General features: G+C 66.0%; 103 protein-coding genes and 1 pseudogene (2 of these 104 cut by a window edge). 59 read left to right on the forward strand and 45 right to left on the reverse strand.

The genetic code is table 11. The annotated features are described in order from the left end of the window. From AC5FRZ_RS16835 to AC5FRZ_RS16860, 6 genes are all read left to right on the forward strand, one after another. Nucleotides 1-335, forward strand: partial view of a DUF1810 domain-containing protein gene (locus AC5FRZ_RS16835; RefSeq protein ID WP_372480946.1) — the 3' portion only. 103 nt of this gene lie to the left of the window's left edge; only the last 335 of its 438 coding nucleotides appear in the window; the start codon falls outside the window, past its left edge; the stop codon is at nucleotides 333-335. 136 nt (nucleotides 336-471) lie between these two features. Next, nucleotides 472-1,512: a restriction endonuclease gene (locus AC5FRZ_RS16840; RefSeq protein WP_493565189.1), complete on the forward strand. Its 1,041-nt coding sequence runs from the start codon at nucleotides 472-474 to the stop codon at nucleotides 1,510-1,512. Between the two features lie 156 nt (nucleotides 1,513-1,668). Continuing rightward, nucleotides 1,669-2,097 carry a hypothetical protein gene (locus AC5FRZ_RS16845; protein WP_372480944.1) on the forward strand — a complete coding sequence of 143 codons (429 nt, stop codon included), beginning with the start codon at nucleotides 1,669-1,671 and terminating at the stop codon, nucleotides 2,095-2,097. After that, nucleotides 2,084-2,971 carry a serine/threonine protein kinase gene (locus AC5FRZ_RS16850; protein WP_493565190.1) on the forward strand — a complete coding sequence of 296 codons (888 nt, stop codon included), beginning with the start codon at nucleotides 2,084-2,086 and terminating at the stop codon, nucleotides 2,969-2,971. The genes AC5FRZ_RS16845 and AC5FRZ_RS16850 overlap by 14 nt, the downstream gene beginning before the upstream one ends. 316 nt (nucleotides 2,972-3,287) lie before the next feature. Continuing rightward, nucleotides 3,288-4,127: a ParA family protein gene (locus AC5FRZ_RS16855; protein WP_170095400.1), complete on the forward strand. Its 840-nt coding sequence runs from the start codon at nucleotides 3,288-3,290 to the stop codon at nucleotides 4,125-4,127. Then, nucleotides 4,124-4,582 carry a DUF7970 domain-containing protein gene (locus AC5FRZ_RS16860; RefSeq protein ID WP_493565191.1) on the forward strand — a complete coding sequence of 153 codons (459 nt, stop codon included), beginning with the start codon at nucleotides 4,124-4,126 and terminating at the stop codon, nucleotides 4,580-4,582. The genes AC5FRZ_RS16855 and AC5FRZ_RS16860 overlap by 4 nt, the downstream gene beginning before the upstream one ends. A 66-nt stretch (nucleotides 4,583-4,648) precedes the next feature. On the opposite strand, the gene AC5FRZ_RS16865 is transcribed toward AC5FRZ_RS16860, so the two are convergent. The 4 genes from AC5FRZ_RS16865 to AC5FRZ_RS16880 all read right to left on the reverse strand — a co-directional run bounded on the left by AC5FRZ_RS16865 (nucleotide 4,649) and on the right by AC5FRZ_RS16880 (nucleotide 9,614). Continuing rightward, nucleotides 4,649-5,953, reverse strand: coding sequence for a hypothetical protein (locus tag AC5FRZ_RS16865; RefSeq protein WP_493565192.1), 1,305 nt, complete (start codon nucleotides 5,951-5,953; stop codon nucleotides 4,649-4,651). Further along, a complete protein-coding gene (locus AC5FRZ_RS16870; RefSeq protein WP_493565193.1) occupies nucleotides 5,953-6,633 on the reverse strand; it encodes a hypothetical protein in 681 nt (226 codons plus the stop codon). Before AC5FRZ_RS16870 ends, AC5FRZ_RS16865 begins: the two co-directional genes overlap by 1 nt. A 64-nt stretch (nucleotides 6,634-6,697) precedes the next feature. Continuing rightward, nucleotides 6,698-9,232, reverse strand: coding sequence for a serine/threonine-protein kinase (locus AC5FRZ_RS16875; RefSeq protein ID WP_493565194.1), 2,535 nt, complete (start codon nucleotides 9,230-9,232; stop codon nucleotides 6,698-6,700). A 4-nt stretch (nucleotides 9,233-9,236) separates the two neighbouring features. Further along, the gene (locus tag AC5FRZ_RS16880; RefSeq protein WP_493565195.1) at nucleotides 9,237-9,614 is read right to left on the reverse strand and encodes an aspartyl protease family protein; all 378 of its coding nucleotides are present in this window, start codon (nucleotides 9,612-9,614) and stop codon (nucleotides 9,237-9,239) included. A 286-nt stretch (nucleotides 9,615-9,900) separates the two neighbouring features. Between AC5FRZ_RS16880 and AC5FRZ_RS16885 the strand changes: the two genes are divergently transcribed. From AC5FRZ_RS16885 to AC5FRZ_RS16895, 3 genes are all read left to right on the forward strand, one after another. Continuing rightward, nucleotides 9,901-11,145, forward strand: coding sequence for a site-specific integrase (locus tag AC5FRZ_RS16885; protein ID WP_493565196.1), 1,245 nt, complete (start codon nucleotides 9,901-9,903; stop codon nucleotides 11,143-11,145). A gap of 64 nt (nucleotides 11,146-11,209) precedes the next feature. Beyond that, nucleotides 11,210-13,279: a hypothetical protein gene (locus AC5FRZ_RS16890; protein WP_493565197.1), complete on the forward strand. Its 2,070-nt coding sequence runs from the start codon at nucleotides 11,210-11,212 to the stop codon at nucleotides 13,277-13,279. Then, a complete protein-coding gene (locus AC5FRZ_RS16895) occupies nucleotides 13,276-16,704 on the forward strand; it encodes a UvrD-helicase domain-containing protein (protein WP_493565198.1) in 3,429 nt (1,142 codons plus the stop codon). The genes AC5FRZ_RS16890 and AC5FRZ_RS16895 overlap by 4 nt, the downstream gene beginning before the upstream one ends. Nucleotides 16,705-16,724: 20 nt before the next feature. Here the strand turns inward: AC5FRZ_RS16895 and AC5FRZ_RS16900 are convergent, their stop codons facing one another. The 3 genes from AC5FRZ_RS16900 to AC5FRZ_RS16910 all read right to left on the reverse strand — a co-directional run bounded on the left by AC5FRZ_RS16900 (nucleotide 16,725) and on the right by AC5FRZ_RS16910 (nucleotide 23,549). After that, nucleotides 16,725-17,975: an ABC transporter substrate-binding protein gene (locus AC5FRZ_RS16900; RefSeq protein ID WP_493565199.1), complete on the reverse strand. Its 1,251-nt coding sequence runs from the start codon at nucleotides 17,973-17,975 to the stop codon at nucleotides 16,725-16,727. A gap of 256 nt (nucleotides 17,976-18,231) precedes the next feature. Continuing rightward, complete coding sequence (locus AC5FRZ_RS16905; protein WP_493565200.1) at nucleotides 18,232-22,134, reverse strand: PAS domain S-box protein; 3,903 nt, start codon at nucleotides 22,132-22,134, stop codon at nucleotides 18,232-18,234. Nucleotides 22,135-22,328: 194 nt separating this feature from the next. Beyond that, nucleotides 22,329-23,549, reverse strand: a complete 1,221-nt coding sequence (locus tag AC5FRZ_RS16910; RefSeq protein WP_493565201.1) for an ABC transporter substrate-binding protein — start codon at nucleotides 23,547-23,549, stop codon at nucleotides 22,329-22,331. Nucleotides 23,550-23,845: 296 nt separating this feature from the next. Here AC5FRZ_RS16910 and AC5FRZ_RS16915 point away from each other — a divergent pair, with 296 nt between their 5' ends. The 6 genes and pseudogenes from AC5FRZ_RS16915 to AC5FRZ_RS16940 all read left to right on the forward strand — a co-directional run bounded on the left by AC5FRZ_RS16915 (nucleotide 23,846) and on the right by AC5FRZ_RS16940 (nucleotide 29,586). Further along, a complete protein-coding gene (locus tag AC5FRZ_RS16915; RefSeq protein WP_170095387.1) occupies nucleotides 23,846-24,934 on the forward strand; it encodes a metal ABC transporter substrate-binding protein in 1,089 nt (362 codons plus the stop codon). A gap of 7 nt (nucleotides 24,935-24,941) precedes the next feature. Continuing rightward, complete coding sequence (locus tag AC5FRZ_RS16920) at nucleotides 24,942-25,730, forward strand: metal ABC transporter ATP-binding protein (RefSeq protein ID WP_493565202.1); 789 nt, start codon at nucleotides 24,942-24,944, stop codon at nucleotides 25,728-25,730. Continuing rightward, nucleotides 25,727-26,755 carry a metal ABC transporter permease gene (locus tag AC5FRZ_RS16925; RefSeq protein ID WP_493565203.1) on the forward strand — a complete coding sequence of 343 codons (1,029 nt, stop codon included), beginning with the start codon at nucleotides 25,727-25,729 and terminating at the stop codon, nucleotides 26,753-26,755. The genes AC5FRZ_RS16920 and AC5FRZ_RS16925 overlap by 4 nt, the downstream gene beginning before the upstream one ends. 250 nt (nucleotides 26,756-27,005) lie before the next feature. Continuing rightward, nucleotides 27,006-28,188 (forward strand): annotated as a pseudogene (locus AC5FRZ_RS16930) (ABC transporter substrate-binding protein). A gap of 642 nt (nucleotides 28,189-28,830) precedes the next feature. Further along, nucleotides 28,831-29,187: a four-helix bundle copper-binding protein gene (locus AC5FRZ_RS16935; protein ID WP_208628536.1), complete on the forward strand. Its 357-nt coding sequence runs from the start codon at nucleotides 28,831-28,833 to the stop codon at nucleotides 29,185-29,187. A 150-nt stretch (nucleotides 29,188-29,337) separates the two neighbouring features. Then, nucleotides 29,338-29,586, forward strand: coding sequence for a hypothetical protein (locus tag AC5FRZ_RS16940; RefSeq protein WP_208628535.1), 249 nt, complete (start codon nucleotides 29,338-29,340; stop codon nucleotides 29,584-29,586). Nucleotides 29,587-29,655: 69 nt separating this feature from the next. Here the strand turns inward: AC5FRZ_RS16940 and AC5FRZ_RS16945 are convergent, their stop codons facing one another. After that, nucleotides 29,656-30,849, reverse strand: a complete 1,194-nt coding sequence (locus AC5FRZ_RS16945) for a glycosyltransferase (protein ID WP_493565204.1) — start codon at nucleotides 30,847-30,849, stop codon at nucleotides 29,656-29,658. A 647-nt stretch (nucleotides 30,850-31,496) separates the two neighbouring features. Between AC5FRZ_RS16945 and AC5FRZ_RS16950 the strand changes: the two genes are divergently transcribed. Beyond that, the gene (locus tag AC5FRZ_RS16950) at nucleotides 31,497-32,576 is read left to right on the forward strand and encodes a Gfo/Idh/MocA family protein (RefSeq protein WP_372480925.1); all 1,080 of its coding nucleotides are present in this window, start codon (nucleotides 31,497-31,499) and stop codon (nucleotides 32,574-32,576) included. 6 nt (nucleotides 32,577-32,582) lie between these two features. Here AC5FRZ_RS16950 and AC5FRZ_RS16955 read toward each other — a convergent pair whose 3' ends face one another. Together AC5FRZ_RS16955 and AC5FRZ_RS16960 are read right to left on the reverse strand one after the other, a co-directional pair. Further along, nucleotides 32,583-33,341, reverse strand: coding sequence for a sugar phosphate isomerase/epimerase family protein (locus tag AC5FRZ_RS16955; RefSeq protein WP_493565205.1), 759 nt, complete (start codon nucleotides 33,339-33,341; stop codon nucleotides 32,583-32,585). 108 nt (nucleotides 33,342-33,449) lie between these two features. Continuing rightward, the gene (locus tag AC5FRZ_RS16960; protein ID WP_493565206.1) at nucleotides 33,450-34,277 is read right to left on the reverse strand and encodes a hypothetical protein; all 828 of its coding nucleotides are present in this window, start codon (nucleotides 34,275-34,277) and stop codon (nucleotides 33,450-33,452) included. A gap of 299 nt (nucleotides 34,278-34,576) precedes the next feature. Here AC5FRZ_RS16960 and AC5FRZ_RS16965 point away from each other — a divergent pair, with 299 nt between their 5' ends. From AC5FRZ_RS16965 to AC5FRZ_RS16975, 3 genes are all read left to right on the forward strand, one after another. Then, nucleotides 34,577-35,341: an NAD-dependent epimerase/dehydratase family protein gene (locus AC5FRZ_RS16965; protein WP_372480922.1), complete on the forward strand. Its 765-nt coding sequence runs from the start codon at nucleotides 34,577-34,579 to the stop codon at nucleotides 35,339-35,341. A 128-nt stretch (nucleotides 35,342-35,469) separates the two neighbouring features. Next, nucleotides 35,470-35,853 (forward strand): DUF5789 family protein, encoded by a 384-nt coding sequence (locus AC5FRZ_RS16970; RefSeq protein ID WP_493565207.1) that lies wholly within the window; start codon nucleotides 35,470-35,472, stop codon nucleotides 35,851-35,853. A gap of 185 nt (nucleotides 35,854-36,038) precedes the next feature. Next, nucleotides 36,039-36,215 (forward strand): hypothetical protein, encoded by a 177-nt coding sequence (locus AC5FRZ_RS16975; protein ID WP_493565208.1) that lies wholly within the window; start codon nucleotides 36,039-36,041, stop codon nucleotides 36,213-36,215. Between the two features lie 72 nt (nucleotides 36,216-36,287). Here the strand turns inward: AC5FRZ_RS16975 and AC5FRZ_RS16980 are convergent, their stop codons facing one another. Further along, on the reverse strand, nucleotides 36,288-36,761 hold the full coding sequence (locus AC5FRZ_RS16980; protein WP_493565209.1) for a DUF4112 domain-containing protein: 474 nt from the start codon (nucleotides 36,759-36,761) through the stop codon (nucleotides 36,288-36,290). 134 nt (nucleotides 36,762-36,895) lie between these two features. On the opposite strand from AC5FRZ_RS16980, the gene AC5FRZ_RS16985 reads away from it, so the two are divergent. From AC5FRZ_RS16985 to AC5FRZ_RS17010, 6 genes are all read left to right on the forward strand, one after another. Further along, on the forward strand, nucleotides 36,896-40,426 hold the full coding sequence (locus AC5FRZ_RS16985; RefSeq protein WP_493565210.1) for a PAS domain S-box protein: 3,531 nt from the start codon (nucleotides 36,896-36,898) through the stop codon (nucleotides 40,424-40,426). Nucleotides 40,427-40,586: 160 nt separating this feature from the next. Then, entirely contained in the window at nucleotides 40,587-41,225 is a 639-nt protein-coding gene (locus AC5FRZ_RS16990) for a helix-turn-helix domain-containing protein (RefSeq protein WP_493565211.1), read from the forward strand. 56 nt (nucleotides 41,226-41,281) lie between these two features. Continuing rightward, nucleotides 41,282-41,983 carry a helix-turn-helix domain-containing protein gene (locus AC5FRZ_RS16995; protein ID WP_372480916.1) on the forward strand — a complete coding sequence of 234 codons (702 nt, stop codon included), beginning with the start codon at nucleotides 41,282-41,284 and terminating at the stop codon, nucleotides 41,981-41,983. A 135-nt stretch (nucleotides 41,984-42,118) separates the two neighbouring features. Beyond that, nucleotides 42,119-42,706: a hypothetical protein gene (locus AC5FRZ_RS17000; protein WP_493565212.1), complete on the forward strand. Its 588-nt coding sequence runs from the start codon at nucleotides 42,119-42,121 to the stop codon at nucleotides 42,704-42,706. Then, on the forward strand, nucleotides 42,703-43,344 hold the full coding sequence (locus tag AC5FRZ_RS17005; RefSeq protein ID WP_493565213.1) for a DUF2238 domain-containing protein: 642 nt from the start codon (nucleotides 42,703-42,705) through the stop codon (nucleotides 43,342-43,344). Before AC5FRZ_RS17000 ends, AC5FRZ_RS17005 begins: the two co-directional genes overlap by 4 nt. Before the next feature lie 200 nt (nucleotides 43,345-43,544). After that, complete coding sequence (locus tag AC5FRZ_RS17010; protein ID WP_372480913.1) at nucleotides 43,545-43,751, forward strand: hypothetical protein; 207 nt, start codon at nucleotides 43,545-43,547, stop codon at nucleotides 43,749-43,751. Between the two features lie 33 nt (nucleotides 43,752-43,784). Here the strand turns inward: AC5FRZ_RS17010 and AC5FRZ_RS17015 are convergent, their stop codons facing one another. Next, the gene (locus AC5FRZ_RS17015; protein ID WP_372480912.1) at nucleotides 43,785-44,102 is read right to left on the reverse strand and encodes a DUF7344 domain-containing protein; all 318 of its coding nucleotides are present in this window, start codon (nucleotides 44,100-44,102) and stop codon (nucleotides 43,785-43,787) included. 712 nt (nucleotides 44,103-44,814) lie between these two features. Here AC5FRZ_RS17015 and AC5FRZ_RS17020 point away from each other — a divergent pair. After that, nucleotides 44,815-45,729 (forward strand): diacylglycerol/lipid kinase family protein, encoded by a 915-nt coding sequence (locus AC5FRZ_RS17020; RefSeq protein ID WP_493565214.1) that lies wholly within the window; start codon nucleotides 44,815-44,817, stop codon nucleotides 45,727-45,729. Nucleotides 45,730-45,778: 49 nt separating this feature from the next. Further along, entirely contained in the window at nucleotides 45,779-46,426 is a 648-nt protein-coding gene (locus AC5FRZ_RS17025) for a PHP-associated domain-containing protein (protein WP_493565215.1), read from the forward strand. A gap of 22 nt (nucleotides 46,427-46,448) precedes the next feature. Here the strand turns inward: AC5FRZ_RS17025 and AC5FRZ_RS17030 are convergent, their stop codons facing one another. The 3 genes from AC5FRZ_RS17030 to AC5FRZ_RS17040 form a co-directional block, all read right to left on the reverse strand. Beyond that, entirely contained in the window at nucleotides 46,449-47,447 is a 999-nt protein-coding gene (locus tag AC5FRZ_RS17030; RefSeq protein ID WP_493565216.1) for a DUF7972 family membrane protein, read from the reverse strand. Nucleotides 47,448-47,477: 30 nt separating this feature from the next. Then, entirely contained in the window at nucleotides 47,478-48,227 is a 750-nt protein-coding gene (locus tag AC5FRZ_RS17035; RefSeq protein WP_493565217.1) for a GNAT family N-acetyltransferase, read from the reverse strand. Nucleotides 48,228-48,305: 78 nt separating this feature from the next. Then, complete coding sequence (locus AC5FRZ_RS17040; protein WP_493565218.1) at nucleotides 48,306-48,542, reverse strand: DUF8593 domain-containing protein; 237 nt, start codon at nucleotides 48,540-48,542, stop codon at nucleotides 48,306-48,308. A 155-nt stretch (nucleotides 48,543-48,697) separates the two neighbouring features. Here AC5FRZ_RS17040 and AC5FRZ_RS17045 point away from each other — a divergent pair, with 155 nt between their 5' ends. The 5 genes from AC5FRZ_RS17045 (at nucleotide 48,698) to AC5FRZ_RS17065 (ending at nucleotide 52,310) form a co-directional block, all read left to right on the forward strand. After that, nucleotides 48,698-48,997 (forward strand): TFIIB-type zinc ribbon-containing protein, encoded by a 300-nt coding sequence (locus tag AC5FRZ_RS17045; protein WP_493565219.1) that lies wholly within the window; start codon nucleotides 48,698-48,700, stop codon nucleotides 48,995-48,997. Between the two features lie 84 nt (nucleotides 48,998-49,081). Continuing rightward, nucleotides 49,082-50,071, forward strand: a complete 990-nt coding sequence (locus AC5FRZ_RS17050; RefSeq protein WP_372480905.1) for a DUF7972 family membrane protein — start codon at nucleotides 49,082-49,084, stop codon at nucleotides 50,069-50,071. Between the two features lie 283 nt (nucleotides 50,072-50,354). Further along, a complete protein-coding gene (locus AC5FRZ_RS17055; protein WP_493565220.1) occupies nucleotides 50,355-51,461 on the forward strand; it encodes a glutamate-cysteine ligase family protein in 1,107 nt (368 codons plus the stop codon). A 263-nt stretch (nucleotides 51,462-51,724) separates the two neighbouring features. Further along, nucleotides 51,725-51,934 (forward strand): DUF1328 domain-containing protein, encoded by a 210-nt coding sequence (locus AC5FRZ_RS17060; protein ID WP_372480903.1) that lies wholly within the window; start codon nucleotides 51,725-51,727, stop codon nucleotides 51,932-51,934. Nucleotides 51,935-52,031: 97 nt separating this feature from the next. Then, on the forward strand, nucleotides 52,032-52,310 hold the full coding sequence (locus AC5FRZ_RS17065) for a hypothetical protein (protein WP_372480902.1): 279 nt from the start codon (nucleotides 52,032-52,034) through the stop codon (nucleotides 52,308-52,310). 315 nt (nucleotides 52,311-52,625) lie between these two features. Here the strand turns inward: AC5FRZ_RS17065 and AC5FRZ_RS17070 are convergent, their stop codons facing one another. After that, nucleotides 52,626-53,450, reverse strand: a complete 825-nt coding sequence (locus AC5FRZ_RS17070) for an HpcH/HpaI aldolase family protein (RefSeq protein WP_493565221.1) — start codon at nucleotides 53,448-53,450, stop codon at nucleotides 52,626-52,628. A gap of 123 nt (nucleotides 53,451-53,573) precedes the next feature. On the opposite strand from AC5FRZ_RS17070, the gene glnA2 reads away from it, so the two are divergent. Continuing rightward, nucleotides 53,574-54,911 carry a gamma-glutamylputrescine synthetase gene (gene glnA2 / locus AC5FRZ_RS17075; RefSeq protein WP_170092866.1) on the forward strand — a complete coding sequence of 446 codons (1,338 nt, stop codon included), beginning with the start codon at nucleotides 53,574-53,576 and terminating at the stop codon, nucleotides 54,909-54,911. A 65-nt stretch (nucleotides 54,912-54,976) separates the two neighbouring features. Here glnA2 and AC5FRZ_RS17080 read toward each other — a convergent pair whose 3' ends face one another. From AC5FRZ_RS17080 to AC5FRZ_RS17130, 11 genes are all read right to left on the reverse strand, one after another. Beyond that, on the reverse strand, nucleotides 54,977-56,326 hold the full coding sequence (locus AC5FRZ_RS17080) for a lysine N(6)-hydroxylase/L-ornithine N(5)-oxygenase family protein (protein ID WP_493565222.1): 1,350 nt from the start codon (nucleotides 56,324-56,326) through the stop codon (nucleotides 54,977-54,979). Then, nucleotides 56,319-56,945: a GNAT family N-acetyltransferase gene (locus AC5FRZ_RS17085; protein WP_170092868.1), complete on the reverse strand. Its 627-nt coding sequence runs from the start codon at nucleotides 56,943-56,945 to the stop codon at nucleotides 56,319-56,321. Before AC5FRZ_RS17085 ends, AC5FRZ_RS17080 begins: the two co-directional genes overlap by 8 nt. Further along, nucleotides 56,942-58,747, reverse strand: a complete 1,806-nt coding sequence (locus AC5FRZ_RS17090; RefSeq protein ID WP_493565223.1) for an IucA/IucC family protein — start codon at nucleotides 58,745-58,747, stop codon at nucleotides 56,942-56,944. The genes AC5FRZ_RS17085 and AC5FRZ_RS17090 overlap by 4 nt, the downstream gene beginning before the upstream one ends. Next, nucleotides 58,744-60,255: a pyridoxal phosphate-dependent decarboxylase family protein gene (locus tag AC5FRZ_RS17095; protein ID WP_372480897.1), complete on the reverse strand. Its 1,512-nt coding sequence runs from the start codon at nucleotides 60,253-60,255 to the stop codon at nucleotides 58,744-58,746. Before AC5FRZ_RS17095 ends, AC5FRZ_RS17090 begins: the two co-directional genes overlap by 4 nt. Further along, nucleotides 60,252-61,622: a diaminobutyrate--2-oxoglutarate transaminase gene (locus AC5FRZ_RS17100; protein WP_372480896.1), complete on the reverse strand. Its 1,371-nt coding sequence runs from the start codon at nucleotides 61,620-61,622 to the stop codon at nucleotides 60,252-60,254. Before AC5FRZ_RS17100 ends, AC5FRZ_RS17095 begins: the two co-directional genes overlap by 4 nt. Before the next feature lie 213 nt (nucleotides 61,623-61,835). Then, nucleotides 61,836-63,680, reverse strand: coding sequence for an IucA/IucC family protein (locus tag AC5FRZ_RS17105; RefSeq protein WP_493565295.1), 1,845 nt, complete (start codon nucleotides 63,678-63,680; stop codon nucleotides 61,836-61,838). Between the two features lie 154 nt (nucleotides 63,681-63,834). After that, complete coding sequence (locus AC5FRZ_RS17110) at nucleotides 63,835-65,079, reverse strand: ABC transporter substrate-binding protein (RefSeq protein WP_493565224.1); 1,245 nt, start codon at nucleotides 65,077-65,079, stop codon at nucleotides 63,835-63,837. A 119-nt stretch (nucleotides 65,080-65,198) separates the two neighbouring features. After that, nucleotides 65,199-66,302 (reverse strand): outer membrane protein assembly factor BamB family protein, encoded by a 1,104-nt coding sequence (locus AC5FRZ_RS17115; protein WP_493565225.1) that lies wholly within the window; start codon nucleotides 66,300-66,302, stop codon nucleotides 65,199-65,201. Between the two features lie 352 nt (nucleotides 66,303-66,654). Then, nucleotides 66,655-67,215 carry a class I SAM-dependent methyltransferase gene (locus tag AC5FRZ_RS17120; protein WP_493565226.1) on the reverse strand — a complete coding sequence of 187 codons (561 nt, stop codon included), beginning with the start codon at nucleotides 67,213-67,215 and terminating at the stop codon, nucleotides 66,655-66,657. 1 nt (nucleotide 67,216) lies between these two features. Then, nucleotides 67,217-67,657, reverse strand: a complete 441-nt coding sequence (locus AC5FRZ_RS17125; protein ID WP_170092875.1) for a DUF302 domain-containing protein — start codon at nucleotides 67,655-67,657, stop codon at nucleotides 67,217-67,219. Nucleotides 67,658-68,004: 347 nt separating this feature from the next. Continuing rightward, nucleotides 68,005-68,952 (reverse strand): DUF7847 domain-containing protein, encoded by a 948-nt coding sequence (locus tag AC5FRZ_RS17130; protein ID WP_170092876.1) that lies wholly within the window; start codon nucleotides 68,950-68,952, stop codon nucleotides 68,005-68,007. 204 nt (nucleotides 68,953-69,156) lie between these two features. Between AC5FRZ_RS17130 and AC5FRZ_RS17135 the strand changes: the two genes are divergently transcribed. The 3 genes from AC5FRZ_RS17135 to AC5FRZ_RS17145 all read left to right on the forward strand — a co-directional run bounded on the left by AC5FRZ_RS17135 (nucleotide 69,157) and on the right by AC5FRZ_RS17145 (nucleotide 71,628). Beyond that, nucleotides 69,157-69,504 (forward strand): winged helix-turn-helix domain-containing protein, encoded by a 348-nt coding sequence (locus AC5FRZ_RS17135; RefSeq protein WP_153555092.1) that lies wholly within the window; start codon nucleotides 69,157-69,159, stop codon nucleotides 69,502-69,504. A 1-nt stretch (nucleotide 69,505) separates the two neighbouring features. Further along, complete coding sequence (locus AC5FRZ_RS17140; protein WP_153555091.1) at nucleotides 69,506-69,832, forward strand: DUF7521 family protein; 327 nt, start codon at nucleotides 69,506-69,508, stop codon at nucleotides 69,830-69,832. A 305-nt stretch (nucleotides 69,833-70,137) separates the two neighbouring features. Next, nucleotides 70,138-71,628 (forward strand): sulfatase family protein, encoded by a 1,491-nt coding sequence (locus tag AC5FRZ_RS17145; protein ID WP_493565227.1) that lies wholly within the window; start codon nucleotides 70,138-70,140, stop codon nucleotides 71,626-71,628. Between the two features lie 284 nt (nucleotides 71,629-71,912). Here the strand turns inward: AC5FRZ_RS17145 and AC5FRZ_RS17150 are convergent, their stop codons facing one another. After that, complete coding sequence (locus AC5FRZ_RS17150) at nucleotides 71,913-72,677, reverse strand: DUF7847 domain-containing protein (protein ID WP_206039103.1); 765 nt, start codon at nucleotides 72,675-72,677, stop codon at nucleotides 71,913-71,915. Here AC5FRZ_RS17150 and AC5FRZ_RS17155 point away from each other — a divergent pair. Further along, entirely contained in the window at nucleotides 72,676-72,879 is a 204-nt protein-coding gene (locus AC5FRZ_RS17155) for a hypothetical protein (RefSeq protein WP_372480889.1), read from the forward strand. The genes AC5FRZ_RS17150 and AC5FRZ_RS17155 overlap by 2 nt on opposite strands. A gap of 12 nt (nucleotides 72,880-72,891) precedes the next feature. Here AC5FRZ_RS17155 and AC5FRZ_RS17160 read toward each other — a convergent pair whose 3' ends face one another. After that, a complete protein-coding gene (locus AC5FRZ_RS17160) occupies nucleotides 72,892-74,466 on the reverse strand; it encodes an FAD-binding domain-containing protein (RefSeq protein ID WP_493565228.1) in 1,575 nt (524 codons plus the stop codon). A 101-nt stretch (nucleotides 74,467-74,567) separates the two neighbouring features. Beyond that, complete coding sequence (locus AC5FRZ_RS17165) at nucleotides 74,568-74,693, reverse strand: hypothetical protein (RefSeq protein WP_018258893.1); 126 nt, start codon at nucleotides 74,691-74,693, stop codon at nucleotides 74,568-74,570. Between the two features lie 109 nt (nucleotides 74,694-74,802). Between AC5FRZ_RS17165 and AC5FRZ_RS17170 the strand changes: the two genes are divergently transcribed. Then, nucleotides 74,803-75,519, forward strand: coding sequence for a helix-turn-helix domain-containing protein (locus AC5FRZ_RS17170; RefSeq protein WP_493565229.1), 717 nt, complete (start codon nucleotides 74,803-74,805; stop codon nucleotides 75,517-75,519). Between the two features lie 27 nt (nucleotides 75,520-75,546). Here the strand turns inward: AC5FRZ_RS17170 and AC5FRZ_RS17175 are convergent, their stop codons facing one another. The 6 genes from AC5FRZ_RS17175 to AC5FRZ_RS17200 form a co-directional block, all read right to left on the reverse strand. Next, a complete protein-coding gene (locus AC5FRZ_RS17175) occupies nucleotides 75,547-77,295 on the reverse strand; it encodes a b(o/a)3-type cytochrome-c oxidase subunit 1 (RefSeq protein WP_493565230.1) in 1,749 nt (582 codons plus the stop codon). 2 nt (nucleotides 77,296-77,297) lie between these two features. After that, a complete protein-coding gene (locus AC5FRZ_RS17180) occupies nucleotides 77,298-77,816 on the reverse strand; it encodes a cupredoxin domain-containing protein (protein ID WP_153555088.1) in 519 nt (172 codons plus the stop codon). Nucleotides 77,817-77,818: 2 nt separating this feature from the next. Then, entirely contained in the window at nucleotides 77,819-78,136 is a 318-nt protein-coding gene (locus AC5FRZ_RS17185; protein WP_153555112.1) for a halocyanin, read from the reverse strand. Between the two features lie 143 nt (nucleotides 78,137-78,279). Continuing rightward, nucleotides 78,280-80,619 (reverse strand): heavy metal translocating P-type ATPase, encoded by a 2,340-nt coding sequence (locus AC5FRZ_RS17190; protein ID WP_493565231.1) that lies wholly within the window; start codon nucleotides 80,617-80,619, stop codon nucleotides 78,280-78,282. Nucleotides 80,620-80,621: 2 nt separating this feature from the next. Next, nucleotides 80,622-81,395 (reverse strand): sulfite exporter TauE/SafE family protein, encoded by a 774-nt coding sequence (locus AC5FRZ_RS17195; protein WP_372480884.1) that lies wholly within the window; start codon nucleotides 81,393-81,395, stop codon nucleotides 80,622-80,624. 4 nt (nucleotides 81,396-81,399) lie between these two features. After that, a complete protein-coding gene (locus AC5FRZ_RS17200; protein ID WP_170092880.1) occupies nucleotides 81,400-81,588 on the reverse strand; it encodes a DUF8131 family protein in 189 nt (62 codons plus the stop codon). Between the two features lie 169 nt (nucleotides 81,589-81,757). Here AC5FRZ_RS17200 and AC5FRZ_RS17205 point away from each other — a divergent pair, with 169 nt between their 5' ends. After that, nucleotides 81,758-83,311, forward strand: a complete 1,554-nt coding sequence (locus AC5FRZ_RS17205; protein WP_493565232.1) for a globin-coupled sensor protein — start codon at nucleotides 81,758-81,760, stop codon at nucleotides 83,309-83,311. A 162-nt stretch (nucleotides 83,312-83,473) separates the two neighbouring features. Further along, complete coding sequence (locus AC5FRZ_RS17210; RefSeq protein WP_493565233.1) at nucleotides 83,474-85,636, forward strand: PAS domain-containing protein; 2,163 nt, start codon at nucleotides 83,474-83,476, stop codon at nucleotides 85,634-85,636. 6 nt (nucleotides 85,637-85,642) lie between these two features. Here the strand turns inward: AC5FRZ_RS17210 and gdhB are convergent, their stop codons facing one another. From gdhB to AC5FRZ_RS17235, 5 genes are all read right to left on the reverse strand, one after another. Next, nucleotides 85,643-86,938 (reverse strand): glutamate dehydrogenase GdhB, encoded by a 1,296-nt coding sequence (gene gdhB / locus AC5FRZ_RS17215; RefSeq protein WP_493565234.1) that lies wholly within the window; start codon nucleotides 86,936-86,938, stop codon nucleotides 85,643-85,645. Beyond that, nucleotides 86,938-87,081 carry a rubrerythrin-like domain-containing protein gene (locus AC5FRZ_RS17220; protein WP_018258903.1) on the reverse strand — a complete coding sequence of 48 codons (144 nt, stop codon included), beginning with the start codon at nucleotides 87,079-87,081 and terminating at the stop codon, nucleotides 86,938-86,940. The genes gdhB and AC5FRZ_RS17220 overlap by 1 nt, the downstream gene beginning before the upstream one ends. Before the next feature lie 101 nt (nucleotides 87,082-87,182). Beyond that, entirely contained in the window at nucleotides 87,183-90,041 is a 2,859-nt protein-coding gene (locus AC5FRZ_RS17225; RefSeq protein ID WP_493565235.1) for a bacterio-opsin activator domain-containing protein, read from the reverse strand. Between the two features lie 203 nt (nucleotides 90,042-90,244). Beyond that, entirely contained in the window at nucleotides 90,245-90,817 is a 573-nt protein-coding gene (locus AC5FRZ_RS17230; protein WP_493565236.1) for a DsrE/DsrF/DrsH-like family protein, read from the reverse strand. A 2-nt stretch (nucleotides 90,818-90,819) separates the two neighbouring features. After that, nucleotides 90,820-91,065 carry a sulfurtransferase TusA family protein gene (locus AC5FRZ_RS17235; RefSeq protein ID WP_493565237.1) on the reverse strand — a complete coding sequence of 82 codons (246 nt, stop codon included), beginning with the start codon at nucleotides 91,063-91,065 and terminating at the stop codon, nucleotides 90,820-90,822. A gap of 248 nt (nucleotides 91,066-91,313) precedes the next feature. On the opposite strand from AC5FRZ_RS17235, the gene AC5FRZ_RS17240 reads away from it, so the two are divergent. The 13 genes from AC5FRZ_RS17240 (at nucleotide 91,314) to AC5FRZ_RS17300 (ending at nucleotide 103,562) form a co-directional block, all read left to right on the forward strand. Next, nucleotides 91,314-92,603 carry an MBL fold metallo-hydrolase gene (locus AC5FRZ_RS17240; RefSeq protein ID WP_493565238.1) on the forward strand — a complete coding sequence of 430 codons (1,290 nt, stop codon included), beginning with the start codon at nucleotides 91,314-91,316 and terminating at the stop codon, nucleotides 92,601-92,603. A gap of 8 nt (nucleotides 92,604-92,611) precedes the next feature. After that, on the forward strand, nucleotides 92,612-93,169 hold the full coding sequence (locus AC5FRZ_RS17245) for a YeeE/YedE family protein (RefSeq protein WP_493565239.1): 558 nt from the start codon (nucleotides 92,612-92,614) through the stop codon (nucleotides 93,167-93,169). Between the two features lie 337 nt (nucleotides 93,170-93,506). Then, nucleotides 93,507-93,968 (forward strand): YeeE/YedE family protein, encoded by a 462-nt coding sequence (locus tag AC5FRZ_RS17250; protein WP_493565296.1) that lies wholly within the window; start codon nucleotides 93,507-93,509, stop codon nucleotides 93,966-93,968. 8 nt (nucleotides 93,969-93,976) lie between these two features. Beyond that, on the forward strand, nucleotides 93,977-95,152 hold the full coding sequence (locus tag AC5FRZ_RS17255) for an inorganic phosphate transporter (protein WP_170092889.1): 1,176 nt from the start codon (nucleotides 93,977-93,979) through the stop codon (nucleotides 95,150-95,152). A gap of 309 nt (nucleotides 95,153-95,461) precedes the next feature. Continuing rightward, nucleotides 95,462-95,866, forward strand: coding sequence for a helix-turn-helix domain-containing protein (locus tag AC5FRZ_RS17260; protein ID WP_170092890.1), 405 nt, complete (start codon nucleotides 95,462-95,464; stop codon nucleotides 95,864-95,866). Nucleotides 95,867-96,070: 204 nt separating this feature from the next. After that, nucleotides 96,071-96,424, forward strand: a complete 354-nt coding sequence (trxA, locus tag AC5FRZ_RS17265; protein ID WP_493565240.1) for a thioredoxin — start codon at nucleotides 96,071-96,073, stop codon at nucleotides 96,422-96,424. 90 nt (nucleotides 96,425-96,514) lie between these two features. Then, nucleotides 96,515-97,291 carry a pyrroline-5-carboxylate reductase gene (gene proC / locus AC5FRZ_RS17270; RefSeq protein ID WP_493565241.1) on the forward strand — a complete coding sequence of 259 codons (777 nt, stop codon included), beginning with the start codon at nucleotides 96,515-96,517 and terminating at the stop codon, nucleotides 97,289-97,291. Continuing rightward, nucleotides 97,284-98,132 (forward strand): glutamate 5-kinase, encoded by an 849-nt coding sequence (gene proB / locus AC5FRZ_RS17275; protein WP_493565242.1) that lies wholly within the window; start codon nucleotides 97,284-97,286, stop codon nucleotides 98,130-98,132. Before proC ends, proB begins: the two co-directional genes overlap by 8 nt. After that, entirely contained in the window at nucleotides 98,125-99,456 is a 1,332-nt protein-coding gene (locus tag AC5FRZ_RS17280; protein WP_493565243.1) for a glutamate-5-semialdehyde dehydrogenase, read from the forward strand. The genes proB and AC5FRZ_RS17280 overlap by 8 nt, the downstream gene beginning before the upstream one ends. Before the next feature lie 164 nt (nucleotides 99,457-99,620). Then, nucleotides 99,621-100,766: an extracellular solute-binding protein gene (locus AC5FRZ_RS17285; protein WP_493565244.1), complete on the forward strand. Its 1,146-nt coding sequence runs from the start codon at nucleotides 99,621-99,623 to the stop codon at nucleotides 100,764-100,766. A gap of 19 nt (nucleotides 100,767-100,785) precedes the next feature. Further along, nucleotides 100,786-101,688, forward strand: coding sequence for an ABC transporter permease (locus tag AC5FRZ_RS17290; protein ID WP_493565245.1), 903 nt, complete (start codon nucleotides 100,786-100,788; stop codon nucleotides 101,686-101,688). Further along, on the forward strand, nucleotides 101,685-102,503 hold the full coding sequence (locus tag AC5FRZ_RS17295) for an ABC transporter permease (protein ID WP_493565246.1): 819 nt from the start codon (nucleotides 101,685-101,687) through the stop codon (nucleotides 102,501-102,503). Before AC5FRZ_RS17290 ends, AC5FRZ_RS17295 begins: the two co-directional genes overlap by 4 nt. Nucleotides 102,504-102,536: 33 nt before the next feature. Then, complete coding sequence (locus tag AC5FRZ_RS17300) at nucleotides 102,537-103,562, forward strand: ABC transporter ATP-binding protein (protein ID WP_493565247.1); 1,026 nt, start codon at nucleotides 102,537-102,539, stop codon at nucleotides 103,560-103,562. Nucleotides 103,563-103,870: 308 nt separating this feature from the next. On the opposite strand, the gene AC5FRZ_RS17305 is transcribed toward AC5FRZ_RS17300, so the two are convergent. Then, nucleotides 103,871-104,620: an SDR family NAD(P)-dependent oxidoreductase gene (locus AC5FRZ_RS17305; protein WP_493565248.1), complete on the reverse strand. Its 750-nt coding sequence runs from the start codon at nucleotides 104,618-104,620 to the stop codon at nucleotides 103,871-103,873. A gap of 154 nt (nucleotides 104,621-104,774) precedes the next feature. Here AC5FRZ_RS17305 and AC5FRZ_RS17310 point away from each other — a divergent pair, with 154 nt between their 5' ends. Then, nucleotides 104,775-105,842, forward strand: coding sequence for a phytoene/squalene synthase family protein (locus tag AC5FRZ_RS17310; protein WP_493565249.1), 1,068 nt, complete (start codon nucleotides 104,775-104,777; stop codon nucleotides 105,840-105,842). Nucleotides 105,843-105,890: 48 nt separating this feature from the next. Here the strand turns inward: AC5FRZ_RS17310 and AC5FRZ_RS17315 are convergent, their stop codons facing one another. Further along, nucleotides 105,891-106,511, reverse strand: a complete 621-nt coding sequence (locus AC5FRZ_RS17315; protein WP_208628488.1) for a TetR/AcrR family transcriptional regulator — start codon at nucleotides 106,509-106,511, stop codon at nucleotides 105,891-105,893. A gap of 193 nt (nucleotides 106,512-106,704) precedes the next feature. Here AC5FRZ_RS17315 and AC5FRZ_RS17320 point away from each other — a divergent pair, with 193 nt between their 5' ends. Then, nucleotides 106,705-108,159 carry a DUF6498-containing protein gene (locus AC5FRZ_RS17320; RefSeq protein ID WP_493565250.1) on the forward strand — a complete coding sequence of 485 codons (1,455 nt, stop codon included), beginning with the start codon at nucleotides 106,705-106,707 and terminating at the stop codon, nucleotides 108,157-108,159. A gap of 117 nt (nucleotides 108,160-108,276) precedes the next feature. Next, nucleotides 108,277-109,143, forward strand: coding sequence for a universal stress protein (locus AC5FRZ_RS17325; RefSeq protein WP_493565251.1), 867 nt, complete (start codon nucleotides 108,277-108,279; stop codon nucleotides 109,141-109,143). Between the two features lie 115 nt (nucleotides 109,144-109,258). Here AC5FRZ_RS17325 and AC5FRZ_RS17330 read toward each other — a convergent pair whose 3' ends face one another. After that, on the reverse strand, nucleotides 109,259-109,693 hold the full coding sequence (locus tag AC5FRZ_RS17330; protein WP_493565252.1) for a pyridoxamine 5'-phosphate oxidase family protein: 435 nt from the start codon (nucleotides 109,691-109,693) through the stop codon (nucleotides 109,259-109,261). A gap of 165 nt (nucleotides 109,694-109,858) precedes the next feature. Here AC5FRZ_RS17330 and AC5FRZ_RS17335 point away from each other — a divergent pair, with 165 nt between their 5' ends. From AC5FRZ_RS17335 to AC5FRZ_RS17345, 3 genes are all read left to right on the forward strand, one after another. After that, nucleotides 109,859-110,467: a metal-dependent hydrolase gene (locus AC5FRZ_RS17335; RefSeq protein ID WP_493565253.1), complete on the forward strand. Its 609-nt coding sequence runs from the start codon at nucleotides 109,859-109,861 to the stop codon at nucleotides 110,465-110,467. A 59-nt stretch (nucleotides 110,468-110,526) separates the two neighbouring features. Beyond that, on the forward strand, nucleotides 110,527-110,979 hold the full coding sequence (locus tag AC5FRZ_RS17340; RefSeq protein ID WP_493565254.1) for a universal stress protein: 453 nt from the start codon (nucleotides 110,527-110,529) through the stop codon (nucleotides 110,977-110,979). A gap of 151 nt (nucleotides 110,980-111,130) precedes the next feature. After that, entirely contained in the window at nucleotides 111,131-111,688 is a 558-nt protein-coding gene (locus tag AC5FRZ_RS17345) for a DUF2238 domain-containing protein (protein WP_170092908.1), read from the forward strand. A gap of 841 nt (nucleotides 111,689-112,529) precedes the next feature. On the opposite strand, the gene AC5FRZ_RS17350 is transcribed toward AC5FRZ_RS17345, so the two are convergent. Then, nucleotides 112,530-112,788: the 3' end of an IclR family transcriptional regulator gene (locus tag AC5FRZ_RS17350; RefSeq protein ID WP_170092909.1), read on the reverse strand. The gene runs 509 nt beyond the window's last position; only the last 259 of its 768 coding nucleotides appear in the window; its start codon lies beyond the right edge, outside the window; the stop codon is at nucleotides 112,530-112,532.

The raw sequence follows: 112,788 nt of genomic DNA on the forward strand, positions 1-112,788 counted from the left end.
GCCACTGGATGTGGTTCGTGTTCCCTCAGGTCGCCGGGCTCGGCCGGAGTGAGATGGCCCAGCGGTTCGCCATCGCCTCGCGAGCGGAAGCCGACGCCTACCTGCGCCATCCCACTCTCGGAGCCCGATTACGCGAGTGTACCGCGATCGTCAACGACCTTGAAGGGCGCTCTGCGAACGACATCTTCGGCTCGCCGGACGATCTGAAGTTCCGGTCGTCCATGACGCTGTTCGAGATGGTCGCCGACGATCCGACGCCGTTCGCCACGGCACTGGAGCGGTACTACGACGGCGACCGCGATCAGAAGACTCTCGATCTGCTGGAGGACAGCTGAACGCCGCCTCTGGCTGGCCGGTCTCGTTCAGAACCGCACTCTGCTCCTGCCCTCGAAGGTATCGAAGTCGAAGACGAGAACGGCGTGGGGGTGCTATGGAGACGTTTTATGCGCACACGGTGGCATACCTCCGGCAATGTTCGATTCGGTTGCGAGGGCTGTCGAGACCCTGACGGCTGAGTACGCTGCCCACTCCGATGTCGAGCCCGCCTTCGACCTCACGGAGTTTTTCGAACCCGCGCTCGACGATACCGAGCCACGCGAGACCGTCGGAGAGCGCCGCAAACGACGCTTTCGCTCGACGATCGAACGCGGACAGACGTTGTCCGAGCAGGTGTCTCTCTCACTGCCCATCGAGGCGATCACCGAACGACTCGTCGACGTAGCCAACGACCAGTCGATCGAAGCGCGTCGGCGCGCCGCGGTTCTCGACTACTGTGACGCTCTCTTCGCGTTCGCCGCGCTGGCGTTCGAACTCCAGGAGCGCTATCCCAGTGCGCCGGTCGCGACGGCCGTCGATCGACTCCGAGACGCCGGGGACGCCGCCGTCGCGGACGATCTGAGCGGCGGTCTCTCGTCGCTCCGGTCGGCCGGCCACGAGCTGTATCGCACCGCCGTCGTGGTCCGCCGTGCCGACCAGCTGTTCGCCGCGCTGTCGGCCGTCGGCGAACCACAGCTCGGACGCGCCGAGGCCACTCTCGGGGGGACACTGGACGAGGCGATCGCCGAGCGCGACACGGACCGCATCGACACCGTCGCCGAACGGCTGGACGCCGCCACCGACGGCGAGTGGACCAGCGACGATCTGCTGTCCTGTTCACACCGCGAGTTCGAGGTGCTGATCGCGGATCTCTGGCGAGAGGGCGGGTTCGACGCCCGGACCACGAAGTACGTCCAGGACTACAACGTCGACGTCATCGCCCAGGCCGACGGCACGCGCGAACTGATCCAGGCCAAACAGTACGAGCCGGGCAACACGGTCGGGGTGCGCACGGTCCAGCGGACCGCCGGGCTGCTCGTCGAGTTCGACGCCGACTCCGTCGCCGTCGTCACCAGTTCGAGCTTCACCGAGAACGCCAGAGAGAGCGTCGAGCGGATGAGCGAACAGGTCCGCCTCGTCGACGGCGAGCAGCTCTGTGAGCTGCTGACGCGCTCCCAGCTCGTCCCGTCGCTGTAGGGCAGCCACTCTCCCAGCCGCCACCCTCGCCCGGTGCAGTCGACGACGTGTCCCAGCGGCGTCGGAGCCCGTCGCCCGAGGGATCTCCACTCCGGCCGTCTTGAGTGGCGGTAGGCACCTTTATTACCGTCATCCAGCAAGCAACTCGTAACTGAGATGGGCCGACTCCGCACGTCGACGAAAGTCGTCTTCCCCGCAGTCTTCGTCGTCAGCCTCGGTATCGGATTCGTCGTATCGATGGTGGTTGACGTCCTCGGCCTCTCGCTCACTCCCCTGCAAACCAGTCTCGCTGGCGCGATCACCAGTGTCGTTCTCGTCGGTGCGACGTTGGTCGCGATCTACGGAATCCCACCGTGGCGGTCCGAGCGTCCGACTCCCGACGTCGATGTCGAGGACTTCGAGACACCGGCAGCGAACACAGCGCCCGACGACGACGCCGCCGAGACGGATCGATCTCTCACCTGCCCCAACTGCGGGACGGAGTTCGACTCGTCGGCCGCGTCGGTCGGCGACCGCTGTGGGGCGTGTGGCGACGGTTACCTGACGAGAGCCGGCGACAGGGTGGTGCTCGATGACGGCGAGTGAGTCCGTCCCGGAGCAGATCCCGGACGTGTCGCCGATCTCGGTCGACCTCTCTGCGGAACTCGACGTGCTGTCTTTCAAGCTCGCAGACAGGATCGCGACGGGGGCCAGCGGCGAGGTGTATCGGCACTCGCTCTCGGACGGCACTGCGATCGCCGTCAAGGTGCCCGACACCTCGGGGACGATCGACACGGCGGACCGCATCGAGCGCATCCTCCAAGAGGCCGAGAACTGGGCCGAGTTCGAGGGCCACGACCACGTCGTCAGTCTGGTCGATCACGGGAAGAGCAAGGGAAAGCCCTGGATCGCGATGGAGTACATGGACGGTGGCCACCTCGGCGAGTTCGTCGAGCGCGACGGGGTCCAGTCGCTCTGTCACGGGCTCTGGATCGCCCGGTGTATCGCCAGCGGCATCGAGGAAGCCCACTACCGCGGGGTCGCTCACTGCGACATCAAGCCACAGAACGTCCTGTTTCGGACCGTCGAGGACGGCTGGAACGTCCCGAAGATCGGCGACTGGGGGACCGCCAGCGCGCTCCTGGGGCCGAGTGACACGATCGGCGAGTACACGCCCCGGTACGCGGCCCCGGAACAGCACGCCCGACGGGTACAGAGCCGCCAGCAAAAGCGCGTCGACGTGTTCCAGTTCGGCATCCTCCTCTTCGTGCTCTTTACCGGCCGCCATCCGTACGGGAACACGTCCGAGCGTGCCCTCGACGAGGAGCCGCCCCGGCCCGCGGAGATCCGTCCCGGCGTTCCGAGAGCGCTCGAAGACGTCATTCTCCGCTGTCTGGAGCGCGCTCCCGCCGACCGATACGAGGACATCAGGCCGGTCTTGCACCGTCTCGACGAGTTCTGGGACGCGCTGTGTGACTAGACGGACGCCTGTGTGCAGTTGTATGGTCGCCGACGCGTATCGTTGGGTCGTCTACAGGTGATCGAGAGCCGACGCTCGACACCGGGCGTTCGATTCCGGGTCGCCGGCCGGCTGGGTCGGCCGGCGAACTCTCTCCGGTGGCTCGCTCTACTGGTTCGCACATCTGGCTCTGCTGGCTGAGTAGGATAGTTATTTGGGTTAGCTATTTTGAATATCTAGCTAACTCAGCTAATTGGCTTAGCTGAGTAACTCAGCTAGCTTAGCTGGCCGAGTCGTCTGACTGAGTTTTATAGCTGCGGCGCTCGACTGGGTAGCTATGCTGGCTTACACAGTGTACTCGGAGGCCGGCGGGGTCGGGAAGACGACCCTCGCCGCGAACCTCGCGAAGGCCGAGGTTCGGGCCGGTCGGCGCGTCCTCGTCGTCGACCTGGACACGCAGGAGGCGTCGCTGTCACACCTGCTCGACGTCGCCGACGACCGGAACAACGATCAGGCAGACAGTCTCTTGCGTCACATGATCGATCGTCCGCGAGGGGAGTTCTCGGATCTCGTCCGGACGAGCGAGGGCATCGACGTCGTGCCGGCCCACAACATCCTCGAGTACGCCTCGAAACATCTGCGCCGCCGCGAGGAGGAGGCCGCGGACTTCGGAGAGTCGTGGAACCCGAACAAGCAACTCCTCCGCGTCCTGCGGGAGGCCGGCGTCCACGAGACCTACGACACGCTGATCGTCGACCCGCCCGCCAGCGCGGACATCAAACTCCACAACGCGATCCACGCGACGCGCCACGTCGTCATCCCCTTCGAGCCCAGCGGCAAGGGGTACGAATCCGTGCAGGGACTCGACCAACTGGTCGGCGGACTCGAAGACCAGCTCGACATCGAGGTCGGCGTCCTCGCGGTCGTCCCGAACCGCTACAAGGGGATGAACGACCAGGATCGGTTCCTCGACGAACTGGCGGCCGACGGCTGGGAGCTGCCGATCAAGTTCCGCGAGCGGTCGTCGCTGCTGGAAGGGTGCTGGGCCGAGCAATGTACCGCATTCCGCTATATCGATGTCCACCGAGAGCGCGAACGCGACCACGAACTGGACACCCTCGAAAAGTACGACGAGCTGGCGGCACACATCCGCGAGATGCGGGCGGTGGAAGCATGAAGCAGGGTTCGACCGACGATCCGTTCGCCGACGACTCCGACGGCGAGAGTGGGGCGACGGCCGACGAACCGACCGACGCCGAGGAACGCGACGCTGCCGACCCGTCGTCGAGCGATCTCGAGAGCGACGAGCGGACGGACCCGTCACTCGACCCCGAGCCGTCGAGCCAGCAAAGCGGCCAGCGGTCCGCCGATCGCCAGTCCGACGACCAGCAACGCCACTCGCTGCCCTACATCCACGCTCGGGACGGCGTCAAGGACGGTCGGACCCAGCGCCCGGTCTTTCTCAGAGACGACGTCGAGGCGGGCATCGACGAACTCGTCGCCACGATGGAAGCCGAGTTCGGCGAGGACGTGTACAAGACCGACGTGACCGAGGCCGCGATGGTCGTCGCACAGGAACACCCGGAGCTCGTCGTCGCCGAACTCGAAGGCTGGGGCTACGGCTGGGACTGACAGCTGTCACTTTGCCGGACGGCGCGTCTCTCCGACGGTCGACAGTGAGCGTCGGCGCTCTCGGCCTCAGTTCAGGGCGTCGATCGTCTGGTCACACGCCGGTGGGACGGCCTGCGCGACGGCCGTCGCGAGCACGTACCCCTCGACGATATCGTCCAGACGGTCTGGCCTCACGTCGCGATCGAACCGAGCGAGCCGCCAGTCGGCGTTGGTCACCTCCCAGGACACGTCGCTGACGACGGTCCGGGCGAGCGCGGCGTCGCTACTCGCTTCGAGGGCGGCATCGAGCGCGTCGTAGGCCGTCGTCCGCAGTGCTCGCAGTTCGTCGGCGCTCTCGACGCCTGAGATCTCGCCGGCATCGATCCGTTCTTCGATCTGCTCTAGCGCTTGGAACCGTGCCAGCCGTTCGGTCGCGTCGACGACGGCACTGGCCGGTCCGCTGGCGTCCTCGACGGTGGCGGGGCCGCGTTCGATCGATCGCCGGAGGTCTGCGACCAGGTTCTCTGCGACGCCCCACTCCTCCGGCGTCGGTTCCGGCGGGAGCTGGGACCGACGCGATCGAACGTCGGCCAGCAGCGTCTCTGCGCCGCTGGTGAGCGCGTCCTCGACGGTCCCGGCGTCGGCTGGCAGCGACTCGGTGAACTGACTGTCGAGGTGGCGGGCGTCGTCGAGATCGACTCGCGCCGACTCGACGGTCTCGCCCCACTCGGCGACGGTCAGCAGCGCCCCGTCGTCGTGGGTCCGTGGGCCGTCCATCTGGGCGAGTCGATCGAACGCGTCCTCGATGCGAGCGTGTACCAGCGCCGCTCGGACGGGGTCGGTCCCGCGGTACGTGTGCTCGTCCCAGAACGCGTGGGCGTTCGAGACGATCTCACCGTGCTCGCCGCGGAGACCATCGACCGACAGTCCATCGTCGGCCATCGCCCAGCCGGCGGCCGCGTATCTGGCTCGTTCGCGCGCCTCGCCCAGCGCCGTCAGCGCTTCCAGCTCCGTCCGGGCGGTGCGTGCGTCGTCGAGCGCGTCCGTCGCGTCGCTGGCGCTGTCGGTCAGACGCTCGCGGACGTACCCGTTGGGAATGTCGTCGGGTCCCATCGGCGTCGGGAGTTCGCCGAGCAACGCGTCGACGCGCTCGCGGGCCGCCGTGAGGTGCGAGGGCGCGATGTCGACGGGCACCGACCGGGCGACGATCGGCGACGGGATCGACTCCCGGTCGAGGTCGGGGAGTTCGTACACGCTGATCTGCTCGTCTGTGTCGTCGCTCAGCCCGCCGATCGATTGACAGCCGGCGACGGCACCCGTCGCGGCCACGGCCAGCAGCCCGCGACGCGTCAGGCGCTGTCGGTCCGCCACGTTCCGAGCGTCGTCGCCCATCACTGGTCACCTCCCGTCGACGCGGCGCTCGCACTGTCGCCGCTCTCGTCCTCGGCCCGATTCCGTCTCGCACAGCCGGCCGTGCCGATCGACGAGCCGTAGCCACGTACCTCGTCGGCAGAGAGGCTGGCCGGAATGCGGACGAGACGGGCTTCGAAGACGTGGTCGTCGACGCCACAGCGCGTATCGTAGGGGAGCTGGGTGCGCGCGTAGTCCGTCGACACTTCGTCGGGCTGCCACTCGATCCGACACAGCGTCAGCTCGAAGCAGGCTCGGACCTCCACGCTCTCCAGATACAGCGTCTGGCTGTCGAGGTCGGTCTCCGACAGGAACGAGTCGAGCCCGTCGGCCTCGACGCCGTCGGCGACCCTGAGCCGTTCCGCTCGGGCCGGCGTGTCGACGACGGTCCGCGAGTGTCGACGCCGCTCGCGGTGCGACCCGCGCTCTCGGTCGGTCTCGCCGTCTGGATCGGCGAGCCAGAGCGGTGCCTGCTCGGTCGCCCCACGGACGTGGACCATCTCGGGGTCTGTCGCGGACCCGGCCCCCGGCGCGTCCGTGTCGATTCCGCCTTCGGCTCCCCTTGTTTGCGTCGACTCGCTGGTGGCGCTGCCGTACCCGCTACAGCCGGCCAGCGCGGCGGCGACCCCCGCGAACGCGGCGAGGGACTCTCGTCTGTTCATGCGGGAGCTTGCAGTAACCGACACAAGAGAGCGGCGGTGGCTCCAATCTCGCTTTGAGCGACGCTCACCACTGGTCTGCCAGCACGTCACGGACCCGAGCGGCCGTTTCCGGACGCGCCGCTGGATCCGGACGCAGCGCGCTACGGAGCAGATCGTCGGCGGCTGGGGGGACGCCATCGCGAACGTCCCCCGGCGGGGCTGGGGCCCGCTCTCTCTTCTGTACTGCTTGCTCGACAGCGAACGGCTTCTCTCCGGTCAGGAGTTCGTAGACCAGCGTCGCCAGCTGGTAGATGTCCGTCTTGGCGGGCGGAACTTCACGCGCCCATTCGCTTTCCGGACGCTGTTCGGGTGCTCCGTATCCCGGCGTGTACGCTTCGTCGCCGCGGCTCAGTTCGTGTCTCTTCCGTGCGGTCCCCCAGTCGGCCAACTTCGGCATCGGCCACCCGCGACGACGCTGGAGGAGGACGTTCGCCGGTGTGATGTCCCGGTGGTAGATCCCGTGTGAGTGGGCGTGCTGTAGTGCGTCGGCGATACAGACGCCGATCCAGAGTCCCTGTGACACGGGCAGCGATCGCGCCTCGGCGAACTCTCCCAGTTCTCCCTCGTCGAGGTACTCCATCGCGATCCAGGGCTGGGGCTGGGCTCCCCAGCCGAAGATCGTCACGATGTTGGGGTGGTCGTGGACTCGGGCCCACTTCTCGGCTTCGCCGATGTACTCCGAGAGATCGGCCACGGTCCGACCGGCCGGTTCCAGTGGCCGCTTGAGCGCGATCGTCCGTGGCGCTTCCGCAGACGCCTTGGCCGGTGGATGCAGCGACGCTCTGTGGACCGTCCCCGTTCCCCCGTGCTGGATTCGATGGTGGAGCTCGATATCGCCGTACTCGATCGTCTCTGTGAGCCACGGCGTGTAGGCTGTCGCGGACACGACCGGCAACGCAGTCGGTGCGAGCGGGTGGTCCTTGCCGGCGTGTGTCACCGTCGACGGTCCGCTGTGTTCGAGTGCGGCGTCGATGGCCGTCGACACGTCTGGTCTCGACTCGGTCACCGCCGTCTCGGCGAGTACACGACGGGCCGACGGCGTCGACACCACTCCCAGCGCCTCTGCGAGTAGTCGCCGCACCCGTGGTGCCGACTCGGCCGCGAGACGCTCTTCCAGCACCGACGTGACGTGCTCGGGAGTGCTCGTTTCGGAGCGGACGAGCGACAGCAGGCCAGTGACGGCGTCGGCTCGTTCCGTCAATGTCGCACTCTCATCGGCTCGTCGACAGAGCCAGTCGACGCTCTCGTCGTGTGCCCCGACCTGCTCGGGGAACGCCCGGCTCATTGTCGCCAGGGCCTCGGTCCGGAGCGGTCCGAAAGCCGTCCGCTCCCCGGTCGGGACCGCTGTGAGGTAGTCCAGTGCCGTCGCCACCGCCGACTCGGGGAGTGGTTCGTCACTCGACAGGCGGGTCAGGAGCCACACGGCATACCCTCGTGCCTTCGTGTGGCGCTTGGTCGCCGTCTTCGACTCACGTTCCGCGGCCAGATACGAGCGCACCTCTTCGGTGGTATCAGCAGTGTCGAGTACGTCTCCGTGCGTCTCGTGGACCTGTCCGAGCAGTCGCACGACACGGTGGATCGATTCGTCGCGCTGTTCGAGCAGGTCGACACACCGTTCGACGGCGGCCTCGGAGATCTGCTCGGGGTGGCTGCGAGCGAGCTGGGCGAGTGCCATCGCAGCGTTCGACCGCACGTATCTCGCGTGCTTTGCTAACGTTCCAGTGTCTTTCGGGAGGTGAGCTGCGTCTTCCGCGTCTGTCTCCGTATAGCTCAGTAGCGTTTCGAGTTCGTCCCTGACGGGGACGACGACGGACGGATGTGTTCTGCCGATCTGCCAGAGCGATCTGACTGCACGGTTGACGTTCCGGGGTCGATTCTCGCGGTCGGCCACGACGGCGTGGAGTTCTGTCGCTGGTAACGCGGCCTCGGGTTCGGACAGACCCATGAATCCGAGTGCCCTGAGACCGACGCTTTGCAAGAGGTCGTCGTCGGCCGACGCGAGTTCGCGCAGGCTGTCGGCCGCGGTCGCCATCTCCGCTCTCACGAAGGCCCGCCCCTCGTGATCGTAGTGCCCGAGGTTCGTCAGGGCGAGGGCAGCCCGTCGCTTTCGAATCGCCTTTTGACCCGTCTGCAACAGGTCCAGGAGTCGTTCAACGACGACCTCGGTGACGGCGCTGTCGACATCGTTCGATGCGAGTCGACTGATTACGAGTGCGCCACGAGAGCGGACGCGTCCGGGATTCGACTCGTCGATCCGTTCTGTGGCGACTTCGGCGATTCGCTCTGCGTAGGTCCGATCGGCGTCTGTCGGGGCGAGCGTCGTCAGTGCGGCCGTGGCAGCGCCGTCTTTGACCAGCCGACTCAGCGCCTTCGTTCCGTTGTAGGCAACTGCTGGGTCGTCGGCGGTCGCTGCCTCGATCGCCAGATCGAACGGCTCCGTCTCTCCGTCCGCTGGATCGAACGATCGATCGCTCGCCACCGTCGCGAGTGCCTCTGCTCCGTTCAGGCGTGTCTCTGGATCGTCGCCGTCGAGTTGCGCGCTGATCTCTTCGAGTGACATTGGTTCAGTCGGTGGTCTGGTCGTCGGTTACGTCGACCAGCAGTTCGAGTTCGGCCAGCAAGTCCGCTCCGACGAGCATCTCACCGGTGTAGGCCGATCGGTCGCTGACGTCGACTTCGACGACCCTCGCTCCGTCGGACACGTCGAGTAGATCGACACAGACACAGACGACCTCGCGCGTTTCGGCCTCAGATCCCGACCGGGTCGTCACGTCGCCGACGGTGCCGGTCTCGCCGATCGCCGACAGGACACTCTCGTCGATCGTGCTCCGGTCGGAGCCCGTGTCGATCTTTGCCGTCACTCGCTGTTGCCCTGTGGTACCAGTCACCTCGACGCGCTCGTATCGCCCGATTACCGTCTGATCGTCAGCAGTGTCCGCCATCTCTACGCGATACGTAGCGACGCCCGGGAATCAATCTGTGGATCACTCTGCATTGTGGCGCTGTCGGCGTCTGTCTGCCTGCTCCTGTGTCTCTCCGTCTGTGACGGATTCCGGGACCGCGGCCAGTCACGCGCTCCGCTGGTGGCTGGCACAGCCAGCGCCGTCGGTAATCACGACCAGATTGAAGTGGCCCCGCGTCGTCGGGGCGCACGAACGATGCGACCGCCACACGCCGACGCCGCTTCGACGCTACCGAAGTCCTGCCGGAGTCGTGAGGTGACCGGCGGTGTCTGATCGGTCGCGCTCGACGCCGCTGACCGAGACCTTCGAGCGGTATCTCACGGACAAGGGGAAAGGTCGCGGCGGCGAGGGGGGCAACTACCGACGCAACGCGGCGCGCGAGCTCGATCGATTCGCCGCGTGGGCCGCTGGCGACGCCGGTTCCGACGACTGGTCCGGGATCGCTGACGACGCCGACCGGGGTCCCACCTTCGCCGATCTCGACGAACGCGTCTTTCGCGCATACGCCCGCCACCTCGCCGGTGATCGCGGGCTCAAGCAAAACACCGTCCACACCTATTACCGCTACGTCTCGGCGTGGTGTGGCTGGTGTGTCAACGAGGGGTACCTCGGAGCCCACTACGCCCAGCGGGCGAGCGCGATGGCCCCGCTACCCGAGGACGACGGCCGCAAGCCCGGCGACCAGCAGGCCTGGACCGCCCAGCAGCGCCACGCGCTCACCCGACACGTCGACGAGCGTGCCCGCACGGCTATCGAGACCTACACCACGCTGCCGGCGGACACCGATCCCCTCGACAAGCAGCGAGCCCGCTACGCGGCGCTGAAGGCGGCCCGCGACCGCGCGCTCGTGTTCGTCCTCGCGTACACGGCCGTCCGCGTCGGAGAAGTTCTCCGGGACCCCAACGATCCGCGTCGGCGCGGCGTCCGCTGGGGGGAACTCTCGCTCGACGAGGGGAGCATGGACGTGTATCGGAAGAAACAGCAGTGGGACGCCGCAAGCCTCCCCGACCCGGTGCTCTCGCCCCTGCGGAGCTACCGCCGGCTGCTGGCTCCGCCGACCGAGCGGTGGCCCGTCTTCCCGACGTTCGACCAGCGGACGCTCGGGGGCCTCGTCGAGGACGAGCTGGCCGACCGAGGGGAACGTCCGGACGAGATCAGCGAGCGACGAGACGCGTTCGCTCGGGACCTGTTGCTGGCCCTCGACGCGGACGTTCGACCGCCGTCGATCACGACCGACGGCGCTCGCTCGATCCTCCAGCGGCTCTCGGACGACGCGGCGATCGACGTCGACCACCCGAAACACGACTATCTCGCGCCCCACGGCGGGCGGCGCGGCATGGGCGAGGTCCTCGTCAGGGCCTTCGGCTACACGGTCGCCGCCCGCTATCTGGACAACTCCGAGGAGATGATCCGCGAGCGCTACTCACACATCGAGGCCGGCGAACTCGGCGACGTTGCGACGGAGGCCCTCGACGAGATGGAGGGGACCGTCACCGGCGGGATCGAGTGACGCCGCGTCTACTTTCACTTCGAGGCGAGCACCTTTAGGGCACAACTGCACTTCTCTCACAGGTATGGACGACGCTGCCGCCGCCCGGCGCTGTTCGCCCGCCGTCCACGTCCACGACGAGCAGTCCCTTCTGGAACGCCCGCAGCGAGCCCGCGACCCGATCGACATCGTGATGACGCCCGAGCAGCTCCACCAGCGCAACTGCAAGCGGGCGCTCGCACAGCGCAGCCGGCCCCGTTCGTCGGTCCTGTTTCGGACGCCGATCGACGTGGCGTCGCGGGTCCTCTCGACCCACGAGGGCCGGGCGGTCGAGACGCTCGACCGGCTCGACCGGCTCCGGCTGTTCCGCTCGCTCCTCGACGAGCCGCCCGCGGGCGTCGAGGCGCTCACCACCGTCTACGGCACGGCGCTGACCGAGCACGCCGAGTCGATCGAGGTCGCTCGCGAGGAGCTCCAGCTCCTGACCGGCGGGCGAGCCGACCGAGCGGCGGCGCTCGACGACGTTCGGTCGTCGCTGTCGGCGGCTGCCAGTGCCGACACACGCGCGCTCCGCACTGGGGTGGGTGCTCTCGTCGACGCTCTCGACGAGCGTGTCGCGGCCTATCCAGCTTCTGGGGCTGTCTTTCGGGCCTGTGCGAGCGCGATCGAGGCGACCGACGGCGCGGTGTGGTCGGCGACGTTCCCGACGATCGAGCGGATCGATCTCGCTGGCGTCAGCACCCTCGGCGCGCCGGTCCGGGACTTTCTCACGGCGGTCGAGGCGGCGACCGACGTCGACGTACACTACTACCTCCGGGCCGGGACCGGCCCGCGGATCGCCCGTCGACTGGCTGCCCGGTCCGGGATCGCCGACACCGCTCCGGATCGCGTCGACGAGTCGCCCGACCGCCGGCTCGACCAGCCGCCGCGGACGACCGAGATCGCAGTCGAGACGAGACACGACGAGGCTCGCACCGCGGCGGCGATCGTCGACGGGGCACTCGAAGCGGGTGCCGGCGTCGACGACATCGCGCTCGTCGCTCGTGACGTCGATCGCTACGAGCGGCCGGTGGGGCGCGCGCTGTCGACGTACGGACGGCACCCGTCGGTCTGGACGCAGCTCCCGCTGACGCGGACGCTCCCCTACCGGCTCGTCGTCGCCGTCTGTGAACTGCTGGAGGCGGCCGCGACCGACGACATCGCCGCCGACACGCTGCTGGAACCGCTCGCACTCCAGTGGACCCCACCCCGCGGCGGTCACGACCGCCCGACGCCACCGGCGACGGTCCACGCGCTCGGCCGTGCGCTCGACGGCGCGTCCCGTTCGCGGGTCGGATGGCTCACGGCCCTCCGGGAGCTCGACGGCGTCGACACGACCGCACGCGAAGCGGCGGCCGGCCTGCTGAACTGGATCGGCCAGCAGCCCGCCGAGCCCGCGCCGGCCGACATCTGTCCCGTCCTCGAGCCCGTCGTCGACGCGTTCGACGAGTCAGTCCTGCCCCGCCGGGCCGCGTCAGACGGGCCGGACTACACCGAGACCGCCCAGACCGCCCGCGCCGTCGAGCGCGTCGCCGGCACGGACGACGGCGATCACCTCCTTCGCGAGACGCGGGCGAAGTACGCCGACTGGCTCGAACGGGGCCACCTCGACCGCTCGTGGGACACCGTCCTGACGGTCCTCGACGCGCTCGCGACCGCCCGACCCGGTCGGCGCGAACACGCCAACGCCGAGCGCATCGACGTGCTCGACGCGACGGACGCCTGGCTCCGGACGTACCCGCTCGTGGTCGCGCTGGGGTTCGTCGACGGCGAGTGGCCCCAGCGTCCCCACGGCGAGTTGCCGGCCGAACTGCGGGCGGCGATCGTCCGGGGCCAGACACGGTCGGCACGTCAGTTCCCCGTTCGGGGGGCCTGGTCGCCCGAGCGGGACTTCGATCACTTCGCCGACGCGGTCCGGGCTGCCACCGACCACCTCGTCGTCACTCGCTACACCAGTGACGTGGACGGCGTCCGCTACGAGCGGTCGCCGCTGCTTGCCCATCTGGACGCCGACCGCCTCGCGCCCGAGCGGGTCCGTCGATTGCGGGCCGGCGACGCATCGACGCTCCACGACTGGATCGACGACGGCCCGAGCGTGGGGGGTGGTGGCCGGTGACCGACGGCGTCCCGCCCCTGGAGGGCGCACAGGAACGCATTCGCGACGCGTTCCTCGCTCACGACCGGGGGCTGTTCGTCCTGAACTGCACGGCGGGGTTCGGCAAGTCGACGACGGTCGAGCGCGTCGCCGCCGAGGCACTGGTCGAGGCGGCCGCTTGCGAGCCCGCTCCCGAACGGGGGCTCTGCGTGGTCTCGTTCTCCCGCGAGGACGCTGCCGGCATCGTTCCGGGGATCACTGCCGCGCTGACCGCGTTCGCCGACGACGAGCAGGCGACGGCGACGACCATCAGCCCCGAGCGTTCACAGCGGCTCCGCGAGCGGGTCCGCCACGCCGACCACGTCGGGACCATCGACAGCATCTTTCGCACCGTCTTCACGGAGATTCACGCCGAGTACGGCTTCGACCAGATGCCGACGGTCGGTAACGACGCGCACCTCACCTCGCTTCGGGAGGCGGCGCTGGACGCCCTGCGTGACCGCGAGTCACTGACGGCCCGGTTCGAGCGTCTCGACGAGGCTTACGGCGACGAGACAGCCAGCGACGGACGGGGGGCCGACGAGCGCACGCTGGACGCGCTGCTCGAAACGGCCCGCTCGGCCAAGCGCGCCCGCCGACTCTCCAACGAGCAGTTCCGCGACAGACTCCTGGGCGCGATCGACGAGGCCTTTCCGGACGGTCGCCCGGCCACGTTCGACGCCGTGGTCCGTGACGTGGCGCGGTTCTTCGACGAGGAGACCGCCGCGGCGTTCCGGCAGCGACACGACGACGAGGCGGCGGTCACGGCCCAGTCCCGGACGTGTTTCGACCGCTGGCGTGCGCGTGTCGAGGAGTTCTGCTCGCTCGTGGCCGCCTACGAGACCGAGTACGACCGTCGGTGTCGAGAGCGCGGCGTGCTCGCCCACCAGGACGTGGCGTACTGGGTCGCCGACTTCTTCGAGGACGCTGGCGACGCCGACGACTCGTTCCGTGAGCGGGTCCGACAGCGCCACGCGCACGCCCTCCAGACGCTCGTCATCGACGAGGCCCAGGACGTGTCCGTCGCACAGCACGACGCGCTCGCGCCGCTGGTCCCCGACGACGCTCGCGTCCTGCTGGCCGGCGACACCGACCAGTGCATCTACGCCTGGCGCGACGCCCGGCCGGCGCTGTTCACGCGGGCGTTCGAGGCGGGGGAGTACTTCGGACGATCCTGGACGCCCCACGAGCGGGCCGACGCCGCACGGACCTACCGGATGCGACCGGACGTCTCGGCGGCCGTCGACGCCGTTTTCGAGACGGTGTTCACCGATCCCGCACGCGGTGGCCTACACCGGTCCGGCGACGACTACACGCTCGTCGAGACCGACCGCGAGCCGACGAGCGAGCCGGCGGTCCACGTCGCGAGCTACCGGGCACAGGGCTCGCCGGGGACGACCACGTGGTTCGAGGAGAGCGAAGCAGCGCCGCTCTCGAACTACCTCCACGGTGCGCTGGCCGACGACGGCTTCGCGAGCCGAGACGCCGACGGCCCGGTGGAGGTCCTCTTCCCGACGCGGACGAACATGCGCTCGCTCGCCGCCCGTCTGGAAGCGACGGGGCTGTCCGTCGCCGACGCCAGCGAACTGCTGTTCGAGAGCCCGCTCGTCGAACTCGTCGTCGGCGTCGTCGAGTGGCTCGTCGACCCGTTCGACCCGGAGCGAACGCGTGCGCTCCTCGACGGTGCGGTTCCGGCGGTGACCTGCGACGACGGGACGACCGTCCACGAGATCGCTGCGGCCGCCGATTACCGCCTCGACGAGATCGGGACCGACGATCGACTTCCGGCCCGCGTCGAGACGTTCTTCGACGGCCTCGCCGAACTCCGCGGGCGGCTCGCGCGACGGACGGCCGATCCGGGAGCGCTCGTCGTCGCGAACGTCGTCGAGACGCTGGCCCTGGCGACCGATCCGTTCGACCAGGTCGACGATCCGCGGCGCTGTCTCGCCGTCCTCGACACCCTCGTCGAAACCGTCGAGGAGTGGGAGGGGACCGACCGCTACGCGCTGTCCGAGCTGGCCGACGTCCTCAAGCAGTACCGCGCGTCCCCGTCTCACGGGCCGCTCGTTCCGGTGCCCGACGCCAGCGACTACGACGTGGTGTTCCGGACGATCCACAACGCGAAAGGCGACGAGGCCGACGTCGTCTGTCTGGCCGATCTGAGCCGCCCGCTCGGAGTCAACGGCCCGCACCGCGATTCGTTCGTGGCCCGCGGTGAGACGCTCGCGCTCGCACCGCCAGCGACCGCGCCGTCGGTCCCGATCGACGAACCCAGTGCCCACGGCGTCGAGTCGGTGCCGCGGCTCCGCTGGGCGACGAACCGTTGGGTCGGGGACGAGCAGCCGCGAATCGGCGGCCCGCCGGTGTTCAGCGAACTCGCAGCCGCACACCGCGCGGACCGCTGGCGGACGCTGTACGTCGCCATGACGCGTGCTCGGGACCACCTCGTCCTCTCGGTGCCACGGGACGCGACGAGCGTCGGAACCCCGCCACAGGACAGCTGGGTGACGACGATCCGGCGAGCACTCGATCTCCCCGACTCGCTCTCGCGCGGTCGGATCGACACCACACTCCAGCGACCGACCGGGGAGTACCCGCTGACGATCGGCTGTCTCGACGTGGCCTACGACGCCAGCGTCTCGCCGTCGAGTCGCCCGACGCCACGGACCGCGCTCGCGCCGTCGCCGACCCGGACGGGCCGGACGCCGCGCTTCGTCAACGGCAGTACGCTCTACCCGCTGGCGACGGGACTGGACGAGCACTGGCTCGACCACCTCAAAGGGACTTCACTTCACAGCGAGCGCCCCGCTCCCGCCGACGACCTCCCGCTGGCCTTCGACGCGGTCGGTCCCGACGACCTCGGCACGATCGCACACGACGTGCTCACGACCGCCGTCGAGCGAGGTGTCTCGACCGAAACGCTGGAAAACTGTGCCGAACCGCTGGCGGAGAGGCTCGAAGCCGCCATCGACGAGCAGTGCCGCGCCGTCGGGGGCCGCGAGCGCCAGCAGGTGGTGCGCTACGTCCGCGAGACCGTCTGTCCGCAGTTCGCCGCGACCGGCGTCTGGGAGCGCTTGCAGTCGAGCGCCGTCTACGTCGAGGAGCCACTCGACGCCGTGATTCCCGTCGCCGACCACACCATCGAGACCCGGAACCACGCCGACATCGTCTCGCGCGCTCCGGACGGCACGTGGTACGTCGACGACATCAAGCTCGTCCTCGCCGACACCGACGCCACCCGCGACAGATACGCGCTCCAGACTGCCTTCTACGCCTGGCTGCTCGAACGCCAGCTCGACGACGCGACGGTCCGGGGGCGCATCACCTGCGTGGGCGAGCGCGTCGATTCGACGGCCGGCACTGCGCCGGTCGACGACATCGAGTCGTGGCTCGCGCGGTTCGCGTGAGCCTCGTACCGCTGGCAGTATCAGAAATCGCCGGTCGCGATCGCTGCCAGCCGTTGTCGGTCGAACAGCTGTTCGTCAGCCGACAGCTCTCCGTAGCCCGGATACGCGCCGAACTCCTCAGGGTAGAGCTGCTTTGCCGCCATCTCGGTCTGGAACATGTTGATGATCGGTCCCTGGTAGGGCGTGCCCCCGACGTACAGGTCTCCGTTGTCGACCGCGGTCACTCTGCTCCCGACGGGGTGGTCTTCGAGCAACTCGCGTTGCTGCTGGATGTAGTTCGTGCCGTCGAAGTCACGGTAGGTGATCCCGAAGTTGAAGATGATCACGTCGGGATCGTACTCCAGCAGTCCCTCGTGGTCGACGGTCACCGACGACTGACCGTCGTAGGCCCCCTCGAACGCGTCGACGACGCCCAGATCTCGATACTGCTTTTTGCCCCACGTCGCTTCGACCTCGGAGTTCGGGTTGTAGACGACCCATCCGTCCCGGTTCTCGGGGTTGTATCGGCCGTTGACCAGCGCCATCGACCGCCGTTCCTCGGCCGGTGGGAGCCGAGTGGTGACCTCCTCGACGAACGGTTCGTACAGCTCCAGCAGTGCGTTCCCCCGTTCTCGTTCGCCGAACAGCGCCGCGTACTTCGGGATGTACTCTGGGAGCGAGAGGTAGTCGTAGGGCTCACCGACCGGCCAGTGTGTCCAGCCGTCGAAGCGCTTTCGCCTGCTCTCGTTGCCGAACCAGGGGGCGACGTCCGCTTCGATCTGGCGCGCCCCTTCTTCGTCGAGCCCGTAAATGCCCATCAGGGCGTTCGGGTCGACGGCCATGAGGTCCGGATCCAGCTCGTACACCATCTCGATGTCCGTCTCCCGGTCTTCGGTCGTGATCTGGGCGAGGTCGTCCGTCGACGGTGCGGTCACGCCGTCGAGGAAGTCGTAGAACCCGGTGTACCAGAAGCTCGGATCGACCATTCCGACCGCGCCGTCTGCCTGTCCGAGCGCCGTCAGCACGTCGGCAGTGAACCCGAGCCCGCCGATCCACGAGGACGGCGGCGCTTCGAGGGTTACCTCGCCGACGGGAGGCATCGTCGCCGTGTACGACTCCTCGGTGGGTGTGTCCTCCTTCGACGCCGTCGGCTCGGGGGTCGGCGTCGCCGTTTCGGTCACGTCAGACCCCGAGCTCTCCTGATCGGTACAGCCGGCCAGCAGGCCCGATGCGGCGACGGTGAACCCGTACTTGATCGCGTCACGTCGCGTCGATGTCTCGTCGTCGACCATGCTTTTAGGCTAACCTAAAGGTATAAATGCGCTGTGGTTTAGGCCGACCAAACACCTTCGCCACCCTGTTTATACTGCCGGCTGTCACTTCGTGACGATCTTTGCCACCCCGGGGTGGCGAAATCGGTCACAGATGTACAGCCGGTAGTATTACTGCGGCCCCCACGTCTGTCGCTGGTCGCCGTCGGGACTGGTGGACTGCTGTCGCCGTCCGATCTCGTCGGGCGGAGCCATTCGTGACAGACCGCCGGCAGTGTCACGGGGACATCTCGAACTCGAACCGCGCTCCGCCCGCTGTCCCGCCGGTGACACTGACCGTCCAGCCGTGGGCCTTCGCGATGTCTTCGACGATCGAGAGCCCGAAGCCGGTGCCGCCCTCGTTGGTGGTGGTGCCGTGTTCGAACACTGTCGCTCGCTTCTCCGGCGGAATGCCGACACCGTCGTCTTCGACGTAGAACCCGTCCGTCTCTGCCAGTCGTCCCACTCTCACCGCAACCTCCTCGCCGCCGTGTTCGACGGCGTTTCGAAAGAGATTCTCGAACAGTTGGGTCAAGCGACCGCTGTCGCCCGCGACGACCGGGACAGATTCGACCGTCAGCGTCGCCGCGCTGGTGTCGACGTACCCCCACGCTTCCGTCGCAATCGTCTCGAGGTCGATCTCCTCGGTCTCGGTCACCGTCGACTCGCCACGCGCGAGCGTGAGCAGGTCGTCGATCAGACGCTCGATGCGCTCGTGCGCGGTCTCGATTTTCTCGAAGTGTGCCGGATCCTGTGTCTGCTGGACGATGTCGGTGAACCCGATCGCGACGCTGAGTGGATTCCTGAGGTCGTGGGCGACGACGCTCGCGAACTGGTCCAGCCGTTCGTTCTGGCGCTGTAGCTTCGCCTCCCTGTTCGCCCGACCGAAGGCGGCTTCGACGGTCGCTCCGAGGATGCGAAACAGGTCTACGTCCGTCTCGGAGAACCCTCGCTCGTTCGAGGTCCCGACGCCGACGAGCCCGTACTCACCCAGTGGAACGAACAGCCCACTCGCCGGCAGCGCGTCTGCTTCGTCGATTCCCGGCTCCGCCTGGAGATCGTCGTACGTCCGCAGCTCCGAGGACTCGAACGCCTCCCAGGCCAGATTCTCATCGGGCTGGAGCCGTGGCAACTCGCCGAGCAGGTCCCCGACGGCCTCACTCGACGCCAGCGGAACGAGCTCGTCCGCTCGTTCGTCCGATTCCCAGATCCCCGTCAGCTCGAAGCCAAGAATTTCGACGGCTGTCTCGACAGCGATCTCACCGATCTCGTCGCTGGATTGTGCCCTGCTGAGCCGCTGGGCCGTCTCCTGTAGCGACCGCAGTTTCGTCTCCAGTTCTTTTTGCTCGGTGATGTCCTCGAGCACTGCGAGGATGCTCGTCACCTCGCCGTCGGGATCGCTGATCGGCGCGACCGACAGCAGCAGATCCAGTTCGTCGCCGTCCTTGGTCTCTCGTCGTATCTCCTTGCCGCGGATCCGCTCGCCGCTCAGGGCTCGCTGTCGGTGTTCGTCGAACTCGGCCTGCCTGTCTTCGGGGATCATCGGATTGGGCTCCCCGAGCACTTCCGCTCGCGACCAGCCGAACATCTTCTCGGCCTCGTCGTTCCAGCGGACGACGGTGCCGCCACGGTCGATCTCCATCACTGTGAGTGGCGTCGCCTCGATGAGCGATTCGAGCCGCTGGTTCGTCGCTTCGAGATCCCGCTCACGTTCGACCTGTTCGGTGACGTTGCGTGCGATACCGACGATCTTGACGATCTCACCGTCGACCATCACCGGTGCGAGGCTCGTCTCCCAGAACCGCGCGCCCTCGTCGATGGCCAGTTCTTCGCGGTACGAGATCGGCTCTCGCTGCTCGACACAGCGGCTGTAGTTCGATTCGAGCGCTGCGCCGCGTTCCGCTCCGAACACCTCGCTTGGCGTCTGGTGGCGAACGGCCTCGGTCGTGAGCCCGGTCTGATTCTCGTATCCCGAACTGAGCCGTGAGAACTCGAATGCCGGCTCCGAGCCGGTCGTATCGACGTTCAGCAGGAAGATCGCGTCACCGGACGTCTCCAGCAGCGCCTCGTACTCCTCTGCGAGCTCTCGGTGGTCGCGCTCCTGGGCTTTTCGCTCGGTGATGTCCTGAAAGACGCCACGGAGTACGGTCGTGCCGTGGGGTGTGCTGTCGACGCGTTCGCCCCACACGCGCACGTCCCGGATCTCGCCGTCGGCTCGAACGATCCTGAGGTCGAGGTCGTAAGCCTCGCCGTGTTCGAGTGTCTGCTCGACAGCAGTCGCGATCGTTTCCCGGTCGTCGAGATGGTAGAAGTCGAGTGCGTCTTCGAGTGACGGGTCGTAGTCGTCATCGACACCGTGGATTCGACGGACGCCGTCGGACCACTCGAGATCGCCAGTCGAGGGGAAGTACTCCCAGACACCGATCTCTGCGATGTCCTGTACCCGCTCGAAGAGGAAGTCCTGCCGTTCGAGTTCGGTCTGGTCGCGACTTCGGGATATTTCGGTGCTCACCAGCTCCGACAACAGTTCGACGAATGTCCGCTCGGCCACCCCGAACGGCGTGACTCGTGTGGTCGGGCTCGAGAAGTTGATCGTTCCGTAGCGCTCACCGTCGACGACGAGTGGCGCACCGATGTACGACTCCAGGCCGAGTTCGCGATATGCGGGATGGGTCCGCTTTCCGTCGGCGACCGCGTCGGTGAACGCACAGATCCCGTCATCGTCGATGACCTCCGCACAGTACGTCGCTTCGAGCTCGAACTGCGCTCCCGGTTCGATGTCGGCTTCCGGTGCGTGGACTGCCTCGACGGTGTAGTCACTGCCCCGAACGCGCGATGCGATCCCGATGTCCAGGTCCAGCGTCCGACAGCCGACCGCCAGCAGTTCCCGGAGTCGGGTCTCGCCCGAGACGTCGCTCTTTGCCATGACGCTCTGAAGCTCTCGGAGCGCGTCACGCTCTCGCTCTACTCGTTGCTCGACTTCGCTCTGTTCCGTGATGTCTCGGGCGACGACGAGGACCTGCTCGCTGGTGCCACTCCGGAACGGCGTCACGCGGATGTCGAAGGTCCGCTCGTCGTTCCCGACCGCCATATCGACCTGTAGATCCGAGTCGTACAGGCCGGTCAGGCCACCGTCGCCCTCTGGCCCGTCGAGTGCGGCGTCGATGACGCTTCGTAGCTGCTCTGTCTCGTCGTCGGAGAGTCGCTCCTCGACGACCGCGTCGAGCTGTCGCCCGTCGAGTGTCGTCGACTGGTTCCCCCCGACCAGGCGTTTTCCGGCTCCGTTCGCGAACTTCACGACGCCGTCCTCGCCGACGACGAACACGATGTCGTGGATGTTTTCGAGGATGGCCGCGCTGCGCTCCAGTTCTCGTTCTCGCTCCCGTTCGTCGGTGATCTCGCGCGAGAAGACGGTCAGGCCGTCGTCGTCGGGAAACGCCCGGACCTCGACCCAGTAGTCGAAGGGGTCGCCGAGGCGCTGTTCGAACGACACCGGTTCGCCAGTCTCCATGGCAGTCTGATACCGCTCTTCGAGTTCTGTGCCGACGATCGAGGGGAACTCGTCCCAGATTCTGCTGCCGACGATGCTCTCTGGGTCCCTGCCGATCCGGTCGGCCATCTTCTCGTTCATGTACTCGATCCGCCAGTCGTCGTCTACCGCGTAGATCGCGTCTGTGGCACGTTCGAGCGTCCGCTGGAACCGGTCGGAGAGCCGCTGTGCGATGGCCGCTTTGCGTGTGGCTTCGACCAGCGTGTGGATGCGGCGTGCGAGTAGCTCGAAGTTGTGCTGGTCTGCCCGCAGCGGGATGTAGTCCGAGACGCCCGCCTGCGTCGCTTCGCTGGCGATCCGCTCGTTGCCCCTGCCGGTAAACAGGATCGTCGGCAACTCGGTGTCTGCCGATCGGAGCTGCTCGATGAGCTCGATTCCCGTTCCGTCCGGCAGCGAGTAGGAAGTGACGACACAGTCGATGGCCGCCGTCTCGATCTGTTCACGGGCGGCTGCGACGGTGCCGGCAGTCGAAATCTCGAACGCCGAAGAGTGATTCTGGAGCTTGGCGCGTGCCAGATCGACGAAGTCGGTGTCGTCGTTCACATACAGAAGACGAATCTCCTCCGACGTGGCGTTCTCTGTATGATTCATTACTGTACAGAGGCGGTGCTGTTTAATCAATCACGTGCACCGATTCTCTTTCCTGATAGTCGAAGGTCTCGATCGAGTCGACGACTGTCTCTCTCGGCCCGTCCCGAGTACGCTCATACTGCCGGCTGTCACTTCGTGACGATCTTCGCCGCCCCGGGGTGGCAAAATCGGTCACAGATTTACAGCCGGTAGTATCAGAAGTCCCCGCCGATGACGTCTGCGACCCGCTGTCGATCGAACAGCGTGAGCGAGTCCTCCCGAAGTGTCTCTATCCCGTTCCACTCGCCGAACGCCTCGGGGTAGAACTGTCTCGCCGCCGCCTCCGTCTGGAAGAGGTTGACGATCGGCCCCTGGTACGCGGTGCCGCCGCGATACAGCCGGTCGTTTTGAACCGCCGACAACTGGCTGCCGACCGGATCCGCACGCATTGTCTCCATTCGGGACTCGAACTCCTCGGTCGAGACGTGTGAGAAGCCGTACTGGAACACGATCGCGTCGGGATCGACGTCCAGCAGTTGCTCGTAGTCGAACTGGCCGTAGCCTCCTTCGATGTGGTCGTCGAAGGCTCCGCGCATCCCGAGGTCGCGGTACTGCTTGTGGTTGTTCCCCGCCTGGACGGGATAGACGTAGAACGTGGCGTTCTCGAACTGCGAGTTGACCGATACGAGACCGACGGTCGGTCGCTCCGCTGCCGGCGGCAGCCGCTCGTCGATGGTCGCCTGCACGTCGTCGTGGACGGACGCGAGCGCCTCGTAGCGCTCTCGCTCGTCGAACGCGTCCGCGACGATCTCGAAGGCCTCGTACAGCGAGTAGTACGGGTAGTCGTGCCAGTCGTCGCCACGCCGCCGGATGTAGTTCCCGAGGAACGGATCGACGCCGGTGGCGATCTCTTCGGCGTCGTCCTCGTCCCAGTCGTCGGCTAACACGCCGATCCAGTTCGGATCGAGTAGGTGTACGTCGGCGTCTAGCTCGTAGAAGATCTCCTTGTCGAACTCGCCGTCACCGGAGATCGGCGAGACGTCCTCGAAGGAGATGTCGACCCCAGGCAACGCGTCGTAGAACACGTCGGGCATTCCGTCGGGGTCCCACAATCCCTGCAGGCTGTCGGCTTTGCCCAGGGCGATGCCCATGTCGCCGTACGTACTGAGATAGCTCACCCAGCGCTCGGGCGGTGCGTCGAACTCGACGGTGCCCATCGGCTCCATCGTTACCGAGTAACTGGTGTCGGCGTCGGTTTCTGTCGCCGCCGCTGTGGCTTCCGGGGTCGTGGCCCTGGCGTCCGTCGACTCGCCGTCACCGCCGGACCCGCTGTCGCCCGTACAGCCGGCGAGCAAACCTCCGCCGATGACTGCGCCGCCGTACTTCATGTACTCACGTCGTGTCGGTGGCTCCTCACCGCTGCTGTCGCCTCTCATGATTTTTAGGCCAGCCTAATATAGTAAAAGCGTTCCGGTACTTCGCCGAGCCGCCCCAGCGATACGTCTGTGGGTGTGTCGGCAGTTGCGGCCGGCTCTCACTTCGAGGGCTCGTCATGCCGGTCGAGGGATGCCTCGAAGCTGTCGTCGTGAGCACACTGTTTCCCACACGATACCGCAGTATCACCGGCAGCGATACCTCGGCGACGGACTCCACGACCACGGATTAGACTAGTCTAATCTTTATCTTTGATAGATACTATTATATAGTTTGACTAATCTCTAGCTAGTCGACGATGGACGATACGACGCAGTCGCGAACGCAGCACAGCTTCTCACGTCGAAGAGCCATCACTGCCGGTGCCGGACTTCTCGCCACCGGCCTCGCCGGCTGTACGACCAGTGTCGGTAGCAACGATACCAGACCCACGAACGATGCGGACGGCGCGAACGGAGACGGACCCACCGTTGCAGTCGCTTCCTTCTTCAGCTTCTACGACTTCGCACGGAACATCGTCGACGGGACGCCAATCCAGGTGGAAAATCTCGTTCCGACCGGATTGCACGGTCACGGGTGGGAGCCGAATGCGAGCGTCACGAAAGATATCATCGAAGCGGACGCGTTTCTCCACGTCGGGCCGGGATTCCAGCCGTGGGCCGACCGCGCGATTCAGACACTCGAAGACGACGACGTCGACACACAGTTGATCAACGTCCGTGAGGGCGTCGAAATGGTCGATCTCGCCGCGACGCTGGATCCCGACGAAGAGGGGGTCGGAAAGCAACAGGGGAAGGACCCACACTTCTGGCTCGATCCCGACCGCGCGAAGCAATCGGTCGACAACATCGCCGACGGGCTCGCACGACTCGCGCCCGAACACGCACAGACGCTCCGGAAAAACGCCGAGACGTACAACTCTGACACCCTCGAACGGATCGACCGGGACTACCGGGCCATCTTCGATGCCGCCGACCGAAACGTCGTGCAACTCGCGGCGCACAACGCCTTCCAGTACATCGGCGTCACGTACGACGCCGAGATGGTCCCCCTCGTCACGAACCTCGCAGCCAGTGGCGACGTCAAACCCTCTGACATCGCCGAGGCGAAGACGGTCATCCAGGAAAACGACATCGACTACATCGCCAACGGTGTCTTCGAGTCACGGAAGCCCGCGAAGCAACTGCTCGAGGAAACACGGGTTACTGGCTATCTCCCCGTCACCCCCTACGCGGGGGTCCGAGAGGACTGGGTCGAGAACGACTGGGGCTACGAGGAGATCGCTTACAACATCAACATGCCCACGTTCGAGGTCGTCCTCGGCAACAAACGACCCGAGGAAGCCGGACCCGACGGCTGGGCCGACGAGTGGCTGAACTTCGAGTGATCGTCCAATGAGCACACACAATCCCGAGAACACCACGAGCGTAGAGTCGGCCAACAGTACCGAGCCGATCGTCGAACTGTCCGGCGTCGACTTCGGGTACACGTCTACCCCGGTCGTCGAGGACATCTCGCTTCGGATCGACCCCGGTGAGTACGTTGCGGTGGTGGGTCCGAACGGGTCGGGCAAGTCGACGCTGATGAAGTTGCTGCTGGGGCTGCTTCGACCTGACGAGGGCATCGCTCGGCTCTTTGGCGAGCCCTCCCACGAGTTCGACGACGGCTCCCGTCTCGGCTACGTCGCCCAACACGCCAGTGCCTCGAAAGAGATGCCGATCACCGTCCGCGAAGTCGTGAAGATGGGTCGGTTCCCACACGTCGGCTTCGGTCGGCTCTCGGGTGCGGACTGGGACATCGTAGACGAGGCGCTTGCGACCGTCGGCATGACGGCGTTCGCCGATCGCCGCGTCACACAGCTGTCGGGCGGTCAGCGCCAGCGGGCATTCATCGCCCGCGCGCTCGCCGGTGAGGCCGACCTGCTCGTGCTCGACGAGCCGACCGTCGGCGTCGACATGGAGTCCGTCGAGGCGTTCTACGACCTCCTGGATTCGCTGCACGGCAACGGTATCACGGTCTTGCTCATCGAGCACGACCTCGGTGCGGTCACCGAACACGCCGAACGCGTCGTCTGTCTCAACCGGGAGATCTACTTCGACGGACCGGCCAGTGAGTTCGTCGAGAGTGATTCCCTTGCTCGCGCGTTCGGCACCACGGCGAACCTGCTGGGTGGTTCTCGATGACCCTCCTCGCTGCTCTTTCGCTTCAAACGGGACTGCTGGACTCTGTGCTCGGGCCACTGTACTGGTTTCTGGCGTACTGGTCGGAGATTATGTCGTGGCTCGCCGGACAGACCGGCCTCGAAATCCTCCAGTACGGCTTCATGCACCGGGCGATTCTGGTCGGTCTCTGTATCGGCGTGATGGCACCGCTGATCGGGACGTTCCTCGTCCACCGCCAGCTCGCGCTCATCGGTGACGCACTCGCCCACACGGGCTTCGCTGGCGTCGCGATTGGCCTGTTCCTGAACGCCGTCATCGACCTGGGGGTCTCGCCGTATCTGACGGCCGTCGTCGTTGCGATGATCGCAGCCCTGCTCATCGAGCTCATCTCGGAGGCGACGGACGCCTACAACGACGTCTCGATGGCGATCGTGCTCTCGACGGGCTTCGCGCTGGGGACGACACTGATCAGCATCAACGCAGGCGGGCTCGCTGTCGGCGTGAATCAGTTCCTCTTCGGCAATCTCTCTACCGTCTCGAACGAGAGTGCGGCGATACTGCTGGCGCTGTTTGGCATCATCATCGGCGTGATCGGGCTCACACGCAACCAGCTACTGTACGTCACCTTCGACGAGACGGCCGCTGCGGTGTCGGGTCTCTCGGTGAGCTGGTACAACCGCATCACGGTGATGCTGACTGCGATGGTCGTCGTCGGCGCGATGCAGATCATGGGCGTCATCCTGGTCGCGGCGATGCTCGTCGTCCCCGTCGCTGGCGCGAGCCAGGTCGCACGGAGTTTCAACGAATCCCTCCTGATCTCGGTCGTGCTTGCCGAACTGGCAGTTATTCTCGGCATCGGAGCGTCGTACTACGGTGAGGCGACTGCCGGGGGCGTTATCGTCCTCGTCGCGGTCGCGATTTACGTCATCGCCGTCGTGCTCGGGAAGCTCCAGACGGCCTTCGGCGAGGAAGCGACTCCCGAGATGGGCAGTATCGACATGGGCGAATCCGCATCGAAGGGTGAGCAACACCGGCCTGGGAGCTGACGCGGTCCATCGCATCCTCTTCGGCGTTTCTGACGGCGTCGTCTCCGAGCAGCCAGCGAGGTGCCCCGCCAAGAGCACACCACCAGTGGCGAGAAACGAACGGCGGGAGGGCATACAGAGAGCCACCCGTCCGAATCGTATAGACACTCTGGAGATCGTCTCTGAGACCTAAATAGAACATCCACCCGGCACAATATTTAGGCTAACCTAAAACACCACTGTTAAGTAGAATTAGGTGGGCCTAAAATATATGGCCGGCAGCTATAACTCTCAGAAGACACCGACGCGGCGAGATGTGCTCAAGTACGGCGGTGCTGTTACAGGTAGCGGATTGATGGGGGTTGTGCGGGATTGTCCGATTCTGACTCTGAATCAACTCCGACTAACGATACGACTGAAGAGTCGACCGAGACATCTACTGAATCCACTAAGCTATTCTGTAACGATGGAACCGACGGGCACCGTCGAGTTCGACTCGGTCCCCGAACGGTGGATTGCCTACGATGGCAGCTACGCAGATCTGGGGGTCGCATTGGGCCAAGCCGACGGTATCGGTGGGGCTGATCGATACTATACACACCTGTCCGACGAGTTGCCAGGTGTGGCGGTCGATACCGATCCCATTGAAAGTTCTCCAGAAGTTCGGACAAAAGAAGAGTTCTACGAGCTCGATAATGATGTCCACTTATATGACCCATACATGCTCATCAATTGGTTCGACTGGGACGAGTCGGACATCGAGGAAAATTTCCACGAACGTCGCCCCCTTCGTCGGCAACTTGATTTTCCGCCGATCGGACAGTTGGCACGACTATCGGTACTATACGTTGTACGAGGCTTTCGAAAAGGTCGCCCAAGTGTTCCAAGAACAACAACGCTACGAGGCGTTCAAGCGACTCCACGACGAGTTCATTGCAGACATACAGACCCAACTCCCAGCAGCCGATGAGCGACCGAACGTTTTCCTCACATACGGCGTCACGGAGGAACCCGACGAGTTCACACCGTACCGGCTCAATGATAGGGGAACGAGCAAGAAGCAGTGGCGTGACCTCGGCGTGAACGACGCTCTCGGCGGGACAGACATCGAGAATCAGAGTACCACCGAGAACACGGATCTCGACTACGAGGGGCTGCTCGAGCTGGACCCGGACGTGATCTTGTTCCGAAACTTTGCCGAGATGTCGGCGGCAGAGTTCCGGGACACCGTCCTCGCGTACATGGAAGACCATCCGGTTGGAAGCCAACTGACGGCCGTCCAGAACGGTCGCGTCTACCGCGGCGGATACCTCCATCAAGGGCCGATCCACAACCTGTTTCTGACCGAACGGGCCGCGAAACAGATTTACCCCGACGTGTTCGGGGACGTGACGGGCGACACGGAACTATTTGACCGTCAACGCGTCGCAGACATCATCAACGGGGACTTCTAGAGTCCTGTCCCGTCGTCTCTGATTCGACAGAGGGCGAGCGATCACTCTCTGATAGCTTGTTCGAGGGGTGTGGACGGCGACGGTCAGCCCAGTTCTCTAAATTCGCGGTACACGCGGCTGGCCAGACAGCGGACCGAATCGGTGTTTGATGGCCGAAAACGTCGTCTCGGCAATCAACCGTTGCCCGTAGAGACCGTGTTCAACTGCGCGTTGTGCGTGTCCGTAGTGAGTGAATCGCCGGCGTTACTCTCTCTACACTGATTCTATCTTCGGAGCGACACCATTTCCTGTCGTCTGTGGATGAACAGAGCACTATCCTCCGAAGTAGCACATCTCCCCATGCTGAACTCTATATAGCTTTATGCGATTTATAGACTGGGGCTGTGGAGTCTCGGAACTGCTACTGCGGGAATTCGGCATTTCGGGTGAATATACACCTGTGCGTGATTACTCCAATAATCACGACCACATTGACGTACCCCGACGCCGTCGGTGAAGCGCGAATGCGGTACCTGGTGGAACGAGGCCCGACACCCGATCGGGCGACGCCGTGGCTGATGACCGACGGCGTGTGGCCAGCGAGTGCTCCTTGCGATGGCAGGCCCAACCATTTCTCACCCTCCGGTCGAAGGACGCACGGGAATGTCTCTCACAGAAACGGTCTCGAAGATCGAAACCCTCAGCGACGAACAGCGCGAATGCATCGAACACTGCAACGAGGCGGCCGAGGTGTGTGAATGGTGTGCAGACGAGTGTCTCGGGGAGTCGGAGATGGAGGAGTGTGCCCGACTGTGCCGTGACGTGGCCGACATCGCGTCGCTGCACGCTCGCCTCGTGGCACGGGGGTCGACCTACAGCACCGATCTCGCAGCGATCTGCGCCGAGGTCTGTGAAGCGTGTGCCCAGGAGTGTGAGACACACGACGCCGATCACTGTCAGGTCTGTCGTGACGTCGTGCAGACGTGTGCCGAGAGCTGTCGGCGGATGGCGAACGCGTAACGAGGTCGGGCGCTCCCCTCGGGTCGGCGTCCCTCTGCGATGGGGTCGACGACCTCGGTGACGGTCCACGTGTCTGTCCGGCGTGTCACGCCTTGAATCGCTTGCAAGTGCCTGCAGACCGGTTTTGCTGCTCGGGCCGAGAGAGCAGGTATGGCACAGATCGTCGAACGGGAAGACGAGTACGTCCACGTACAGTTTCGCGATCCAGACGCGTTCCAGACGGTCAGAGAGCCCAACTGGGCCCAGTGGGTCGCGTGGTCGGTCTCGTCGAGTGCCCGCGTCCGCATCGGGAAGGAGCGTGGGTGCGAAGAGTGGACGGTCCAGAGCGTTCTCGTCGACGGAGAGGAATCACTGGCGCGGGAGCAGGCGGAGCAGATCGCCGAAAAGATCGACGCCTGATGCTGTCGGCTCGGTCTGTGACGACTGGCGTCACCCCGGTGTGATGGTGAACATAGAGCAGCCAGCGTATCAGTCGTCGGACGGCGTCCCGCGGGCGGCGCTACAGGCCCCGAGGAGCGGTCCGGACCGGGTAGATTCGGACTCTGCGGTCGGGTCGCCGAGCGCGTCGACCGTCTGGCTGTCGACGTGGTGGTAGATGTGACGGTGCTGAGTACCGACCCGTTCGAAGCTGTTGGCGCTCTTGTACTGGGCCATGCGTTCCCCCAACTGCTCGCGGGCCGTGTCGTCTTCGAGCAACGACCGGACCCGCTCGACGAGTGCGGACGTGTCCTCGGCGTCGACCGTCGCAGGGGCTCCCCACTTGGCCTCGATGCGCCGGAAGTACTCCACGTCGTTGGCCAGCACGGGCAGTTCCTGGCTCGCACAGGAGTTGAACGTCCCGCTCTGGGTGACGACGCGGTAGGGGAGGACGGCGAGGTCGGGGGCGGCCAGCGCAGTCCAGTACGCTTCGTCGTCGAGCACGCCCGTGACAGTCACGTTCTCCGGTGCGTCCTCGCGGATCCGCTCGGCGAACTCGAAGTCCGCGCCTTTCGGCCGTGCGCCGCCCGCGATCACGAACTCGTAGTCGGGCAGCGCGCGCGCCAGCTCGATGAAGATGTCGTGGCCCTTCGGCGGCCGGACGAAGCCCGGAATCGCTACGACGTCGTCGTCGGGAGCGAAGCCGAGCGCGCGTTTGGCCTCGGCCGTGTTCGACACCCCCGGTACGTCGGTGTTGACGCCGTGTGAGAGGACGCTGTGCTCGGCGTCGCCGAGAGCGATGTCGGCTCGGAACTTCGAGGCACAGTCCGGCGATAGGAAGATCAGGTGACTGGTACCCACTGCCAGAAGCTTGTGCAGCAAGATCAGATACAGCCGGACCGACAGCGGAGATTCGTCGGGACTCGGTTTCAGGACGGAGTGCATCGTGACGACGACCCGTTTCGACCGCAGTCGCGCGAGCAGGAACAACACGGGGAAAAAGACCAGTCCCATGATCCCGTCGTACTTGCTTCCCTCCCGCCTGAACAGGCCGTACTCGTGCTGGACGTGGACGACGTCGCCCGTCCCGCGGACGGCCCGGACGGCCAGCGAGAGGAACTGACCGATCGATCGGTCCGCCTGTGAGATGTGGACGGAATCGGCGTCGATCGAGTCGATTCCGTCCAACAGGTCACGTGCGTACGTGCCGATACCGCACGAGCCGTCTCCGGGCGTGGTGACCATCGTGACGCTCACGTCCGTTGAGGGTGTCGACTCCGGGTCTGCCGTCTTCGCGTTTCCAGATGTATGCGTATTGCTCATGGTGCGGAGATGCCACTGACCCGGACCGGCAGGACTGAACCCAGAAGCGTCTGGTCAGATCCCGATGTCCGGGCTGCGGTATCTGAATCTGACGTGCCACACTTATTGTAGTTAGTACCGTTCACAGAGTGTCTCGGCCTTACCCATACCGGAGAGCGGAGTTTGGGCACCCAGCGACCACGGGACGGCGGTTCGAGGATACGTGGGTGTACGATCCCGATAAGTCGACCACTACCATCGGAGCCGCCGTACGTCGATGCACGTCTCCGACGGACAACCGACAGTCTGGGGCGCGTAATCGGTACTTACCGGCGTCTCCTCGACGGGACGGGCGGTGAACGAGTCGGGCATCGCCTCTATACGGAGCGGTACGCTTCCCGGCCGAGAGTGGTACACACTCGAAGGTAGCGGACACGCATCTACAGACAACCTGTAAGAAGGCATATACGTCAAACTTCTCTTAACGGAGGTATGAGGACCCAACCGAAGCCGACCCTCACTGGTAAGCACTGCTTCAGTCGACAGATACACCCGTTCGCGACGACCGTTCGACGGGGTGGTCTGTGACGATGGCCGAGTTCGACGTTGCGTTCGTCGGCACGGGTGCAGACCCCGACGAGCCGTCGGTCGACGGATTCGCCATGGCGTACCGCCACGCGGCGGCCTACCGCGAACTCGACAACTGTCGTCTCGTCGGCGCGGCCGACATCGTCCGTGAGAACGCCGAGGCGTTCGCGGACGAGTACGACGTGCCGGCCGACGGCGTCTTCGAGGACTACGAGGCGATGCTGGCCGCGGTCGAGCCCGACATCGTGAGTATCTGTACCCCGCCCGCGACCCACGCGGACCTCGTCGTCGGCACCGCCCGGAGCTGCGGCGTCGACGCGATCCACTGCGAGAAACCCATGGCTCTGACGTGGGGCGGTGCCCGGCGGATGGCTCGCGTCTGCGAGCAAGAGGACGTGGCACTGACGTTCAACCACATGCGCCGCTTCGGCGCACCGTTTCGCGCCGCCAAGCGCAAACTCGATGCCGGTGCCATCGGCGACCTGCGCCGGATCGAGTACAGCTGGGGGAACTTCTACGACAACGGCACCCACGCGGTCGACATGTGCAACTACTTCAACGACGAGCAGCCCGCGTCGTGGGTCATCGGCCAGCTGGACTACACCGAGGAGGACGTTCGCTTCGGCACACACAACGAGAACCAGGTGCTCGCCTGCTGGGAGTACGACAACGGCGTCTTCGGCATGGCCGCGACGGGGCCGGCCGAGGACGTCGCCGAGGGCGACTGGCGACTCGTCGGCAGCGACGGCTTCATGGACGTTCACCTGACGGACAGGCTCGCCGTCGAGGTGTACAGCACCGATCCCGACGACTGCGAGGAGCAGACCTTCGAGGAGATGGTGCCTGGGGAGGCGACCGCGATCGACCTCGCAATCGCCGACGTAGTCCAGGCCCAGTCGGAGGGTCGGACTTCCGAACTCTGTGCGGAGAACGCACTCACGGCCACGGAGATCATCTTCGCCGGCTACGAGTCCGCCCGCCGTCGCGGCCGGGTCGAACTCCCCCTCGAGATCGACGACAACCCCCTGGAGTCGATGGTCGACGCCGGCAAGCTCTCGCCGTCGGCTCCCGGCGACGACTAGGCGTCGTCACTCCATCGCATCGCGGACCGTCGTGACCGTCTGCTCGACGGCCGGCGTCGGATTCTCCCCGTCGGCTTCGTACTCGATCACGAGCGGTCGGTCGAACGCCGTCTCCGCATCGAGCAGGTCGAGCAGCGCCGCCACGTCGAGCTGTCCGGTCCCCGCGACCGCCTCCGTCTCCTCGTCGACGAAGTCCTTCAGGTGCAGCGCCAGCACCCGGTCGCCCAGCCGCGAGATGACCTCGCTTGGCTCCTCGCCCGACCGGAAGAAGTGGCCGGTGTCGACACAGGCCCCCAGGCGCGGGTCGTCGGCGGCGTCGAGGACGCTGGCCACGTCGTCGACGGTCGCGTACGTCGCGTCGGGACCGTGGTTGTGGATCGCCAGATCCAGGTCGAACTCCGCGGCGACCGAGAGCAGGCGGTCGCGGATCGCCGCGTCTTCGGGCGGGAACTCCAGCGAACAGTAGTCGCCCCCGAGCCGGTCGACCAGCTCGAACGTCGCCCGGATCTGCGCTGCCGACTCGGCCTCGAAGGAGACGACGCCGTACCCGCAGACGCCGAGGCCGGCGTCGGCGAGGGTGTCGCGGACCCGGTCGATCGCGGCGGTGTCGGCGTCGGGCCGAACGTGTACGTCGCACAGCTCGACGGCGGAGACGCCGGTGTTCGAGAGTTCGTCCCGGATCGCGGGCACGTCGAACTCCCGATACGTGAAACTCTGGACGCCGATCTCGTACTGTCCGCGGGCCTGCTCGGTGGGTGCGCTCATGTGTTGGCTCCGTCCCGCGATACGACGTGGTGTGTGACACGATCGTCTGTTCGTCTCATTGTCGGTAGCAACCGACGGAGGCAATTAGTTAGCAGCGGCTTATCGGGCTCAGACGCGGCGGAACGCTCTCGCGTCCACGTTCGTGATCCCCACGGACACGTCTCCGGCGGTCGTTTCGCCGACGGTGTCGACGGTGCCACCGACGTAGGCCGCGTCGAGACGTGTCGTGACCGTTGCGTCGTGACGCCACAGCGTTCCAGCGACGTTCGCGCCGTAGAGCATCCCGAAACGGTTGATCCCGCAGTCGTCGCCGACCAGTCTGACGCCGTCCTCGCAGGCCTCGACGTTGAGCCACTCGACGACGTTCGCCATCGAGTAGCCGGAGAGCCGGAGTGACTGGCCCTGTCGGCTGCTCGTCGACCCTCTGAGCCCCCCGAACTGGAACTGTCGGAGGTCCAGTGCCGTCCCGCCGACCGTGTTGTGGACGCCGAAGTGGTCGGTGTTGAGGACGTGGTTGAGCCGACAGGCCGCCGTCGCAGTCGATGAGCCGTTGTTCGTCGCGATCGACAGCGTGCAGCTGTTGTACGCGTCCGCGAAGTCGTCCCGGCCCAGACGGAAGAGGACGCCGTCGCGGTCGCCCTGAAACCCGACGCCGGTGATCTCGACGTAAAAGAGATCGCTCCCGTCGCCGTCGACGATCGCGAACCCGTCGCCGTCGCCGTCCCCGAGATCCAGGACGCTCGTGCCGACTCCGCCACCGCGGATCGCGAAGTCGTCCCCCACCGCCTCGTAGTCGGCGAGATCGACCGTCGTCGGTTCGCAGTCGTGCGTTCCCGGCGGCACCCAGAGCACGCCGCCACCGCGCTCGTCGAGTCGTTCGAACGCGTCGTGCCAGTCTCCGTCGCGGAGTGTGACGACTCCGGATACGTCGGTCATGGGCCGACCTGTTCGCCCGAGGGCAAGAGTATGCAGGGCTTACGGCGACTGTCGCGGGGTACACGTCGGTACAGCCTCGTTCGTCCCGTGGCTGTCGGACGAGAGTCGCGCTCTCGGCCGGCGACGGTCCGTCCAGACGCAGTCGGCTGTCCGGGCGATCCCGTTCCCTGCGCTCTCGCTCTCAGACGAGACCGATTGAAACGATTGACACACCGACTGCACTTCCGTCGTGCGATCGGGTGTGCAGTGATTTTCAGTGGCTACTATATTACAAAGGCACCGTCTTCCCACTCTGGTGTATGCAAATCGCGATCACCGGTGGTGCCGGTCGGGTCGGCCGCGTCGTCGCCGAGGCGTTCGACGCGGCCGAGCGGACGCTGCTCACCCACGGCGAACACGACGACCTCGACGGCGAACTGCTCGACGCCACGGACCGGGCCGCGTTCGAGGAGGCCATCACGGGTTCGGACGTACTCGTCCACCTGGCCTGGAGCCCAGCCGACCGGGACGCGTGGGACGAGGGCGACGAGGCGAACGTCCGGATGGCGGACAACGCACTCGCGGCTGCCCTCGCCTGCGATCTCGACCGGGTCGTGGTGGCGAGTTCTGCCCACGCGTTCGGCATGTACAACCGCGACGACCCCACAGAGTTCGAGGCCACGGTCGAGCGGCCATCGACGACGATCCGGCCCGAGACGCCGCCGCGGCCGGACTCGTACTACGGCGTCGCCAAGGTCGCGATCGAGGGCTTGTGCCGGTTCTACGCCGACCGCTACGACCTGGCGGTCGTCGTGGTCCGTGTGGGGTGGCTGATGGACGAGACCGAGTTGCGCGCGACGGCCGACGACGCCGAGGCCCGCCACCGCTTCGCTCGCGCGATGTGGCTCAGCCCGCGTGATTGCCGGGCGCTGTTCCGTGCCGCCGCCGAGCACTCGATCGAGCGGTCTCCGGTCGTGGCCCACGGCATCTCCCGCAACGCCGACCGCACCCTCTCGCTGACAGAGACGATGCAGCGACTCGACTACCGACCCCGAGACGACGCGGCGGCGGTCCTCGACGGCTGATACCGCCCGGCACCGCGACGCGGGCCACTCTCTCCGAGGTGGCGATCACCGTCACAGACGAGCCGTCCGTTTCGGCCACGTGGCAGGCGCTGCACAACGCCCTTGTGGCTGGTCCGCGTAGCTGGGGTATGGCGAACGACCAGTCCAGCGGCGACAGTGACGCCGCCACCGACTCGCGAGAGATGGGCGTCGACTTCGGCCAACTGACAGACGAACTCCGGGGAATGGAGTACCCGGTGACCAGAGAGGCCGTGCTCGCGGAGTACGGCGACGCCGAGATCGAGTTGTCCGGCGGCACGGAGACGCTCCAGTCGATTCTCGGGGATCAGGAGACGGAGACCGACGGAGCAGAGCGTCACGAGTACGACTCGGCGGACGCCGTCCGCCAGGCGGTCCTCACCATGGTCGGCTCCGAGGCCGTCGGTCGCGAGGACTACTCCGACAGAGGTGGCTCCGCCGAGTCGGCCGGCGGCGATATCGACGGCGATGGTGACGAGGACCAGTCACTGTAACCGCGGTCCGCGGTCCGATGCCGGGGTGGGCCACGCGCTGTGGGACCGATCCCGCCGATCGCCGTCCACGGGCAGCTTCGAAGCGACGCCCTACCCAGAGTAATCACGCGAGCGTTCGTGATAGTCCAGATCAACCGTCGAAACGGACGGCATACCTATTCGTTCCCCGTTCGCAGGGCACACCGATGTCGCGATATCCACGCTCGGTGAGAAGCGCTCACCTCAAGTGTATCCCCTGTAACGCACCAGTCGTCGAGACCGTCGACGGCGGGTTCTACTGCGTCGACTGCGGCAGTTCACCGATCCGATCACCCATCGCCGGTGACGGCGCTGACGGGCGGACCGTCACGAACGACGACTGATCGGTCCCTCGCCCGTCCTGGGTGTCAGCTCTGAGCGAGACGACGGGTCCAGCGTATCCTTTGGTGCGCCGTTCACTCCGTGAAGGCGGTGTCGACGTACGATTCGAGTGCCGTGGCGTTTCGATCGTTGACCTTCAGTGTCGCGTCGACGATCGGCCCGAGGACGGGGACCGACCCGACGAGGAAATCCAGTGCGACAAAGAGGAGCATCGCCGCCAGCGTCCGGAGCGGGACGCCGACACGGAATCCTTCGAAGACGATGTACAGCGACGCGGCGGCTGCGACGGCGTCGCCCGCGACCGGCGCGATGCCGATGAGCGGGTCGAGGCCGATCCGGTACCCCACCCACGGGATCTCGATGGCGTCGTCAAGCAGGTGGCCGACGCGGCGTGCTCGCCCGGCCGCCCGCTCGGCCTCGGCCCGCGAGAGAATCCTCCCGCGACCGGTGACCCGTGCCACCACCGCGTCGAGATCGGGACCCGGGCGGATACCGGTCTCTCGTTCGTCGCTCGCGACCTCGACGCCGGATTCGCGGCTCGGGCTCATACTTCGCGTTGATCGCGGGGACGGAAAGAAGCTCGGTCGCTTCGAGCGCGAATTGGGCGGTCGTCCGACCGCTGGCGGGACGGTTGTGTTCGGGAACCGCAGGTTCATGTACTTGGGTCGTCAGGAACTCAACAATGGACGAACGCAGCCGCTTCGATAGTCGCCGGGCTCTCCTCACACTGTTCGATTCGCAGCCGCCGGGAACCCCGCTCACGACGACAGAAATCCTGAACGAGGTCGACACCGACCGGTCGACGACGTGCGAACGCCTGCATCGACTCGTCGAACGCGACGCCCTCGAAACGAAGGCCATCGGTGCCGAGGAACGGATCTGGTGGCGTCCCACTGCGGAGACACGGGAGTCGGCGGACCGTCAGTTCTCCTCTCTGGTCGCGGCGGTCGAGGAGTACGCGATCTTCAGGCTCGACGAATCGGGCCGAGTCCAGAGCTGGAACGCGGGCGCAGAGCGACTGAAGGGGTACGCAGCCGACGACATCGTCGGGGAACACTTCTCCCGGTTCTACACCGAGTCCGATCGGGAAGCGGCGGTCCCCGAGCGAAACCTCGCCGCCGCTGTGACCGAGGGCTGGATCGAAGACGAGGGGTGGCGGGTCCGCCAGGACGGGACCCGCTTCTGGGCGAACGTCACGATCACAGCGCTGCGAGACGACGCCGGAGCCCTCACGGGCTTTACGAAGGTCACCCGTGACATGACCGAACGCCGCGAGTACGAGCGGCGTCTCCGAGAGGAGACGGCGTTTACCGAGAGCATCCTCGACAACCAGCGCGATATCGTCTACGCGTTCGACACCGAGGGACGGCTGTTGCGGTGGAACGAGACGCTGGAGGCGGTCACGGGCTACGATCCCGCGGCGGTCAGCGAGATGGGCCCGATCGACTTCGTCGCCGACGGGGCGGCCGAGCGAGTCGTCGGGGCGCTCGCCCGCGTGTTCGACGGCGAGTCGGCCACCACCGAAGCGCCGCTGGTGACGGCCGACGGCGAGACGATCCCCTACGAGTTCAGCGGGACGCCACTGACCGACGAACGGGGAACGGTCGTCGGTGTCACCGGCATCGGTCGCGACATCTCCGAGCGCAAGGCGACTGAACGACAGCTCGAACGCCAGCGCGAGCGACTGGACGAAGAGCTCTCCGAGGTGTTCGACAGGGTCGACGACGCGTTCTTCGCGCTCGACGAGGAGTGGCGTTTCACACACGTCAACGAGCGAGCGGCGACGGTGCTCGATCGATCCGTCGGCGAACTGCTCGGTGCCACCATCTGGGACGAGTTCCCCGCGGCCGCCGATTCGACCTTTCGGGACCAGTACTGGCGAGCGGTCGAGACACAGGAGTCCGTCTCGTTCGAGGAGTACTTTCCACCCCTAGCGACGTGGTTCGAAGTCACTGCGTACCCTTCCGAGACCGGTCTCTCGGTGTACTTCCGTGACGTAACCGAGCGTAAGCTGTTCGAAGAGCGATTGACTGCCCTGAACCAGGCCTCTCGTGACCTCCTCACGGCCGAGTCCGAAGCCCGTGTCAGCGGCGTCCTCGCACGGACGGTGACGGCGGTGTTCGACCTGCCACTCTGTGCCGTCTACGCGTCTGACGAGGTGACCGGCCAGCTCGTCCCGGTCGAGGAGTCGATCGAGGGCGCGTTCGAGGGCGTCACGTTCACCGCAGTGCCCGCCGACGACAGCTCGCTGGCCGGCCGAGTCTTCGAGCGCGGCGCGGCGCGGTACGACGAGACGCTGGCCGACCTCTCGTCCGCCCAGACGGAGTCCGAAGGCGCAGGGGGACAGATCGGCTCGCTCGTCTCGCTGGGCGGCCACGGCCTCCTCGTCGTCGGGAGCCCCGAGCCGCTCGATGCGGACACCCGACAGCTCCTCGAACTGCTGGCGGCGAACGCGGCGGCGGCGTGGGACCGGGTCAGACACGAACGCGACCTGCAACGCCGCGTCCGACAGCAAGCGATCGTGACGAGGCTCGGCCAGGCCGCACTGGAGGACCGCGACCTCGATACCCTGATGGCGGACGCGGCCACCGCCGTCGCCGACGGTCTCGACAACGACTACTGCAAGGTCCTGGAACTCGACGACGGGGGCACCGAGCTCCTGTTACGGCAGGGCGTCGGCTGGGACGACGGCATCGTGGGCACGGCGACGGTGTCTGCCACGGAGTCGGATTCGCAGGCGGCCTACACGCTCCGGACGGAGGAGCCAGTCGTCGTGACGGACTTCGACGCCGAGACGCGATTCTCCGGCCCAGCCCTCCTGGCGAACCACGACGTGCGCGCCGGTATCAGCGTCGTCGTCGGTCCCTCGGACGATCCGTGGGGGATTCTCGGCACGCACGATCGGTCTCCCAAGCAGTTCTCCCCGCACGACGCGAGCTTCGTCCAGTCGATCGCGACCATCCTCGCGACGGCGATCGAACGCCACCGCGACGAACAGGTGCTGGTCGACCAGCGCGAGCAACTGGCCGCGCTGGTCGGTCTCAACGAGGTCGTCGGTCAGATCAGCGACTCGCTCATCGACCAGTCGAGCCGCGAGGAGATCGAAACGGTGGTGTGTGAGCGCCTGACCGCGACCGAGTCCTACGAGTTCGCCTGGATCGGTTCGGTCGACCACCGCACACAGACCGTCGAGCTGGAGGCCGAGGCCGGCGTCGAGAACTACCTGGACGACGTGTCGATCACCGTCGACGCCGAAGACGAGCACGGCTGTGGCCCGACCGGTCGCGCGTTCCGTACCGGGACGGTCCAGACGTGTCAGGACATCCCCAACGACCCCAAATACGCGCCGTGGCGGGACCGAGCCCGCGAGTACGGCTTCCGTTCGTCGGCTGCCGTTCCGATCACACACGACGGGACAACCTACGGCGTCCTCAACGTCTACGCGGAACGGTCCAACGCCTTCTCCGGCCAGGAGCGGGCCGTTCTCGGCCAGCTCGGTGGGGTCGTCGGTCACGCGATCGCGGCGATCGAACGCAAACGGGCGCTGATGTGTGACGACGTGGTCGAACTGGGCTTTCAGATTCCGGAGCCGTTCTCGGAGCTCGGTGTCGACCCCGTCGACGGGACGATCCGCCTCGCGGGTACTGTCCCCGTCGGTGACGGGAGCTACGTGATGTACGGCTCCGCCACGGAGGAGGCAAGCCAGCGAATCGGGGAGATCGCCGATCGGCTTCCCAACTGGGACGGCGTCGAGTTTCGCGGCGGCGACGACGGCGAGCGACGCTTCGAAATCAGGCTCACGGAGCCGCCGGTCCTCTCGACCGTCGCCTCGGTCGGGGGGACCATCGTCGAAGCCGTCCTGGAGGACGGCCACTACCACATGACGGTCCAGGTGCCGCCGGGCGACGGCGTCAGGCAGGTCCTCGACACCGTTCGAGGGGCGTACCCCGACGCCGAGATGGTGTTGCGCCGACAGACGACACGCGACAGCGGGATCACGAAGCAGGCGGTCCTCGATCTCTCCGAGGCGTTGACCGACCGGCAGCTCGCGGCCCTGCGAGCAGCGTATCACGCCGGGTTCTTCGAGTGGCCCCGCGACGCCTCCGGCGAGGAGGTCGCCGAGTCGCTCGACGTGGCTGCACCGACGTTCCACCAGCACCTCCGGAAAGCCGAACAGACGGTCTTCGATTCGATCCTCGCGACGCTCGCGTAGCGTCCGACGGGCCGTCCAGACGGGCCGTCGCTCGCTGCCCGTCGTGTTCGCACGGTGGGGCCACCACTCTCGAAGTAATCCCGGATTTCCCACAGAGGCGTTCCGTGGGAGTCGCCGTGGTCACTGTATACTCTTGAGGTCCGGGACCCATCCTCGGGACATGACCACGATCATGAAAGTCAGCGTCCCGCCAGAGCAGTTCGCGCTGGCAGACACCTTCGAGGCCGTTCCGGGCGTCGAGTTCGACGCCGTCAGGCTGGTCACGCACGGCACCGACCGTGCCGTCCCCTTGCTCTGGGCGACCGATGCCGACGCCGGGCAGGTGTACGAGGCCCTCGAACGCGACGAGACCACGAGAGATACGCGACTGATCTCTCGCAGGAATCACGACGCGCTGTTCTCGATGTGCTGGTCCGGACACGTCAGCTTCCTCACGCACGTTCTCGTCGAGGAGCGCGGTGCCATCGTCAGCGCTCGCGGGACCAGCGAGGGGTGGACGTTCCGGATGCTGTTTCCAGAGCGGGAGGCCGTCTCCACGACCTACGACGCCTGTTCGGAGTACGACGTTCGCGTCGAACAGCTCACCTCGCTGGACGAGTCGCCGTCACTGGGCGGGTTCAGCCTCACCGACGAGCAGTTCAGGACCGTCGCGGCGGCGGTCGACGACGGCTACTACGAGGTCCCTCGCAGCACGACGCTCGAAGAACTGGCCACAGAGCTCGACGTCTCCCACCAGGCGCTCTCCGAACGGTTGCGTCGTGGACACGGGACGCTGGTCGAGTCCGTCCTCGCGCCCTGAGGGCACTCTGGAGATAGGTGCCGGTACTATCGGGAGTCCGGGAGAACTGTCGCTCGATGAGCAACATCGTCGAAGCGTCCGTCCCGGCAGCGCAGTTCGCACTGGCAGAGACGTTCACGCGGCGACCGGACGTGGAGGTTCGCATGGTTCGTCTCGTCGCACACGGACTGGACGAGGCGATGCCGTTCCTCTGGGCCGACTGCGACGACGTCGATCGACTGCGCCGCGTCGTCGGCGCGGACGAGAGCGTCCACGGCGTCGACGTGCTCACCGACGCTGACGGCGAGTGCCTCCTCCGGATCGACTGGGGACCCGCCGTCGGACTCTTCGCACAGATCCTCGCGGAGGCCGACGCGTCGATCCTCGACGCGTCGGGTCACGACGGCCGCTGGCAGTTCCAGATCTTCTTTCCGGAGCACGACCGCGTCTCCCAGACCTACGAGTTCTGTGCTGACCACGGGATCGACATCGCCGTCGAGCGAATCGATCGGCTCTCGGAGACCTCGGCCTACGGCCACCTGGGGCTCACCGAACGCCAGTACGAGACGCTCGTCAGTGCGTACGAACTCGGCTACTACGACGTACCGCGGGGCATCAACCAGGCGGAGCTGGCAGCGAACTTCGACATCTCTCACCAGGCACTCTCCGAACGACTCCGTCGGGCTCACGGGACGGTGGTCACCAACGCACTCTACCACAGAGTCCACCGGCGGGACCACGCCGTCTCCCCACGGATGCGTCACGGAGCCGATACGTGATCTGTCGGTCGTGGCGTGCGTATGCGTGATCTTACCGAGCATACAGCGAGACAGAGCGTCCGTTCGACGGCGCTGGTCCACTCGCACTGGTCGACGCGGCCCGGTTCTTATCCCGTCCGCGCCACAACTGGATGTATGGTAATCCGAGATCCGCTCGTCAACGACGACCGAGCGAACGCCGTCGTCGGCTGGACGCTGCTGGCCGCTCTCCTCGCCGTCGCCGGCCGGAGCGCACTCGTCGGGCAACTCCTGTGGAGCGCCCTCGCTCTGGTCGTCGCCGGTGCCGTCGCAGCCCCGGGGGTCGTCACGCGATCGCCGACGACGATCGTGCCGTGGCCGCTGGTGTTCCTCGCGACCGTCGCAGTGACGGTCCGGTCGTTCGGGTACGCCCTCGAAGTGGCGGGGTACGTGGCCGTCGCGACGTTCGCACTCGTCGTCGTGGTGGAACTCGACGTGTTCTCCGAGGTCGACATGTCCAGGCGGTTCGCGGTCGGCTTCGCCGTGCTCGTGACCCTGGCAACGGAAGCGCTGTGGACGGTCGCCCAGTTCTACTCCGACCGGTGGTTCGACACGGCGTTCCTGCAGTCACAGACGGAACTACAGTGGGACTTCGTCGCCGTGACGACCGTCGCGCTCGTCATGGGGCTGTTCTTCGCGTGGTACTTCCAGCGGATCGGCTACGGCGGGTCACAGGAACTACCGGGGGAGGCGGCGTCGGCGTGACCGACGGCATCGTTCCGGGGCTCTCCGAGCGCCAGGAACGCCTCGTCACACGGACGATGCAACTGGCGCTCGGTAGCCTGTCGGCGTACGGGCTCGTGACCCTCCAGTTCGGGATGGCCGCCAACGGCGGAGTCGCGTTGGCCGTGACCCTGTTTCCGGCTCTCTTGAGCCGGGAGTACGACTATACGATGGCCCCCGCTCTCGTGCTCTGGCTCACCGTCGCCGTCTTCCTGCACAGCATCGGTTCACTGGGACCCTACCGGTGGTTTAGCTGGTACGACGAGATCGCACACACGGTCTCGGCCTCGGTCATCGCGGGGCTGGGCTACGCCTCGTTCCGGGCACTCGAACGCCACTCCGAGGACATCGAAGTCCCGCCCGGTTTCCGGGGCGTGTTCATCGTCGTGTTCGTCCTCGCTGCCGGCGTCGTCTGGGAGCTGCTGGAGTTTGGCTCCGGTCGCCTCGCGAGCGCCCTCGGGGCCGATGCACCCCTGGTGGTCATGGGTATCGACGACATCGTCACCGACTTCCTGTTCAACGCCGTCGGTGCAGTGTTCGTCGCGCTCGCTGGGACCGACGCCGTCGGCGGCCTCGTCGGTTTCTTCCGTCGACGGCTCCGCGCCAGCGATGGCGACTGATACTGTCGGCTGTCACTTCGTGAGGATCTTCGCCACCCCGGGGTGACGAAATCGGTCACAGATGTACAGCCGGTAGTATGACTCCGCCGGCACCGAAGGCGGAGACTCGCCGCTCGCGACCGCGTCGAACGGGAGCGCGACGAGTATCTCCCTAATCGTTGAGACGCCTCTCTTTTATACTCACCACTGCTGGTACCGGCATGGACATTGTCGATCGAATACAGTCGTTCGTCGCCGGAGAGCAACGAGTGCAGGACCGTGACGCGGCGGTGCCTCCGTCGACGAGCCTCTACCGGTGTTCGACCTGTGAACGCACGTTCGTGACCGACAGCGAGATGGAGGTCTGCGAGCGGTGTGGCGATCCGGTGTCCCGGACACCGACGGGTGCGGAACTGGACTTTCTGTGAGACTGCCGGCCGTCACTGCGAGCGACGGCCAGACTAAACGAGCAGGTCCGACACCGGCTCCGAGACCTGCACTGTCCCTGCTTCGCGGTCGTACGCGACGACGCCGGCATCGGCCAGTAGCGGAACGTCGACGTGGTGGAGTCGAACTTTCACCCGTTCGACTGTCTTCTCTGCCGGGAGCCGTTCGGACACCTGCCTGGCCAGAGCGTCGATCGAAACGCTGCTCGACCGCTCTCGTAACACCGTTATCGTGACGTGTCGCTGCCGATTCGAGCGGAGGCGGTAGTAGTCGGTGGCGCTGGTCTCGGTCGACTGCGATGCGGTCTCGTATCGAGGATTCGTCGTTGCCATGAGTGTGTTCCCCCCTGTGAGGTATCTATTCGGAGGGTGCGTTCCACTGAAAGAGTTGGGTCAAATCGTTTAGGGTCGCTCTCACTCGGGGCACGAACGCCCTGGCCGTCGTCGGTCGACACGACCGATGCTGGCGTTTCGCCTGGAGGTACTGAGTGCTCGGAGACGGCAGCGATCATCCCTGCGACCGTAGTGGTGTCCTTCTCTCACCTACTGGCCGGTATCGAAAGAGTATAACGAGCGTACTGTTGTGAGATGACGTGTGGTTGGTAACCGTCGTGAGCTGGCGAGTGACCGCCGTCGGACTGATACTGCCGGCTGTCACTTCGTGACGATCTTCGCCACCCCGGGGTGGCGAAATCATTCACAGATGTACAGCCGGTAGTATGAGTGGGAGCATCTCCGTCGAACGACGTCGTCGCTCGTCGTCCGTCCGCCCGAGTGAGAAGAGACGACGCACGGGCGGCTGAATGAGAGACGGCGACACAGAACGCGGCTCTGCCCGTCGGAACGAGACAGTACGCCGTCCTTATTCGAGTATCGGGGCTGGTAACAAAGCACCTGTCGGCCTTTCGATAACTGTGTCTCGATCGAACCCGCTCGTCTCGCGAGGGTTTACACCGACAGCGTCCGCCCCGCGATCGCTCGTCGGGCCGGTGGCGGAACAACAGAGTGCAACTACTGTCGGCGCTCGCTCTATCTGGGTCAACCCATGGCAGAGACAGTGATCATCCACAATCCCCGAAGTGGGAACGGCGCTCACGCCGACACGGTTCGAGCGCGCGCGGATCTGTGCGGGTACGCACTCGAACAGACCGAACGAGAGGGAGAAGCGATCTCACTGACGCGGGAGGCCGTTGCGGCCGGTTACTCGACGGTCGTGGCCGGCGGCGGTGACGGCACCGTGAACGAAGTCGTTCGAGGACTCGACGAGGCCGGTGCGTTCGACGCCGTCACGCTCGGCGTCCTCCCGCTTGGTACGGGCAACAACTTCGCAGAGCAGATCGGCGTCACAGATCTGGCGACCGCTTTCAGCGTGCTGGAGGACGGCGATCGGCGCAGCATCGACATCGGTCGAGCGACCGACAGGCCCTTCGTGAACTCCTGTGTCGCGGGGCTGACTGCCACGTCGAGTAGCGAAACCTCCAGCGCGATGAAGTCCCAGATCGGGGGGTTGGCGTACGTGCTCACGACGCTGCGGACAGCAGTGGAGTTCGATCCGCTCGAACTCACCATCGACAGCGACCGGGACGACGGCGCGCCCGCTTGGAGTGGCGAGGCAATCTGCGTGTTGGTCGGGAACGGTCGCCGGTTCACGACGGAGGGGACGACACAAGCCGACATGGAGGACGGCCGCTTCGAAGTCGCGATCGTCAGAGACGTGGCGACGCTCGATCTGATGAGCGATACGGTGCTCGAACGGCTCCTGGGACGGAACTCGACGCATATCGATCGGTTTCAGACCTCGTCGCTGGAGATCTCGAGTCACTCTCCCGAGCCCGTCCGGTTCAGCCTGGACGGCGAGATCGTGGAACACCGCGATCTCACGCTCGCCGTCCAGCCGAGGACACTGCGGATCGCGGTCGGAGAGGGGTACGATCCCGATCCCAGGACGACGGGCGAATGAGGGCGAACCGTGCCGCCAACTGGCCGCTGTACTCACTCCGAGGAGTGGTATGTTGACAGTCGATCTCCACACGCACACGCGATTTTTCCACGGCTGCCAGTCGGAGCCCACCGCCTTCGACCCGCTCGGTGCCCGGCTCCTGGCGCTGTGGGGTCGACGCCGTGGACTCGACGGCATCGCACTGACGAATCACGACTACTACAGCCCGCTGGGCAACGAGCGGCGGTCCCCACAGTTCATCCCGGGCATCGAGGTGACGACGACGGCGGGGCACCTCCTCGTCGTCGGACCGGATCCGCCGCGCAAGACGACGCCGGGTCGTTCGACGCCATCGGAAGTCGTGTCACGGGCTCACCGCAACGGGTGTGTCGCGATCATCGCACATCCGTTCCGTCGGAGCCGTGTCCACGAGTGTGAGGCGGCGTTCGACGCCGTCGAAATCAACGGCAAGCACCCCGACAACGCCGACCGAGTGCGAGCGCTCGCGGGCGAACTCGGAGTCCCGATCGTCGGGGGGAGCGACGCACACTACCCGTTCGAAGTGGGACGGACGGTGACCCGGATCCAGAGCGGGACGCTCACGCCAGAAGCCGTGGTCACCGCGATCCGGGACGGAGCAGTCGAAGTACACGTCCGCGAAACCATCGCTGACGATCTCGTGCGGACCGGCTACGAGTACGTTCACCGTCACCTGTGAGCCCGTCGAAGGCCCGTCCCCGCTACTGTAGCGAGAAGATGCCACCCGACGCGGTCAGGTGTGCGACGGTCGAGAGCCGTAGCATGTAGGCGGTCAACACGAGATACGGGGCCAGCGAGACCGTGAAGGCGACCGCCACGAACGTCTGGAGCGGTGGGAGCCCCAGAATCAGGCCTTCGGGCAGGACTTCGCCGTTGATCGCGATGATCGTCGAGGCGTTGAACAGGATCGCCGGGAGCGTGACGACCAGCAGCGTCCGGGACAGCTGTGAGGCCTCTTTCGTGTAGTAGAGCGTCTTGAAGTACTCCTGTCCGATCGCGAACAGCTCGAACGCTTCGACGAGGTCCTCGAACCGCTCGGAGGGGGTGTCGCGACCGGACGCGATCGCCCGCGACCGTTCGATGTGGGTCCCGTAGTCGAACCCGATCCCCTTCCAGAGGACGGCAAACTCCGCGCCGGTCGTCTGTCCGACCGCCCCGAGGTCGTCGGCGGCGTTCGAGACGCCACTCGAGTACTCGTCGACCTCCTCGACGAACTCCTGTTCGGCGTCGCCCAGTTCGTCGGTCAGCGCCTCCGCACGTGTACTGATAATGTGAGACATGACCCTGAGAAAGGAGGCGGGATCGGACGGACTCTCGTCGCCGTCGGTCAGCTGGCCGAGATCGTGGCGGAAATCGATCGCGCCGCGGATTCGTTCCTCCTGGGTCTCGACGGAGGTGATGTCGTGTGAGAGCACGATCGAATTGATCGAGACGACGATCGAGACGAGGAGGATCATCCCGCTCAGGAACGTGTTGAGAATCGTCTGGACGGTCGAGGTGTCTGTCAGCAGCGTCTGCATCTCGAAGGTCCAGAACGTCGCGATTCCCATGAACGTCGCGAACACGACCGTGAGCAAGGCTCCGGTCACCGCCAGTCGTTCCGCTTCGAGCAACACCCACCGGACGATGCCGACGCCAGTCGCTCGGGTCGGGATCGGGAACCAGTCACGCCATCGGGTGAACCGCTCGACGATACTCATCGGCGGCCTTCCCGAGACCGTCGCGCGTCCTCAGAGATACGCATCGTCCCACTCGTCGGCCCGGTGGGCGTTGCCACAGTTCTCGCACTCGAGCCGTTCGAGGCTGTCGGCGGCGATCTCGGTACTACCACACTGCGAACAGAAGTAGCCGTACGACTCCGTCGTCCCCACCCCCGAACTGTGTATCACGAAGAACGGGGCCTCTCTCCCCGGAATACTCTCGTTTCGGTCGACGGGGTGGTCGTCTCCGTCCACGGTAACGCTCTCGGGAATCGGGACCGTCGGGTCGTCGGGCGAGTGCGTCTCGTTGCGCTCGGTGAAGACGGTGACGGCGAACGCCTCGCCCCCGATCTGGATCTGATCGTGGCTGCTCTGTTCGAGGTCGAGGTGTTCGGGGAACGTCCCGCCCTCGACGGCGTCTTCGAGGATACACGCCCGGATGGGCGTCTCGCCGACCGTCTCGCGGACGTGATCGAACAGCGCCGTGGCGATCCCGTCACCGCGCGTCTCCGGATCGACGTGGAGCCAGCGGATCGTCGCTTCCGTGCCGATCTGGACGGTGACGAATCCGAACACCGACGGAGTGGTCTCGGCCGTCTCCTCGGCGACGAGGACCGTGCGGTCGTCGTCGAACAGTCCGTCGAGCGCCGTGTCCGAAAACTCCTCTTCGAGTATCATCTCGATCTGTTGTGGGCTGAGCGCGTACGACGACTGCAAGCAGTCGCGTGCGATCGTTCGAATCCGTTCCCGGTCGTCGGACGCTGCTGGGCGAACGTTCATACTATGGTGTCGCTGAAGGGGTGCGGTCGCAATCTCGAACGCACTGTACTCGACGCCGATGTGTACCGTGAGACGGCGTTACCTGCTCAGGTGAACCTCGTCGTCGGAGACGGTCTCGACGTTGGAGCCGTCGATCTGGTAGCTGTCTTCGTCGCCCTCGCCCCAGCCCAGTTTGGACCGAATCGTGTCCGTGATCCCTGGATCGGGTTCGACGTGACCCGTGCCGTGTTCGACTTCGATGACGCGACCGACTTGCTCGCCGTTCGCGTTGACCACTTTCTTACCCTCGTCGTCTGTCGTGAGTGTGTCTCGCATGGCGGTTTCACCGACGGCGTCGCCGCACCTGAGAGCGGCGCTTGCAGACGCAAGGCGCACTTGTGTGGCGAGTCCAGCGGCGGAGCCGCGTCCGGACAGATGACGGCTCGGTGACAGCCGACAGTATGAATACCCGTGCGAACGAACGCCACGGCATGGACGAACAGGACCAAGTCCACGGTCAGTCGATCGAGCCGGGAGAGATAGTGTACGACAGCGACAGGCGGCCGGTGGGACGCGTCAGTGGGTTCACCGACGGCGGGTTCGAAGCGGAGGCGATGGATCCCGACGGGAGCGACGTCGAAGAACTCCCGGGCCAGGAGTTCGGCGAGGGGTACCTGATGTGGCGCTGTGCCGAGTGCGGCGCGATGGACGAACTGGACGGCGGTTTGCCGGGGTCGTGCCCGGACTGTGGCGCGCCGCGGGAAGCGATCTCGGTCGTCGAAGAGGATTGAACGCCGTCGCCACGAGCCGTACCGAGGGCCCCAACGCGCTCGGTATCACCGCAGTTTTATCCGGTGTCTGGTCGTGTACACCGTATGGTTCCCGAGCTTCGGACAGCGCGTACTGTTCGAGACGACGACCCAGTCTGGGTTCGTCTGGTAGATTGGATACTGTTCGGCGGTGACCGACGAGCCGTCGCGGGCGGTCTGGTCGTCGTGGTGACCGGGATCGTCTGGGGGCTCATCGCTGCCGACGTACTGGCGGTCGGACCCGACAGCTCCGTGTCGGGGCTCTTCGGGAGCGGACTCGCCTCGGGGATCGTGACACTGCTCACGATCGCGCTCTCGATCAACCAGCTCGTTCTCTCGCGGGTGTTTGGCTCGCTCGACACGCTGACCAGCCGCCTCACTGGCTCACGGGACCTGCGACGGACCGTCGAGTCGATCGCCGAGGTGCCGTCGAGCCCCAACGATCCGGCCGAATTCCTCTCTCTGATCGCGACGACGCTGCGTGACCGCGCCGACGGAGTGGTGACGACCGCCGACGACTCCGACTGGGAGCCGCCGGTGGAGTTTACGAGCGCGCTGGGCGACATCGCCGCGTACGGGGACAGCATCGACTCGCACCTCGAAGCGAACACGAACGTCAACGACACCCTCGATGTCGTGTTGGGGCCGGAGTACGCGCTGAACATGGCCGCGGTCCAGCACCTCCAAACCGAGTACGCGGCGTCGATTCCAGAGGCGGCGCTGGCGGAGCTTCACGACATCGAGGCGTTGCTCGAATCCATCGCGGTCGTCCGGCAGTTCTACAAGACGATCGCCGTCCAGCAGGACCTCGCGACGCTCTCGCGGCTGCTGGTCTACTCGGGTATCACCGCCCTGCTGGCCACGGTCGCCGTGACGCTGGTCTACCGAACGGGGTCGGTCACGCTCCCCCACGCGGTGCTGCCCGCGGTCGTGAGCGTCGGGTTCGGGCTCGTCGTCGTCCCGCTGGCGCTGTTCGTCGCGTACGTCCTCCGAGCGGCGACTGTCGCACGCCAGACGGTCTCGGTCGGTCCGTTCGTCCCTCCCAGAAGTCGCTGAGGGCAGGCGTGCGCAAATCGACGGCGCAGACGGCTGACCGTCCGCATTCGTCGGCGTCCGTTCGAATCGACGACCCCTAAACGATTAGACCGTAGAAACATGCCGCGTCGACGTGTCTCGACGAGTGGACGACACGCGACAGCCGCGGCCGTCGCCGTCGCGTCGTCACCACCCTCAGTATGAGAGCTACAACGACACCGCTCGCGAGCGTTCCAGAGGTACAGTGTACTGGCGAACACGACGCCGTGAACCGACTCGTCGACGCAGTCGCCACCTGATTTCCATGTACACACTCACCACCGGCGTCGAACTGGAGTTGTGGGTCGTCGACGAGATGGGACGGCTGTGTGACGGGGGACCGATCGTCGACGCACACCCGCAGATAGAGCCCGAGTTCATCGACCCGCTCGTCGAGGTGAAGACCGAGCCCCACACCAGCGAACGCGACCTGCGGCGCGATCTGCGGTCGACGCTCCGGGCGGGAATCCGGGCGGCAGAGTCCGTCGGGAAACACCTCGTACCACTTGGGACGCCGTTGACCGCGTCCGATACCGCTGCCAACTGCAAGCGCGGTCGGGTCTTCGAGACTGTCTACGGGAGCGGCGTCGAGAGTGCGAAGAACTGTGCCGGGACGCACATCCACTTCCAGCAGGACGCCGTGGTCGACCAACTCAACCTCCTGACCGCGCTCGATCCCGCGCTCGCGCTGGTGAGCTCCGCACCGTACTACACCGGGCGGCGAAGAGCGAGCTCGGCCCGCGCGCTCGCCTACCGGACCGGCTGTGGCGACGCGTTCCGCTGTTACACCGACCTGTGGGAGTACGCAGACAGCCTCGCGGAGTGGCGCGGCCGGGTCGACCAGAAGTACGATCGCTTCAAACGGCTGGCCGCCGAGCGCGGCGTCTCTCGCGAGCGGATCGAGGCGCTGTTCGCCCCCGAGGACACGGTGCTGAACCCCGTCCGGCTCCGGGAGTGTCAGCCGACCGTCGAGTGGCGCGCACCGGACGCGACCCTCCCCAGCCAGGTCGTCCAGCTCGCGACCGATGTCGAGAACCTGATCGCACAGACGGGAACGGCGGCTATCGAGTACGGGGACGGGCCGCCGACGGTCGGTGCTGACCCTATCCAGCTCCCGGAATTCGAGGAGCTTCGGACCCTGAGCTGGCGGGCGATCGAGTCTGGACTCGCGTCCTCGGCCGTCAGAGCGTACCTCCGTGACCTGGGATTCGATCTCTCGACGTACGATCCGCTCTCGCGGCAACTGGACGGACCGCGAGAGATCGACGAGTCGGACGCCCGAACACGGCGGTTGCGACAGGCCGGTCGCTTGCACGCAGACGTCCGACGGCTGACCGACGAGCGGACGGAGCCGTCGACGTTCCCCGCGTAACGGCGTCGCGGCGACGACGGCCGACACCGAGTCATACTGCCGGCTGTCACTGTTTCAAGATATTCGCCACCCCGTGGTCGCGAAATTCGTCACAGACGGACAGCCGGCAGTATCAGTTCGTGAGGAGCAGCCGGCGACCAGTGGCGGAGATGGCCGTCCTTACCGTCGGACCGTCACACCGCGACCCCACTTTACCGACCGAGTGCGATCTCGGTCGGCAATAGCAGTCGTATAACTAACCTCCTGTGACGTGGACGGTACGCATGGCACGAACACAGGCCGTGCTCGACACCGCCGCGTTCGCTCCCCTCCAGTTTGGAGGCGATCTCATCGGTCTCGCGATCGCCTTCCTCGTACTGGCGATAATCGCCGCCGTGCTCGGTGCGAGCGGTGTGGCCGGTCTCAGTATGCGCATCGCCAAGTGGATCGTCATCATCTTCGTCGTCCTCGCGATTGTCTCGTTCCTCCTCTAGCTGCCCGTTCACGACAGTCGCCGGCCGTCGGGACCCCAATCTCTACCGATCGGGGCCACCGTTATGACGGTGCGATCCGAATCAGTGACAGCCGGTCATGAATACACTCAGCCAGATCACCGTCTGCTCACAGCACCACACGACCGAGCTGGGCGGAGGGAAGCTCAAGATCAGCCGTGACTACACGTGCGTCTACGTCACCGGGTCCCCGGAGCGGCTGCTGCCGGACTGGGACGTTCGCGGCCACTCGATCGTCGCCTCCGACGCTGGCGACGTGCAGTACACCGGGGACGTCGTCGAGGTCGTCGAACGCGACAGAGACCGTGGACCGACGGTCACACTGCTCTGTAAACCGCCGGAACCACACGGGAAGTAGCGGCCAGCGAGCCAGGCAAGAACAGATGGAGACACCTACAATCGAATTGCGGACAGACAGTCAATTGTACGACTGGGCAAGACAATCGAGTGTAGAAGACAGTAGATAAGCAGTCGTATTTTCCACTTTTTCTCTAAAGTTTGCCTTACAGAACTTTATCTCGGCATATCCTCGTCTATCTGGTCGCTGACGTAGCGAGTCTGGTCGCTGGTGTGGCTGTCTTCGTCACGTCGCCGTCCCACCGCTACGGTCCCGCCCCGGCGGGCGACGGGGACGGAAAAACCGACCGGACCCGCTCCGTCGCCTGCTGGACGCTCAGCCTCGCTCGTCGTCGGTGAACCACGACAGACGCTCGCGCAGGATCTCGGCGGCGAAGTCGTACTCGTTGCCGACGCTGAGCAGTCGGTACCCTCGCTCGATCGCCTGTCGAGTGCCGTCCCGGCCGGTGAAGGTGCTGTGGTACGTCCCCAGCATCGGGATCGATCGGTCACGGCAGGTCGCTTCGACGTACTCGATCTGGGCACGAACGTCCGGGTGGTCGTACTCCTGTGGGTGGCCCATCGACACGCTCAGGTCTCCGGGACCGGGAAACACGAAGTCCAGTTCCGGCACGTCGAGGATCGCGGGGAGGTTCTGTACCGCCCGCTCGTCTTCGACGAGGACACCGAGCCGGACCGCGTCGTCCTCGGTTCGGTGGTAGGACTCGTCTCCGAGGTAGGCCGTCCCGTAGCCACTTGATCGACTCTGGGAGAGGCCGCGTGCTCCGGCGCCAGAATCGTACTCGAAGTAACAGGCTTCGGCCGCGCGTCTGAGGTCGGCCGCCGTCTCGACGCGGGGCACGACGACGGTTCGTACGCCCGCGTCCAGCACCTTCCGGACGGTCGCGGGATCGCCGTCGGGGAGTCTGACGACGAGTGCAACACCGCTACACTCTCCCGCGCGGGTCAGTCGCTCCAGTGTCGGGCCGTCCAGCGGACTGGCGTTCTTGTGTTCGAGATCGATCCACACCCAGTCGAGACCGACCGCCCCGTACAGTTCGATCAGGGACTCCGCTGCCGTCTCGACGGCGGCACCAGCGTACACGCGCTCGCCGTCGCCCAGTCCCGCGAGGCGGTTCCGCTGGGGGTCAGTTCCGCTCACGATTCGCCTCCCACTCGCCGCCGGTCGTCGAAGTCGCTGTGAGAATTGTCTCTGGACACACTCGCGTATACTTTAGGCAAGCCTAAAAATTATATGGTCGAGGGTTCGAGACGAAGACGTTCGATGAACACTCAGACGATCGCGGATCGATGTGAAAAGGCGGATGTCGAGCTGTTGCGACTCCTGTACGTCGGCAACGACGGTGTCGTCCGTGGCCACGCGGTCGAACGGAACCACGTTCGGGACGCGCTCGACGCTGGCGTCCCGCTGCCGGAGCTGGTCCAGTCGTTCAACGCGCTGGGCCACCGCGTCAAAGACGCTCGGTTCGACGCCGTCGGCGAGGTGCGGCTCGTCCCCGACGGCTCGTCGTTCAGGGTACTCGACCACGAGGATCGGGTCGCAGCGGTGCTCTGCTCGCTGCGAGACCGCGACTCCGGAGATCCCTGGGACGCCGACCCGCGCTCGGCGCTCTCGCGACAGCTCGCCGACCTCGCAGCGGAAGGGCTCGAAGCGGCGCTCGCGCTCGAAAGCGAGTTCCACCTCGTCACCGACGAGGAGGAGCCGTCGCCACACGGCGACCGCGGCGTCTACTCGACGGCGAGCATGCGCAACGGCCACGAAGTGATCCTCGACATCGTCGACGCCCTGAAAGCCCAGGGGATCGACGTAGCCAAGTACTATCCCGAGTACGCCGCCGGGAAACACGAGATCGTGACCGAGTATGGCCGGGGTATCGGGGCCGTCGACGACTACGTGTTCCTCCGGGAGACCGTGGACGCTGTCGCCGACGCTCACGAGCTGGGAGCCACGTTCCTCCCGTACCCGTTCGACGGTGCCACGAACGGTTGCCACGTTCACCTTTCGCTGTGGGACGACGACAACCGGTTCGCACCGACTGACGACGACCGGGCACTGAGCCCGATGGGGCGACACTTCGTCGGCGGCATTCTGGCGCACGTCCCGGCGTTGCTCGCACTCACGTCCCCGACGGTCAACTCCTACGCACGCCTCAGGCCCCAGGCCGGCGCAGCCGCGTACGGCTGCTGGGGCGTGGGCAACCGAGAGGCCGCCGTGCGGATCCCGGCGGTCGCGCCCGACGAGCGGGCCACGGCGACCCGCGTCGAGTTCCGGCCGGCGGACAACACCGCCAACCCGTACCTGTCGGTTCTCGGACTGCTCGCGGCCGGGCTGGACGGCGTCAGAAACGAGATCGATCCCGGCCCCCCGCTGGAAGCGGATCCGGCCAACTGCGACGAGGCGACGCTGGCCGAGCGCGGCGTCGATCGACTGCCGACGACGCTGGGAGCGGCCCTCGACGCGTTGGCCGACGACGAGGTGCTGCGGTCGGCGCTGGGCGAGCCACTCGCGGCGTCGTATCTCACGGTCAAACGCAGCGAGTGGGAGGCGTTCACCGACAGCGGGGCCACGTGGAGACGCGACCAGTTCCGCGACACGTTCTGAGCTGGCCGCTACCGTCACGGGCTTTCCAGGGTGTCGAGAGCAGTGGTCGCGTCGGACCACGCCGGTCAGTCGTCGGAGCGGGCGGGCTCGCGGGCTCGCCTCGCCGGGGCGTCGTCGACGAACCGTTCGACGGCGAAATCCTGGAAGACGGTGTCCTCGTCGATCGGATACACCTCGCGCCCGGTGAGTTGCTCGACGATGACGGCGTTGCGGTAACAGCCCAGCCCCAGATCCGGGGTGCCGACGCCGTGGGTGTAGACCCCGGCGTTCTGGACGAACAGCCGCCCCGCACAGTCGCTCTCGACGCGGTACTCCTCGGTGATGCGGAGCCGCCCCTTCGGATCGCGTTCGAGCGCGTCTTCCAGCGGTCCCAGGAACGACGGCGTCGGCCGGTGGTAGCCAGTCCCGAGGACGACCGTCGCCGCCTCGTGGACGAATCGCTCGTCCTGCTGGGTCTGGTGGCACGCGAGGCAGTACCCGTCGTCGGTCGCCTCGATATCTTCGACGGCGGTCGTCGCGAGCATCCCGAAGTCGGGCTCGCCCGAACCGATGGACCGCTCGTACAGCGTGTCGTAGATCCGGGCGCTCGTCTGCACGTCGATCCCCTTGTACAGGAGGTCCTGGTCTGAGAGTGTCTCGTCTCTGGTCTCCTGATCCAGGTCCGAGAAGTACCGCGTGTACTCCGGAGTGAAGTGTTGCAGCCCGAGCTTCGAGTACTCCATCGGGAAGAAGCCGTCCGAGCGGGTGAGCCAGTCGAGGCGGTAGCCGTAATCGGCCTGTCGTTCGAGCAGGTCCAGGACGACCTCGGCGGCGCTCTGGCCGGAGCCGACGACGGCGATCGCGTCGCTGTCGAGAGCGCCGTCGCGGCGGTCGCGGTACTGTGCGGTGTGGAAGACGGCGTCGCCCAGGCAGTCGCGGAACTGTTCTGGAACGTAGGGCCGTGAGCCGACGCCGACGACGAGGTCGTCGGCAGTGAACGCGTACCGCTCGCCGGTTTCCGGATCGACGGCTTCGACCCGGAAGCCCGAGTCGGTCTCGGTGACGCTCGTGACTCGGCGGCCGAACCGACAGCTGTCGAGTCGATCCGCGACCCAGCCGAGGTAGGCGTCGTACTCTCGACGGGGCACCTGGAACGTCTCGTAGAAGTAGAACTCGTAGATCCGGTCGTTCTCGCGCAGGTAGTTGAGGTAGCTGTACTCGCTGGTCGGATCGGCGAGCGTGACCAGATCCGCGAGGAACGGCACTTCGAGGGTCGCTCCCTCGATGAGCATCCCCTCGTGCCAGGCGAAGGCTGACGCCTGTTCGAGAAACGCTGCCTCGACGTCCGTGTCCGCGAGCAGGGCCGCGAGCCCGAGGTTGAACGGGCCGAGTCCCACACCGAGGACGTCGACGTGGCCACGGTCGGTCTCAGTCATTCGCTCTCACCTCCCCCGCCGCGTGGCCGTCGGGCCAGATCGTCTCCTCGAAGGGCTCGCGGTGGCAGTACATGAGCATCGCGTCTTTCTCGGCCATGGCGATCTCCCGGACCGGTTCGAACCCACAGCGCCTGAACACGTGTCTGACGACCTCGTTGCGAACGTCGGGCTCGACGACGATCCGGTCGGTCTCGGCGTGTGTGAACTGAAAGCGCAGCATCGCTCTGACGAGCGGGACGGCCAGCCCCTGTCCGACGAACTCCGGCGGGCCGACGAGGAGGTGGAGCCCCTGGTCTGTCGGGTTCGCGTCGAAGTGCTCGCCGACCTCGTCGTCTGCTGCCCAGTAACACTCCCAGTAGCTCATCGGGACGTGATCGACGGAGCCGACGTAACAGCCCACGCCCTCGGTCGCCAGCTTCTCCGCCATCGTCTCGCGAAACACCGACAGCGGTTCTGCGAGGTCCCAGAACGGCTGGACGTGGTCGGCGTTGAGCCACGCGTGCAGTCGGCCGAGATCCTCGGACAGCGAGACCGGACGGAAGGCGACCGTCCGGTCGATCGTCTCGTCGTGGACCCGGAAGCTGTCGTCGCGAGCGACGGACGTCGCGGGCGCGGTCATCGCATCACCGCCGGTGGGAACGTCTCGACCAGCGGATTGGGGACGGCAGCGTACACCGACTGGTCGTCGAGCGAGGGGGCGTCGAGTTCGTCGAGCCCGCGGAACCGCGTGAGCAGGTTCGCCTTGCGCGGGACGGTCTCGGATTCGAGGAGCGGGTCGAGCAGCGACGAGGACGGCCGATCGAACTGCCGGAGCGACGAGAGGTGATCGCGCAGGACTTCGAGGAGTCGCCGTTCGTCCACGAGGCCGGCGGTGCCGAAGGCGTTGATCACGCCGAAGGCGTTGTTCAGGACGACGTAGTAGCGGATCCGCTCGTCGGCGACGGCGTCCGGGCAGATCGTGTCGGCCCGCTGGCCGACGCCGGGACAGACGGCGTCGATCCGATCGTAGGCACCCTCCGGGAAGTAGTACCCCTGGTTGTCCCGGTAGAAGGCACGGTCCGGGTAGCCGTCGTCGTCGAGGGTCAGGACCGTGTTCTGCTGGTGGGCCTCCAGTCCGAGCCCCCACTCGAGGAACAGCCAGAGGACCGGTCTGATCGCCGTCTCCAGATACTGCTCGAACCAGTCGACGCTCACCGCGTCGGGGCTGTGTCCCGTTCGCTGTGCGATGTCGCGAACGACCCGCTCCAGGCGGGACGGTCCCGCGATGCCGTCCTGACACAGCGCCGCGACCGGCGTCGCCCGCCGCCGGCCCGACGGAGCGAACGGATTCTCTCGGAGGACGACCTCGAACCCCGACTCGGCGCTCTCGCTCTGGACGGTCAGGTAAGCGGGGTCTCGAATCACGTCGAACGCGGGAAATCGGTCGTCGATCGCGTCCCCGAGTTCGGTGTCGAGCAGTTCCGAGATCGCGACGCCGCGGTCCAGCTCCGGGCGCTTGTTCGTCCGCTCGGCGTTCGTGATCTTGACCGCCAGCGAGCCCTTGACCATGAACGGCGACTCGGGCGCGTACAGCGTCCGCACCGAGGAGGTCGGTGCGAACTCGCGGCCGATCGGTCCGAGCGATTCGAGACGCCCGTCGTCGAGCAAGCGCCGTGCGGGCTCCCGGTCGAGCAGGTACTGGGCCTGCCAGGGGTGAAGCGGGAGGAGGACGCGCCCGTCGTCGACGTGGCGGTCGACGACCTCGTCGGCGACGGTCGGATCGTCTCGGAGCGCCGATGCGACCCACTCGGCGGCGCTGTGCTCGCGCGTGGAGTCCTGATCGACGACGGCCGAATCGGCGCTGACGTAGTGAAGCGAGAAGCTCGTCCCGAGTTCGGGCGCGTAGCGTGGCCCGTCCCGACCCATCCCGCGCCGGCTCTTGGGGGTCGGATGCATGAGGTGGCCAAACACCAGCGACTGCTCGGCCTCGCGGAACGTCGCCTCGGGATCGGTGAGCGCGTCGTCGCCCCGGCGGGCGTCGACGTACCGCGCTGTCGCCCGACAGCTCGAAACGACCCGGGCCAGCAGCTCGTCCCGATCGGCGTCGCCCCCGCGCGTCAGTTCGAGTTCCTTGGTCAGGAGCGTCGCGAGCGTGAGGTAGTCACAGTCGTGGTTCGCCCCCTCGACGCGGTACTGCACCGGCGTCTCGAAGAGGTGCCGACCGGTCGGCGAGCGGTGTGCGACCGGGGCGTACAGATCGATGCCCTGGGCTTCGAGCGGACAGTACAGGACGAGCTCCTCGGCGTCGATCGGCGTCTCGTCGCCGGGTCGAAACTCCCCACTGGCGGTCTCGTGGCAGTAGCAGTTCAGGAAGCTGTGCGTCGTGGCGTGGCGCGCGATCTCGCGCGCCGAGTCGTCGTGGTGTCGTGTCAGTCGCGTCATGTCGATCTCTCTCGTTCGATCTCGGTGCCGTGTTCGACGACCGATGCGAGCAGCGCACGGAGCGACGAGCGCGTCGCCCGCGGGTTCAGCAGGGTGAACTTGAGCGTCGCCCTTCCGTCGACCTCGGTGCGGGCGATCACTGCCCGCCCCGCTCGGAGCAGCCGATCGCGGATGGCCGGGTTGATCTCGTCCGGGTCGCCCTCCTCGGGCCGGTAGCGAAACAGGACGGTGCTCAGCTGCGGCTCACACACCAGTTCGAGTTCGGGGTGGTCACGAACGTCGTCGCCGACAGCGGTCGCGAGGTCGACGACGTACTCGACCCAGTCGGCGAGGCGCTCGCGTCCCAGCGTCCGGAACGTCACGTACGGTTTCAGGGCGTCGAACCGGCGGGTCGTCTGGAGGGACTTCCCGACGAGGTTCGGGACGCCCGCATCGTCGTCGGCTTCGGGGTTGAGATACGCTGCGTTGCGGTCCTGTAGCCGGAACTGGTTGCCGTCTCGGAGCAGAAAAGCCCCACAGCTGATCGGCTGGTAGAACAGCTTGTGGAAGTCGACCGCAGCGGAGTCCGCCCGCTCGATGCCGTCGAGGGTCGACCGCTCGCGGTCGGAGAGCAGCAGTGCGCCGCCGTAGGCAGCGTCGACGTGGAACCAGAGGTCGTGCTCGGCCGCGCGGTCGGCGAGCGCCGGGAGCGGGTCGACGGCACCGTGGTCGGTCGTCCCCGCGGTCCCGAACAGCGCGAACGGTCGGCACCCCTCCGCGCTGAGATCCGCGAGGGTCGCGTCCAGTGCGTCCGGGTCCATCCGGTAACCGTCGTCGGTCGGGACCTCGACGACGGCGTCCTCGCCGAGACCCAGCTGTGCCGTGGCCTGGGCCGCGGTGAAGTGAGCCGCCTCGGAGGTGACGACCCGGAGGTCGTCGGCGTCGGCGGGGAGTCCCTCGGTCTGTACGTCACAGTTCAGTCGCTCCCGACAGAACCACTCCCGGGCCAAGAGCAGGCCCTGGAGGTTCGACTGGGTACCGCCGCTCGTGAACACGCCGTCAGCGCCGGCAGGGAAGGATAGGCGGTCACAGAGCGCGTCGACGACCCGCTCCTCGCAGACGGAGGGCGCTGGGGCCTGGTCGAAGGAGTCCATCGACTGGTTCGTCCCCGCGACGAGCGCTTCGGCCGCGAGTCCGGGGATCGTCGGCGGGCACTGGAGGTGAGCGACACAGTCGGGGTCGAAGACGCCGACGACGGACGAGAGCACCTCGTCCGTGATCTCGCCGAGCGTCGCTTCGACCGACTGTCCACGCTCGGGGAGGACACGCCGTTCCGCGAACCGCTCGCGGAGCGTGTCGGGGGCAGCGCCGGAGTACGGCGTCGCGCGGTCGGTCGCGGTCACCACGGCGCGCGTCGCCGCGTCGGCCGCAGCCGCGTACGCGCGGTTCCCGTCGTCGCTCCCGAGGAACGCGTCGTCGACCGGCGGCTGGTCCAGGCCCTCGGTCGCGTCGGGAGCGCCGCCGCTCATGCGAGCACCTCCGCGCGTTCGTCGGCGTCGATCGCCGCGCGAACGCTGCGGTGGAACAGCTCGGCGATGTCGTCGACCTGTCTCGGGGAGACGACCAGCGGCGGGAGGAATCGAGCGGTCGCGCCGTCGCGCCCGCCGGTCTCGATGATGAGTCCGCGATCGAACGCCTCGGCCTGGACGCGCTCTGCGAGGTCACCGTCGGGCGGATACTGGCCCTGCGGGCCGGGCTCGCCGGCCGGATCGACGAACTCGACGCCCAGCATGAGCCCCCGTCCCCGAACGTCCCCGACCGCCTGGCTGATCGTAGCGGTGTCTGCGAGCTGCTCTCGGAGCCGCTCGCCCATCGCCGCGGCGTGTTCGTCGAGGTCGTTGTCGAGAACGTGTCGCATCGTCACCGTCCCGGCCGCCATCGCGAGCTGGTTGCCACGGAACGTCCCCGCGTGTGCCCCCGGTTCCCACTCGTCGAGTTCCTCGTCGTAGACGACGACCGCGAGCGGGAGCCCGCCGCCGACGGCCTTCGAGACGGTGACGACGTCGGGGACGATGTCGGCGTGTTCGAATCCGAACAGCTCTCCGGTACGACCGAGTCCGGTCTGGATCTCGTCGGCGATCAGCGGCACGTCGTGCTCGTCGGTGAGACGCCGGATCTCGCGCAGCCACGGGACCGGCGCGGGAACGGACCCCCCTTCGCCCTGGACCGACTCGAAGATCATCCCGGCCGGCGAGACGACGCCGCTGGCGGGATCGTCGAGCACGCGTTCGACGTACCGGGCGCTGGTGCGCCAGCACTCGTCACCGCCCGCTCCGAACGGACACCGGTACGTGTAGGGGTACGGGAGGTGGTGGACAGCCGAGGACAGTCCGGGCAGGGGCTCTTTGGGCCCGGTGTTGCCCATGAGGCTCAACGCCTCGCCGGTCATCCCGTGATAGCCGCCCTGGAAGCCGAGGATCGGCCGGTTTCCGGTGGCCGTCCTGACGAGCTTCAGTGCCGCCTCCACCGCGTCGGTCCCGGCGGGGCTACAGAACTGGACCTTCGCGGTGTCTGTCAGCTCGTCGGGGAGACAGTCGAACAGCGTGTCGACGAACCGCTCTTTCTCCGGCGTCGTGATGTCCAGCGTGTGGATTGCTCGCCCGTCAGCGAGCACGCGCTCCATCTCCTCGACGACGGCTGGGTGGTTGTGTCCGAGCGCGAGCGTCCCCGCCCCCGCGAGGCAGTCGTAGTACTCGTCGCCGTCGACGTCGACGACGGTCAGTCCCGAGGCGCTCTCGATCGCCAGCGGAAGATATCGCGGATAGGTCCGTGCGCTCGATTCGCGATCCGACTGCTGGGCGAGCAACTGGTCGGCCGTCGCGTCAGCGTAGTTCACTCACGATCACCTCCGGTCCGGAAAACCGCCCCTCCGGACAGCGTGTGATGGCTCGTCATCGATTGTTTTAGGCACACCTAAAAACAAAAAGCTACTGGTAATAGTTAGAGTTCTAGTAAAAGTTCGCAGAAAAGCTCTAGAAATTCGAGATATTCTGAAGAATTTCGCGACCCCGTGGTCGTGACTCTCTTGCAACAGTGACAGCCGGCAGTATCAGTCGTGTCGATCGTCGCCCAGCTCGGCGAGCGTGTTCGTCACCGTCCCGTGGGCGGTCACCCCCGGTGGCTCGGGATCGTCGGTGTACCCGTAATCGGTCAGGCGGCCGCGGTTCAGACAGAGGCGCGTGAACTCGGGTTCGAACAGATCGAAGCGCTCGAAGCGCCCCTCCAGTTCCGGGTGTGCCGACTGGTACCGCTCGATGCTGTCCCGGACCTGCCGCCAGAAGGTCGTCTCCTCGTAGCCGGCTTCCCGTTCGAGGAGGTCGGAGACGTACCGGAGGACACAGATGAACACGGTCCCGAAGATGTGCTGACACAGCGCCTCCGGCCCCTTCTGGTGGAGGATGTCGGGATGGTCGTACAGGTCGTCGGGGATCACGGACGCCTCGGGGAGGCGCTCTTCGCTCAGCGCGATCTCGTCGACGTAGTCCTTGACCGCGATCCGGACCGGGCGTCCGTCCCGGTGGATGACGAGGACGTTCGTCCCGTGTGGCATGAACACCAGCCCGTACTTGTACAGGTAGTGCAGCAACGGCTCGAAGAGCACGTTGAGGAACTCGTCGATCCAGGCCGACAGCGAGAGCCCCGCGCGGGAGGCGAACTCGGAGACGATCGGCGAGCCGTCGACGTCGCGGTGGAACAGCGCGGAGAGTGGCACCGCCTGCTCGGACGCCGCCGTGAGCGACTGGACGCTCTCGCGCCAGACCGCGCCCAGCAGCTCCTGGTACTGGTAGGGTGCGCCGGAGAGCTGCGAAAACTGTGGGTGCTCGTAGTTGATGCTCGCGATCTCGCCGGGGAGCACGAGATCGCACTCGTCACTGAGAAACGGGTCCCGATCGCGAATTGCTTTGACCGCCGCCGTCACGCGAGGCGCGGCCAGCGCTTGCTCGCCCGGCAGACCGCGATACACGATCGTGTTCAGTATCCGCATCGGGAGCTTGACGTGTGGTTTCGTCGGGTCCGAACGGTTGGTCAGCGTCCGGATCGACTGCTGGGGGAGGTACGTGTCGGGACCGGCTCCGAGTGGCACGATCTCGTCGGCCGCGATCGCGGGCGCGAACAGCTGGGCAAGCGTGTCTCGCCACTGCCACTCGTGGACGGGCATGAGGTAGTACTCGGAAGGTTCGAGACCCTGCTCCGAGACGAGCCGTTCGAACTCCCCGACGTGGTCGCCGAGGTGTGTCTCCATCAGCCCGTCGTAATCGAGTCCGTCGACGCTCGCGAACGTCGCCTCGGATCGGCGAACGGCGACCCACTGCAGTGACTGGGGACGCTGGTTCTCCGGCGCGTACCGGAGGTAGTCCTCGTAGTCGAAGCCGATACGTCCCTTGTTGACCGTGAACCACGGATGGCCCCGCATCTCCCCTTCGATCTCTCTCGCGTCGAGATCCAGGATACTGTCCGCGGCGTCGTCGTCGGCATCGATGTGTGTGTCCGCCAGGAGCGTGTTGTTGTACTCCCGGACGAGGTAACTCGCCGTCTGATCGTCGATGCCCAGCGTCTCGCGGGCGTCGAGCAGGAACTGGATGGCGTCGCTCGCCGCCGTCCACGCACCGTCGCCGACGCGTTTCCGGATCGACGACGGATCGACGCGGTAGCTGTCGAAGACCCGCTCCTGTGCCCGGAATTCGTAGGTGGTGTCGCCCAGCGGGACGCGATAGACGCGCCAGTCGCCGTCGACGGCGTACTCCTGGGGGTCGAGGAGTTGCTCGTAGGTGAACTCCGCGAGCATCTTCGCGAGCAACGCGCGATCGGCGCTCTGCCAGCGGTCCGTCTGCAGGGTCGTCCGGAGCCGCTCGACCGCTGTACTCGAGACGCCACGACTGGCCTCGTCTCTCATGTAGGATGTCACCCGTTGATCTTTAGGCTAGCCTAAAACGTAATAAGTGTTCCCCTCGATCTCGTCTATCGGGTTGTCATCCGGTGGTTTCGGGCGACTGGAACGCCGAAGAGACCGGTGCAACGAGACAGCGAAAAGACCGCGTAATCAGAGGTCAGTTCGACCCGGTGACGGCCGCTGCGAGCGCCTCGCGGTCGAACAGCTGTTCGTCCTCGGGGATCGTCGGCAGCTCGGCGGCGGTGACCTCGCCCGGCCACTCGCCGAACTCGTCGGGATAGAGCTGTTTGCCCAGCATCTCGGTCTGGAAGAGGTTGATGATCGGGCCCTGATACGCCGAGCCGCCGACGTACAGCTCGTCGTCCTGAACGGCGGTAAGTTCCTGTCCCAGTCGGCTGTCGCGCATCCCCTCGACCGTCTTCCGGAGCGCGTTCTCGTCGTTCCAGTCGCGGTAGTTGACGCCGAAGTGGAAGACGATCACGTCGGGGTCGGCGTCGAGCAACGTCTCGTAGTCGACTTCGATCCCCGACTGACCGCCGTACTCGCCCTCGAAGGCGTCGACGACACCGAGGTCTCGGTACTGCTTCTTTCCGTACGCCTTGTCGATCTCGGTCTTCGGGTTGTACGCGTGGAACGACCCCTCTGTGTCGGGATTGATCTGTGCGTTGAGCAGCCCGACGCTCGGGCGCTCGGACTCGGGCGGGACGCGCGACCGCATGTCTTCCATCGCCGACCGGTAGATCTCGTTGATCGCCGCCGCCGTCTCGGACTTGCCGAACAGGTCGCCGTACCGGCTGACGAACTCGGGAATGTCGTAGTAGGCGTAGGACTCGTCACCGGGCCAGGTCGGCCAGTCGGCCCCGCGCTTGCGGCGGCTGGCGTTGCCGAAGAACGGTGCGATCGAGTCCTCGATCTCGGAGATGTCGGCCTCGTCGGCACCGTAGTACGAGATGAACCGATTCGGGTCGGTGGCGAACAGATCGGGATCGAGTTCGTACAGGTACTCCGTCTTGAGCGACCAGTCCTCGGTCCGGACCAGATCCAGTGACGACGGGTCCGGCACGTCGACGCCGGGCAGCTGGTCGTAGAACCCGGTGAACCAGAACTGGTTGCCCTCGGCGGCGACGAGCTTGTCGGCCATGCCCAGGGCAGTCAGTACGTCTTCCTCGAACCCCCACCCGCCCACGATACGTTCGGGCTCCGACGCCAGACTGCGTTCGCCGACGGGTTCGATCGTCCCCGAGTAGGACGGCCCGGTCTGGGTCTCCGTCTCGGTCGACTCGGCCTCCTGGCCCGAAAGTGCGGAACACCCGGCCAGCGAGCCGGTGGCCAGCAGCGTAGTGCCGTACGCTATGCATTTTCTTCGCGTCGGTCGTGGCTCGTCTCCGTCGTCTCTTGCCATAGATTTTAGCCCAGCCTAAAGTAATAAATGGCTTTCGGTTTTTAGTCCAGCCTAAAAGCAACTCACAACAGCTGTCAAACGTGGCAGCGCCGTACAGTGACTCCGGGTGCCTGGAACGGCTATCCGGACTCTTCGGTGAGAGCGACGACGCCCCCCTGTCGACCCGTGACGAAGAGTCGAGCGCTGGTCATCGACACCGAACACGGCGCGAGCCGGAGAGAGGTTCGCCAGCAGACGCGCCCGTCTGTCCGCGAAATCGCGACGATTTCGCCCCGCCCAGCCGCTGTCTCCGGGAGGGTCCCATATCCCACGACGAGACAGTCACCGGTCACGGCGGGCCGGCAGAGCCTGAATTCCCCACTATCACTCGGAGATGCGTCTCGATCGGCCAGCGGCTCACGGAAGAGCCAGTCCAGTTTGCCCGTCGACGCGTGCAAGGCGAACACGAGCAATCGGTCCTGCTGTTCGTGGCTCACACAGACGAACACCCGCTCGCCGTCGGTCGCCAGCGACGAGTACGCCACCCCGCCCGAACCCGTGTGTCCGGGAAACTCCCACTCGGCCCCCTCGTCGGTCGTCCCGACTGCCAGCGTCTCCTGTGGCTTCGACGCCCACACGATATCGTGCGTGAAGACGGCATCCCGATATCCGGGTACCACTGGCCTCGACGGAGACTGCAGCGGCGAGGGGACCCGCTCGATCTCGGGTTGCCCGTCCGACAGCTCGATGGTGAACAGCGACTGGACGGTGCCATCGTAAACCGCCCAGATTCGTCGATCAGCCACTGCCAGGCCACGAGGTTCTTCGAGCGCGTCGGCGTCGTGGTGTGCGCCCAGGTACAACCGCCACTGCTCGGTTCCATCGCGGGGCGCGATTCCGTGGACGCCGTAGCTGCTCTGGACGTACACGATCTCCGGCGTCGCCAGTGCGCGGGCTGCAAATTCCGCCGGTGAACCAGCGACAGAGAGGTATTTCTCGGGAACGCTGTCGGCGACGCGGTCGTAGAGCGAGCGACGCCAGCGAACTGTGCCGTCACTCGCATCGACGGCGACGACGTCGGTGCCGCCGTCGGTCACGTAGACGGTTCCATCGACGAGACCGCCGAACGTCGGCGTCCGACCGTCGGGTGGATAGACGATCCATCGGCTCCACCGACGCGTGCCGTCGGTCGCGTCTTCGGCGTGCAGTTGGACCTCGCTACCGAACCGCCGTGCGGTAATCACCCGCTCCGGCGTTGCAGCGACGATAGCACCGGTTGGTGTCGTCGAGCGGCCGCCGTCGAAAGAATCCTGCCAGGCGACGCTCGGAGCGGTCTGTACTCCGTGAGGAGAACTCGCCGTGTTTCGAAGGTCGCCGTGGGGAAAGCGCCACGTCTCAGCCGACGGCGACCAGGACGTACCGACCGATCGTGGCGGTTGTTCGTTCGGTCCGCTCCACGGCGTCACCGAACGACAGCCAGCGAGTGCACTCACACCGGCGAGACCGGCGAGTCGGAGGGCATCACGGCGGGACGGAGGCGACATCACTGGGCACGTGTTGGGCTGTTCGAAAATAGCTACTGGAAAGAATGGCGGCCTACTGTCTCGTGGCGATCACGAGGAACGTCTCCGGGCGAACGGCGTCGTGTTCGATGGTGAAGCCGGCGTCTCGGAGTGCGTCGGTCGTCTGCGACGCGGTAAAGCGCTCGTCGAGGGGCGGACCGGCGTCGCCGCTGCCACTGGCCGCCCAGTCGGCGACGACGAGTCGCCCGCCGTCGGTCAGCACCCGCGCGATCTCCGTGAGGGCAGTCTCGTCCGCGAATTCGTGGTACGTCATCGTCGAGAACGCGGCGTCGAGAGCGTCGGTCGCCAGCGGGAGGTCGGCGACGCCGCTGGTCACCAGTTCGACGTTGTCTGGAACGCCCTTCTCCCGGTAGTAGTCGTGCATCTCGCTCTGTACGTCGACGGCGTACACCGTGTCGGCGATGGCGGCAGCGTCGTCGGTGTAGAAGCCGGTCCCGCTGCCGAGGTCCGCGATCACGTCGTCGCCGTCCAGCGACAGCGCCCAGAGCAGTTCCTCGGCAGAGAGCGCGCGGTACCGGCGGGCCGCGTCCTCCAGCTTGTCCGCCCGCGCGGCGTCGAAGGTGTGAAACCCCATCTCAGAGGTTCTCGAAGGCTTCGTCGACCATCTCTCCGGTGTCGGCGACGATGTCGGCCATCACGTCGTCGTCGGGAGCCATGCCGACCAGGCGCGCGAGACGCATGATCGAGACGTGGTAGACGCGCTGTCGGCCGGGCGCTTCCTCCCAGACGACGACGTTGCAGGGCATGAGCGCGCCCAGTCGGTTGTCGGTCGCGTCGAGCGCTCGATCCGCGACGGCCGGGTTGCAGGCACCGAGGACGTAGTAGGGGTCCCGGTCCGCGTCGACCTTCTCGTTGAGCATCTCCGACGGCGAGAACTCGACCGGAATGCCGAAGCCCGCAGCCGTGAACACCTCGCGGACGTGTTCGACGGCGTCTTCGTGGTCCATCTCCAGCGTCGTCTGGGCCTCGCCGATGTCGTCGGGGTCGATCTGTGTCGGGTCGATAGGGAGCGTCATTCCTGTGGAATATTGGGCCCACTCAGAAAAACTCTTTCGCCGTCGACCTCGCGCCGCGGCGAGCGAGAGCGGCGACGACGAACGAGGTGACGCCGGGAAGCGCGACGGTGTTGGCCGCTTTTTCCACACAACCGAACGAGAGGGCAGCGACGTTTCGACGGTACGACAATACAGCGTGATAGCTGTCGGAGAATGTCGACTGCATCCGGCAGCAATATTGTAGCAGTTGTGAAGATCTATTCGAGGAGTCGGTCACGGTCGTCGGGCGCTCGTTTCGATGTCTCAGTGTCGTAACTGATCGAGGCGTTGCCGAAATTCCTCGGATACCGTCGAGAACGGAGCCGCGGTCACTCGATCGCGTCCGTCGCCGCGCCGTCTGGAGCCGGACTCGACTCCGTGTCGCTCGCGTTCCAGTAGGCTTCGAGCGGGCCGTCGACACCCGTCAGCTGGACCCACGCCTGAACCGTGATACCGAGGACGACGATCGAGACCACCGCAGACTCCAGCGAGAAGATCGCCTGGCTGGCCAGGAACATCGGCGACTGGAACGTCACGTCGGGCGTGAGCTGTCCGAAGAGCAGGCTGAAGACCATGTTCACCGCGTAGGGAACGACGAGTGCGAGCCCCAGTCGCAGTCGGTTGCCGGCGACGACGCGCCAGCTCCGAACGAACGCCGACGGGACCGACGCGTCCCGGACGACGATTTCGTGGTCGACGAAAGCGAACACTACGACGACGACAGCGACCGGAAGGGCGGCCAGCAGGAAGGCTGGGACCAGGAGCAGCGGCACGTACCACGAACCGACGACTGTCGTCTGTAGTGATTCCGGTAGCACCAGGAAAACCCCGATCGCCGCCAGAAAGACGGCGATCATACTGAGTATCGTCAGGACGAACACGGCAACCATCTTCAACAGGGAGGCGACGAACAGCCGCAGCGTCGCCCAGCCGAGGGACCGAAAGACAAGCTGTTCGGGGATGTGGTCGCGCCCGTCGTCGACGAGCGCACGAACGGCGACGACCTGGATGGGGACCGTGAGTATCCCGCCGGTGAGTCCACCCAGCAGCGCAGCGCCCGCCGACGCCAACGCTGGGAGCGCCGTCCCGGGTGCCGGCGCGCCGGCCGGTGTCATCGCTCCGCTCGTGCCGAGGGGAATGTACGTCGTCGCCAGCACCCACATGAACGCGCCCTGGAGGAGGCTCGCAGCGAAGAACGTCGCCACGAGGAGAGCACCGTTTCGCGAGAGCGCACGTGCGAGACCACCGGTGATCGTCTGTCGAACGTGGAGGGCCATACGTGGGATTTGTCACCTCCTGAGTTCAATTCTACGGAGTGTCCCCGTGTCGGCGAAGTCGACTGACGGGAGCGTATCCGACACAGATCCGTCCAGCGTGGCGAGAGCGTCACAGACGGACGACCGGCAGTATGAACGCAACCCGATTTTCCGACCCGGAAAAGAAGTGGTAGCTATTACTTGGTCCGTCCAGAAGGGCCGACCGTGAGTGAGGGTCCCGCCGACGAGGATATCTTCGCACTCCTCGACGACGAGTACGCACGGGAGATCCTTACTCAGACGAGTGTCGAACCGATGTCAGCTAAAGCGTTGAGCGACCGATGTGACGCGTCCTTGCCGACGATCTACCGGCGGACCGAACGGCTCGTCGAGTGTGACCTGCTCGTCGAACAGACGAAAGTGCGACAGAACGGCCACCACTACAGTGTCTTCGAGGCGTGTCTCGATCGACTCACCGTCGAACTCGACGAGGGAGAGCTCTCGGTGACCATCGACGCGGGCGAACCCGAGGACCCCGCCGACCGCTTTACCAACCTCTGGGAGGGGATCTAACATGATACAAACCGGCAGCACGGGACTGTACGTACACTACCTCGCGTTACTGGCGGTGACGCTGCTTGGCCTGGTACTCAGCTTCGCGATCGTGTTCCAGGCGTATCGTGGGTACCGCCGCAACGACAGCCAGCCGATGCTGTTGCTCGCGGTCGGACTGGTCTTGCTCACGGTCGTCCCCTTCGTGGTCTCGTTGGTCGTCACGTCCGCCGGGACTGTCCTCGGCTTCGGGCCGATCGTCTACAGCTACTACGTCCCGATTCTCACCAGGACGATCGAGGTCGTCGGCCTCGTCACCATCCTCTACTCTCTGTACCGCCGCACCTGACTCGGCGGCGTGGAGAGCCGACACGATGGCTGGCACAGATTCGAACGCTGTCAGAGTGTGGTTCTCAGGATGTTATTTTCAACCCATCGGAGTGCGGTCTCTGTCGAGATGCGAACTAGACGGTGCAGGAATTATTCGGATAGAAGGCTGGAGACTATCCGGCGAATAAATGGGGTAGATCAAAGAAATCGCATACTTTTCGATCGTTTCGAACCTACCGTGAGGCGCAAAGCTCGTCGTACCACGACGAAAGTTGGCCTCCACCGGAACTATTAATTGGGGCACTTAATCATCAGGAAGTGACAATGTCTGATCATTCAGCCACACGTGAGAAGCTGAAGCCAACCCGGCGTACATTCCTTGCTGCGACCGCATCAGTATCCCCGACAGTTGCCGGTTGTCAAGCACCGCGAAGCAGTGCCCCGTCAAAGACTGTGACCGAGGGTCCACCCAATATAATCATCTTCATGACTGACGACCAGGGCTACGATGATATTGGATATTACCCACGGAGCCCGATTAAAACACCCGTTCTAGACGAGATGGCTGAAACCTCTCTTTTATTCAATCGAGCGTATTCGACTAGTTGTGTTTGTACACCGACCAGAGCCGCTGTTCTCACTGGTCGACAGCCAAATCGGATGGGAGCGTTCAATTTCGGCCATCGACTCACACCGACCGAGAAGACACTGCCAGAGATCTGTTCCGAAGCGGGCTACCGGACAGGGATGTTCGGCAAGTGGCATCTCGGTCCGATTCAGGAAGGCTCTAGAAACAATCCGGGGAGTATCGGTTTCGACAAATGGGCTGTCGCTCCCAACTTCTACGACAACGATCCAATGTTATGTGTCGACGGGACAGTGCAACAGTTTTCCGGAGAGAGTGCGATGGTTACCGTCGAGCGAGCACTCGAATTCATGAACCGTGCCGTCGAGGATGGAGAGCCCTTTCTTTCGGTAATCTGGACGGCAAATCCGCACAATCCATACGAGGTCCCAGAGGATATACAAGAGATATACCCGGAACAACCTGAGGGGGGATTCTACGGTGAGATCACGGCTATAGACCGAGCTATGGGCGTACTCCGGCGAAATCTTTCGCGATGGGGTATTCAGGACAATACGTTACTTTGGTTTACATCGGACAATGGCTCACTGGCAAAGCACGATGATTATGCCAACCACACGGGGGCGAAGACGAGCTTATATGAGGGAGGGATCCGAGTCCCAGGCATCATTGAGTGGCCCGCTGAAATCCCGAACAGTCGTCAGAGCGATATGATTGTCACGACCGCCGATATCGTTCCCACGGTTATTGATCTGTTAGATCGCAGACCACCTGATCGACCACTCGACGGGATCAGTCTCTTACCACATATTCATGAAGAACAAACAGAACGTGACGAACCAGTTGGCTTCTGGATTGCCGAAAATATCCCCGGAGAAGGGCTCAATTCTGCCGAGATTCTTTCTGAGATGCGTGAAGCTCAGAACGGTAATGGTACATTCAAGTCAGAAATAGACAGATCAACAGTCGATGTTATCCGGACTGCGCTTGACCGTCTGGAACGAAACGAGCCTCTCGGAGAGATCGCGTGGCTTGACGGTAACTGGAAATATATAAAGCGCGGGGATGGGCTTCATTTATACAATTTGGAGAACGATCCTGCCGAACAGAACAACCTCATTGATAAGGAGGCCTCTCAATCGACTCGAATGAAACACGAATTACGGGAGTGGAAACAGTCGATTATTGAATCTATGAGACGTACGTTAGAACGTCTGGATGGAGATTAGTTTGGAATTGTGTGCACCTTTACTTGTTTCGTGAGCAGTTACTAACATGTGTATCGACGTATCCATGACACTCCGTGATCCCCATAGACACGTTACTATGTCGCAGGACCGTCGGAATTGAGATGCGATCAGAGACCGAGGAAAGGACCTAATGTCAGATTTTGAATGTATCATTTCGCTGTACCGAGTGGTCCGAAAGAACGAGAACGACAGTACGAGATCCTCGCTGCCAGAAATTCGCCACTCGAAGTGGCAGACCCGTGACGGCGTCACTGCCGGCAGTATCAGGCGGTGAACTCGTCGTAGACCGCGACGGAGAACGTCAACGAGAACGCCGAGACGAGGCTCCCGACGACCGCTGCCAGGAGGCCGACGACGACGAGCAGCGGGGTCGAGAGTGCCGGCAAGCCGTACGCCGCAGCGTCGGGCATCGCCAGCACCGACAGGCCGCCGTAGAGCCCGCCCGCCACGCCGCCGACGAGCACCGCGATCGCCAGATAGCCGATCGTTCCGAGCAGGTTCGCCCGGACGACGCGGTAGCTGCGCGCGAACGCAGCGATCGCAGACTCCCCGTCGACGACGATGGCTTGTCCGTAGAACTGGACGAAGAACGTCACGAGGAGATACAGGAGGCCGACGACGGCGACGACGGCGAGGAGCACCAGTCCGGTGGTGCCGTGTCCCAGCAACGCACCGACGCCAGCGAACACGGCGACGACGCCGAGCACGCCGTTGACGACCAGTAGGAGGACGTAGGCGATCAGCAACTGCACGTAGTTCGACTTCCCGTCGGCGAAGAACCGCGACAGCGAACTACGGCCTCGCAGTGCCTCGTCGGCCATGCCGAACATCCCACCCTGGATGAAGGGCGTCACGACGAGGAAGATGCCGGAGACGCCCAGCGAGACCAGCGAGGAGAGGAGCGGCGCTGCCGACTGCAACAGCAGCTGGGGGAGCAACAGGACGAACACGATCAGTTGGGGGACCAACAGCCCAGGGGCACGCTTGAGTGCGCCGGGCGTACGTTGGAGTGCTTGGAGGACACCCATGGATGGGCAGAAGACGCCCGACGACATAACCCCGGACGCTCTTTTTCCGAGCCAGAAAACCGTCGCTGGAGACGGCGTCAAGTCGTCCCCGACCGTCCACACGCCGACGTGCTGGCCGAACTGGCTCTGTCGCTCATACTACCGGCTGTACATCTGTGACCGATTTCGCCACCCCGGGGTGGCGAAGCTCGTCACGAAGTGACAGCCGGCAGTATCACTCCCGGTCCGTCTCCGTGTACGCGTCCAGGCCGCGCTGCTGTGGGCTCTCGTCGGTCGCCGTCGAGGTGTCGTCCGACCCGTCCGGAGGCCGTGGCTGCGAGGACAGTGACGCTCGCCGAGCGACCCCCGGCTCTTCGAGGGCCTGACGGGCGGCCGGTTCGAGACGTTCGTAGCGTTCGATCGCGCGCTGTCTGGCGGCCTCGTACTCGACGACCGGGTACGGGTAGTCGGTGCCGATCTCGACGCCACACGCTTCCTGAACGTGGAGCGGGGTCTTTTCGGGGCGTGGGAGATGCTCGGTCGGGAGTGGGGCCAGTTCCGGAACGTACGTCGAGACGAACGTGCCGTCGGGATCGTTGTCACGCACCTGTTTGATCGGGTTGTAGATGCGCATGAGGTTCGTCCCGACTGTGCCGGCCTGTGACTGCCACTGGGTGTAGTTTATCGCCGGATCGGCGTCGATCAGGTGGTAGTAATAGAAGTCCGCGCCGATCTGCCAGGGTTGCTGGAACAGGTCGGCGAAGACGCTGGCACACATCGCTCGCATCCGGAAGTTGAGCCACCCGGTCTCGACGAGACACCGCATGGACGCGTCGACCATGGGAAAGCCGGTGGTACCCTGCTTCCAGGCGGTCACCAGCTCCGGGTCGTGTGACTCCGCTCGACAGTCGCGCATTGCGGGGTTGACCGCCGTCGTCGTCCAGCCGCTCCAGTCTTCCAGTTTCTGGTGGTAGTGCTTGTTCCAGTAGAGTCGGGAGACGAACATCTCTCGGCCGGCACACGACGGTGCGTTGTCCATCACGTACTGGTAGACTTCGCGTACCGACAGCGATCCGAACCGGAGGGACGGCGAGAGCCCGCTCGTACCGGTCCGTGCGTCCGTCGGCGCGGAGATGTTGCCGGGATACTGCTCGATGTCTGCGACGAACTGTCGGAGTCGTCTGGCTCCCGCCGCTCGGCCGCCGGGAGGGACCGTCGTCTTCGCCGAGTGGATGTCGTACGTACGCTCGATATCGGCGACTGACACCGTCTCCGGCAGCGAGGCGAACGAAACGTCGTCGGGGTCCCAGCAGTACGGGGACGACTCGAACCACGCCTCGACGTGGTCGCTCCACCCCTCACGCGGCCACGCCTGGTCACGAACCAGCCCGTCACTGTCGACGAAGCGTACGTCGCAGTGTGCTGCGGCCCGGTCGTCTCGCTGGCGGCCGTAGCGTGCGGTCGGGTCGGCCGTCGCGACGACGTCCCAGCCGGCCGCTGCCAGAGTCGAGAGCACCGACAGCGGATCACCGTGGGCGTAGCTGAGCGTCCCCCCGACGGCCTCGTACAGTCGACGGAGACTCTCGACGGACTCGTGGAGGTACTGGAGTCTGGCGTCGCAGGCGAGTCCGTCGTCACCGTAGAACTGTGGGTCGAAGACGAACAGCGGCAAGACGGTGTCGTACTCCTCGCTCGCGTACGAGAGCGCACCGTGGTCCGTCGTCCGGAGATTGCGGCGGTGCCAGACGACACAGCCGTTCGTCGTCGTCGGCACGTCGTCGGGTGTCACCGCCGTCGGCCCGTCGCTCATCACTGGCTCTCAGGACTGGAGCCGAATGCAACTGACGATGCCGTGAGTGGCGCGGGGACGATGCCGACGGAAACGCCGGTACACGGCCGCTCCGACGGCGGTTACAGCGCGCCCGCGAAGGTCAGCAGGTCGATGGCGACGATGAAAAGCACTACGAGAATCGCGACGAGGATGATCGTCTTGAGAAACCACGGCATCGACTGTTCACCAGTGCCCGTATCGCTCATACCTCACCGTCGGGGACTCGACTACGTGAATCCTCCGTTGGCTCAGGACAACCACCCGTCGACAGAGAGACCGAAAGAGACTGGCCCCTCGGGGAATCAGTGCAGCTAGATGCGGGAGTTCGTCTTCACACTGAACTACGCGGAGGGGGCCGACGCCGTGATGGACGTGTTCATCGACGCTCCCGAGATGCACGCGACGACGCTGATCTGTCCGATGACCGACAGCGAGTTCTGGCGGCTGGATCGGATCAGCGGTGGCCCGGAGTCCGTCGAGCGAGCGACCGGGCTGCTCACGAGCGACGAGTACGGCGGGTTCTCGATCAGCGACAAGCGCTGTGGGGGCGATCGCCACAGCGAGGTGCTCGCGTCCTCGGCCGGCCACGCGACGGTGTACACACACGTCGTCGACGCGAGCAGCTGTGACTCCGTCTCGCTGGTCGCGAACCGCTATCTGCCGGGTGCGGTCCTCATCGAAGTCACGCGCCGAGGGACAGAGGAGCGCTGGCGCGTCCTGATGCAGACCGACGAGCGGGTCGGGCTGCTCTACGACACGATCGGCGGGAAGCTCATGGAGGGAATTACCTTCCGGTTCGAACACCTCGAAACGGTCACGACGCCCCCGACGGACCCGCTGGCTTCGCTGTCACTGCGCCCCGAACAGCGCCGTGTGCTCGAACTCGCAGCGGAGATGGGGTACTACGAGACGCCGCGGGAAACGACGCTAGAAGCGGTCGCGTCGCGCCTCGACGAGCCCCGCTCGACCGTCTCGTACCGACTCAGGCGAGCCGAGGCGGAACTGGTCGACGCCTTCCTCTCGTCGACGTGACGGCGGATCGGCCGAGAGGGTCCCAGATCAGACGGGGACCGGCGGAACAGCCGGATTGAAGGCCCCGTCTGCCAGCATCGAGTAGATCGGGAAGCCGTAGGCGATGGCCACGAGCACGACGGCCACGACGACCCACAGTTTCATGTTGTCCAGCACGCGCGGACTGTCCGAGACCCCGGAGATCGGTTCGGGGAGGTGACTGTCGACGCGGAGCCGTCCGCGGCCACGCTCTGCGAGCCAGGTGCCCACCATCACGGCGACGAACAGCAGGGCACCGATCGTCAGCAGCAAAGCGCCGGCCGCGATCTGCAACCGCATCTCCGGGACCGATCCGAAGACCGCATCGAAGGAGAACTGCTGGTACTGTGGCTCGGCGGTCCGGCGCGGGACGCCGGCCAGCCCCGCCCGGTGCATCGCGTTCGACATCAGGGCCATCCCGATGAACCAGACGTAGGGCTGGATCTGTGCGAGGCCGTAGAACTGGAGGCGCTTGCCCGTGACCTGTGGGTACAGCCAGTAGCTGATCGCCATCATCGTCAGCGCGCTGGCCGTCCCGACGGTGAGGTGGAAGTGGCCCGGCACCCACAGCGTGTTGTGGATCAGCGAGTTGATGTTCATGCCCGCGTTGACGATGCCGGAGAATCCGCCCGCGGCGAACATCAGGCCAGCGAGCGCACACCCGGCGAAGGCCGGGTTCGACCACGGCAGGGCGGTCATCCAGCGAAGGTAGCCCTTCCCGCCGCGCTGTCGCGCGCCGTACTCGATGCTCGCGACGGCGGTAAACGCGGTGAGGAAGCTCGGGAGCAACAGGAACATCGTGTTGGTCATCGCGACGAACTTGAACCCTTCCGCGATCCCGGGGTCCGCGTACTGGTGGTGGAACCCGACGGGCGTCGAGAGGATCAAGAAGAGGACGAACACGACGCGTGCGAGCGGGTCGCTGAACAGTCGGCCACCGGCGAGCTTGGGCAGGATCGTGTACCACGCGAAGTACGCCGGCATGAGCCAGAAGTAGACGACCGGGTGGCCGAAGTACCAGAACAGCGTCCGAGTGAGCAGCGGATCGACGCTGTCGAGCAGCCCCAGCGAGAGCGGCAGGAGGAACACGAGCACCTCGACGGCGACCCCGATGGTGGCGATGTACCACATCAGCGTCGTCGTCAACACCATGAACGTCTGGAGTGGGATCCGCTCACCGCCGTTGTCACGCCGCCAGTGGAGGTACAGGCGGATCCAGTCGGCACCCGCGAGCCACGTGCCGACGAGCCACGCCGCCAGTCCGGCGTAGAACAGCGGATGGGCCTGCAGGGGCGCGTAGAAGGTGTAGAGCACGTCTGCCTCGAACGGGATCTCCCCGACGAAGCCGCCGAAGATGGCCAGGGCGACCCCGGCGGCACCGGCGAGTTGGAGCCCGAACCAGAACAGCGAGAAGCGCCGCGAGAGGAGGTCGCGGCCGAGACTCCGGGCGACGCCCCAGGAGAAGACCCCAGAGAGGAAGAAGATCGTAAAGAACAGCGCGAGCAAGACGCCGTGGCCGGTCAGCACCGTGTAGTAGTCGACCGAGCTGATCACGCCCCGGAAGACGTTCGTCCGGTGCAGCGCCTGGACGATCCCGAGCACCGCACCGATCAACAGGGCGGTAAACGAGACGCCAAAGCACAGTCGCGTCACGCGTGCCGCGGTGGGATACTGGTCGACGAAGGCGACGCGATTGCTGGCAGTCAGCTCGGACTGTGCTCGGTTCTCGCCGGTCGGGTCGTCGTGTGCGTGTGCCATCGTTACTGCACCTCACTCGTCTCGTTGAACTCCGAGGGTGGGACCACCTGCAGTGATCCCTCCATCGTGTGGTGGCCGCTGCCACAGTACTCGTTACAGACGATACCGTACTCGGCCGGCTCGTCGAACTCGGCCGTGACCGTCGCCTTCTGTCCCGGAACGGTCATCGTGTTGATGTTCGTGCCGACGACCTCGAAGCCGTGGAGGACGTCGCTGCTGGTCACGTGGAAGGTCACGGTACTGTTGGCCGGTACGCGGATGGGTTCGTTCGTTCCGGGGACGAACAGGAACCGCTGTGTCCGCACGTAGACGTCGTAGTGACCGTCTTCGCTCCCGTTGTAGACGCCAGGTTCGCGGAAGTTCTCGCTCGCAGTAGGGTTGGTCCCGTCGACCTGTCCACCCTCGGCGTCGACCATCCCGTAGCCAGCGCCGACGGCCCCGTAGGTCACCGTCGCGACGAACAGAGCGATCAACAGCAGCGATCCCACCAGCCAGATGCGTTCGAATCTGTGGACGTGCATAGTCACCCGATCACCGTTGGTCCGTTGTCGAGGAACTCGACGAAGTACATGAACAGCCAGGTCAGGGAGACGACGGCGAAGTAGAGCGCCAGCAACGTCGCCGTCCCGACGGGGTCGAACGCGTCGTGGTCGACCGACTCCGTCTCGGATTCGGCCACCGACGACTCGTACATCACCCCGGCTGCTCGCTGTGTGTCCGTTCGCTCGTCGCCGTGCGACTCGAACGACGTGTCGGGCCGATCGTGCCACCCGAATCGATAGCTGAGTAGCAGGATACCGGCGGTGACTCCGAGGCCGATCGCGGTCGTCAGCAGTAACATGCGACTCCCGCCGGAACCACCACCCGACGCTGTGGCCAGTGCTATTTCGAGACCCCTCATACTCGGTTGGGTCCGAGCGAACTGACATGTACTCTGGGTTGTCACAGGACAACTTCGGGACGACGGCCCGCCGTGGTCGAGGGCTACGACCCCGCCTCGCCACCGACCGGGCGGGTCGAGTTGAGCACGACGAGCAGGCTACTGGTCGCCATCGCCACGGCGGCAAACAGGGGGTTCAGGACACCGACGACGGCGAGTGGCAGCGCGATCCCGTTGTACAGGAACGCCCAGCCGAGGTTCTCGCGGATCCGTCGGCGAGTCCCTTCCGTCGTGGCGAACACCTCGGGCAGCGCGGCGAGAGTGTCGTCTGTGACGACCACGTCTGCCGCGTCGAACGCGAGCCGTGTCCCACTCTCGACGGTGATCCCGAGGTCGGCCGCCCCCAGTGCCGGCGCGTCGTTGCTCCCGTCGCCGACCATCGCCACGGTGCCGTCGGCTCCCAGCCGATCGACGACCGCGGCCTTGGCCTCGGGCGGGACACCGGCGAAGACCTCGTCGACCGAGCGGTGGGAGGCGAACTGTTCGGCCGCCGCCCGGTCGTCGCCCGTGATCACGACGACGCGGCGGTCGGCCGCGAGGCGATCGAGCACCGAGCGCCACCCCTCGCGCACCTCGTCGCCGACGACGACGGCACCGCGAACGCGCCCGTCCCAGCCGACGTAGCTCGCGATCGCGTCGTCACCAGCATCGTCGTAGGTGGCGGCCACGCCGCTGGGGACGGTCCAGTCCCGCGCCGCGAACAGCGACTCGTCGCCGACCAGCACGGTCCTGTCGCCGACTGTCGCCTGCACGCCCCGTCCGGGGATCGTCTCGAAGGCTGTGACGGGCTGGTCGGGCGGTGTCCCCGCCTCGGAGATCGCCTCCGCGACGGGGTGGGTCGCGAACTGTTCGACGGCGCTGGCGTACGCGAGGGCCTCGTCGTGGCCCGCGACCGTCCGAACGGTCATCGATCCCGTGGTGAGGGTCCCCGTCTTGTCGAGCGCGACGGTGTCGACCGCCGGTGCCGTCTCCAGGGCCGTGTCGTCGGTGATCACGATGCCCGCGTCGAGAGCGTCTCGAATCCCGGCGGCGACGGCCATCGGCGTCGCCAGCCCCAGCGCACAGGGACAGGAGACGACGAGCACGGTCAGGCCAGTCAACAGTGCCGCGGTCGCCCCCCTGCCCGCGAGCAGGTGGACGACCAGCGTCCCGACAGCCAGGACGAACACGAGCGGGACGAACACCGCCGCGATCTTGTCGACGAGGCGCTGTGCGCCGGGTGTCGCGCTCTGTACGTCCCACAGCGTCTCCGCGAGTCGATCCACAGTGCTCGTCGGGTCCTCGTCGGCGCGGACGACGATCCCACCGTCGGTGACCGTCGTCCCGCCCAGAACCGCGTCTTCAGTGGCTTTCGAGACCGGCAGCGACTCGCCGGTGACCAGTGACTCGTCGACCGCGGCCGTGCCCTCGACGACCGTCCCGTCGACGGGGACCGGTTCGCCGCCTTTGACCACCAGTTCGTCGCCGCCGTCGATTGCCGACCGAGGGACCGACTCGGTGCCGTCGTCCGTCCGGCGGCGCGCCGTGTCCGCTCGTTCGTCGGAGACCGTTGCGAGGCGCCCCATGGCCCGTCGGCGGACACGCTCCTGATAGTAGTCGCCGACGGTCACCGCGAGGACGACGACGACCGCCACGTCGAAGTACAGATCCGTCTGGCCCAGCGCCATCGCGATCGTGCTGTAGCCGTAGGCCGTCGCCGCCGCGATCGCGACGAGCAGGTCCATGTTCGGGTGGCCGACCCGCAGGCTCACGACCGCACCACGGAACAGCGGATAGCCGGTGTAGGCCACCACGACCGTCGCCATGACCCAGACGTTCGCGAACAGGAATCCACCCGCAGGACCGTTCAGGTCGACGAGCAGCGACGACGGCGCGACGCCGGTGTACACGGGATAGAGAAAGAGGACGTACCAGGCCATCACCATCATCCCGAAGAAGCCACCGACCATGAGACGACCGACGGTCTCCTGGGCGTCGTCGGCCGACGCCGTGCCCTCCCGCGTCGCGTCGTAGCCGTGCCCCGAGATGCGGTCCGCGATCGCGTCGGGTTCGGCCGTCGCCGGATCGAAGACGACACGCACCATCCCGGCGGTGTAGCTGGCCTCGGCGGCCCGAACGCCGGCAGCGTCGGTCGCGGCGGCTTCGAGGAACGTCTCGCAGGTGGCACAGTGCATCCCGTCGACGTCGAAGTAGGCCCGGTCGCCCTCGACGGTGTCCACGTCTGGCCCGGTGTCGACGGCCGTCTGGGGATCGGCGTCGGCGGGCGCATCGTCGAGCGTACGGGCGACCGTCAGGCATCCCTGACAGCAGAAGGCACCGTCCACGTCCGGAGCGGTGTGGGGCGGCTCAGGCGTCGACAGGCCACAGAGCGTACACTCGCCCATAGTTATCCCAGTGGTTGGTAGATCGGAACGCTCGGATGCGGGAGGTGGATTCCCAGCAACATCGCACCGTGTGCCAGCGGGAGGTAGCCAAGCAGCAAGAACGTGACGCCGAGGACGCGGTGGAGCGGTCCCTGAAACCGCGGCGAGATCGACTGGAACGCGACGCCGTAGGCGAAGACGGTCGGCACCGTCGCCAGCCCCAGCACGGCGAGCGCGACGCCGCCACGGACCGGCGACCCCGTCGCGAAGGCGTACAGAAACGCGGGATACAGCAGGGGACACGGGAGGACCCCGTGGGCCGCGCCGAGCGCGACGATCCGGGGGCCACGAACCCACCGCTCGATCCGGTCGAGCAACGCGGTACTCACCCGTTCGAAGACCGCCGGTGTCGGGGCGTGACCGAACAGTCCCCCAGTTCCCGTCAACAGGTAGTTCGCGCCGACGAGGAGGATGACACCGCCGATCACCAGACCGGCGACCGCGCGAACGTCGTTCGCGACGGCCGCGACCGCCGCGGCGTCGTACAGCAGCGCACCCAGCACGCCGAACAGCGCCCCGAGGGCGGTGTAACTCGCGGTCCGCCCGAGGTTGAAAAGCAGGTGCTGGCGGATCGTCTGCCAGGTCGCCGGACCGTCCGTCCCCATCTGATCGGCGTAGACGGTCACCAGCGGCCCACACATGCCCAGACAGTGGACGCCACCCAGCAGTCCGACCAGCGCGAAGACGGCCAGTTCGACCTGGCCAGCGAGGGCACCAGACACCTGCGGGACGGACATCGCGTCAGGCGAGGCCGCCGGGCAGCCGCCGTTCGTCCGCCGAATCGAACATGATGCGGACGGCCGCCACGATCAGGACGGTGTTGAGGACGGCGAGCACCGCGACGGGCTCTAGCCAGATCACGAACGCGAGCGCCGACGGGATCGTGAGCAGTCCCACCAGCGGCAGCCACGAGAGCGGAATCCGTGCCATGGGCTCCGGTACGCCACACCGCTAATTAAATCAGGGGTTGTCCCTCGACAACTCCCTGCGGTGGCGGATTTTGGCTGGTGGTGCCCTCGTATTTCCTACGTGGCGCTGGAATTATCACTGCTGGGAACGGAGGGATAAGCTTACTTCCGGGCGTTTTTTCTCTCGGGGTATGAAAGATTGGTCGAACACCTTCGGAGACGGCGGCCTCAACGCCCTCCTCGACGTCGACTCGCTCGTCGCCGCGTGTGGCATCGACGAGTCGGAGATCGAGTGGCGAAAGGAGTTCGTCGGCTTCGACGAGACCGACGAACAGCACCTCTCGGAACTCGAAGAGCTGTTTCGAGCCCACACCGACGAGATCGCAGACGGCTTCTACGACAACCTGACCGACCACCAGCAGACCAGCGACGTGATCGGTCGGTCGGACAAGTCCCTCCAGCAGCTCAAAGAGGCCCAGTCCGCGTATCTCGTGACCCTCGCGAGCGGTGAGTACGGAATGGACTACTTCCGCGACCGGGCGCGGATCGGCAAGATCCACGATCTGCTCGAGATGCCGATGAAACACTACATCGGTCAGTACGGCGTCTACTACGACCTCATCTTCCCGCTCTTGTTCGACCGGATCGAGGAACGGCTCGTCGACCGCCTGACGGACACGGCGACACTCGCGGGCGACGGCGGTCCCCAGGCGGTCGAGGCAGGTACCCGAGAGTCAGTCGGGGAGATCGTCGGCGAAGAACTGGATCGCGGCCTCGAAGAGATCCTCGCAGTCCTGCGAATTATCAACCTCGACATGCAGGTCGTCGCAGACACGTACATCCACTCCTACAGTCAGGAACTCGAACAGTCGATCGAAGAGCGCGAGCAGCTCATGGCAGAGATCGAGCAGGACCTCGCAGATCCGATCCGGACGCTCCGAGACTCCGCCGAGGACGTGGCCACCAGCACCGACGAGATCAGCGACATCGCTCGCGAACAGGCGGAGACGACCGAAACCGTCGGACGCGAGGTCAGCAACGTCAGCGCGACCGTCGAAGAGATCGCCTCGACGGCCGATGAGGTCGCGGCCACGAGCGAGCGTGCCGAGCGACTCGCCGAGGACGGCCGCAACGCCGCCGCCGACGCGATCGAGGCGATGGAGCGAGTTCAGGAGTCGTCCGGAGACGTCGTCAGCGACGTGGACCGGCTGGAAGAACGCGTCGCAGAGATCGACGAGATCGTGGACATGATCAACGACATCTCCGATCAGACGAACATGCTGGCGCTGAACGCCTCCATCGAGGCCGCCCGTGCCGGCGAGGCCGGCGACGGCTTCGCCGTCGTCGCAGACGAGGTCAAGAGTCTCGCCGAGGAGTCTCGAACACACGCAAGCGAGATCGAGGAGATGGTCGAGGAGATTCAGGCCGACACCGAGAACGCAGTCGCCAGTCTCGAAGCGACTGCACGAGACGTCGACCGCGGGATCGAGCGGGTCGAATCGGCGACGGAGACCCTCCAGGAGATCGTCGACGTCGTGGCCGAGGCCTCTCGCGGGATCCACGAGGTCTCGGACGCGACGGACGATCAGGCCGCCTCTGCGGAGGCAGTAGCGGGCATGGTCGACGAACTCGTCGACCAGGCCGACCAGGTCGCCGACGAGGTAGAAGCCGTCGCAGCCGCAAACGAAGAGCAGACGAAGACGATCCGCGAGATTAGCGAGACGGCAGAGCGACTCGCAGAGTGATGTTGCCGGCAATCCACCCCACCGGCACGTCGCCGCATCCGGTCGTCGGATCGCCACGTGACCCGACAGTCGACGCCACCGTCGAGAGCCCCGTTACCGTGGCTGTGAACATCTTCGGTCCGTGATGAAAGACATATCTCCGTCAATCCACTCCGGTCGAGTATGACCTCCCACAGGAGTGAGCGCGTGCGCGTGCTCGCGGTGACGGCAGACCCCTCGTTCGCGAGTTCCTGTGAGCGTCACCTCGGCGATCACGACCGCCTCACCGTCACTACGGCGGGGACCGTCGGGGAGGCAATCGAACGACTCGCTGGCGACAGCGGTGTCGACTGTATCGTCAGCGACCACGATCTGCCCGACACGGACGGACTCGCGTTTCTCGAAGCGGTCCGGACGCAGGCACCGATGCTCCCGTTCGTGCTGTTTACCAGCGAAGGGACCGAGGAGATGGCCAGCCACGCGATCTCCGCCGACGTGACGGAGTATCTCATCAAGGGGCGTCACGACGACCAGTGGGACCGACTGGCGACGCTCGTCGTCGACGCGGTCGACTACCACCGTAGCCAGCAGGGCCTGTTCGACCCCGAGAGGCGAGCGACTACATTGTTAGACGCTGCAAACGACATGATCACCGTCGTTCGCGACGGTCACTGCGAGTACGTCAACGCGACCGGCCTCGATCTGCTGGCCCTCGACGACCGATCCCAGGCCGTCGACCGTCCCATCGAGTCGTGGCTGTCGCCGCCCGACGGACGAGACCTCACCGCGTCGCTGGCTGCCGTACAGTCGGGCGACCAGCCAGTCGAGCAGTTCGAAACGACCCTGACGACCAGCGAGGGCCGAGAGCTGTCGGTCGAAGTCACCGCGACGCGAGTCCGCTGGAGCGACGGCCCGGCGACCGTGCTGGTGGTGCGAGACATCGACGACCGGAGAGCCGACGAGCAGATGCTCCGACAGTTCCAGCGAGCCGTCGAGGCGGCCGGACACGCTATCTACATGACCGACCCGGACGGCACGATCACCTACGTCAACCCCGCATTCGAGGAGATGACGGGCTACGAGAGCGACGGCGTGCTCGGGAAGACGCCCGCGATCCTCTCCTCTGGCACGATGTCCGAGGAGTACTACGAGGACCTGTGGTCGACTATCACGAGCGGCGACGTGTGGGAAGAGGAGATCCGCGATCGCCGGCAGTCGGGAGCGCTGTACTACGCCCACCAGACGATCGCTCCCCTGACCGACGACGACGGCGAGGTGGTGTCGTACGTCGCGATTCAAAACGACACGACGGAACAGCGCCGACGGGAGTCACAGCTCCGGCAGTACGAGCACGCGATCGAGGGTGCGAGTGAGCTGATCGCCGCCGTCGACCACGACTACCAGTTCCTCTTTGCCAACGAGTCCTATCGGCAGTTCCACGGGATGGACCTGGAGTCGGTCACTGAAACGCGGCTGGTCGACCTCCTGGCCCCCGAACAGTTCGAGGTCGTCGAGCCCTACCTCGACCGGGGCTTCGAGGGCGAGACGGTCCAGTTCCGCGCGACGCGAACGCGATCGGGCAGATCCGATCACACGTTCAACGTCCAGTACACGCCACTGACCGACGAGGGTGGGACGATCCAGGGGCTGGTCGCCACGATGCGAGATGTGACCGAACAGGTCGAGCGCGAACAACAGCTCGCCTCGCTGGATCGACTGCTCAGACACAACCTCCACAACGCGCTGAACGTCATCCGAGGACGGGCAGAGATCATCGACGCCCGCGCATCGAAGGAGGTCGCAGAACTCGCAGCGCCGATCGAAGACGCGGTCGAGCGACTGCTCACGCAGGCGAACAAGGAACGCGAGATCGTCGAGCTGTTGACCGAACCGCCGACACACGCGACGCTCGACCTGACGCAGATCGTGACGGATCTGGTCGCCGAACTAGAGGCCGAGCACGCAGACGCCGAGATCGCCGTCGACGTCGACGCCGGCCTCCAGTTGACGACGGCCGGCGAGATCGAGCGCGCGATCCGCGAACTCGTCGAGAACGCCGTCGTCCACTCCGACCGCGATCGCCCCGAAGTGTCGGTGGTCGGCCACCAGACCGGCGGCTCGGTGGAGATCACCGTCACGGACGACGGGCCGGGAATCCCAGCCCGCGAACGGAAGGTCATCACCGAAGACAGCAGCATCGAACCGCTGTTACACAGCAGCGGGATGGGGCTCTGGCTGGTCAAACGGATCGTGACCGCCGTCGACGGCACGCTCCAGTTCGACGACGCCGAGCCACGGGGGAGCGCCGTCACGCTCGTCCTCCCCGGCGGGAGCCGGGCGAAGTAAACAGCTTCAGGGCCAGAGTCCCCTGGCCTCGTGGGCCGCTGCGATGCGCTCCAGGGCGACGGTGTAGGCGGCGTCACGCCACCGAACGTCTCGCTCGTCGAACGCGTCTCGAACGTCGCGCCACGCGGCGAGCATCTCGCTTTCGAGTTCGTCGTTGACGCGCTCTCTGGACCAGGAGCGGCGGTTGATGTCCTGGAGCCACTCGAAGTACGACACCGTGACGCCGCCCGCGTTCGCGAGGATGTCGGGGATCACGGGGAGCGAGCGGTCCGCGAAGATCTCGTCTGCGGCGCTGGTCGTCGGTCCGTTGGCACCCTCGACGACGAGGTCGGCCCGCACGTCGGCGGCGTTCTCGGCCGTCAGGACGTTGCCGAGCGCGGCCGGAACGAGCACGTCGACGTCGAGTTCGAGGAGTTCGTCGTTGGTGATCGTGTGGGGGACCGACTGGCGTGTCACCGCCTCTGGCTCCTCGTCGTGGCTGGGAATCGAGTGCGTGTCGAGGCCGTCCGGATCGTAGATCGCGCCGTTGACGTCGCTGACGGCGACGACCGTCGCGCCCCAGTCGTCGAGGAGTCGGGCGGCGTTCGCGCCGACGCTGCCGTACCCCTGGATCGCGACCGTGGTCGCCGAGAGGTCCTTCTCGTAGTACTCGACGGCCGCGCGGGTGACGATCGCGACGCTCCGGCCGGGGGCCTCGTCGCGGCCGTGGCTCCCGCCGACGGCCGGCGGTTTCCCCGTCACGACGCCGGGCACCGTCTCACCTTCCTGCATCGAGTAGGCGTCCATGAGCCAGGCCATCGTCTGGGGATCGGTGCCCATGTCCGGGGCCGGAATGTCTCTGTTCGGGCCGATGCTGTCGCGGATCTCCTCGGCGAACCGACGCGTGAGGCGCTCTTTCTCGGACGGGCTGAGTCGCTTGGGGTCGACTGCGATCCCGCCTTTCGCCCCGCCGAAGGGGATGTCCATGACCGCACACTTCCAGGTCATCCACATCCCGAGGCCGACACACTCGTCTCTGGTCACCTCGGGGTGATACCGGAGGCCGCCCTTGTGGGGACCACGGACGCTGTCGTGCTGGGCTCGATACCCCGTGAACACCTCGACGGAGCCGTCGTCACGCTCGATGGGGACGGTGACTTCCTGGACCTTCGTGGGGTGTTTGAGCCGCTCGACGATGGCGGGATCGATGTCGAGGTGGGCCGCGGCCCGGTGGAGCTGTCGGCGCGCCGTCTCGACGGCGGACTCCGCGTCGGACGCGGTCTCCGACTCGTCGCGGTCGGCCGTTACTGATTCGGGCGCCATCACTCGATCGGTGTCAGGCGGTTCCGTATCTCGCCGCCACACTCCGGGCAGGCGGTCGGGTTGTCCTCGGTGACGACGATCGTTCCACAGTCGAAGCACTCGTACGGCGTCTCTTCCTCGGGCTCCTGGTTGACATCTCTCATGTAGGGTCACGAGTGCCAGCGGCGGCACTCGGTTAAGGAGTATTAGGTGTTTTAGGGAGTATCCAGTGGTTCACCATCGAAGGGTGTAGCGATGAGCGTGGTTAACTATTGAACCCACCAGACTCCAGGAGTCCGTGTGCCTCGAACACCGCCGTGAACAGCTTCTGCTGGGCGGCCCTGACGTGCTGGTAGAACGCGGGTGGGGAGATGTCGAGCATCGCCGCGAGTTCCTTGCCGTTGGTCTCTCGGGGCGACTCGAAGAACCCGCTGTAGTAGGCGGTCTGGACCACTTCCAGTTGCCGCTCGGTCATCTCGTCGAGGACGGTCGAGCGAACGTCGTGCTGTGTGGGCTGCTCGACGCTCCGTCTGGAACGGAGTTCGACGTTGGACACCGTCTGGCCGATCAGTTCCGTGATCTCCCGGACGGTGATGCGCTCTGGCACGTCGACGCGGAGTTCGGTGCCCGCTCGACTGGCGGTGGCCTCCCGGAGGAGCGCGCCGTGGTCGGCCAGCTCCTGTGCGAGAAAGCGCGCCACGACGAGCCGCACGACGCCGCCGTTCTCGTCGGCACTGACCGCCTGCACCTCGTCGACCGACGCCATCTCGGCGGCGTGGTCGACGACGGCGTCGACCGGCGCGCCCTCGACGGTGAGAAAGAGGGCGCTGCCCGCTTCGGTCTGTCGGATGCCGCCCTGGTAGCCGACCGTACACCCCGCCTGGTCGGCGAGCCGCGAGAGGAGGAAGGTCGGATCGTCGACCGTAAACTCGACGCGGGTGACCGACGGCGTGAGGAGCGCGTTCTTCCGTTCGAGAGCACTGAGCGCCGACGCGATCGTTTCGCCGAGTTCGGCGAGCACCGCCCGCGCCGTCTCGTCGAAGGCGTCCTTTGAGTCGGCGTAGACCGAGAGGACGCCGTGGCTGAGGTCGTTGTACACGAGCGGAACGCTCAGGACGGACGTGAAATCGCGCCGGAGCGCCTCCGTTCGCCAGGGCTCGTCTCGCAGTCCGGCCGCGACGTTCGGCTCCAGAGCCGCGGTGTCCGTCGCCGCGGCCTGGCCGGACGGTTCGGTGTCGGACGCGTCGACGGCGAACGACTGGCAGTCCAGATACCCCTGCTCGTCGCCGGCCCAGGCCCGCGGTTCGAGGTGCTCGTTGGCGGGATCGACGGAGCCGATCCACGCGAAGCTGAACCGGTCGCCGTCGGTCAGTCGCTCACAGACCGCTCGGTCGATCTCCTCGCGGGTCTCCGCTCGCACGATCGTCCGCCCGATCTCGCGGATCGTGTCGTTGATGCGGTTCAGCGCCGACAGCTGCTCGTTCTGGCGCTGGAGCTGTCGGTCTCGCTCGCGGAGCTGTGCCTCGCGGGCCACGCGATCGAGCGCCGCCTCGGTGGTCGCGGCGAACAGGTCCGCCAGCTCTCGGGTCACGTCGTCGAAGGCACCGACCTCGGGCGAGGCGGCGACGAACACGCCGTGGTCACCCAGCGGGATGTAGCTCGTCCCGCGAAACTCCGTCGCCCGGTTGGCCAGTCGGTCCGCGTGGTGAACGTCGTCGAAAAACAGCGTGTCGTCCGCGACGAAGCTGTGTCCCGGCAGCGTCTCGTCGTCGACCGCGACCGTCGGGAGTGGGCCGTGGAGCTCTGTCGCCGACGGCGAGTACGCCGCCGGCCGGAGTTCGTTGGCCGCGTCGTCGAACAGGTACACCGCGACGGCGTCGACGCCGAGGACTGCCGGCGCGTCGTCGACGACGCGCTGTGCGATCTCCTGGTGGGTCTCCGCGTAGAGGAACTGCCGTGCAGTCCCGTGCAGCGCGGCCAGCGCGTCCTCGCGGCGCTTGCGTTTGGTGATGTCCCGACAGCTGTAGAGGAGCGTCCCGTCCTGGATCGACACCTCCCGGACGTTGACCAGGAGCGTGTGCTCGCGCCCGGCCTTGTCCGTGGCCGTACACTCGATGTTCTTGCAGACGCCACGTCGAGCCAGCTCCTCGCGGTCGAAGAGGTCCGCTCCGAGCAGCTCCTCGATGGGCTTTTGCTCGCGGATCTCCGCGGCCGTGTAGCCGAAGATGAAGTGGACGTTCGGGCAGACGTACGTGTACTCCCCGTCCTCGTCGGTCATGAGGACGGTGTCGGTCATGTTGTTCAGCGTCACTCGGTGGAGCGCCTCGGATCGGCGAAGGTCCCGTTCGAGTTCGACCCGGTCCGTGATGTCGACGGCCTCGACGACGATCGAATCGACACCGCCGCCGTCTTCGACCGGCCGGACCGACAGGTCGAACACTCGCGACGGGCCGTCGATCGCCGCCAGCGTGACGACGGCGTGAGCGAAAGCCCCGTCGATGCCACGCTCCACGAGGCGTCGCACGTCTGCCCTGGTCCGTTCGTCGCCCGACAGCCACGGGAGCGTCCAGAACGGGCCACCCGTCTGTGCCGACGCCGCGTCGTCGCCGATCTCGCGAGCGGTCTGGTTCGATCGCACGGGCGAGCCGTCGGGATCGAGCACCCACGTCGCGGTCCGCGCGTCCGCGAACACCGCCTCGAACTGGCGTGCTCGTCGCTCGTGACCGTCGCCGTCCGGCGTCGCTTCCAGCACCGCCTTCGTCCGGTCGAGGAGCGCGTCGGTCGGTCGCTCGGCCGCTTCGTCGATCACGACGTAGTCGTCGACGCCGGCCGCGATCGCGTCGCTGGCCGCCGATTCGCTGCCGTCGGCCGCGCCGACGACGACCGGGAGCGCCGGGGCCACGTCGCGAACGTCTCGCAGGAGGGCGACCCCGGTGGAGTCGGGGAGGTCGTACGCCGTGACCAGACAGTCAGGCGACCGCTCGGCGATCAGCGTGAGCGCCGCATCGGCGGTGTCGGCCCGCAAGAGCGTCGTCCGCTCGTCGAACGCCGTCGCAGCGTCGTCGACCCACTCAGCGGTCCCGACGAGTACGACCCGCGACGACTGGAGTTCGTCGTCGGTCATCGCTTGTCAGTTGCTCGGAGGTCGTTCGAGATACCGAGCGAGTCAGCACGCGGTCGGCGATCGGTGGGGCGGATGATGGGACTGTCCACGAGTGGTTAACAGTTGAACCACCCGGGACAAAACTCTACGGCTGGGGTGCGCTGCTGCCGTCGACCTGACGAGCCGTTCCCGACCCATCGCAGGTGAGATGAAAGCGAGAGCCGTCAGACGAGAAGCTGGATGTCGGCATCGGCCATGTCCTGTAGCGCCGTCGCAGCGCCGACGCCGGTCGTGACGCCGTCGTAGAACTCCGATTCGTCGTAGCCCATCAGCTCGATCGTCATCTGGCAGGCCTGGAACTCCACGCCCATGTCGAGGCTCGTCTCGACGAGTTCCTCGATGGTGGCGGTGTCGTTGTCCGCGATCTTCTTCTCCATCATCTTCGTCGTGACGCGGTCCATGCCAGGGAGCGCGGCGACGGCGTTCGGGACCGGCATGTTGGGGTTGCCCACGGAGCTGAGCTTGAGATCCGTCGAGCGCTCCTCGTGGAGGATCTCCAGTCCCCAGAACGTGTGAAAGACCGTCACCTCGTAGCCGAAGGCGGCGGCGGTGCTGGCGAGGATGAGCGGCGGGTACGCCATGTCCAGGGTCCCCTTGGTGGCGATGATGCTCATCTTCTTGCCGTCGTCCTCGCTGGTGGCCTCGGCGAGCGCGTCTTCCAGTTCGTCGACGCGCGCGGCGAGTTCCGCGCGAGAGGGCGTCTCGTCGCCGGGCGCGTCTGGCGTGTCCGTGCTCATCGTCACTCGGTCTTGCGGACGTAGTGTCTGTACACGTCGTCGCCCTCCGCCTGGTCGAGGAGTTCGACGCCCTCGGTTCCGGAGGCCCAGCCGTCGATGTCGCTCATACTGCCGGAGTCCGTCGCCAGCACTTCGAGAACCTCACCCTCGGAGAGGTCGTCGATAGCGGACTTCGTTTTCACCACTGGCATGGGACACGATGCACCTTTCACGTCGAGCGTCTCCGCGATGTCGTATTCAGTACTCATAGTATCTCCGCTCCGTTGAGTCGTATTGGAGCTATCGCACAATATCGCCTTCGGGGTTAAAAGAATGTTGGTTATTGTACGTACTGCAACAGTCCACGAAGGCAGATAGGGATACACACCCCGATTATAGTCCATTAGACGCCCCTTAGCAGCCCTCACCTCTTCTCCCCAGGATGCTGTATTGTGTAGTTAGTGAATTTCTTTGCAAACCCTTTTGTGCGTCGACCCGATAGCTGGGGGTGTACGACATGAACCCCGAAGACTTCCCGACGCCCGACGCCGACGTTTCGAGCGTCGCGCCGGAGACGCTGAGGGATCGGATCGACGACGGCGAGAGCGTGACGCTGCTCGACGCGCGGATGAGCACGGAGTACGAGGAGTGGCACATCGACGGCGAGAACGTCACGTCGATCAACGTCCCCTACTTCGAGTTCCTCGACGACGAGATCGACGAGAGCGTGCTCGACCGGATTCCCGACGACCGCGCAGTGACGGTCCTCTGTGCGAAGGGCGGTGCCAGCGAGTACGTCGCGGGCACGCTCGTCGAACAGGGCTACGACGTGGACCACCTCGAAGACGGAATGAACGGCTGGGCGAGCATCTACGAGGCCGTCGAGGTCGAGCGCTACGACGGGGCGGGAACGCTGCTCCAGTACCAGCGCCCCTCTACAGGCTGCCTGGGCTATCTGCTCTACGACGACGGGGAGGCGGCGATCATCGACCCGCTGCGGGCGTTCACCGACCGCTACCTCGCGGACGCCTCGGAACTCCGTTCCGCGAGCCCCGCCTCGCAGGCTCGACAGGACGCCGCGGAACTCGGCGTCGACCTGCAGTACGCGCTGGACACCCACGTCCACGCCGACCACATCTCGGGCGTGCGCGACCTCGATGCGGAGGGCGTCGAGGGCGTCGTCCCCGAGGCCGCCATCGACCGCGGCGTCACGTACGCCGCGGACGGGAGTTCCGCGAGCCCTGCCTCGCAGGCTCGACAGGACGCAGACGAACTGACCACGGCCGCGGACGGCGACACCTTCCAGGTCGGCGACGCCACCATCGAGGCCGTCCACACGCCCGGCCACACGACCGGGATGACCTCGTATCTGATCGACGACAGCCTGCTCGCGACCGGCGACGGGCTGTTCGTCGAGAGCGTCGCTCGCCCCGACCTCGAAGAGGGCGACGACGGCGCGCCCGACGCCGCGCGCATGCTCTACGAGTCGCTGCAGGAGCGCGTGCTGACCCTGCCCGACGACACGCTAATCGGGGGCGCGCACTTCAGCGACGCCGCCGAGCCCGCCGACGACGGCACGTACACCGCGCCCATCGGCGAGCTCGTCGCGGAGATGGACGCGCTCACGATGGACGAGGACGACTTCGTCGACCTGATCCTCTCGGACATGCCGCCGCGACCGGCCAACTACGAGGAGATCATCGCGACGAACCTCGGCCAGAACACCGTCGACGACGAGACGGCGTTCACGCTCGAACTCGGCCCGAACAACTGCGCCGCGAGCCAGGGCTCGCTGGCGGATGACTGAGGCGGGCGATGGTGACTGATCCACTCGCGCTTCAGGTGACCGCCGAGCTGTTTCCCAACGGGATCAGCCGCTACGCCGTCGGCGGACTGCTCGTCGGACTCGGCGCGGTCGTGATCTACGTCGGGACCGGCATTCCGGCCGGGGCGAGTACGTTCTTAGAGTCGACGCTGTCGTACGTCTCCGACCAGTCGCAGTTCCAGCAGTACGTCGGTTCACGGGACTGGCGCGTGGTGTTCACGCTCGGGATCGTCCTCGGGGCGACCCTGTTCGCGGCGACCGTCCAGTCCGGTCTGGTGTCGACGGCACTCTACCAGCCGGGGACGACCGGGCAGCTGTACGAAGTCGGCGGCGTGACGCTCTGGACGACGAACGTCCAGCCGTGGCGGCTGTTCGTCGGCGGCATCCTCGTCGGCATCGGCACGCGGATCGGGAAGGGCTGTACGTCCGGCCACGGCGTCTGTGGCGTCGGGTCGGCGTCGAAGACCTCGATCGTCGGCGTCGCGACCTTCCTGACCGTCGCGATCGGGACGGCGCAGGTCGTCGCCGCGCTGGGGGTGAGCCCGTGACGCGCGAGACGCGAGCGGTGCGAGGTGCTCACTACGTTCGCACCTCGAAGAGCGAACGGCGAACGACTGTGAGCCGTGAGCAGCGAGGGTCTCGGAATGCGCGAACGGGAGCGAACGGAGGGAGCGACACGTGGGCCGCGAGGCCGACCAGCGAGAGGCCTCGACAGACGCGAACGGGAGCGAACGGAGGGAGCGACACGTGGGCCGCGAGGCCGACCAGCGAGAGGCCTCGACAGACGCGAACGGGAGCGAACGGAGGGAGCGACACGTGGGCCGCGAGGCCGACCAGCGAGAGGCCTCGACAGACGCGAACGGGAGCGAACGGAGGGAGCGACACGTGAGCGACGACCGCCACCCGCTGTTCAAGCCGCTGATCTTCGTCGGCGGCCTGATCTTCGGCTTCGGACTCGGGTTCAGTCAGATGGCGCGTCCGGAAGTGGTGCTGCACTTCCTCCAGTTCGAGGACTTCGGACTGCTGTTCGTCATGTTCGGCGCGGCCATCGTCTCCGGGATCGCGTTCGCAGTGATGCCCCGAATTCGGGACGTGGCACCCCTGACGGGTGACCGCTACGAGCGTCGTCTGAAGCCGTTCGACCGGAACGTCCTGGTCGGCGGGGCCATCTTCGGCGTCGGCTGGGGGCTTTCGGGCATCTGTCCGGGGGCCGCGTACGCGAGCCTCGGCGTCGGCAACGTCACGATCCTCTGGGCGCTGGCCGGGATGTTCCTGGGCGCGTACGCCCAGGGGTACTGGCGGAGCCACAGCCAGGCACGTGACACCGCCGTAACGGGCGCGGACTGACCAGTTCCATGGATCCCGCCCTCATCGCTCTCTTCGTCGGTGCAGCGCTCGCCAGCCTGTTCATGGCGTGGGTCATCGGTGCCGGATCGAGCGGCGCGACCCCTTTCGCACCGGCCGTCGGCGCGAACGCCATCGGGACGATGCGGGCCGCCTTTCTGGTCGGCATCTTCGGATTTGCAGGAGCGGTCACACAGGGCGGGAGCGTCTCGGAAGCGGTCGGGAGCGGTCTCGTGGGCGGCAGCAGTCTGCCCGTCGCCGGCGTCATCCTCGTGCTCGTGCTGGGCGCGGGGCTGATGGCGGTCGGGATCACGACGGGGTATCCGATCGCGACCGCGTTCACCGTGACGGGTGCCGTCATCGGCGTCGGCCTCGCGCTGGGCGGGACGCCGGTCTGGCCGAAGTACCAGCAGATCGCCGCCGTCTGGGTGTTGACGCCGTTCGTCGGCGGCGGCATCGCGTTCGTCATCGCCAGCGTTCTGCCCCGTCCCGACGTTGCCGAGCGGGACAGCATCCCGGCCCTCGCCGGTCTCGTCGGTGCCGTCCTCGCGAACGTCGAGTTCAGCTTCCTCGGCGAGGGGACCACGTCGGGGACGGTCCGCGGGCTCGGGCAACGCGTGCTGGCAGTGGACGGTCTCGCGTCGGGGCTCGTCGTGACCGGCGTCGTCGCGCTGGCCGTCGCCGCCGTCGTCCGGTGGGACATTCGTCGTGACGAACGCGGCGGTCTGCGGCGCGTACTGCTCGCGCTGGGCTCACTCGTCGCCTTCTCCGCGGGCGGGAGTCAGGTCGGCCTCGCCGTCGGGCCGTTGCTGCCCCTGCTCGACGAGATCGGGATGGTGTCGACGATGACCGTGCTCGTCGGCGGGGGGCTGGGGATGCTCGCCGGGTCGTGGACGGGCGCGCCCCGGATGATCAAGTCGCTAGCACGGGACTACTCCTCGCTGGGACCGCGACGCTCCATTTCGGCACTCGTGCCGTCGTTCCTGATCGCACAACTGGCCGTCCTGCTGGGCGTTCCGGTGTCGTTCAACGAGATCGTCGTCAGCGCCATCATCGGGAGCGGTGCCGCCGTCGGCGGACGCGACGCGGTCGACGCACGGAAGATACTCGTGACTGTGGGAGCGTGGGCAGGATCGTTCGTCCTCTCGTTCGTGCTCGCGTACGCCGCCGCGGACCTGCTGCTGTAGGCGCAGGCGGCGACCGACGGTCACGAAAGACGACTGGACGACGCGCGTCGATCCACGCGGTCAACACCCGCAGCGAGATCGACAGCCCGCTCGAATCGGAGTGAGCCTGATACCGTCGGCCGGCGACGGAGTGGAAGCGCCCGCATCCGCCGGGCGATAGTTCGCGAGAGAGACAAGATCGACGGCCGAACGAACCACGGAGTCCGCCACTGGCTCACGCCGTCGATCTGCCGGCAGGAGTTCGTGCGGCATTGTGATATTCGCACACAAGTCTTTTAACGAGGAGGACCGTACGTATACTCGATACCGATGCCAGATTCGATGTCTGAACAGCTTCAGCGGGACATGGAGTGTGAGGGGCTTCTGGAGTGTTTCCACGGACTCAAACAGCTCGATCGAGAGGTCTTCCAGTCGCTCGTCGACACCGAGGACGCGCTCACCGTCGACGAGATCGCAGACGCCGTCGACCGTGAACGATCGACCGCGTACCGGGCCGTACAGCGGCTCCTCCAGGCCGGATTCATCCAGAAAGAACAGGTCAACTACGACCAGGGTGGTTACTACCACGTCTACAAGCCGACCGACCCGGCGAACATCGCAGACGACATGCAGCGGCTCCTCAACGACTGGTACGCGAAGATGGGTCAGCTCATCCAGGAGTTCGAGACGAAGTACGAAGATCGCGACGCGACTGCACCGTCAGTCGAGAGCTGAGCCTCCAGTTCGACAGCCCCGACCCCGCCACACGACGCCACTCCCGCCGAGACTGCCCGCTGTGGATTTTTCACTGTGTTCGTGCTCCCGAGTTGCAGGTGCTGGAGAGAGTGCGACAGCCCGTCGAGGACTGACTGGGCCTGCCAGTAGTATTGTTTAGTACGTCCAAAACTCTTAACTACGAGAGCCACCTACGATGGAGTGATGACAACCGATATCGAAACGGATGCCAGCGCGCCGACGGAGCCAGTACACGTCGACGGTCAGCCCGAACTGGACGACGCAGTCGCCGACTACGACGTCGTCCTGGCGGACTTCTACGCCGACTGGTGTGGTCCCTGCCAGATGCTCGAACCGGTCGTCGAGACCCTCGCGGCCGAGACGGACGCCGCCGTGGCGAAAGTCGACGTCGACGAGAACCAGCAGCTCGCGACGGCCTACGGCGTCCGCGGCGTGCCCACGCTCGTCCTCTTTGCCGACGGCGAGCAGGTCGAGGAGATCGTCGGCGTCCAGGGCGAGGACGAGCTACGGTCGCTCGTCGAACAGTACACCGCGTGAGTTCGGGTACGTCTGCTCGACCCGGCAGCGTCGCGCTGCTCGGACGAAGCCGTAGTTGGTATGTACCTCAGTCTCCCCTGTGGAGATAGGATGACACACGTGAGCGTTATCGGCTGTGGTAACATGGGTGGGGCCTTCGTGAAGGGGCTCGCCCAGACCGGAGCCTACGAAGTGACAGCGATCGACCTCGATCCCGAGGCGCTGGCGTCAGTCGCCGACGACGCCGACGAGACGACCGACGACATCGACGCGGCCAGAGAGGCAGCGATCGTCGTATTGGCAGTCAAACCGAAGGCAGTCTCGGCAGTCCTCGCTGATCTCGATCTCCGACCGGACCAGTCACTTCTCACCATCGCGGCGGGCGTCCCGCGGTCGTTCGTCGCCGAGGAGACCGACGCGACGGTCGTCCGGATCATGCCGAACCTGGCGGCCGAGACCGGCGACATGGCCGCGGCGGCCACCCGAGCGGGGATCGACGACGACGTGCGGGAACTGCTGGACGCGGTCGGCGAGTTCGTCGAGATCGACGAGTCGCTGATGGACGTGTCGACGGCAGTCAACGGCAGCGGCCCGGCCTTCGCCTTCTACCTCATCGACGCGATGAAGGAGGCCGGCATCGACGGCGGCCTCGACCCGGAGCAGGCCGAGACGCTGGCGGCCCAGACGTTCAAGGGCGCAGCCGAGACAGTCCTCCGAGACGACCGGAGCGTCTCCGAGCTCATCGACGCCGTCTGCTCGCCCAACGGGACGACCATCGAGGGGATGGAGGTCCTGTGGGACAGCGACGCCGACACGGCGGTCGTCGAGGCCGTCGAAGCCGCCGAGCAGCGGTCCCGAGAACTCGCCGAGGAGTTCGACGATGAGTGAGCAGTCGGCGATCGCGACCGTCGACGAGGCGACCGTCGAGCGGGCGCGCGAGCAGGCCGCCGACGCCCAGCGCGTGATCGTCAAGGCGGGGACGAACTCGCTGACCGACGACGACTCCCAGCTCGATCGCGTGAAGCTCGACAAGCTGGTCAGCGACATCATGGACCTCCGGGAGCGAGGGAAAGACGTACTGCTGGTCTCGTCGGGCGCGGTCGGTGCGGGCAAGGGGCTGATCGACGAGGAGACCGAGACCGTCGAAGAGAGCCAGGCCCTCTCGACGGTCGGACAGAGCCACCTGATGCGCCACTACACCCAGAGCTTCGACCGCTACGACCAGACGGTCGCACAGATCCTGCTGACCGAGCACGATCTGGCCAACCCCGAACGGTTCACGAACGTCCGCAACACCATCGAGACCCTGTTCGACTGGGGGATCGTGCCGATCATCAACGAGAACGACGCGATCGCGACCGAGGAGATCCAGATCGGCGACAACGATATGCTCTCGGCGTCGGTGGCCATCGGCGTCAACGTCGACCTCCTGGTGACCCTGACCGACGTCGGCGGCGTCTACACGGGCAACCCGAAAGACGACGACGACGCGGAGCTGATCGAGGCCGTCGGCACGAACTACGACGCCGTCCAGTCGCTCGTCGACGACAGCACCACCGCCGAGTTCGGCGGCATCCAGACGAAAGTCGAGGGCGCGCGCGACGTGAGCGAACACGGCACACCGGCGATCATCGCCGGCTCGGCGGATCGCGACGTGCTGGAACGGATCGCTACTGCCAAATCGGTGGGCACGCTATTCGTCCCGATAAACGGAGCCACAGATGACTGAGTACGACACCGAATCCCAGGTGACCGACGCACAGCACGCCGCACTGCGGCTGGCAAACGTCGACGAGGCGACCCGCGACGCTGCGCTGGAGTCGATCGCCGACGCCATTCGCGACCACGAGGGAGAGATCCGCGAGGCCAACGCGACCGACGTCCAGGAGGCAGAGGCCATGCTCGAACGCGGCGAGTACACCCAGGCGCTCGTCGATCGCCTGAAGCTCGACGACGCGAAACTGGAGAGCATCGCCGAGATGGTCGAGAGCGTCGCCCAACAGGACGATCCCCTCGGCGAGACGCTCGCGGCCCGAGAACTGGACGCGGACCTCGAACTGTACAAGGTCGCCGTGCCGATCGGCGTCGTCGGCACCATCTTCGAGTCGCGGCCAGACGCGCTGGTCCAGATCGCCGCCCTCGCGCTCAAGTCCGGCAACGCCGTCATCCTCAAGGGCGGCAGCGAGGCCAGCGAGTCCAACCGCGTCCTCTACGAACTCATCCGCGAGGCGACCGCCGAGCTGCCCGACGGCTGGGTCCAGCTCATCGAAGCCCACGAGGAGGTCGACGCGCTGCTTGAGATGGACGACAAGGTGGACCTGCTGATGCCCCGTGGCTCCTCGGAGTTCGTCTCCTACATCCAGAACAACACCCAGATCCCCGTGCTGGGCCACACCGAAGGGATCTGTCACGTCTACGTCGACGAGGACGCCGATCTCGAACAGGCCGAAGAGATCGCCTTCGACGCCAAGGTCCAGTACCCGGCGGTGTGTAACGCCGTCGAGACGCTGCTGGTCGACGACAGCGTCGCAACGACGTTCCTGCCGACGATCGTCGAGCGCTACGAGGCGGCCGGCGTCGAACTCCGCGGTGACGAGGCGACCCGCGAGATCGTCGACGTGGGCGAGGCGACCGACGACGACTGGGACAGCGAGTACGGCGACCTCGAGCTGTCGATCAAGGTCGTCTCGGACGTGTACGAGGCCGTCGAGCACGTCAACGCTCACGGCTCGAAACACACCGAGTCGATCGTCACCGAGGACGCCGAGACCGCCGAGCTGTTCATGACCGGCATCGACGCCGCGAGCGTCTTCCACAACGCCTCGACGCGCTTCGCCGACGGCTACCGCTACGGCCTCGGTGCGGAGGTCGGCATCTCGACGGGGAAGATCCACGCTCGCGGCCCGGTCGGCCTGGCCGGGTTGACGACCTACAAGTACTACCTCGAAGGCGACGGCCAGCTCGTGGCCACCTACGCGGGCGACGACGCCAGGGCCTTCACCCACGAAGACTTCGACGGCGAGTGGACGCCCGGCCGTCTCGCCGACGAGTAGCGAGACAGTCGATCTGACGGGGGCGTCGCCTCGGCCGGCCCAGGGGTCCGGGTCTATATAGCCCTCACACCCGGTCGGTACCACGACGTACCGTCCCTAGCCGGTGATCGCGGTATAGAGGTGTAATATAAAACACCTTTAGCCGGATTGCCGGACCACCGCGTGTGACTGATCACACACGACGCGGGTTCCTGACCGTGGCGGGCTCGGCGGCGGCTGCCACAGTCGCAGGGTGTAGCGGCACCGAAGCCATCGGCGGCGGTGGCGGCGAGACCTACGAGGTCGGCCACGGCGACTACCAGACGACCGTCAGCGAGAGCGACTTCCCCTCGGACAGACTCTACATCTACGCCGTCCAGACGGGGTGGTCGAACTGGGGTGCCGTCATGGACGCCTTCGACGAGCGCTACGGCGTCAAGTTGAACGACGACCAGCGCACCTCCGGCGAGGCGCTCACGCACATCCGATCGAACGCCGAGAACCCCACCCACTCGGCGTACAACGGCGGCTACTCGTTCGGGATCACCGCCATGGAGGAGGGGTTTACCACGGACTACAAGCCGGCCAACTGGGACGCCGTCCCGTCGGATCTGAAGACGGACAACGGCCACCTCACGGCGACCCGGCAGATGACGACGGCGGTCACCTACCGCAAGGACATCTACGAGGAACGCGGGCTGGGCGAGCCCGAGAGCTGGGAGGACTTCAAACACCCCGACGCAGCCAAGGACTTCTGCGTGACCCCGCCCCACTCGGCCAACGGGCTGGCGACGGCGCTGTCGATCAACAACGCCTACGGCGGGACGATGGACGATCTTGGACCGGTCGTCGAGTACTACAACGACATCGCCCAGGAGGGGGCAGACGTGCGTCGCAACATCACCGGCGACTTCACCAGCGGCGAGGTCTCGGCGGTCGCCCAGTACGACTACACCGCCCTGGAGATGAAGTACAACCACGAGGAGGTGCCCGCGGAGGACGTCGGCGTCGCGATCCTGCCCGGCCCCGAGGGCGACGCCGGAGCGATGAACATCCCGTACGGCTACGGCATGCTCGACGGCGCACCGAACCCGGAGACGGCGAAGCTGTTCATGGACTTCGTCCTCTCGCTGGAGGGCCAGCGGCTGTTCTTCGACGCGTTCGTCCGGCCGATCCGGGCCGGCGAGCTGGAGATGCCCGACGATTTCCCCGACCAGGCGACCTACGAGGCAGCGGAGTTCACCGTCGACCAGCTGGATCTCGTCGAGCGACAGGAGCCCATCATCGATCGGGTGACCTCGGAGTCGGACATCCCCGGCATCCAGGGGTAACTCGGACGGGGACGCAGCTATGAGCACCTCCACCTGGTTCGAACTGTCGGCTGCCAGAGACACTCTCACACCCGAGACAGAGCGCGACCGGCGACGGCGACGCATTCTCGTCCTGTGTGCGCCCTTCCTCGTCCTGGCCGCGGTGGCCGCGTTCGTCCCGCTGGCGACGATGGTCCGGATGAGCGTCTCCGCGGACCGGTTCGCGAACGTCGGGTTCTCGGCGTCGGCCTGGCGGACGCTGGCGACGGACCCGCTGTATCGACAGGTCGCCGTGAACACGCTCTGGTTCGCGGCCGCGACGAGCGCCGTCAGCGTCGCGCTGGGCGTCGCGGTGTCACACGCGTTCGCGAAGTACTCGCTGCCCTTCGAACGCGTGCTCGTCTCGGTGGTCTCGTTCCCCATCGCGCTCCCCGGGATCGTCGTCGCGTTCATGGTCGTCGCACTGCTGGGCCGGCAGGGACTGGTGACGAACGCGGTCGCGTTCTTCAGCGGTCAGGGGCCGATCGACCTGGCGACCGCGACGACCGTGACGGGGCTGTTCGTGGGCTACGTCTACTCGCTGCTCCCGCGGGCGACGATGGTCCTGCGCGGGACCTACGCCGAGGTCAACACCGACGCCGAGCAGGCGGCCAGAGCGCTCGGTGCCGATCCGCTGCGGACGTTCTACTACGTCACGCTGCCCGAGATCCGTCCCGGGATCGTCGCCGCGTTGTTGCTCACGTTCCGGACGGCACTGGCGATCTTCGGCACAGTCCTGGTCTTGCAGGGGTTGAACGTCGCGACGCTCCAGCTCAGTCAGGTGATCTCGGTCGGCTACGAGAGCCAGATCGCCGCCAGCATCGGGCTGGTGTACTTCGCGTTCATCCTCGCGGTCACGTTCGTCGGCCTGCGCTACACGGAAGCGGACGTGATCCGGCGATGACGACGCTCCGGACGCCCCGGTCGCTCGGGAAGACCGCGGTCACGCTGGTGACGGGACTGGTCCTCGCGGTGCTCGTGGTCCCGATCGCGCTGACGTTCGTCACCTCGTTCGCACAGTCGGCCACCGGTGTCGTTCCCACGGGTTTCGTCACCGTCGAACACTGGCGGACGGCGCTCGGTCTGACGGACGTGGGCGCGCGCAGAGGGATCGGCTCCGGGCTGTGGTTCAGCGTCCTCCTGGCGACCGGCGGGATGGTCGTCAACCTCGTCGTCGGCGTGCCGATCGCCTACGCGCTGACCCGCTACGAGTTCCGGGGCCGAGAGTGGCTGAACACGCTCGCGGTCCTGCCGCTCGTGCCGGGGATCATCCTCGGGATCGCGTTCCTGCGGACCTATCCCGACAACGCCGGGACGGCCTTCGGACTCGTCGTCGGCTACGCGCTGTTGAAGTCGCCGTACATGGTGTTGACCGTCCAGAGCGCGTTCCAGTCGATGGATCTCCGCCAGCTCGAAGAGAGCGCGCGCTCGCTGGGGGCGTCGTGGCCCCGGACGTTCGTCACCGTCATCGTCCCCAACGCCAGGGGCGGGATCCTCGCGGGCTCGATCATCACGTGGACGCTGGCCGCTGCGGAGTTCAACTTCACCTACATGGTGTACACCCGCGGGCCAAAGCCCTTCTCGCTGTTTCTCTACGAGAACATCAGTCGCGCTCCGTTCCTGCAGTCGGCGGCGGCCATCTCGATGTACTTCTGTCTCGTCGTCGCCGCCATCCTCGTGCTACAGACCGTCGGTCGACACGGATTCACTACGACATGACCACTCGAACACACACTCACGGGAGGCAGACGCATGGTCGCCGTTGAACTCGACGGCGTTCGCAAGACCTACGGCGACGAGGTCGCGGTCGAGGCGCTCGACCTGACCGTCGCCGACGGCGAGATCCTCGGCGTCGTCGGGCCGTCGGGCTGTGGCAAGACGACGACGCTGCGGACGATCGCCGGCTTCGAGACGCCGACGGCCGGCCGGGTCCGGTTCGCCGACGAGGACGTGACCCACGTCCCCCCAGAGCGGCGAAACGTCGGGCTCGTGTTCCAGTCGTACGCGCTGTTCGACAACATGAGCGTCCTCGCGAACGTCGCGTTCGGCCCGAAGATGCAGGGCGTCGAGAAGGCCGAGCGACGGGACCGCGCCACGGAGCTGCTGGAGCTACTCGACATCGCCGAACTCGCCGACAGAGCGCCCGAGACCCTCTCGGGCGGGCAACAACAGCGGGTCGGCCTGGCGCGTGCGCTCGCGATCGAGCCGAACATCCTCCTGCTGGACGAACCCATGACGGGACTGGACGCCAAGCTCAAGGATCGGCTCCGGCGCGAGATCGGGAGCCTGCTCGACGAGCTGGGCGTCACCGCGCTGTACGTGACCCACGACCAGGAAGAGGCGATGGCGATGTGTGACCGGATCGCGGTGCTGAACGACGGCCGCCTCGAACAGGTCGGCACGCCTCGCGAGATCTACGAGTCGCCCGCAAACGAGTTCGTCGCCGGATTCGTCGGCTCGGCGAATCTGCTCGACGCACAGCTGGACGACGGCACGGTCGACCTGGGATTTGCGCGACTGGACGCGGTCGCGGACGACACGAGCGGGGACGCGACGGTCGTCGTCCGGCCCGACGACATCGCGGTCGGCAGCGGTTCGATCCCGGTGACGATCCAGGAGTACCAGTATCTCGGTGAGACGACCAGCGCCGTCGGGGAGTTGCCCGACGGACGGCAGTTGCGCTTGCGCCTGAACGGCACCGCCGAGGAGACGACCGTCGGAACCACAGTATCGGTCGCGATCGACCCCGACGGCGTCGCTGTCGTCGACACCGACTGACTGCGCGCGGACAGCGGTGTCAGGGCAGGTAGGTCGCGAGGAAGTTCACGAGCCGATCCAGCCACTCGATTTTCCCGTCGTCCGTCTCAGAGTCTTCCGCCTCTCGTGTCACGGGCCGAGCGACGCCCGCCTGGGGCATATATTCTGTTGTCGTGAGGGCGGAAGCAGCGGACATCTTAGATCAGCTTAGCAGCTGAGCTAAGCTGTATTCTGGCGAGCCGTCGATCGCGGACGCCCGTGGCTGTACGGCGACGCTATGCCGCCGGAGCGAGGCAGGGCCGCCGTTCTGGGACGCGAGAATCCGCCGTCTACTGCTGGGTCTCGCCGCCGTCGACCGGGAGAGCGTGGCCGGTGACGAACGACGCCTCGTCGGAGCACAGCCAGACGACGGCGCTCGCCACCTCGTCCGGGGAAGCGGCCCGCTCCATCGGGACCTCCTCGACGACCGCGGTGCGTTCCGCCTCGGACATCGACGCCAGCGCGGGCGTCTCGACGATCGTCGGACAGACCGCGTTGACGCGAACGCCCTCCGCCGCGGTTTCGAGGGCGGCCGTCCGGGTCAGGCCGACGACCCCGTGTTTGCTGGCGGCGTACGGTGACCGTCCGGGACTGCCACGGAGCCCAGCCTTCGAGGACACGTTGACGATCGCGCCGCCGCCGGAGTCCGAGAGTGCGGGAATCTCGTGTTTCATGCCGGCCCAGACGCCGGTCTGGTTCACGTCGAGGACGCGCGCCCACTCGTCTTCGTCGATCTCCGGGAGCGGGGCCGGCGTGTTCCCGATCGCGGCGTTGTTGACTGCGTAGTCGAGTCGACCGTACTCGTCGAGCGTGGCCTCGACGAGCGCGGCGATCGAGTCGCTCTCGCTGGTGTCGACCTCGACGAAGGTCGCGTCGCCGTCGTCGGCTGCGATCTGTTCGACGGTCGCTGGACCGCCTGTCGTGTCGATGTCGGCGACGACGACGGTTGCCCCCTCGGCGGCGAACCGCGTGGCAGTTGCGCGACCGATCCCCGATCCTGCACCGGTGACGAGTGCGACGGTGTTCTCGAAGTCGTACATCGACTACTTGTATTGAATATTTAGTCAAGTAGTTTCTGGTATCGGGCCTCAATGGTGAACACGAGCATTACTGTCGAGTGATTCGCCGTTTTCCGAAGGCGGCAGATATAAGTATTGACTATTTCTTCGTAACGGACGAAGCCACCCGTCGACAATGACTCACCACCACACCGGTCCGTCCGAGTCCCCCCTCGCGTACTGTCACGAGGCTGTCCAGGGCGTCTCGCGCACGTTCGCACTGACGATCGACGCGCTCGACTCGCCGCTGGCCGACCAGATCTGTGTCGGCTACCTGCTCTGTCGGATTCCGGACACGGTCGAGGACGCGAACCACGTCCCGGCGGCGACACAGCAGGACCTCCTGGGGACGTATCGCGAGGTCCTCCAGTCCGGTTCGTCGACATCGATCGAGTCGTTCACTCGGCAGGCCCGAGAGTGGATACCGGCCCAGAATCCCTCACCGGACTGGGAACTCGTCGGGAACGCACCGACCGTGATGGCGGCATTCGAGCAGTTCGACCGACCCACGCGGGAGGCGATGCTGCCGCCGGTCCGCGAGATGACCACGGGAATGGCCCGGTTCGTCGAGCGGTACGCCGACGAGCCGGGGATTCGCATCCAGACGGGCACCGAGCTACGGAGCTACTGTCACTACGTCGCGGGCACCGTCGGGACCCTGATCACGAACCTCCTCGCAGAGCAGTCCCTCTCCGAGGCTCGGGAGACGGCGCTGCGGCACAACGGCGAACACTTCGGCCGGCTCCTCCAGCTGGTGAACATCGCGAAGGACGTACACGACGACTACGTCGCCGAGAACAACGTGTACCTCCCCGCGGAGTGGCTGGCCGCCGAGGGAGTGCCACAGGATCGGGTCGTCGACGACGACCTCCGCTCGGAAGCCGTCGCGGTGCTGTCACGGACACTCGACCGGGCACGGCAGCACCTCGATCCCGCCCAGTCGTACATCGAGGAGATGCCACTGGGCGGCGGGAACACCGTCGTCGCGTGGGCCGTGCCGTACCTGCTGGCGGTCGGGACGCTGCGAGAACTGCGCGCGAACCCCGGAGCGGCGTTCGCCGCGGAGGCGGTGAAAGTGTCTCGGAAAGAGGTGCGAACGATCGTGAGCGCGGTGTCGGCGGCCGATCGCCAGCGGCTCGATCTGCTGCGCGAGACGGTTGCTGCGAATCCGCTCGAAGCGGTCCCCCAGCCACTCTCTCACTGACGGATCGGTGCAGCCGAGCACACGACGACAGCCCGATCGGAGCGAGGGTCAGTCGTCGCTGTCGGCGTCCGCCGTCGAGATGCGGGCGACGTGGGCGTCGATCGCTCGCTTCAACGGTTCGATGGACGTGTCCGGCTCGTAGACCGTGAGACGGCGGGCACGAGTGCCGACGAGCAGCGAGAGCAGCGCCTCCGCCTCGGCGTCGACGTCGACGTCGACGAAGTCGTTCGCCTCGATCCCCCGCCGGAGAATGTCTTCGAGGATGTCCCGCAGCTGTGCTTCGACCTCGACGTATTGCTCGCGCACGGCGTCGTCGTGGGGCGCGTTCATGCGGAGTTCGAACATCGCCAGCATCAGTCGATGGGGTTCCTCGTCGACCGTCGTCGGGAGGAGGCGATCGACGAGGGCGTCGAGTTCCTCGCGCGGTGCCGTTCCTCCCTCGGGGAGATTCGCGAGAAAGCCCCCGAGGATGTAGTCGAGAAAGTCGATCAGGAGGTCGTCTCGGCCGTCGTAGTGGTAGTAGAGCAACGCCTTGCTGCGACCGAACTCGTCGGCGATGCGCTGGATCGTGAGGTCGCTGTAGCCGTGTTCCCTGACGGCCCTGTGGGTGGCTTCCATGATGTCCCGCTTGCCGGGCTCCATGTCCTCGCCGTAGCCTTCGAAGCTCATTGGAGGGATTTGCCCTGCGAGTGGCCTGTTGCTTTTGATTCCGAGAGCGTTCTGTCGGCCCACCTCGTGTGCGGTGTGCGAGAGATTGCCCACAGACGACGGTGGCGGCGCGGTCGCGAGCGTCGCCCGTTCCCGTGTCGCCCACTCTCCCCGGTCAGTACGCTTATGAACCACTGTTCGCAACTCCCTGGCGATGCCCTCCACGAGCAGTGAGCGCCTGCCGACAGCGGCTGGGTTCGTGCCGGTCGTCCTCGCGAATCTGGTCCCGCTGGTCGGCGTCGTCCGACTGGGCTGGGAGCCAGAGACGCTGGTGGTCGTCTACACCCTCGAAGTGCTGTTCGCGTTCCCGCTGGCGGGCGTGAAGGCGCTGTTCGCACAGCAACCGCCACGCACCGACCACGAGGGGTCGACCGTCATCAGCGTCTCGGACGAGCTGACCAGAAAGCGCGGGAGCGTCACGGTGGTCCCGTGGCTGCCGCCGGTCTACCCGCGGAACGTGCCCTTCGCCCTCGCCGTCGGCGGTGTCGCCGCGTGGTTCGGAATCGCCATCGGCGTCGTGGTCAACAACACGATCCCGATCACCGCGGTCGTCAGCCAGCCGGAAGTCCTGTTGAGTGTCGGCACGCTGGTCGTCGGCCAGACCGTCGAGACCTGGCGGGACTTGCGGGACGGACACCACGAGACGACCACGCCGTACGCCGTGATCGAGACGCCGGCCCGACAGGCGTTTTTCCTGGCGTTCGTCCTGTTCGTCGTCCCGGTGACGGCCGTGGCCGGCACGGCTGCGACGCTTGGTGTGTTCGTCGTCGTCAAGCTCCTCGTGGAGTGGTCGGGCTATCGGGCGACCCACGGCGACGGCGGGCGACTCACCGGGTGGCTCTCCGGACCCGACGAGTCGGGCCGTGCCGAGGAGGTAGACGACGTGCCCGAGGGCGAACCGGACGCACGCGTTCGGACGGACGGCCGCGCGGTGCTGTACACCGGCGCACTCCAGGCACTGAGTGAGCGTGCGCCCGTCTACGCGACTTCCTTTATCGTCGTCTGGCTCTTCTCGCTCGTGATCCTCGGCGGGGAGGAGCCGTCCCGAGAAGTCGCGCTCGGCTCCGGTCTCGTCCTGGTCTATCTGTTCGTCGCACTCCTGGCGGCGCGTGTCGGGACGTTCTACCTCAGGTACGGGACGCTCGAATACCGTCGGTACGACGACCGACTCGTCGCGTACGACAGCCTGCTCGACGAGCCCCAGTGGTGGGCCTCGATCGGATCGCTGCGCGACGCCGAGGTCGTGTCCGATCGGCTCCCCGACCGGCTGCTGGGGACGCGCACGATCTCGCTGGCAGCGGGCTGGGGCGACGATCCGCGGCGCTCGCTCGGACCCGTCGCCGCCGCCGAGGCCCTCGTGACAGCGTTCGACCTGCACGTCAGAACGACGGCACTCGCGCCCATCGATCGGCGGGTGGCCGCCGTCGTCGCGGGCTGTGTCGTCGTGATCGTCCTCGCTCCGGTGGCCGTCGTGCTCGTGCCGGCGCTGTCCTCGTCGACGGCGCTGCTGTACGGGGTGTTCGTGCTGCCGTTCGCCACCCTCCCGCTGCGGGGCCTCTGGAAGCGAGCGTATCCGGAGGAGAGCACAGCGGCCGAGAGCGACGTGTAGCGACAGCGGTGTGACTCGACCGGCTCGCCGCGTCGTGTCGTCGGCCGAGCGGACGGCCAGCGGCCACCTACAGCCCGGCGGTACGTTCATACTCCAGACGGGCGAAGCGCGAACACCGTGTTCGACGACATCCTCGTTCCGACGGACGGCAGTACCTGTGCAGCGGTCGCGCTCAGCGCCGCCGAAGCGATAGCGAAGCGATACGGAGCGACGATTCATCTCCTGTCCGTGGCCGATGCGCGGATCGAGGACCACACCGTCGGCGACGAGAGTCAGCACGCGGCACACGAGGCGATCGTTCGCGACGCACGCGAAAATCTCTCGGCAGAGATCGGCGTCGTGGAGGCAGTCGAGCGGGGACTGCCACACGAGGCGATCGTCGAGTACGCCGACGAGGCGTCGGTCGACCTCGTGATCATGGGCACCCACGGGCGGACCGGCGTTCAGCGATACGTGCTGGGCAGCGTCACCGAGAAGGTGCTCCGACTGGCCGAGACGCCCGTGCTCACGGTCCGGGGAGAGGACGCCGACGTGCGCCCGACGCCCTTCGAAGACGTGCTGATCCCGACCGACGGCAGCGACGCCGCGAACGCGGCGATCGATCCGGCCCTCGACATCGCCGGTGCGTACGACGCCCGCGTCCACGCGCTCTCGGCGATCGAGCCGCTGTCGATGGGCGTCGACGTTCGGTCACACGTCATCGTGGAGGCACTCGAAGAACGGGCCCAGGCGGCCGTCGACGGCGTGGCCGAGCGAGCCGAGAGCGCGTCGCTCGGACCGATCGAAACCGCCGTCGAGTTCGGCGAGCCGTACCGACAGATCCGGAACTACGTCGAGGAGAACGACATCGATCTGGTCGTCATGGGAACCCACGGGCGAAGCGGCGTCGAGCGGTTCCTGCTGGGCAGTGTCACCGAAAAGCTCGTCCGAACGTCGGCTGCTCCCGTGATGACCGTCAGACAGTCAGAGAACAGTGGCGACTAGCGACGGTTTCGTCGTTTCTACGCCCAAGTAAGAGGATATCTATACAGTGCTCGATTTCTGTGACTGTTTATCCGAGAAGTTCGCTGGATACTCGTTTCCTGTGCCCAGACCGTCGTTAGACTTCGGTCCGTCCGGTCAGTTCGTCGGGGACGAGGCGGTAGAACTCGAACGATACTTCTCGGAGCGGTCGGTCGAAGATGTCCACCAGCGGGATGTCGACGTGTTCGAGCCCTGCTAGCGTCTCGGTCTCGATACCCTCGCGCTCGACGTCTTCGAGTCTGCCGCGGGCGACGACGCTCTGCCAGCCCCCGGACTCCCCCCGATACGTGACGAACGACGCCGGCCGGTCGTCGAGGTCGCCCTTCGCGGTGTCGACGCCCACGGCCAGTCGGAAGTAGAACGTACTGGCCGCCGCGTCGTACCCGTACGACACCGGGATCGAGTGCGGTGGCTCGTCCCCGGCAGCGAGCGAGAGGACGCCCGTCCCGCCGCTGTCGAGGATCTCGTCGCGCTCCGCGGCCGACATGCTGACCGGGGTTTCTTTCGACATAGTTGACAGGACGGTGGGGATCACAATAAGTGCACTGTCGGTGGGATGGCGAGAGCAACAGTCACTGTCGTCGCTTCCCAGCGAGGCTCGCTGGGACATCGCTGTAACCGCCCGTACGAGGCCGCCGAGAACTATTTACCGTTCCGTCGGCTACGAGCGGTCACGATGATGGCGACGACCCACGCGCTCTGGGGGATGGCGGTCGCGTTACCGGTCCTGGCGAGCGAGCCGACGCTCGCGCCGGTGGCCTTCGGAGCGGGACTCGTGGGTGGCCTGCTCCCCGACCTCGATCTCTACGCCGGCCACCGGAAGACGCTGCACTATCCGGTGTACGCGCCGCTGGCCGCCGTCCCGGCAGTCGCACTCGCGATCGCCACGCCCTCGACGGTGACGGTCGGGGTCGCCGTGGGCCTCACCGCGATGGCGCTCCACGCCGTCACCGACGCTGCGGGCGGTGGGCTCGAACTCCGGCCGTGGCTCGCCGACTCGGACCGGGCCGTCTACAGCCACTATCACGGCCGCTGGATCCGGCCCCGGCGGTGGGTCCGCTACGACGGTGCCCCCGAGGATCTCGCCGTCGCCGGCATCGCGACCGTGTCACTCGCTGCCGTCGCCGGCAGTGCCGTCACCGTGGTCGCCGTCGCGCTACTGGCGATCTCGGCCGTGTACGTCCTGGTGCGCAAGCCGCTGGCGACGCTGGCCGAGCGCCTCGTCGGCCTGCTTCCGACACCCGTCCTGCCGTACGTCCCCGAGCGCTACCGCGAGAGTCAGTAGTCCCTGCGATCGGGAACGATGCCACCGATTTATCTGATTGCTGGGCGAACACCGCGGTGATGTACGACCGAATCCTCCTCCCGACGGACATGAGCCCCGGTGTCGACCGGGCGATCGAGCACGCGATCGACGCCGCCGAGCGGTACGACGCCGCCCTCCACGTGCTGTACGTCGTCGACGCCGACGCCTACAGCTCCTACCCCGGCGACGAATACGTCCACGAGTTCGAAGGGCTGGAACACGCGCTCGAAGAGGCCGGCCGCAACGCGGTCGAAGCGATCACCGCCACGGCGGCCGACGCCGGGATCGACACGGTGAGCGAGATCCGCCACGGCGTCCCACACGAGGAGATCCTCGCGTACGGCGACGAGGCCGACATCGACCTGACTGTCGTCGGGTCGAAGAACCGATCCGGCGAGTACCGGCGGTTGCTCGGCAGCGTCGCGGAACGGGTTGCTCGACTGTCGGAACGGCCCGTGACGGTCGTGAAGACGCCGGTCGAATCGTCCTGATACTGCCGGCTGTCACTGTTGCAAGCGATGCGCGACCACGGGGTCCCAAATTCGTGACAGACGGACAGCCGGCAGTATGAGCACGTCGGCGAACGCGGCGGTGGCACGCGACACCGCTATGTGTGTCGACCGAGCAGTACGACCACGAACGATGCCACCGGACGAACGAGCGATCGAGCGGACCATCAGATACGGGTTAGTGGCGGTGTTCGTCCTGGGGCTCCGTCGGCGCGACCCCGGCACGGTCGTCAACGCCGCCGTCGGCGTGGTTGGCACCTACCTGACGGAGTTCGTCGAGCGAACGTGTGGCGTGACACTGGAGCCGTGGCACCACCTGTACGTCGACACCGCGATGATCACTCACGCCGTGGGAATGCTGGGGCCGTACGACGACATCCGGTGGTGGGACCACGTCACCCACACCCACTCGGCGACGATTCTCGGCGGGGCCGTCTTCGCGATCTGTCGGCGGACGGGCCGCGATCCCGGTCCGAGAGTCGTCGCCGCCGTCGCCTGTGGCGGCCTGCTGTGGGAACTCGTCGAGTACGCCATCCACGTCGGAGCCGATCAGATCGGCGTCGAGCCGATCCTCGTGAACTACGGCAAGCGCGATACGCTGCTCGATCTGCTGTTCGACCTCGTCGGCGCAGCGCTCGTTCTCGTACTCGGTGATCGCGTTCTCGGGGATCTGGCGACGACGGACGCCTGACGAGTCAGAAAAAGCTGGGAGAAAACGGCGATCTGTCGAGAGAGTGCGTGCAGACGCGACTCGAAAGTGACATTTGGCTGGTGGGACTCTCGGAGGCGGCGACGAACGGCACGTGTTGGGGAATCTTTCGTACCGAGTGATACTATCTAGCGCCTGTACAGCATCAGTGACAGGCATCGGGCCATACAAGATAGGACTCGTGCAGAGACGAATCTCGTTCCGTATTGGAGAAGCGAGCGGACGAGGGTCGAGCATCGCTCGACGAACAGTGATCGATACCGGACGACAGCACGCTAGTCCAGCAATGCTGGATCGTAGTGGGAAAAGAACGAACACCGGAGTCGCCGAGATGGCGGGGCAACGTCCCGCACTGATCGTCACCGGCCGACGGTTTGCTTTACACACTTAGTACTGTAAAGCTCTGCGGCGGGTGACCGACAGCACGGACGAGCGAGGACACTGGGCAGGGTGTGCTCCCGTCGAGAGCGGCCCGCAGTGGCAGACTCGACGACGGCAGCTAGCTGGACGAAGTTTGTGTATGCACAATAGTATCCAGATATGTAGACCTTCGTTCTCTATAAGATAATATTGGTCGTGCTTTACTGTATACAGTTTGCTAACACAGACCCCGTCCGGAGTTCGTCGAGGCGAAGCCGCCGTAATGTGACCTCTCGCGCACACACAGACGTTTTCGAGCTTTATTGGATATTTGTATTGCATTGCTGGACAGGTCGTGTGGGACAGCTTCGCCGTGGATCGATGGTCGTGGGACGCTCGCCCGTCTCGTCGTACGGCAGCTTGCCAGTTGATGCGGCGAGGCGCTGGACGACTCGATGTCGGACTACGTGTACGTGATGTTGAGTTCGATGACGTTGGCGACGCTCTTGAGCTTCGCGGGGAGTTCCGAGCGGAAGCGATCCCCCTGGAGTCGACTCGTCGGCCCGGAGACGCTGATCGCGCCCTCGACGACGTCGTCGTTGTTCACGATCGGGACGGCGACACACCGCAGGCCCTTGACGCGGGCTTCGTCGTCGAAGGCGACGCCCTCCGTTCGAACGCGTTTCAGGCGCTCGAACAGTTCGTCGCGTTCGGTGATCGTG

It is taken from the genome of Halomicrobium sp. HArcht1-1 (assembly GCF_058933285.1).

Excerpts from the sequence above, each read along its gene's own strand:
- AC5FRZ_RS16840 (WP_493565189.1), top strand. The coding sequence starts at position 472 with ATGTTCGATTCGGTTGCGAGGGCTGTCGAGACCCTGACGGCTGAGTAC.
- AC5FRZ_RS16845 (WP_372480944.1), top strand. The coding sequence starts at position 1,669 with ATGGGCCGACTCCGCACGTCGACGAAAGTCGTCTTCCCCGCAGTCTTC.
- AC5FRZ_RS16850 (WP_493565190.1), top strand. The coding sequence starts at position 2,084 with ATGACGGCGAGTGAGTCCGTCCCGGAGCAGATCCCGGACGTGTCGCCG.
- AC5FRZ_RS16855 (WP_170095400.1), top strand. The coding sequence starts at position 3,288 with ATGCTGGCTTACACAGTGTACTCGGAGGCCGGCGGGGTCGGGAAGACG.
- AC5FRZ_RS16860 (WP_493565191.1), top strand. The coding sequence starts at position 4,124 with ATGAAGCAGGGTTCGACCGACGATCCGTTCGCCGACGACTCCGACGGC.
- AC5FRZ_RS16865 (WP_493565192.1), bottom strand. The coding sequence starts at position 5,953 with ATGGGCGACGACGCTCGGAACGTGGCGGACCGACAGCGCCTGACGCGT.
- AC5FRZ_RS16870 (WP_493565193.1), bottom strand. The coding sequence starts at position 6,633 with ATGAACAGACGAGAGTCCCTCGCCGCGTTCGCGGGGGTCGCCGCCGCG.
- AC5FRZ_RS16875 (WP_493565194.1), bottom strand. The coding sequence starts at position 9,232 with ATGTCACTCGAAGAGATCAGCGCGCAACTCGACGGCGACGATCCAGAG.
- AC5FRZ_RS16880 (WP_493565195.1), bottom strand. The coding sequence starts at position 9,614 with ATGGCGGACACTGCTGACGATCAGACGGTAATCGGGCGATACGAGCGC.
- AC5FRZ_RS16890 (WP_493565197.1), top strand. The coding sequence starts at position 11,210 with ATGGACGACGCTGCCGCCGCCCGGCGCTGTTCGCCCGCCGTCCACGTC.
- AC5FRZ_RS16900 (WP_493565199.1), bottom strand. The coding sequence starts at position 17,975 with ATGGTCGACGACGAGACATCGACGCGACGTGACGCGATCAAGTACGGG.
- AC5FRZ_RS16905 (WP_493565200.1), bottom strand. The coding sequence starts at position 22,134 with ATGAATCATACAGAGAACGCCACGTCGGAGGAGATTCGTCTTCTGTAT.
- AC5FRZ_RS16910 (WP_493565201.1), bottom strand. The coding sequence starts at position 23,549 with ATGAGAGGCGACAGCAGCGGTGAGGAGCCACCGACACGACGTGAGTAC.
- AC5FRZ_RS16915 (WP_170095387.1), top strand. The coding sequence starts at position 23,846 with ATGGACGATACGACGCAGTCGCGAACGCAGCACAGCTTCTCACGTCGA.
- AC5FRZ_RS16920 (WP_493565202.1), top strand. The coding sequence starts at position 24,942 with ATGAGCACACACAATCCCGAGAACACCACGAGCGTAGAGTCGGCCAAC.
- AC5FRZ_RS16925 (WP_493565203.1), top strand. The coding sequence starts at position 25,727 with ATGACCCTCCTCGCTGCTCTTTCGCTTCAAACGGGACTGCTGGACTCT.
- AC5FRZ_RS16935 (WP_208628536.1), top strand. The coding sequence starts at position 28,831 with ATGTCTCTCACAGAAACGGTCTCGAAGATCGAAACCCTCAGCGACGAA.
- AC5FRZ_RS16940 (WP_208628535.1), top strand. The coding sequence starts at position 29,338 with ATGGCACAGATCGTCGAACGGGAAGACGAGTACGTCCACGTACAGTTT.
- AC5FRZ_RS16945 (WP_493565204.1), bottom strand. The coding sequence starts at position 30,849 with ATGGTCACCACGCCCGGAGACGGCTCGTGCGGTATCGGCACGTACGCA.
- AC5FRZ_RS16950 (WP_372480925.1), top strand. The coding sequence starts at position 31,497 with ATGGCCGAGTTCGACGTTGCGTTCGTCGGCACGGGTGCAGACCCCGAC.
- AC5FRZ_RS16955 (WP_493565205.1), bottom strand. The coding sequence starts at position 33,341 with ATGAGCGCACCCACCGAGCAGGCCCGCGGACAGTACGAGATCGGCGTC.
- AC5FRZ_RS16960 (WP_493565206.1), bottom strand. The coding sequence starts at position 34,277 with ATGACCGACGTATCCGGAGTCGTCACACTCCGCGACGGAGACTGGCAC.
- AC5FRZ_RS16965 (WP_372480922.1), top strand. The coding sequence starts at position 34,577 with ATGCAAATCGCGATCACCGGTGGTGCCGGTCGGGTCGGCCGCGTCGTC.
- AC5FRZ_RS16970 (WP_493565207.1), top strand. The coding sequence starts at position 35,470 with ATGGCGAACGACCAGTCCAGCGGCGACAGTGACGCCGCCACCGACTCG.
- AC5FRZ_RS16975 (WP_493565208.1), top strand. The coding sequence starts at position 36,039 with ATGTCGCGATATCCACGCTCGGTGAGAAGCGCTCACCTCAAGTGTATC.
- AC5FRZ_RS16980 (WP_493565209.1), bottom strand. The coding sequence starts at position 36,761 with ATGAGCCCGAGCCGCGAATCCGGCGTCGAGGTCGCGAGCGACGAACGA.
- AC5FRZ_RS16985 (WP_493565210.1), top strand. The coding sequence starts at position 36,896 with ATGGACGAACGCAGCCGCTTCGATAGTCGCCGGGCTCTCCTCACACTG.
- AC5FRZ_RS16990 (WP_493565211.1), top strand. The coding sequence starts at position 40,587 with ATGACCACGATCATGAAAGTCAGCGTCCCGCCAGAGCAGTTCGCGCTG.
- AC5FRZ_RS16995 (WP_372480916.1), top strand. The coding sequence starts at position 41,282 with ATGAGCAACATCGTCGAAGCGTCCGTCCCGGCAGCGCAGTTCGCACTG.
- AC5FRZ_RS17000 (WP_493565212.1), top strand. The coding sequence starts at position 42,119 with ATGGTAATCCGAGATCCGCTCGTCAACGACGACCGAGCGAACGCCGTC.
- AC5FRZ_RS17010 (WP_372480913.1), top strand. The coding sequence starts at position 43,545 with ATGGACATTGTCGATCGAATACAGTCGTTCGTCGCCGGAGAGCAACGA.
- AC5FRZ_RS17015 (WP_372480912.1), bottom strand. The coding sequence starts at position 44,102 with ATGGCAACGACGAATCCTCGATACGAGACCGCATCGCAGTCGACCGAG.
- AC5FRZ_RS17020 (WP_493565214.1), top strand. The coding sequence starts at position 44,815 with ATGGCAGAGACAGTGATCATCCACAATCCCCGAAGTGGGAACGGCGCT.
- AC5FRZ_RS17025 (WP_493565215.1), top strand. The coding sequence starts at position 45,779 with ATGTTGACAGTCGATCTCCACACGCACACGCGATTTTTCCACGGCTGC.
- AC5FRZ_RS17030 (WP_493565216.1), bottom strand. The coding sequence starts at position 47,447 with ATGAGTATCGTCGAGCGGTTCACCCGATGGCGTGACTGGTTCCCGATC.
- AC5FRZ_RS17035 (WP_493565217.1), bottom strand. The coding sequence starts at position 48,227 with ATGAACGTTCGCCCAGCAGCGTCCGACGACCGGGAACGGATTCGAACG.
- AC5FRZ_RS17040 (WP_493565218.1), bottom strand. The coding sequence starts at position 48,542 with ATGCGAGACACACTCACGACAGACGACGAGGGTAAGAAAGTGGTCAAC.
- AC5FRZ_RS17045 (WP_493565219.1), top strand. The coding sequence starts at position 48,698 with ATGGACGAACAGGACCAAGTCCACGGTCAGTCGATCGAGCCGGGAGAG.
- AC5FRZ_RS17050 (WP_372480905.1), top strand. The coding sequence starts at position 49,082 with ATGGTTCCCGAGCTTCGGACAGCGCGTACTGTTCGAGACGACGACCCA.
- AC5FRZ_RS17055 (WP_493565220.1), top strand. The coding sequence starts at position 50,355 with ATGTACACACTCACCACCGGCGTCGAACTGGAGTTGTGGGTCGTCGAC.
- AC5FRZ_RS17060 (WP_372480903.1), top strand. The coding sequence starts at position 51,725 with ATGGCACGAACACAGGCCGTGCTCGACACCGCCGCGTTCGCTCCCCTC.
- AC5FRZ_RS17065 (WP_372480902.1), top strand. The coding sequence starts at position 52,032 with ATGAATACACTCAGCCAGATCACCGTCTGCTCACAGCACCACACGACC.
- glnA2 (WP_170092866.1), top strand. The coding sequence starts at position 53,574 with ATGAACACTCAGACGATCGCGGATCGATGTGAAAAGGCGGATGTCGAG.
- AC5FRZ_RS17080 (WP_493565222.1), bottom strand. The coding sequence starts at position 56,326 with ATGACTGAGACCGACCGTGGCCACGTCGACGTCCTCGGTGTGGGACTC.
- AC5FRZ_RS17085 (WP_170092868.1), bottom strand. The coding sequence starts at position 56,945 with ATGACCGCGCCCGCGACGTCCGTCGCTCGCGACGACAGCTTCCGGGTC.
- AC5FRZ_RS17090 (WP_493565223.1), bottom strand. The coding sequence starts at position 58,747 with ATGACGCGACTGACACGACACCACGACGACTCGGCGCGCGAGATCGCG.
- AC5FRZ_RS17095 (WP_372480897.1), bottom strand. The coding sequence starts at position 60,255 with ATGAGCGGCGGCGCTCCCGACGCGACCGAGGGCCTGGACCAGCCGCCG.
- AC5FRZ_RS17105 (WP_493565295.1), bottom strand. The coding sequence starts at position 63,680 with ATGAGAGACGAGGCCAGTCGTGGCGTCTCGAGTACAGCGGTCGAGCGG.
- AC5FRZ_RS17110 (WP_493565224.1), bottom strand. The coding sequence starts at position 65,079 with ATGGCAAGAGACGACGGAGACGAGCCACGACCGACGCGAAGAAAATGC.
- AC5FRZ_RS17120 (WP_493565226.1), bottom strand. The coding sequence starts at position 67,215 with ATGGGGTTTCACACCTTCGACGCCGCGCGGGCGGACAAGCTGGAGGAC.
- AC5FRZ_RS17125 (WP_170092875.1), bottom strand. The coding sequence starts at position 67,657 with ATGACGCTCCCTATCGACCCGACACAGATCGACCCCGACGACATCGGC.
- AC5FRZ_RS17130 (WP_170092876.1), bottom strand. The coding sequence starts at position 68,952 with ATGGCCCTCCACGTTCGACAGACGATCACCGGTGGTCTCGCACGTGCG.
- AC5FRZ_RS17140 (WP_153555091.1), top strand. The coding sequence starts at position 69,506 with ATGATACAAACCGGCAGCACGGGACTGTACGTACACTACCTCGCGTTA.
- AC5FRZ_RS17145 (WP_493565227.1), top strand. The coding sequence starts at position 70,138 with ATGTCTGATCATTCAGCCACACGTGAGAAGCTGAAGCCAACCCGGCGT.
- AC5FRZ_RS17155 (WP_372480889.1), top strand. The coding sequence starts at position 72,676 with ATGGATGGGCAGAAGACGCCCGACGACATAACCCCGGACGCTCTTTTT.
- AC5FRZ_RS17150 (WP_206039103.1), bottom strand. The coding sequence starts at position 72,677 with ATGGGTGTCCTCCAAGCACTCCAACGTACGCCCGGCGCACTCAAGCGT.
- AC5FRZ_RS17160 (WP_493565228.1), bottom strand. The coding sequence starts at position 74,466 with ATGAGCGACGGGCCGACGGCGGTGACACCCGACGACGTGCCGACGACG.
- AC5FRZ_RS17165 (WP_018258893.1), bottom strand. The coding sequence starts at position 74,693 with ATGAGCGATACGGGCACTGGTGAACAGTCGATGCCGTGGTTTCTCAAG.
- AC5FRZ_RS17170 (WP_493565229.1), top strand. The coding sequence starts at position 74,803 with ATGCGGGAGTTCGTCTTCACACTGAACTACGCGGAGGGGGCCGACGCC.
- AC5FRZ_RS17175 (WP_493565230.1), bottom strand. The coding sequence starts at position 77,295 with ATGGCACACGCACACGACGACCCGACCGGCGAGAACCGAGCACAGTCC.
- AC5FRZ_RS17180 (WP_153555088.1), bottom strand. The coding sequence starts at position 77,816 with ATGCACGTCCACAGATTCGAACGCATCTGGCTGGTGGGATCGCTGCTG.
- AC5FRZ_RS17185 (WP_153555112.1), bottom strand. The coding sequence starts at position 78,136 with ATGTTACTGCTGACGACCGCGATCGGCCTCGGAGTCACCGCCGGTATC.
- AC5FRZ_RS17190 (WP_493565231.1), bottom strand. The coding sequence starts at position 80,619 with ATGGGCGAGTGTACGCTCTGTGGCCTGTCGACGCCTGAGCCGCCCCAC.
- AC5FRZ_RS17195 (WP_372480884.1), bottom strand. The coding sequence starts at position 81,395 with ATGTCCGTCCCGCAGGTGTCTGGTGCCCTCGCTGGCCAGGTCGAACTG.
- AC5FRZ_RS17200 (WP_170092880.1), bottom strand. The coding sequence starts at position 81,588 with ATGGCACGGATTCCGCTCTCGTGGCTGCCGCTGGTGGGACTGCTCACG.
- AC5FRZ_RS17205 (WP_493565232.1), top strand. The coding sequence starts at position 81,758 with ATGAAAGATTGGTCGAACACCTTCGGAGACGGCGGCCTCAACGCCCTC.
- AC5FRZ_RS17210 (WP_493565233.1), top strand. The coding sequence starts at position 83,474 with ATGACCTCCCACAGGAGTGAGCGCGTGCGCGTGCTCGCGGTGACGGCA.
- gdhB (WP_493565234.1), bottom strand. The coding sequence starts at position 86,938 with ATGGCGCCCGAATCAGTAACGGCCGACCGCGACGAGTCGGAGACCGCG.
- AC5FRZ_RS17220 (WP_018258903.1), bottom strand. The coding sequence starts at position 87,081 with ATGAGAGATGTCAACCAGGAGCCCGAGGAAGAGACGCCGTACGAGTGC.
- AC5FRZ_RS17225 (WP_493565235.1), bottom strand. The coding sequence starts at position 90,041 with ATGACCGACGACGAACTCCAGTCGTCGCGGGTCGTACTCGTCGGGACC.
- AC5FRZ_RS17230 (WP_493565236.1), bottom strand. The coding sequence starts at position 90,817 with ATGAGCACGGACACGCCAGACGCGCCCGGCGACGAGACGCCCTCTCGC.
- AC5FRZ_RS17235 (WP_493565237.1), bottom strand. The coding sequence starts at position 91,065 with ATGAGTACTGAATACGACATCGCGGAGACGCTCGACGTGAAAGGTGCA.
- AC5FRZ_RS17240 (WP_493565238.1), top strand. The coding sequence starts at position 91,314 with ATGAACCCCGAAGACTTCCCGACGCCCGACGCCGACGTTTCGAGCGTC.
- AC5FRZ_RS17245 (WP_493565239.1), top strand. The coding sequence starts at position 92,612 with ATGGTGACTGATCCACTCGCGCTTCAGGTGACCGCCGAGCTGTTTCCC.
- AC5FRZ_RS17255 (WP_170092889.1), top strand. The coding sequence starts at position 93,977 with ATGGATCCCGCCCTCATCGCTCTCTTCGTCGGTGCAGCGCTCGCCAGC.
- AC5FRZ_RS17260 (WP_170092890.1), top strand. The coding sequence starts at position 95,462 with ATGCCAGATTCGATGTCTGAACAGCTTCAGCGGGACATGGAGTGTGAG.
- trxA (WP_493565240.1), top strand. The coding sequence starts at position 96,071 with ATGACAACCGATATCGAAACGGATGCCAGCGCGCCGACGGAGCCAGTA.
- proC (WP_493565241.1), top strand. The coding sequence starts at position 96,515 with ATGACACACGTGAGCGTTATCGGCTGTGGTAACATGGGTGGGGCCTTC.
- proB (WP_493565242.1), top strand. The coding sequence starts at position 97,284 with ATGAGTGAGCAGTCGGCGATCGCGACCGTCGACGAGGCGACCGTCGAG.
- AC5FRZ_RS17280 (WP_493565243.1), top strand. The coding sequence starts at position 98,125 with ATGACTGAGTACGACACCGAATCCCAGGTGACCGACGCACAGCACGCC.
- AC5FRZ_RS17290 (WP_493565245.1), top strand. The coding sequence starts at position 100,786 with ATGAGCACCTCCACCTGGTTCGAACTGTCGGCTGCCAGAGACACTCTC.
- AC5FRZ_RS17295 (WP_493565246.1), top strand. The coding sequence starts at position 101,685 with ATGACGACGCTCCGGACGCCCCGGTCGCTCGGGAAGACCGCGGTCACG.
- AC5FRZ_RS17300 (WP_493565247.1), top strand. The coding sequence starts at position 102,537 with ATGGTCGCCGTTGAACTCGACGGCGTTCGCAAGACCTACGGCGACGAG.
- AC5FRZ_RS17305 (WP_493565248.1), bottom strand. The coding sequence starts at position 104,620 with ATGTACGACTTCGAGAACACCGTCGCACTCGTCACCGGTGCAGGATCG.
- AC5FRZ_RS17310 (WP_493565249.1), top strand. The coding sequence starts at position 104,775 with ATGACTCACCACCACACCGGTCCGTCCGAGTCCCCCCTCGCGTACTGT.
- AC5FRZ_RS17315 (WP_208628488.1), bottom strand. The coding sequence starts at position 106,511 with ATGAGCTTCGAAGGCTACGGCGAGGACATGGAGCCCGGCAAGCGGGAC.
- AC5FRZ_RS17320 (WP_493565250.1), top strand. The coding sequence starts at position 106,705 with ATGCCCTCCACGAGCAGTGAGCGCCTGCCGACAGCGGCTGGGTTCGTG.
- AC5FRZ_RS17330 (WP_493565252.1), bottom strand. The coding sequence starts at position 109,693 with ATGTCGAAAGAAACCCCGGTCAGCATGTCGGCCGCGGAGCGCGACGAG.
- AC5FRZ_RS17335 (WP_493565253.1), top strand. The coding sequence starts at position 109,859 with ATGATGGCGACGACCCACGCGCTCTGGGGGATGGCGGTCGCGTTACCG.
- AC5FRZ_RS17340 (WP_493565254.1), top strand. The coding sequence starts at position 110,527 with ATGTACGACCGAATCCTCCTCCCGACGGACATGAGCCCCGGTGTCGAC.
- AC5FRZ_RS17345 (WP_170092908.1), top strand. The coding sequence starts at position 111,131 with ATGCCACCGGACGAACGAGCGATCGAGCGGACCATCAGATACGGGTTA.